General features: G+C 30.7%; 133 protein-coding genes and 5 pseudogenes (2 of these 138 cut by a window edge). 124 read left to right on the plus strand and 14 right to left on the minus strand.

Features of this window, described 5'->3' with window-relative positions; genetic code table 11:
- Positions 1-455: the 5' portion of a TSUP family transporter gene (locus tag KPL44_RS04345; RefSeq protein WP_216247692.1), read on the minus strand. The gene continues 307 nt to the left of window position 1, outside the view; only the first 455 of its 762 coding nucleotides appear in the window; it begins with the start codon at positions 453-455; the stop codon falls past the left edge of the window.
- Between the two features lie 283 nt (positions 456-738).
- On the opposite strand from KPL44_RS04345, the gene KPL44_RS04350 reads away from it, so the two are divergent.
- From KPL44_RS04350 to dut, 3 genes are all read left to right on the plus strand, one after another.
- Entirely contained in the window at positions 739-1,065 is a 327-nt protein-coding gene (locus KPL44_RS04350; protein WP_216247693.1) for an RDD family protein, read from the plus strand.
- A 17-nt stretch (positions 1,066-1,082) separates the two neighbouring features.
- Positions 1,083-2,438: a 23S rRNA (uracil(1939)-C(5))-methyltransferase RlmD gene (rlmD, locus tag KPL44_RS04355; protein ID WP_216247694.1), complete on the plus strand. Its 1,356-nt coding sequence runs from the start codon at positions 1,083-1,085 to the stop codon at positions 2,436-2,438.
- A gap of 182 nt (positions 2,439-2,620) precedes the next feature.
- The gene (gene dut, locus KPL44_RS04360) at positions 2,621-3,079 is read left to right on the plus strand and encodes a dUTP diphosphatase (protein ID WP_216247695.1); all 459 of its coding nucleotides are present in this window, start codon (positions 2,621-2,623) and stop codon (positions 3,077-3,079) included.
- Positions 3,080-3,125: 46 nt separating this feature from the next.
- Here dut and KPL44_RS25180 read toward each other — a convergent pair.
- A pseudogene (locus KPL44_RS25180) lies at positions 3,126-3,332 on the minus strand (cytochrome b5 domain-containing protein); the annotation flags it as partial.
- Between the two features lie 63 nt (positions 3,333-3,395).
- A pseudogene (locus KPL44_RS04365) lies at positions 3,396-3,983 on the minus strand (cupin domain-containing protein); the annotation flags it as partial.
- A gap of 414 nt (positions 3,984-4,397) precedes the next feature.
- Here KPL44_RS04365 and KPL44_RS04370 point away from each other — a divergent pair.
- From KPL44_RS04370 to KPL44_RS04425, 12 genes and pseudogenes are all read left to right on the plus strand, one after another.
- On the plus strand, positions 4,398-4,562 hold the full coding sequence (locus tag KPL44_RS04370; RefSeq protein ID WP_216247697.1) for a GNAT family N-acetyltransferase: 165 nt from the start codon (positions 4,398-4,400) through the stop codon (positions 4,560-4,562).
- A gap of 79 nt (positions 4,563-4,641) precedes the next feature.
- Positions 4,642-4,869, plus strand: a complete 228-nt coding sequence (locus KPL44_RS04375) for a hypothetical protein (RefSeq protein WP_216247698.1) — start codon at positions 4,642-4,644, stop codon at positions 4,867-4,869.
- A 326-nt stretch (positions 4,870-5,195) separates the two neighbouring features.
- Positions 5,196-5,876: a hypothetical protein gene (locus KPL44_RS04380; RefSeq protein WP_216247699.1), complete on the plus strand. Its 681-nt coding sequence runs from the start codon at positions 5,196-5,198 to the stop codon at positions 5,874-5,876.
- 183 nt (positions 5,877-6,059) lie between these two features.
- Positions 6,060-6,770: a CPBP family intramembrane glutamic endopeptidase gene (locus KPL44_RS04385; RefSeq protein WP_216247700.1), complete on the plus strand. Its 711-nt coding sequence runs from the start codon at positions 6,060-6,062 to the stop codon at positions 6,768-6,770.
- Between the two features lie 155 nt (positions 6,771-6,925).
- Positions 6,926-7,150, plus strand: coding sequence for a hypothetical protein (locus tag KPL44_RS04390; RefSeq protein ID WP_216247701.1), 225 nt, complete (start codon positions 6,926-6,928; stop codon positions 7,148-7,150).
- A gap of 3 nt (positions 7,151-7,153) precedes the next feature.
- Positions 7,154-7,309: an ArsR family transcriptional regulator gene (locus KPL44_RS25995; protein WP_216247854.1), complete on the plus strand. Its 156-nt coding sequence runs from the start codon at positions 7,154-7,156 to the stop codon at positions 7,307-7,309.
- A gap of 378 nt (positions 7,310-7,687) precedes the next feature.
- The gene (locus tag KPL44_RS04400) at positions 7,688-8,203 is read left to right on the plus strand and encodes a DNA topology modulation protein (RefSeq protein WP_216247702.1); all 516 of its coding nucleotides are present in this window, start codon (positions 7,688-7,690) and stop codon (positions 8,201-8,203) included.
- Positions 8,204-8,307: 104 nt separating this feature from the next.
- The gene (locus tag KPL44_RS04405; RefSeq protein ID WP_216247703.1) at positions 8,308-8,772 is read left to right on the plus strand and encodes a GNAT family N-acetyltransferase; all 465 of its coding nucleotides are present in this window, start codon (positions 8,308-8,310) and stop codon (positions 8,770-8,772) included.
- 20 nt (positions 8,773-8,792) lie between these two features.
- On the plus strand, positions 8,793-9,011 hold the full coding sequence (locus KPL44_RS04410) for a hypothetical protein (RefSeq protein ID WP_216247704.1): 219 nt from the start codon (positions 8,793-8,795) through the stop codon (positions 9,009-9,011).
- Positions 9,012-9,032: 21 nt separating this feature from the next.
- A pseudogene (locus tag KPL44_RS04415) lies at positions 9,033-9,749 on the plus strand (phosphotransferase); the annotation flags it as partial.
- 22 nt (positions 9,750-9,771) lie between these two features.
- Complete coding sequence (locus KPL44_RS04420) at positions 9,772-10,371, plus strand: GrpB family protein (RefSeq protein ID WP_216247706.1); 600 nt, start codon at positions 9,772-9,774, stop codon at positions 10,369-10,371.
- Between the two features lie 271 nt (positions 10,372-10,642).
- Entirely contained in the window at positions 10,643-11,413 is a 771-nt protein-coding gene (locus KPL44_RS04425) for a class I SAM-dependent methyltransferase (RefSeq protein WP_216247707.1), read from the plus strand.
- A 190-nt stretch (positions 11,414-11,603) separates the two neighbouring features.
- On the opposite strand, the gene KPL44_RS04430 is transcribed toward KPL44_RS04425, so the two are convergent.
- Entirely contained in the window at positions 11,604-12,644 is a 1,041-nt protein-coding gene (locus tag KPL44_RS04430) for a D-alanine--D-alanine ligase family protein (protein ID WP_216247708.1), read from the minus strand.
- A 346-nt stretch (positions 12,645-12,990) separates the two neighbouring features.
- Positions 12,991-13,944: a methionyl-tRNA formyltransferase gene (gene fmt, locus KPL44_RS04435; protein ID WP_216247709.1), complete on the minus strand. Its 954-nt coding sequence runs from the start codon at positions 13,942-13,944 to the stop codon at positions 12,991-12,993.
- 358 nt (positions 13,945-14,302) lie between these two features.
- Between fmt and KPL44_RS26000 the strand changes: the two genes are divergently transcribed.
- The 9 genes from KPL44_RS26000 to KPL44_RS04480 all read left to right on the plus strand — a co-directional run bounded on the left by KPL44_RS26000 (position 14,303) and on the right by KPL44_RS04480 (position 19,984).
- Positions 14,303-14,497: an HD domain-containing protein gene (locus KPL44_RS26000; RefSeq protein WP_331701184.1), complete on the plus strand. Its 195-nt coding sequence runs from the start codon at positions 14,303-14,305 to the stop codon at positions 14,495-14,497.
- A gap of 237 nt (positions 14,498-14,734) precedes the next feature.
- Entirely contained in the window at positions 14,735-15,076 is a 342-nt protein-coding gene (locus KPL44_RS04445) for an ASCH domain-containing protein (RefSeq protein ID WP_216247710.1), read from the plus strand.
- Between the two features lie 203 nt (positions 15,077-15,279).
- The gene (locus KPL44_RS04450; RefSeq protein ID WP_216247711.1) at positions 15,280-15,639 is read left to right on the plus strand and encodes a VOC family protein; all 360 of its coding nucleotides are present in this window, start codon (positions 15,280-15,282) and stop codon (positions 15,637-15,639) included.
- A 36-nt stretch (positions 15,640-15,675) separates the two neighbouring features.
- Positions 15,676-16,563: a sugar phosphate isomerase/epimerase gene (locus tag KPL44_RS04455; RefSeq protein WP_216247712.1), complete on the plus strand. Its 888-nt coding sequence runs from the start codon at positions 15,676-15,678 to the stop codon at positions 16,561-16,563.
- 146 nt (positions 16,564-16,709) lie between these two features.
- Entirely contained in the window at positions 16,710-17,216 is a 507-nt protein-coding gene (locus tag KPL44_RS04460) for a GNAT family N-acetyltransferase (protein ID WP_216247713.1), read from the plus strand.
- A gap of 140 nt (positions 17,217-17,356) precedes the next feature.
- Positions 17,357-17,851: a GNAT family N-acetyltransferase gene (locus KPL44_RS04465; RefSeq protein ID WP_216247714.1), complete on the plus strand. Its 495-nt coding sequence runs from the start codon at positions 17,357-17,359 to the stop codon at positions 17,849-17,851.
- A 66-nt stretch (positions 17,852-17,917) separates the two neighbouring features.
- Complete coding sequence (locus tag KPL44_RS04470) at positions 17,918-18,631, plus strand: GNAT family N-acetyltransferase (RefSeq protein ID WP_253201610.1); 714 nt, start codon at positions 17,918-17,920, stop codon at positions 18,629-18,631.
- A 131-nt stretch (positions 18,632-18,762) separates the two neighbouring features.
- Complete coding sequence (locus KPL44_RS04475; RefSeq protein WP_216247715.1) at positions 18,763-19,122, plus strand: inorganic pyrophosphatase; 360 nt, start codon at positions 18,763-18,765, stop codon at positions 19,120-19,122.
- Positions 19,123-19,144: 22 nt separating this feature from the next.
- Positions 19,145-19,984, plus strand: coding sequence for an aminoglycoside adenylyltransferase domain-containing protein (locus KPL44_RS04480; protein WP_216247716.1), 840 nt, complete (start codon positions 19,145-19,147; stop codon positions 19,982-19,984).
- A gap of 97 nt (positions 19,985-20,081) precedes the next feature.
- Here the strand turns inward: KPL44_RS04480 and KPL44_RS04485 are convergent, their stop codons facing one another.
- Positions 20,082-20,366, minus strand: coding sequence for a YciI family protein (locus tag KPL44_RS04485; protein ID WP_216247717.1), 285 nt, complete (start codon positions 20,364-20,366; stop codon positions 20,082-20,084).
- A 170-nt stretch (positions 20,367-20,536) separates the two neighbouring features.
- On the opposite strand from KPL44_RS04485, the gene KPL44_RS04490 reads away from it, so the two are divergent.
- From KPL44_RS04490 to KPL44_RS04530, 9 genes are all read left to right on the plus strand, one after another.
- On the plus strand, positions 20,537-20,728 hold the full coding sequence (locus tag KPL44_RS04490; RefSeq protein ID WP_216247718.1) for a hypothetical protein: 192 nt from the start codon (positions 20,537-20,539) through the stop codon (positions 20,726-20,728).
- Between the two features lie 95 nt (positions 20,729-20,823).
- Positions 20,824-21,150, plus strand: a complete 327-nt coding sequence (locus KPL44_RS04495; protein WP_071613544.1) for a putative signal transducing protein — start codon at positions 20,824-20,826, stop codon at positions 21,148-21,150.
- A gap of 380 nt (positions 21,151-21,530) precedes the next feature.
- A complete protein-coding gene (locus KPL44_RS04500; RefSeq protein ID WP_253201611.1) occupies positions 21,531-22,205 on the plus strand; it encodes an epoxyqueuosine reductase in 675 nt (224 codons plus the stop codon).
- Between the two features lie 18 nt (positions 22,206-22,223).
- Complete coding sequence (locus KPL44_RS04505; protein WP_216247719.1) at positions 22,224-22,721, plus strand: peptide deformylase; 498 nt, start codon at positions 22,224-22,226, stop codon at positions 22,719-22,721.
- Positions 22,722-22,845: 124 nt separating this feature from the next.
- The gene (locus KPL44_RS04510) at positions 22,846-23,385 is read left to right on the plus strand and encodes a nitroreductase family protein (RefSeq protein WP_216247720.1); all 540 of its coding nucleotides are present in this window, start codon (positions 22,846-22,848) and stop codon (positions 23,383-23,385) included.
- Between the two features lie 65 nt (positions 23,386-23,450).
- Positions 23,451-24,269 (plus strand): alpha/beta fold hydrolase, encoded by an 819-nt coding sequence (locus KPL44_RS04515; RefSeq protein WP_216247721.1) that lies wholly within the window; start codon positions 23,451-23,453, stop codon positions 24,267-24,269.
- Between the two features lie 172 nt (positions 24,270-24,441).
- Entirely contained in the window at positions 24,442-25,068 is a 627-nt protein-coding gene (locus tag KPL44_RS04520) for a class I SAM-dependent methyltransferase (RefSeq protein WP_216247722.1), read from the plus strand.
- Positions 25,069-25,167: 99 nt separating this feature from the next.
- Complete coding sequence (locus tag KPL44_RS04525) at positions 25,168-25,629, plus strand: GNAT family N-acetyltransferase (RefSeq protein ID WP_216247723.1); 462 nt, start codon at positions 25,168-25,170, stop codon at positions 25,627-25,629.
- A 100-nt stretch (positions 25,630-25,729) separates the two neighbouring features.
- Positions 25,730-26,350, plus strand: coding sequence for a DNA alkylation repair protein (locus KPL44_RS04530; protein WP_367302935.1), 621 nt, complete (start codon positions 25,730-25,732; stop codon positions 26,348-26,350).
- Positions 26,351-26,454: 104 nt separating this feature from the next.
- On the opposite strand, the gene KPL44_RS04535 is transcribed toward KPL44_RS04530, so the two are convergent.
- A complete protein-coding gene (locus tag KPL44_RS04535) occupies positions 26,455-28,182 on the minus strand; it encodes an ABC transporter ATP-binding protein (RefSeq protein ID WP_216247724.1) in 1,728 nt (575 codons plus the stop codon).
- The gene (locus tag KPL44_RS04540; RefSeq protein WP_216247725.1) at positions 28,179-29,933 is read right to left on the minus strand and encodes an ABC transporter ATP-binding protein; all 1,755 of its coding nucleotides are present in this window, start codon (positions 29,931-29,933) and stop codon (positions 28,179-28,181) included. The genes KPL44_RS04535 and KPL44_RS04540 overlap by 4 nt, the downstream gene beginning before the upstream one ends.
- Before the next feature lie 294 nt (positions 29,934-30,227).
- On the opposite strand from KPL44_RS04540, the gene KPL44_RS04545 reads away from it, so the two are divergent.
- The 5 genes from KPL44_RS04545 to KPL44_RS04565 all read left to right on the plus strand — a co-directional run bounded on the left by KPL44_RS04545 (position 30,228) and on the right by KPL44_RS04565 (position 32,777).
- A complete protein-coding gene (locus KPL44_RS04545; RefSeq protein WP_216247726.1) occupies positions 30,228-30,959 on the plus strand; it encodes an immunoglobulin-like domain-containing protein in 732 nt (243 codons plus the stop codon).
- 214 nt (positions 30,960-31,173) lie between these two features.
- The gene (locus KPL44_RS04550; RefSeq protein ID WP_216247727.1) at positions 31,174-31,545 is read left to right on the plus strand and encodes a hypothetical protein; all 372 of its coding nucleotides are present in this window, start codon (positions 31,174-31,176) and stop codon (positions 31,543-31,545) included.
- 40 nt (positions 31,546-31,585) lie between these two features.
- The gene (locus KPL44_RS04555) at positions 31,586-31,891 is read left to right on the plus strand and encodes a carboxymuconolactone decarboxylase family protein (protein WP_216247728.1); all 306 of its coding nucleotides are present in this window, start codon (positions 31,586-31,588) and stop codon (positions 31,889-31,891) included.
- The gene (locus KPL44_RS04560) at positions 31,881-32,072 is read left to right on the plus strand and encodes a hypothetical protein (protein WP_216247729.1); all 192 of its coding nucleotides are present in this window, start codon (positions 31,881-31,883) and stop codon (positions 32,070-32,072) included. Before KPL44_RS04555 ends, KPL44_RS04560 begins: the two co-directional genes overlap by 11 nt.
- Positions 32,073-32,168: 96 nt before the next feature.
- A complete protein-coding gene (locus KPL44_RS04565) occupies positions 32,169-32,777 on the plus strand; it encodes a class I SAM-dependent methyltransferase (protein WP_216247730.1) in 609 nt (202 codons plus the stop codon).
- Positions 32,778-32,910: 133 nt separating this feature from the next.
- Here the strand turns inward: KPL44_RS04565 and KPL44_RS04570 are convergent, their stop codons facing one another.
- Positions 32,911-33,441 carry a GNAT family N-acetyltransferase gene (locus KPL44_RS04570; RefSeq protein ID WP_216247731.1) on the minus strand — a complete coding sequence of 177 codons (531 nt, stop codon included), beginning with the start codon at positions 33,439-33,441 and terminating at the stop codon, positions 32,911-32,913.
- Between the two features lie 329 nt (positions 33,442-33,770).
- Here KPL44_RS04570 and KPL44_RS04575 point away from each other — a divergent pair, with 329 nt between their 5' ends.
- The 33 genes and pseudogenes from KPL44_RS04575 to KPL44_RS04735 all read left to right on the plus strand — a co-directional run bounded on the left by KPL44_RS04575 (position 33,771) and on the right by KPL44_RS04735 (position 62,409).
- Positions 33,771-34,343, plus strand: a complete 573-nt coding sequence (locus KPL44_RS04575; RefSeq protein WP_216125548.1) for a class I SAM-dependent methyltransferase — start codon at positions 33,771-33,773, stop codon at positions 34,341-34,343.
- 61 nt (positions 34,344-34,404) lie between these two features.
- Positions 34,405-34,878 (plus strand): ASCH domain-containing protein, encoded by a 474-nt coding sequence (locus tag KPL44_RS04580; protein WP_216247732.1) that lies wholly within the window; start codon positions 34,405-34,407, stop codon positions 34,876-34,878.
- A 143-nt stretch (positions 34,879-35,021) separates the two neighbouring features.
- The gene (locus KPL44_RS04585) at positions 35,022-35,444 is read left to right on the plus strand and encodes a GNAT family N-acetyltransferase (RefSeq protein ID WP_216247733.1); all 423 of its coding nucleotides are present in this window, start codon (positions 35,022-35,024) and stop codon (positions 35,442-35,444) included.
- Positions 35,445-35,588: 144 nt separating this feature from the next.
- The gene (locus KPL44_RS04590) at positions 35,589-36,377 is read left to right on the plus strand and encodes a sugar phosphate isomerase/epimerase family protein (protein WP_216247734.1); all 789 of its coding nucleotides are present in this window, start codon (positions 35,589-35,591) and stop codon (positions 36,375-36,377) included.
- A gap of 125 nt (positions 36,378-36,502) precedes the next feature.
- On the plus strand, positions 36,503-36,664 hold the full coding sequence (locus KPL44_RS04595; RefSeq protein WP_216247735.1) for a hypothetical protein: 162 nt from the start codon (positions 36,503-36,505) through the stop codon (positions 36,662-36,664).
- 68 nt (positions 36,665-36,732) lie between these two features.
- Positions 36,733-37,182 (plus strand): C-GCAxxG-C-C family protein, encoded by a 450-nt coding sequence (locus tag KPL44_RS04600; RefSeq protein ID WP_216247736.1) that lies wholly within the window; start codon positions 36,733-36,735, stop codon positions 37,180-37,182.
- A 131-nt stretch (positions 37,183-37,313) separates the two neighbouring features.
- Positions 37,314-37,883, plus strand: coding sequence for an NUDIX hydrolase (locus KPL44_RS04605; protein ID WP_216247737.1), 570 nt, complete (start codon positions 37,314-37,316; stop codon positions 37,881-37,883).
- Position 37,884: 1 nt separating this feature from the next.
- Positions 37,885-38,460 (plus strand): GNAT family N-acetyltransferase, encoded by a 576-nt coding sequence (locus KPL44_RS04610; RefSeq protein WP_216247738.1) that lies wholly within the window; start codon positions 37,885-37,887, stop codon positions 38,458-38,460.
- A 25-nt stretch (positions 38,461-38,485) separates the two neighbouring features.
- Positions 38,486-39,007, plus strand: coding sequence for a dCTP deaminase (gene dcd / locus KPL44_RS04615; protein ID WP_216247739.1), 522 nt, complete (start codon positions 38,486-38,488; stop codon positions 39,005-39,007).
- Between the two features lie 77 nt (positions 39,008-39,084).
- Positions 39,085-39,474 (plus strand): carboxymuconolactone decarboxylase family protein, encoded by a 390-nt coding sequence (locus tag KPL44_RS04620; protein WP_216247740.1) that lies wholly within the window; start codon positions 39,085-39,087, stop codon positions 39,472-39,474.
- 37 nt (positions 39,475-39,511) lie between these two features.
- Positions 39,512-40,186 (plus strand): HD domain-containing protein, encoded by a 675-nt coding sequence (locus KPL44_RS04625; RefSeq protein WP_216247741.1) that lies wholly within the window; start codon positions 39,512-39,514, stop codon positions 40,184-40,186.
- Between the two features lie 27 nt (positions 40,187-40,213).
- Positions 40,214-41,032, plus strand: coding sequence for an alpha/beta fold hydrolase (locus KPL44_RS04630; protein ID WP_216247742.1), 819 nt, complete (start codon positions 40,214-40,216; stop codon positions 41,030-41,032).
- 31 nt (positions 41,033-41,063) lie between these two features.
- A complete protein-coding gene (locus KPL44_RS04635) occupies positions 41,064-42,224 on the plus strand; it encodes a glycosyltransferase (RefSeq protein ID WP_216247743.1) in 1,161 nt (386 codons plus the stop codon).
- Positions 42,225-42,247: 23 nt separating this feature from the next.
- On the plus strand, positions 42,248-42,889 hold the full coding sequence (locus KPL44_RS04640) for a GyrI-like domain-containing protein (RefSeq protein ID WP_216247744.1): 642 nt from the start codon (positions 42,248-42,250) through the stop codon (positions 42,887-42,889).
- Between the two features lie 480 nt (positions 42,890-43,369).
- The gene (locus KPL44_RS04645; RefSeq protein WP_216247745.1) at positions 43,370-43,912 is read left to right on the plus strand and encodes a GNAT family N-acetyltransferase; all 543 of its coding nucleotides are present in this window, start codon (positions 43,370-43,372) and stop codon (positions 43,910-43,912) included.
- 95 nt (positions 43,913-44,007) lie between these two features.
- Positions 44,008-44,340 (plus strand): GNAT family N-acetyltransferase, encoded by a 333-nt coding sequence (locus KPL44_RS04650; protein WP_253201612.1) that lies wholly within the window; start codon positions 44,008-44,010, stop codon positions 44,338-44,340.
- Between the two features lie 12 nt (positions 44,341-44,352).
- Positions 44,353-44,517: pseudogene (locus tag KPL44_RS25705) on the plus strand (GNAT family N-acetyltransferase); the annotation flags it as partial.
- A 20-nt stretch (positions 44,518-44,537) separates the two neighbouring features.
- A complete protein-coding gene (locus tag KPL44_RS04655; protein WP_216247746.1) occupies positions 44,538-45,539 on the plus strand; it encodes a S66 family peptidase in 1,002 nt (333 codons plus the stop codon).
- 110 nt (positions 45,540-45,649) lie between these two features.
- Positions 45,650-46,042: a GNAT family N-acetyltransferase gene (locus tag KPL44_RS04660; RefSeq protein WP_216247747.1), complete on the plus strand. Its 393-nt coding sequence runs from the start codon at positions 45,650-45,652 to the stop codon at positions 46,040-46,042.
- Between the two features lie 36 nt (positions 46,043-46,078).
- Entirely contained in the window at positions 46,079-46,912 is an 834-nt protein-coding gene (locus KPL44_RS04665) for a class I SAM-dependent methyltransferase (protein ID WP_253201613.1), read from the plus strand.
- Positions 46,913-47,024: 112 nt separating this feature from the next.
- A complete protein-coding gene (locus KPL44_RS04670; RefSeq protein ID WP_216247748.1) occupies positions 47,025-47,564 on the plus strand; it encodes a GNAT family N-acetyltransferase in 540 nt (179 codons plus the stop codon).
- Between the two features lie 74 nt (positions 47,565-47,638).
- Complete coding sequence (locus KPL44_RS04675; protein WP_253201614.1) at positions 47,639-48,151, plus strand: GNAT family N-acetyltransferase; 513 nt, start codon at positions 47,639-47,641, stop codon at positions 48,149-48,151.
- Positions 48,152-48,251: 100 nt separating this feature from the next.
- Complete coding sequence (locus tag KPL44_RS04680; RefSeq protein ID WP_216247750.1) at positions 48,252-49,334, plus strand: serine hydrolase domain-containing protein; 1,083 nt, start codon at positions 48,252-48,254, stop codon at positions 49,332-49,334.
- Positions 49,335-49,435: 101 nt separating this feature from the next.
- Positions 49,436-50,326: a DMT family transporter gene (locus KPL44_RS04685; protein ID WP_253201615.1), complete on the plus strand. Its 891-nt coding sequence runs from the start codon at positions 49,436-49,438 to the stop codon at positions 50,324-50,326.
- 206 nt (positions 50,327-50,532) lie between these two features.
- Entirely contained in the window at positions 50,533-50,832 is a 300-nt protein-coding gene (locus KPL44_RS04690) for an autorepressor SdpR family transcription factor (RefSeq protein ID WP_216107283.1), read from the plus strand.
- Positions 50,816-51,481, plus strand: coding sequence for an SdpI family protein (locus tag KPL44_RS04695; protein WP_216247751.1), 666 nt, complete (start codon positions 50,816-50,818; stop codon positions 51,479-51,481). The genes KPL44_RS04690 and KPL44_RS04695 overlap by 17 nt, the downstream gene beginning before the upstream one ends.
- Before the next feature lie 303 nt (positions 51,482-51,784).
- Entirely contained in the window at positions 51,785-52,765 is a 981-nt protein-coding gene (locus KPL44_RS04700; RefSeq protein WP_216247752.1) for a homocysteine S-methyltransferase family protein, read from the plus strand.
- A 104-nt stretch (positions 52,766-52,869) separates the two neighbouring features.
- Positions 52,870-53,667, plus strand: coding sequence for a class I SAM-dependent methyltransferase (locus tag KPL44_RS04705; RefSeq protein WP_216247753.1), 798 nt, complete (start codon positions 52,870-52,872; stop codon positions 53,665-53,667).
- 27 nt (positions 53,668-53,694) lie between these two features.
- On the plus strand, positions 53,695-54,708 hold the full coding sequence (locus tag KPL44_RS26180) for an HAD-IIIA family hydrolase (RefSeq protein ID WP_407934990.1): 1,014 nt from the start codon (positions 53,695-53,697) through the stop codon (positions 54,706-54,708).
- Positions 54,709-54,969: 261 nt separating this feature from the next.
- Positions 54,970-56,700, plus strand: a complete 1,731-nt coding sequence (locus tag KPL44_RS04720; protein ID WP_216247754.1) for an ABC transporter ATP-binding protein — start codon at positions 54,970-54,972, stop codon at positions 56,698-56,700.
- Between the two features lie 150 nt (positions 56,701-56,850).
- Positions 56,851-57,237, plus strand: coding sequence for a hypothetical protein (locus tag KPL44_RS04725; protein WP_216247755.1), 387 nt, complete (start codon positions 56,851-56,853; stop codon positions 57,235-57,237).
- A 223-nt stretch (positions 57,238-57,460) separates the two neighbouring features.
- Positions 57,461-59,422, plus strand: coding sequence for a DNA gyrase/topoisomerase IV subunit B (locus KPL44_RS04730; RefSeq protein WP_216247756.1), 1,962 nt, complete (start codon positions 57,461-57,463; stop codon positions 59,420-59,422).
- 80 nt (positions 59,423-59,502) lie between these two features.
- Positions 59,503-62,409, plus strand: coding sequence for a DNA topoisomerase IV subunit A (locus tag KPL44_RS04735; protein WP_216247757.1), 2,907 nt, complete (start codon positions 59,503-59,505; stop codon positions 62,407-62,409).
- Between the two features lie 42 nt (positions 62,410-62,451).
- On the opposite strand, the gene KPL44_RS26005 is transcribed toward KPL44_RS04735, so the two are convergent.
- A complete protein-coding gene (locus KPL44_RS26005) occupies positions 62,452-62,919 on the minus strand; it encodes a GtrA family protein (RefSeq protein ID WP_216247758.1) in 468 nt (155 codons plus the stop codon).
- Positions 62,920-63,082: 163 nt separating this feature from the next.
- Between KPL44_RS26005 and KPL44_RS04745 the strand changes: the two genes are divergently transcribed.
- Entirely contained in the window at positions 63,083-64,339 is a 1,257-nt protein-coding gene (locus KPL44_RS04745) for a M16 family metallopeptidase (protein WP_216247759.1), read from the plus strand.
- 2 nt (positions 64,340-64,341) lie between these two features.
- Positions 64,342-66,111: a single-stranded-DNA-specific exonuclease RecJ gene (recJ, locus tag KPL44_RS04750; protein ID WP_216247760.1), complete on the plus strand. Its 1,770-nt coding sequence runs from the start codon at positions 64,342-64,344 to the stop codon at positions 66,109-66,111.
- 123 nt (positions 66,112-66,234) lie between these two features.
- On the opposite strand, the gene KPL44_RS04755 is transcribed toward recJ, so the two are convergent.
- From KPL44_RS04755 to KPL44_RS04770, 4 genes are all read right to left on the minus strand, one after another.
- Positions 66,235-66,417 (minus strand): alpha/beta-type small acid-soluble spore protein, encoded by a 183-nt coding sequence (locus KPL44_RS04755; RefSeq protein WP_216109206.1) that lies wholly within the window; start codon positions 66,415-66,417, stop codon positions 66,235-66,237.
- Between the two features lie 190 nt (positions 66,418-66,607).
- Positions 66,608-66,793 (minus strand): alpha/beta-type small acid-soluble spore protein, encoded by a 186-nt coding sequence (locus KPL44_RS04760; RefSeq protein ID WP_216247761.1) that lies wholly within the window; start codon positions 66,791-66,793, stop codon positions 66,608-66,610.
- 91 nt (positions 66,794-66,884) lie between these two features.
- On the minus strand, positions 66,885-67,070 hold the full coding sequence (locus KPL44_RS04765) for an alpha/beta-type small acid-soluble spore protein (RefSeq protein WP_171296479.1): 186 nt from the start codon (positions 67,068-67,070) through the stop codon (positions 66,885-66,887).
- Positions 67,071-67,177: 107 nt separating this feature from the next.
- Entirely contained in the window at positions 67,178-67,363 is a 186-nt protein-coding gene (locus KPL44_RS04770; RefSeq protein WP_216146285.1) for an alpha/beta-type small acid-soluble spore protein, read from the minus strand.
- 220 nt (positions 67,364-67,583) lie between these two features.
- Here KPL44_RS04770 and KPL44_RS04775 point away from each other — a divergent pair, with 220 nt between their 5' ends.
- From KPL44_RS04775 to KPL44_RS05020, 51 genes and pseudogenes are all read left to right on the plus strand, one after another.
- A complete protein-coding gene (locus tag KPL44_RS04775) occupies positions 67,584-68,657 on the plus strand; it encodes an undecaprenyldiphospho-muramoylpentapeptide beta-N-acetylglucosaminyltransferase (protein WP_216247762.1) in 1,074 nt (357 codons plus the stop codon).
- Between the two features lie 270 nt (positions 68,658-68,927).
- Positions 68,928-69,353 (plus strand): flavodoxin, encoded by a 426-nt coding sequence (locus tag KPL44_RS04780; protein ID WP_216247763.1) that lies wholly within the window; start codon positions 68,928-68,930, stop codon positions 69,351-69,353.
- Between the two features lie 242 nt (positions 69,354-69,595).
- A complete protein-coding gene (gene nifJ / locus KPL44_RS04785; RefSeq protein ID WP_216247764.1) occupies positions 69,596-73,108 on the plus strand; it encodes a pyruvate:ferredoxin (flavodoxin) oxidoreductase in 3,513 nt (1,170 codons plus the stop codon).
- A gap of 151 nt (positions 73,109-73,259) precedes the next feature.
- On the plus strand, positions 73,260-73,676 hold the full coding sequence (locus tag KPL44_RS04790; RefSeq protein ID WP_216247765.1) for a DUF1292 domain-containing protein: 417 nt from the start codon (positions 73,260-73,262) through the stop codon (positions 73,674-73,676).
- A gap of 127 nt (positions 73,677-73,803) precedes the next feature.
- Positions 73,804-74,448 (plus strand): HAD-IB family hydrolase, encoded by a 645-nt coding sequence (locus KPL44_RS04795; protein ID WP_216247766.1) that lies wholly within the window; start codon positions 73,804-73,806, stop codon positions 74,446-74,448.
- A gap of 96 nt (positions 74,449-74,544) precedes the next feature.
- Positions 74,545-75,426, plus strand: coding sequence for an aminotransferase class IV (locus KPL44_RS04800; protein WP_216247767.1), 882 nt, complete (start codon positions 74,545-74,547; stop codon positions 75,424-75,426).
- 69 nt (positions 75,427-75,495) lie between these two features.
- Positions 75,496-77,478, plus strand: a complete 1,983-nt coding sequence (locus KPL44_RS04805) for a flagellar assembly protein A (protein ID WP_216247768.1) — start codon at positions 75,496-75,498, stop codon at positions 77,476-77,478.
- A gap of 11 nt (positions 77,479-77,489) precedes the next feature.
- Positions 77,490-77,939: a chemotaxis protein CheW gene (locus KPL44_RS04810; protein WP_216247769.1), complete on the plus strand. Its 450-nt coding sequence runs from the start codon at positions 77,490-77,492 to the stop codon at positions 77,937-77,939.
- 14 nt (positions 77,940-77,953) lie between these two features.
- Entirely contained in the window at positions 77,954-78,442 is a 489-nt protein-coding gene (locus KPL44_RS04815) for a chemotaxis protein CheD (RefSeq protein ID WP_216247770.1), read from the plus strand.
- A gap of 23 nt (positions 78,443-78,465) precedes the next feature.
- Positions 78,466-79,536, plus strand: a complete 1,071-nt coding sequence (locus KPL44_RS04820; protein ID WP_216247771.1) for a protein-glutamate methylesterase/protein-glutamine glutaminase — start codon at positions 78,466-78,468, stop codon at positions 79,534-79,536.
- A gap of 10 nt (positions 79,537-79,546) precedes the next feature.
- On the plus strand, positions 79,547-80,311 hold the full coding sequence (locus KPL44_RS04825) for a CheR family methyltransferase (RefSeq protein WP_216247772.1): 765 nt from the start codon (positions 79,547-79,549) through the stop codon (positions 80,309-80,311).
- 37 nt (positions 80,312-80,348) lie between these two features.
- Positions 80,349-82,391 (plus strand): chemotaxis protein CheA, encoded by a 2,043-nt coding sequence (locus tag KPL44_RS04830; RefSeq protein WP_216247861.1) that lies wholly within the window; start codon positions 80,349-80,351, stop codon positions 82,389-82,391.
- A gap of 12 nt (positions 82,392-82,403) precedes the next feature.
- On the plus strand, positions 82,404-83,003 hold the full coding sequence (locus tag KPL44_RS04835; RefSeq protein WP_216247773.1) for a chemotaxis protein CheC: 600 nt from the start codon (positions 82,404-82,406) through the stop codon (positions 83,001-83,003).
- Positions 83,004-83,019: 16 nt separating this feature from the next.
- Entirely contained in the window at positions 83,020-83,379 is a 360-nt protein-coding gene (locus KPL44_RS04840; RefSeq protein ID WP_216122205.1) for a response regulator, read from the plus strand.
- A 12-nt stretch (positions 83,380-83,391) separates the two neighbouring features.
- The gene (locus tag KPL44_RS04845) at positions 83,392-83,793 is read left to right on the plus strand and encodes a chemotaxis protein CheW (RefSeq protein ID WP_216247774.1); all 402 of its coding nucleotides are present in this window, start codon (positions 83,392-83,394) and stop codon (positions 83,791-83,793) included.
- Positions 83,794-83,929: 136 nt separating this feature from the next.
- A complete protein-coding gene (gene fliM, locus KPL44_RS04850; protein ID WP_216247775.1) occupies positions 83,930-84,925 on the plus strand; it encodes a flagellar motor switch protein FliM in 996 nt (331 codons plus the stop codon).
- The gene (gene fliY / locus KPL44_RS04855) at positions 84,918-86,162 is read left to right on the plus strand and encodes a flagellar motor switch phosphatase FliY (protein ID WP_216247776.1); all 1,245 of its coding nucleotides are present in this window, start codon (positions 84,918-84,920) and stop codon (positions 86,160-86,162) included. The genes fliM and fliY overlap by 8 nt, the downstream gene beginning before the upstream one ends.
- A 147-nt stretch (positions 86,163-86,309) precedes the next feature.
- Positions 86,310-86,582 (plus strand): flagellar biosynthesis anti-sigma factor FlgM, encoded by a 273-nt coding sequence (gene flgM, locus KPL44_RS04860; protein WP_216247777.1) that lies wholly within the window; start codon positions 86,310-86,312, stop codon positions 86,580-86,582.
- A 2-nt stretch (positions 86,583-86,584) separates the two neighbouring features.
- Positions 86,585-86,995 (plus strand): flagellar protein FlgN, encoded by a 411-nt coding sequence (locus KPL44_RS04865; protein WP_216247778.1) that lies wholly within the window; start codon positions 86,585-86,587, stop codon positions 86,993-86,995.
- A gap of 14 nt (positions 86,996-87,009) precedes the next feature.
- A complete protein-coding gene (gene flgK, locus KPL44_RS04870) occupies positions 87,010-88,746 on the plus strand; it encodes a flagellar hook-associated protein FlgK (RefSeq protein ID WP_216247779.1) in 1,737 nt (578 codons plus the stop codon).
- 37 nt (positions 88,747-88,783) lie between these two features.
- The gene (gene flgL / locus KPL44_RS04875; RefSeq protein WP_216247780.1) at positions 88,784-89,779 is read left to right on the plus strand and encodes a flagellar hook-associated protein FlgL; all 996 of its coding nucleotides are present in this window, start codon (positions 88,784-88,786) and stop codon (positions 89,777-89,779) included.
- Between the two features lie 74 nt (positions 89,780-89,853).
- Complete coding sequence (gene fliW / locus KPL44_RS04880) at positions 89,854-90,288, plus strand: flagellar assembly protein FliW (protein WP_216247781.1); 435 nt, start codon at positions 89,854-89,856, stop codon at positions 90,286-90,288.
- 41 nt (positions 90,289-90,329) lie between these two features.
- A pseudogene (csrA, locus tag KPL44_RS25185) lies at positions 90,330-90,545 on the plus strand (carbon storage regulator CsrA); the annotation flags it as partial.
- Positions 90,522-90,905, plus strand: a complete 384-nt coding sequence (locus tag KPL44_RS25190) for a flagellar protein FlaG (RefSeq protein WP_367302936.1) — start codon at positions 90,522-90,524, stop codon at positions 90,903-90,905. The pseudogene csrA and the gene KPL44_RS25190, both read left to right, overlap by 24 nt.
- 48 nt (positions 90,906-90,953) lie before the next feature.
- Positions 90,954-91,244, plus strand: coding sequence for a hypothetical protein (locus KPL44_RS04890; protein ID WP_216247783.1), 291 nt, complete (start codon positions 90,954-90,956; stop codon positions 91,242-91,244).
- 12 nt (positions 91,245-91,256) lie between these two features.
- A complete protein-coding gene (gene fliS / locus KPL44_RS04895) occupies positions 91,257-91,652 on the plus strand; it encodes a flagellar export chaperone FliS (protein WP_407934991.1) in 396 nt (131 codons plus the stop codon).
- An 18-nt stretch (positions 91,653-91,670) separates the two neighbouring features.
- Positions 91,671-94,310: a flagellar filament capping protein FliD gene (gene fliD / locus KPL44_RS04900; protein ID WP_216247784.1), complete on the plus strand. Its 2,640-nt coding sequence runs from the start codon at positions 91,671-91,673 to the stop codon at positions 94,308-94,310.
- Positions 94,311-94,390: 80 nt separating this feature from the next.
- Positions 94,391-94,726 carry a hypothetical protein gene (locus KPL44_RS04905; protein WP_216247785.1) on the plus strand — a complete coding sequence of 112 codons (336 nt, stop codon included), beginning with the start codon at positions 94,391-94,393 and terminating at the stop codon, positions 94,724-94,726.
- A gap of 207 nt (positions 94,727-94,933) precedes the next feature.
- Entirely contained in the window at positions 94,934-97,315 is a 2,382-nt protein-coding gene (locus KPL44_RS25195) for a flagellin N-terminal helical domain-containing protein (protein WP_253201616.1), read from the plus strand.
- An 84-nt stretch (positions 97,316-97,399) separates the two neighbouring features.
- On the plus strand, positions 97,400-97,831 hold the full coding sequence (locus KPL44_RS04920; protein ID WP_216247786.1) for a hypothetical protein: 432 nt from the start codon (positions 97,400-97,402) through the stop codon (positions 97,829-97,831).
- Between the two features lie 368 nt (positions 97,832-98,199).
- Positions 98,200-98,541 carry a hypothetical protein gene (locus tag KPL44_RS04925; protein ID WP_216247787.1) on the plus strand — a complete coding sequence of 114 codons (342 nt, stop codon included), beginning with the start codon at positions 98,200-98,202 and terminating at the stop codon, positions 98,539-98,541.
- 137 nt (positions 98,542-98,678) lie between these two features.
- Positions 98,679-99,524, plus strand: a complete 846-nt coding sequence (locus KPL44_RS04930) for a flagellin N-terminal helical domain-containing protein (protein ID WP_216247788.1) — start codon at positions 98,679-98,681, stop codon at positions 99,522-99,524.
- Positions 99,525-99,528: 4 nt separating this feature from the next.
- Positions 99,529-101,613: a hypothetical protein gene (locus KPL44_RS04935; protein ID WP_216247789.1), complete on the plus strand. Its 2,085-nt coding sequence runs from the start codon at positions 99,529-99,531 to the stop codon at positions 101,611-101,613.
- A gap of 130 nt (positions 101,614-101,743) precedes the next feature.
- Positions 101,744-101,866, plus strand: a complete 123-nt coding sequence (locus KPL44_RS25710; RefSeq protein ID WP_301182933.1) for a hypothetical protein — start codon at positions 101,744-101,746, stop codon at positions 101,864-101,866.
- Entirely contained in the window at positions 101,866-102,282 is a 417-nt protein-coding gene (locus KPL44_RS04940) for a hypothetical protein (protein WP_253201617.1), read from the plus strand. The genes KPL44_RS25710 and KPL44_RS04940 overlap by 1 nt, the downstream gene beginning before the upstream one ends.
- A gap of 627 nt (positions 102,283-102,909) precedes the next feature.
- Complete coding sequence (flgB, locus tag KPL44_RS04945) at positions 102,910-103,320, plus strand: flagellar basal body rod protein FlgB (RefSeq protein ID WP_216247865.1); 411 nt, start codon at positions 102,910-102,912, stop codon at positions 103,318-103,320.
- A 4-nt stretch (positions 103,321-103,324) separates the two neighbouring features.
- Positions 103,325-103,759 carry a flagellar basal body rod protein FlgC gene (gene flgC / locus KPL44_RS04950; protein WP_071613447.1) on the plus strand — a complete coding sequence of 145 codons (435 nt, stop codon included), beginning with the start codon at positions 103,325-103,327 and terminating at the stop codon, positions 103,757-103,759.
- A gap of 12 nt (positions 103,760-103,771) precedes the next feature.
- Positions 103,772-104,077, plus strand: a complete 306-nt coding sequence (fliE, locus tag KPL44_RS04955) for a flagellar hook-basal body complex protein FliE (protein ID WP_216247790.1) — start codon at positions 103,772-103,774, stop codon at positions 104,075-104,077.
- Positions 104,078-104,092: 15 nt separating this feature from the next.
- Positions 104,093-105,649, plus strand: a complete 1,557-nt coding sequence (fliF, locus tag KPL44_RS04960; RefSeq protein ID WP_216247791.1) for a flagellar basal-body MS-ring/collar protein FliF — start codon at positions 104,093-104,095, stop codon at positions 105,647-105,649.
- Positions 105,650-105,655: 6 nt separating this feature from the next.
- Positions 105,656-106,669, plus strand: coding sequence for a flagellar motor switch protein FliG (gene fliG, locus KPL44_RS04965; RefSeq protein WP_216205795.1), 1,014 nt, complete (start codon positions 105,656-105,658; stop codon positions 106,667-106,669).
- Positions 106,659-107,405 (plus strand): FliH/SctL family protein, encoded by a 747-nt coding sequence (locus tag KPL44_RS04970; protein WP_216247792.1) that lies wholly within the window; start codon positions 106,659-106,661, stop codon positions 107,403-107,405. Before fliG ends, KPL44_RS04970 begins: the two co-directional genes overlap by 11 nt.
- A gap of 17 nt (positions 107,406-107,422) precedes the next feature.
- Positions 107,423-108,730: a flagellar protein export ATPase FliI gene (gene fliI, locus KPL44_RS04975; RefSeq protein ID WP_216247793.1), complete on the plus strand. Its 1,308-nt coding sequence runs from the start codon at positions 107,423-107,425 to the stop codon at positions 108,728-108,730.
- 51 nt (positions 108,731-108,781) lie between these two features.
- On the plus strand, positions 108,782-109,234 hold the full coding sequence (fliJ, locus tag KPL44_RS04980) for a flagellar export protein FliJ (RefSeq protein WP_253201618.1): 453 nt from the start codon (positions 108,782-108,784) through the stop codon (positions 109,232-109,234).
- Positions 109,235-109,290: 56 nt separating this feature from the next.
- The gene (locus tag KPL44_RS26010; RefSeq protein WP_216247795.1) at positions 109,291-110,904 is read left to right on the plus strand and encodes a flagellar hook-length control protein FliK; all 1,614 of its coding nucleotides are present in this window, start codon (positions 109,291-109,293) and stop codon (positions 110,902-110,904) included.
- 41 nt (positions 110,905-110,945) lie between these two features.
- Positions 110,946-111,629: a flagellar hook capping FlgD N-terminal domain-containing protein gene (locus KPL44_RS04990; RefSeq protein ID WP_216247796.1), complete on the plus strand. Its 684-nt coding sequence runs from the start codon at positions 110,946-110,948 to the stop codon at positions 111,627-111,629.
- A 36-nt stretch (positions 111,630-111,665) separates the two neighbouring features.
- The gene (locus KPL44_RS04995; RefSeq protein ID WP_216247797.1) at positions 111,666-112,067 is read left to right on the plus strand and encodes a TIGR02530 family flagellar biosynthesis protein; all 402 of its coding nucleotides are present in this window, start codon (positions 111,666-111,668) and stop codon (positions 112,065-112,067) included.
- A gap of 75 nt (positions 112,068-112,142) precedes the next feature.
- Complete coding sequence (locus KPL44_RS05000) at positions 112,143-113,156, plus strand: flagellar hook-basal body complex protein (RefSeq protein ID WP_216247798.1); 1,014 nt, start codon at positions 112,143-112,145, stop codon at positions 113,154-113,156.
- 27 nt (positions 113,157-113,183) lie between these two features.
- On the plus strand, positions 113,184-113,375 hold the full coding sequence (locus KPL44_RS05005; protein ID WP_216104905.1) for a flagellar FlbD family protein: 192 nt from the start codon (positions 113,184-113,186) through the stop codon (positions 113,373-113,375).
- Positions 113,376-113,386: 11 nt separating this feature from the next.
- Positions 113,387-114,199: a motility protein A gene (locus KPL44_RS05010; protein WP_216247799.1), complete on the plus strand. Its 813-nt coding sequence runs from the start codon at positions 113,387-113,389 to the stop codon at positions 114,197-114,199.
- The gene (locus tag KPL44_RS05015; protein ID WP_216247800.1) at positions 114,192-114,926 is read left to right on the plus strand and encodes a flagellar motor protein MotB; all 735 of its coding nucleotides are present in this window, start codon (positions 114,192-114,194) and stop codon (positions 114,924-114,926) included. Before KPL44_RS05010 ends, KPL44_RS05015 begins: the two co-directional genes overlap by 8 nt.
- Positions 114,923-115,343, plus strand: partial view of a flagellar basal body-associated FliL family protein gene (locus tag KPL44_RS05020; RefSeq protein ID WP_216247801.1) — the 5' portion only. 41 nt of this gene lie beyond the right edge of the window; 421 of the gene's 462 nt are visible here — the first part of the coding sequence; its start codon is at positions 114,923-114,925; its stop codon lies beyond the right edge, outside the window. Before KPL44_RS05015 ends, KPL44_RS05020 begins: the two co-directional genes overlap by 4 nt.

Below are 115,343 nucleotides of genomic sequence, written 5' to 3' on the forward strand. Positions count from 1 at the left end.
CCAAAAAATCCATCATAAAAACCTAAAAAAAGTGCAAGAATTACTCCAATTATAACATTTTTTTTAGTAAGGCCTTGGAATTTATCTTCTAATCCCAAGGATTTGGAAAAGAGAGTATAAATTCCAATAAACATGATAAGAATTAATACTAATGTATTTAAAAACTTTTGGTCTATATGTAGAACTGCTTTAACACCTAATATTGAGCCTATAAAGGTGAAGGGAATAAGATATTTTAATAACTTGAAATTAGCCTTCCCTGATTTTATAAATTGTAGCGAACTAGTAAAAGAACCAGCAGTAGCACTGAATTTATTGGTTCCAAGCACCATGTGAGGAGGTAACCCTGCAAGCATAAAGGCGGGCACACTTATTAAACCACCACCTCCAGCAATGGAATCCACAAAAGAAGCTAAATAGCCAGCCATACATAAGAGAATAATTTTAGTAATCATGTAACACCTACCTAATTTTCAATAAATTAAAACAAATAATAAGGTTTTCTTCTATTATAAATGATTATTTGTATAAATTAAAGAGTCATATTGATGAAGTTTAAATTAATTAAACACCAAAAACAATAGGCAAATACATCAAGATGCTTAATAAACTATTGATTTATATGTCAAAAATACGTATTATATATAGGTGGAGTAAAAAATTATAAGCATTTTACAATGGGGAATTAAAAAAATAAAAGTTAACAAAAATAATAATATAATAATTGGGGGAATTAAAATGTTAGAACAAGAAGGAAACAAGGTAAATAGTAAAGACGGTCAATCGGTTAAATCTAATTCTAATAATGCATCAAGACCTACTTTTTTAAACACTTTTATGGCTAGTCTTATAGATTTAATAGTTATAGGGGTGGCATCAACAGTAGTAGTATTTTTAGCAGATGCTGTGCTTAGAATATCAGGATTTGCATTAACTCAAAAATTTGGAATGATATTTGTGATTTTTATGGTTATTATGGTATTATACATGAGTATTATGGAAAGTGGAAAAATGTCTGCTACACTTGGTAAGAAAGCATCAGGACTATTTATTACTAAACGATAGGAGTTTGTGAAAAAAATATGCAAAAAAGAAAAGAATATGAATTTAATATAGAAAAATTAGAGTTTCCAGCACAAGGGATTGCATACTATGAGGGTGAAAAGGTACTGATTAAAAACACATTGCCAGGTCAAAAGGTAATTGCTAAAGTATCAAGAAAGAAGCCAGTAGGGGTAGAAGCAAAACTTGTAAAAATACTTGAAGATGTAGACTATAAAGTTGAACCTCTTTGCAAAATCACTGAATTTTGTGGAGGATGTAGCCATCAATTCCTTTCCTATGAAAAGCAATTAGAATTTAAAAAACAACAAGTTTTAAAATTATTTGAAGATGCAGAAATAAAAGATTATGAATTTTTGGGTATACAGCAGAGTCCTGAGCAATTTGAGTATAGAAATAAAATGGAATTCACTTTTGGAGATTTTAGAAAAAACGAAGAATTAACTTTAGGTATGCATACAAAAGGAAGAAGTTTTAGTATAGTTACTGTTGATGATTGCAAAATAGCTGATGTAGATTTTAGAGAAATTTTAAAATTAGTATTAAACTATTTTATAGAACTAAAATTGCCACACTATAATGTAATGGAACGTAAGGGTTATTTAAGAAACTTAGTTATCCGAAAGGCTAAAAATACTGGTGAAATACTGGTTAATTTAGTAACTACATCCCAGATAGATTTAGATCTTAGTGAAATTACGAATAAGCTTAAGGAATTAAAATGTGATGGAGTTATTACCGGGATAATGCATACATATAATGACTCATTATCAGACATAGTTCAAGCTGATAAAACTGAAACATTATACGGAAGAGAGTACATTATGGAAAACATATTAGATCTTAAATTTAAAATAAACCCTTTTGCTTTTTTTCAAACTAATTCAAAAGGTGCAGAAAAACTTTATAGTATAGTTAGAGATTTTTTAGGTGATTCAGAATCAAAAGTTGTGTTTGATTTATATTGTGGAACAGGAACTATAGGTCAAATTGTTGCAGCTAAAGCTAAAAAAGTTTTAGGAATTGAATTAATAGAAGAAGCAGTTGCTGCTGCAAATGAAAATGCAAGAATTAATGGATTAGATAATTGTGAGTTTATAGCAGGTGATGTAGCTAAGGTTATAAAAGATGTACAAGATAAGCCTGATAGCATTATCTTAGATCCTCCAAGAGCGGGTGTTCACCCTACAGCATTAGATTATGTAATAAAATTTGATGCACCGCACATAGTTTATGTTTCTTGTAATCCTAAAAGTTTAGTTGTTGATTTAAAAGAAATGATCAATAATGGATATAAAGTGAATAAGGTAATATTGATGGATATGTTCCCTCATACGCCTCACATTGAGACTATTGTTGATATAGTTAAGGCATAGGCTTATATCAAAGGTTTTAAAGGTTTTTAATAGTAAATTAAAGTGTGTTTCATGTCCCCTCAGACAAGTGTTTGGGGGGATTTTTAATTTATGGATGACTTCTAAATTGTAAGTTAAGTGAATTCAATAATGCTACTAATTATGTAGAATCAGAGGATTATTCAAGAAAGGGGAATTGATTTATGTTAAATTTAAAAGTGAAGAAAATTAATGAATTGGCTATACTTCCTCAATATGCTCATGAAGGTGATGCAGGTTTAGATTTATTTTCAGTTGAAGAAAAGATTATTATGCCAGGTGAAACAGTGCTTGTACATACAGGAATTCAAATTGAGCTACCTAAAGATACAGAAGCTCAAATCAGGCCCAGAAGCGGACTAGCTTTAAAGAATTCTATAACAGTACTAAATACACCAGGAACTATTGATGAGGGCTATAGAGGTGAAATTGGAATAATTTTAATCAACCATAGTAAAATTGATTTTAGAGTTGAAAAGAATATGAAAATTGCACAAATGGTAATAAAACCAGTTTTAAAAGTTAGTATTGTAGAGGTAGATGAATTAAATTCTACTCAAAGAGGTAAAGGTGGATTTGGTTCAACTGGTTTAGCAAATAATACAGACAATAAAATGAGATAGATTAGTATTTAAGTTATCTCATTTTATTGTTATAAGATTTTTTTGTTTACCCTTTAAGCACACCAACATTAGGAATATTAGCTAGGTTGCTTAATACTCCATGACAGCTTTCAAACTGAGGGCTTAAATCTTTACCAGCAGTTAAGCCATAGTGTGCAGCTTCAATCCAGCTTGAATTATTGCTTACATCATATACAATTCCTTTAACCGCTACATAAGCAGGTTTTCCCATAGTACCGTCATACTGAGCAAGTTCACTTGGGGTGAATTCTTTGTTTTGCCTATGAGATCTTTGTCCATTTTGAACGTAGTTGTCGTGGTTTTCTTCAGCTGCATCTGCTTTAGTTTCATGAACTGTACCAGCTGGATGCTGAGGTGGTGCATAAATAGAGTATAAATTAATTGGTATATCACCTGTATTGATTAGATTATGCCATTTACCAGCAGGTATGATGAACGCAAAATCATCATAGACGTTTTTTTGAAAATTCAAGGTATGTTTACTGTCACCCATTTTAATAAGTCCTTGGCCTTCTTCAATACGTATGAATTGGTCAAGAAGGGGATGAACCTCTAACCCTATATCTTCGCCAACCTTGATACTCATCAGGGTAAGTTGTAAATAGCTTCCTGTCCATAAAGCAGTACGATAAGTATTGTTTTGCTTAGTAGCTTTCTCAATATTAACTACAAATGGTTCTGGTCCATAATCTTTTAATTGAATTGAACCATCATCATAGAGATTCGCTGATTGCAAAAAATTAGATTTTGAATCATACTCCATTTCATTAGTTGAGGTAATGTAATAAGGACATGGATATGGTTTATAAAGATTATACGCATTGTATGGATTATATATTGGTGTGTTAATAAAGTAAGGATATGGTTCATAAACATTATACATATTGATATTCCTTTCATAGTACTACAAAATTATAATATGATATCTGTTTAGAAAATGTGATTTTGTTAGAGAGTATAATGAATTAAGTAATGTAAGCTGTTTTTCTAGGGTTTATCTCATTCTGGTATGTTTAATTCCTTAGGGATTAATGTTAAGAACCTTTAAAATACTTTTTTTCATAATTTTCACAAAATATATTGAAGTTAATATTTAATTGTATTATGATGTACTTAGATTTATTCTTCGTAGTTAAAGCCTAAACAAAAAGCACAAGTTGTATTCAATACATCTTGTGCTTTGTTTTTATATATAAAACTACAGTTGCTGATATCCATGTCTAAAAGAGAAGATTTGCTGCAAATTAAAGTGTTCTCTAACAGTATTGATGAAGCATTTTACTGTTAAGAAAGTTACATGCCTGAGTCGTTGAATTTAATATTAGAACTTTCATTTTCAAAACTAGGGTTGAATCGTGCTGAACCTACACATTATGTAGGAAATGAAGGCTCTGGTCGTGTTATGAAAAAATGTGGGATGAAATACGAAGGGCTCGGTCTACAGGAAGTCTACATTTTATAAATTAATTAATCAGTATGAAGAGGGTAAATAATTACCTTTTTTTTATTATGGATTAAATATTAGGGTGGCATTAACATTTTTGAATAGACATATCTTTTATAATGATAAAGAAAAAGCGATATATAATTATATGAATTCTAAGCAAGGAACTTTTATCGCAAACTGTATAAGACTAAAATATCAGTCAACAGATAATATTGTTAATCCATTAATCAAGAGTTATGGGGAATGGTATGATGTTTATGGTGCTAAAGGATTTATAGGGAAATATGAAGTTTTATATATTGCTGTAAAGGTTGAGCCATAATATTCTTTATGTACGTCACAATGGTAAAAAATCGTGTAACAAAGATAGTCTATACAATCCGCAATAAATATCAAATATAAAAAAACGTTATGCCTTATATTATAAAGGAACTGCTTTACATTTTAGTGGATTTTTGACATAATAATATATAACTAATCTTAATATTGATGATTATAAGAAGTGTTCCATAATAGTAAAATATAGTGGGCGGTCTTTCAGGATAGCAGTTGCACAAGCTGGAGTTAATAATCCAAGACCAAGTAAAAAATAAAATAAACAGTAATAAAAATTACTGATATAACTTTTATGGGAATGGGGGAATATTAATGTCTCTTAACAGAGATAAAGATTGTGGTATTATTAGTTCTTATAGCAAGGTAGTAAAAATGTCAGATACTCAAGAAGACGAAAGACTTAAGCGGTTGCTGCAAGAATATGCTAAATTAGTAACTGTATGTACCCATCTGCATACATTTAAGGAAATAGAGCGGTACTTTTTAGAGCAGTGCGATGCTTTGTCTATAACCTTAAATGATGATGATATGAGACTTTTTAAGGCAAATGTGATTATGGACCATTTTGTGAATAAGGAGCATAAAGCGCATGATTTTTCTGATATGACATATGAAGAAATAGTAAAATGGCATAAAGTAAAAAATGATTTGTTTTATGAGGCTCATTCCGCTTCTCCTCAACAGTATGGACTTAAGCTTTATGGATACCGTTTACCTCATACAAACCGTAATGAAGCCTTTTATGATGAGGCTTATCCAGAATTGATGAAATATACAGATCAAATTGTTAAGAGAGCAAAAATTAATGATATTTGTTTTTTCTTTGAAGAAACTACCAAAGAATATTATTTTACCTGCGCTGGATGTAGTCTCATGTATAAAGTAATAATTTTTATTGATATAAGTGAGCATGATATAAAAAAACATAATCAACGTTTCGTAACATATATAAATGCAATGGTTCAAATGGGATATTTGCCTAAATTGTATTAAGAACGATAAGGTTTTATATTTAAAATTAGTCCATATTTTTCATGAAGTGCGCAACCCTGGTATGTTATGGTGAACTACTGCTAAAATAAATATTTCCGATATAACTGTCGGGAATACTATAGTTATATGCCATTCCTAAAAAGTATAAAAAAATAGTTATTAATTCTTGAAGGGGGATTAGCCTTGAAAGTACTGAGAAAAACTATGTTTCCTAATGAGATTTTTTCGGATATAGAGCAGAAAGATGGAATAATTGCTGTAATGTTTTTTTTATTTATATTCATAGTTATGTTTTTAAATCTATATTTAGTTAAAATATCTCCATTATTTTCGATAATAAGAAACGATACAACAAATTCTATTTACAAATTAATATTTGCATTACTAATGGATATACCTGGATTTATATCTGTAATAGTTGTTTTGAAATTTAGAAAACAAAAAATAAATACTATCGGGTTAAGAAGACAAGGATTTAAGTCTGCTATATACATTGGCATTTCTCTTATTTCTATGTTTTGGATTTATTACATAAGTAATAAAGGCTTTAGTAAAAAACTTATATGTGATTCAGTTTTTTACATTGTTCTTATTGGTTTCTATGAAGAATTAATCTTTAGGGGCTTTTTATGGCCAAGACTCGTAGTTGGGTTTGGCAGAATATGGGGAACTATTTTAAGTGGTGTATTCTTTGGAATGATGCATTTACCAATTGATATTGTTTTCAATAATAAGACTATATTTGAAACTTTTATACTAGGAAATGCTTCAAACATTAATATTCTTGGGGGGGTAATCATTGCATTATGGTTTATATTTATCTACACTCGGAATAGTAACATTTTATTACCTTCATTTGTTCATGGACTTCAAGATATGTTAGCTATGCTCTAAGGTATTAATTTATTGACTAATACCTTAATATAAAATGATTGAGGTTTGGGAAATTTTATAATTAAAAATTAGCGGTGACATAACAGCATATAACAAAATGTTGCCGTTCGCCTTGGCTGGAGATTCCCTTAAGGGAAGAATAGTAAATTATTATTGTGAGGAAACTTAAAAAAGAAGCATCAGTATGTTATGAAACAGGAATAAAAGAATTTGTAAAAACAATTCATGCCAGAATTGAGGTTACTGATAATGCATTTCTTTTACATAAATATAAGCTGTTTACAGTTCCCTTTGATATGTTTATGACTATGAAGGCTCTTGGTGATGAAACAAGACTAAAGATTTTAAGTTGCATTTATAAAAAAAACAATTCCACTTAAGCAATAGCTAAAGAAGTAGGCATCACTGAAGCTGGAGTATCCAAGCACCTTAAAATCATGTATAAAGCGGGGGTGCTTCGTAAAAGGAGAGACAGTAATTTTATAAATTATATCATTGATAGAATACCAATGGACGTGTATCAGTATTTGAATAAGTAACATTACGGATCAATGTATATAAGGTTTTACCGATAGCAAAATTTAAAAGGCTATCGGTAGGGCCTTTTTTTGCGATGATAAGGCAAAAAAATAAGTAGCTGATTAGGAGAGAAAAGAAATATTATTAATGATTATTTATAAATCAAGAAAAAAGCAGAGTTAAATGTAGTTAAATATAAGTTATATGTAAATATAGAGAATAATTGAAATAAATGGTATAATAGTTAAAAGATTTCGTACAGAGATAGGATTTTGCATAGCTTATATCAAAAGAGTGGAGGAAAGTTAGAAGTTCCTTTTGCTGATGAAGAATATAAAAACGAAGTAGTATCATTTTATCAGAAATTTAATTTGTTTATAATAGAGGGGGTGGTGTAAATGAGTAGCATGGCAAAAAAAATAATGGTTATAGGTTCACCAGGTAGTGGCAAAAGTACATTCTCGATGAAGTTGTCAAAAATCACGGGTATCCCTCTTATTCATCTTGATAAAGAGTTTTGGAATAATGGATGGATTGAAACTCCGAGGACTGAATGGGTGAGAAAGCAAAAGAAGTTAATAGCAGGAGATGAATGGATAATAGATGGTAACTATGGGGGTACTATAGATATTCGACTTGAAAAGGCCGATACAATAATATATTTCAAATTAAGTAGAGTTGTTTGCTTATTGAGTTACTTTAAACGAGTTATAACAAATTTAGGTAAAATAAGACCTGATATGCCAGAGGGTTGCCCTGAAAAGTTTGATTTTGAATTTATGAAGTTTATTTGGAATTTCTCTAATAAACCAGGTCAAATAAATATTGATAAACTTGAAAAAAATAATAAACAGGTAATAGTATTTAAAAATAGAAGACAATCAAAACAGTATATTATAGAGATTTTAAACTAAATTTCAAACAGGGCCGTAAACTTGAAGAGAATGAGAGCTCTGAATATAGATAGTACGATATAATATTTAACATGTGAAATAGTAAAATAATTAGGGAGGGGTAAATGGTAATGATAAGAATGGCAACAATTGATGATATAGATAGTCTTGTAAAATTAAGAATTAAATTACTCAAGGAAGTAAACAACAATATTAAAAATTATGATTGGGATCAATACTCAGAAGTATTAAAAAAATTCTATTATGACAGATTACCCAACGGGAAAATCATTGCGTTTTTAGCAGTGATAAACGGAAACGTTGTTGCTATAAGTATGATTTGTCTATATAATATTACTCCCTCACTCTATAATTTAGATGGAAAAATGGCATTACTCACGGATATGTACACAACTTTGCAATACAGGAATAAGGGGTATGGGATGAGTCTTTTGAACGATATAATGGAACATGTAAAAAATAGGGGGTATGTAAAAATTAGTTTGAATGCTACCGAATCTGGTAGGAAATTGTACGAGAGATATGGTTTTAAAGATGTTAATGGAAAAATGTCTTTTAAGTTTAAATAATGTAATATTTGGGAGGTAAGATGGATAGACGTGTTCCTAAAAATCAGATAAGAAAAATAATAGAAGATCTATGTGGCAATCAAGTTAATATAACCAATATTTTGTTCATAGATGGTTATGCAAATAGTAATTATCTTGTAAAGACAGATGTGGAGGATGATGGATTTGTAATAAAATTGGTTGAGCCACTTGAATTTCAATCATGGCTTAGATTTGAAAAATCATCTTTATCTGGATAAGCATGTTGTTATAAACTTCTTCGGGAACATGGTATTCCAACATTGGATGTTATAAAGTATTCGCCTCCAGGGGAAATAATTAATCAAGAATATCTAGTAACAAAATATATTCAATACATTCCGTTTACCTCTATACCTTTCAATGAAGATTGTGGTGAAAATTGCTATGAGGTATATGGATATTATGTAAAGAAAATGCACCAAATTCAAGTGAAAAAATTTGGATTCAAACGTGAAGATAATTGGGGAGAATATAGTAGTTGGTATGATTTTGTATGTGCATATACTAAAGAATTACTAAATAAGACGAGAGAGTATTCTCTTTATGATGAGCATTTTTATAACTCTGTAAATGAAATTATCAAACAAAACAAAGATGCACTAGATAAGGTTGTTACGCCATGTATGGTGCATTGGGATTTGGGGTATGGAAATGTTTTGGTGAATAAGAATGAAAATGAATTTTCCTTTAAAGCAATTATTGATATGGGCAGGTGCATTTTTGGAGACCCTTTATGGGATTTGGTAGACTCATCATATAAGCCACAGGCCTTTTGGAAAGGGTATGATAGCAGCTCAAAGGGTACGTTAGATGGAATTATACGTTCAAAGATATACTCTATTTTAGATGGGATTTTTGATGCTTATATATCTCTAATTCGATTTGACAATAAAGAACGTTATCTTAGAGAAAATGATGCGGTCATATCTTCCATCAAGGCTATTTTGGATTTTTAATATAGTATGGAGGTATGTATAAATGGGAAAAGAATTGTCAGAAATGGCGCTGAAAGAATTGTGGGAGTTATTCCCAATCATATTAAAAAAATATAATACAGATTATAAAGAGTGGTATGAAACTGAAAAACTAAAACTTTTAAGTTGTATTGATAGAAAAGATATTAGGCGTATTAATCATATAGGAAGTAGTGCGGTTGAAGGGTTGATTGCTAAGCCAACAGTAGATATTTTGTTGGAAATAGATAATGAAAGCAATATTGAACAATTAAGAGATGTCCTACTACATAATGGTTGGCTATTGATGTCATTTGAAAACAAGCCATGCATGAAAATGGTATTTAATAAAGGATATACAAAAGAGGGATTTGCAGAAAAAGTATATCATTTGCATGTCCGCTACTATGATAACTGGAACGAATTGTATTTTAGAGATTACCTTATGGAACATGATGAAGTGGTTAAAGAATATGGTGAGCTTAAATTAGAACTTATAGAAAAATATGAGCATGACAGAGATGGATATACAAATGCTAAAACGAATTTTATTTTAAAATATACAGAAAAGGCAAAAGAGGAATATGTAGATAAATATAACCCAAGAAATAATCATAATCTATAATAAAGGTAGATGTAGTGTTCTTTATTAAGGGGATTGAAGAGATAAGCTATAAGAAAGATTAAGGCATTGCCTAACGAAGCACAGTCATTTGATGATTAAAAATTTTAATACTATTATGTAAGGCGGTGACTCCTATGAAAAGAATAAAGCTAATTAAATACTTGGTGCAGTTAACATAATCTGATAGCAGATTGTACCGAGATAGTTAAATTTGGCGTCAGATAACTGCACTGCTTTTCATCAAAATTAATTATGAAAAGGGGTTTATGTTATGGAATATATGAAGTTAAAAGAATATTGGTTGTCGGAAGAAAAAAAGATATTTGAAGGGTGGAATTTTTCATATATCAGTGAAAGAAAATCAGAAGAACCCTTGCCTTGGAATTATGACAAGATAGTTCACAAATATTTAAGTACTAATTCAATTTTATTGGATATGGGAACTGGGGGTGGGGAACATTTATTGACGCTAAAGCACCCTTACAACAATACATTTGCTACAGAGGCGTATCAACCTAACTTTGAAGTGTGTAAAAAGACACTAACGCCACTTGGGATTGATGTTAGACAAGTTTTTAATGATAATTATTTGCCATTTAAAAATGACATGTTTGACGTCATAATAAACAGACAAGCGTCTTTTGATATGAACGAAGTTTATCGATTGTTAAAACCGAATGGTTTGTTTATTACTCAGCAAGTTGGTGAATTAAACAATAAGGAACTAAGAAGGTTTTTAATAAGTGATTTTAATGAAACTAACGCCAATGAACACACTTTAAAAAGTAATCTGGATTTAATAAAAAGTAAAGGTTTTACTGTTTTAAAAGCAGATGAATGTTTTCCAAAACAGAGATTTTTGGATGTGGGAGCATTGGTTTATTATGCGAGAATTATCCAATGGGAATTCCCTAAGTTCTCTGTTGATAGTTGTTTTAATCAATTATGTCAATTGCAATCAATAGTTGAGCAAAAGGGCTTTGTTGAAAGCAAGCAACATAGATTTGTAATTGTTGCTCAAAAACTTAATCACATAAATTGAATTTAAATGTTGTTTTATATGCTAAATTTAATGTTATTTAAAATTTAAAGTATGATATTAAACACCGTAAATTCAGTATGAATAATACGGTGTTTAATGGATTATTTGGGTTTAGTAGTTGTGATGCCTTATAAGAATGTTCTACCCCCTAGTATTGAATCGGCATTGCTCAAAATAATATAACTAGGTATTATTTTGTTCTAGCATTAACAATGATATTACACAGTTCTATATATGAAATACCATCAGCTAAAGCTTCTTTGGGAATTAGACTTGTAGGTGTCATACCTGGAAGTGTATTAGCTTCAAGACATATAAATTCGTCTCTCTCGTCTAAAATAAAATCAATTCTAGAATATGTCCCAAGCCGTAAAGTTTCACATATTTTTAATGCTAGACTCTTAATCCTCTTTGTATCGTATTCTGAAAGATTTGCAGGGCATATATCTTGAGTTAATCCAGCTTGATATTTATTCTTATAATCATAAAATCCTTCTTTTGGTATTATTTCAATAACAGGTAATGCTTTTCCCTGTAATAAACCTACAGAAAACTCTCTACCTACTATCATTTTCTCAATAAGTAGACTTGATTCAATTTTATTAGCTGTAGCAATTGCCGCTTCAAGCTCCGCAACATTACAAACAATTGATACCCCTATACTTGACCCAGCACTACAAGGTTTCACAACACATGGTATACCAATCGTTTTAACTATATATTCTGTTGAAAGTGGATTTTTACTAAAAGTTAACCATTTAGCTGTAGGAATACCTACTTGTTGCAACAGTTTCTTTGTTAAATCCTTATCCATTGCAAGAAGGCTACCAATATAGCCAGTTCCAGTATATTTAATTCCCAGTGAATCAAAAGTTGCCTGTATTTGACCATTTTCCCCCATTGAACCGTGTAGAGCTATAAACACAACATCAGCAAATAGGCAAAGAGGTAATACATTTTTACCTATAAGAGAATCCCCATTGTTGCTTTTTCTCTTTATTTCATTTAAATCAGGCTCGGTACCTTTAACATTATAATAATATGGTTTTCCAGTAATCTTATCTTCAAATAAACTTTCAAATTCGCTTTCGTTTGTTCTTAAACCTTCATATACATCTAATAGCACCACATGGTGACCAGCTTCTCTAAGAGCATTAGCAATTTGACTTCCAGAAGATAATGAAACGTCCCTTTCTGGACTTAATCCGCCTGCAAGTACCACGATTTTCATAACTTAACCCCCATAATTTTTTATTCTCATTAATAAAATAATACAATTCTTCTAAAAGTATATTAACCTATCATATCTAATAGATATTAATTATGTTCCAGTATATAAGCTCAACATATCTCAATTATTCTTTTCAGCTACATTTATGTTCGTATCCTCGAAATTCAAACTTAAAGCCTACATAATATGACAATGGTTAATCTGTGCTATAATTTCCAACTGGAAATATAACGGCTATTTTCTTATCCTCCATATCAACTACCGTTGTTATACAATTGTGATGTAGTTGAAGAATATTACGAACCAATAATCATAATATTGTAGTCCTATATAGACTATTAATCAATTATGATAATACAATGCCTTTTTCTATTTTATTTCCTTTTAAAAATTCTTTTACCTCAAGAGGTTTCCCCCCTGGCAACTGTAATATTTCTATAATCAGAATACCGTTATTGGTAGCGACTGTAATTCCTTCATTATTTGCATCTATGATATAACCAGGTGGTTTAATACTATTTTCATCTAATGACTTGGATTTGAATATTTTAATTGGAATGTCTTTATAATAAGTATGAGCAGTTGGCCATGAGTTTATATTTTTATATGGCCAATAACTCAATCCTCTTATTAAATTATGTATGTTAATACTACTGTCATTCCAATTAATCTTTGCCATTTGCTTGTTTAACATCTGTACATAAGAACTTCCATCACTCTGTTGTTTTACCCCACAAATTTTACCTGTGATAATTCCATTTATTGTTTCCTCTAACAGTTCAGCGCCATTTATCTTTAATAAGTTGTACAATTCTCCTGCTGTCATAGATTCAGATATGTCAAACTCACTTCTCATAAGCACATCACCCGTATCTATACCAGTATCCATTAGTATAGTTGTATTTCCAGTTGTTATTTCCCCATTTATTAAACTCCAATTTATTGGTGCTGACCCCCTATACATTGGGAGGAGAGATGCATGTAGACAAATACATCCGAGTCTTGGTATGTCAAGTATATGCTTAGTTATGATTTGACCATATGCTACAACAATAATAAAATCAGGTTTTATTTCTTTTAATTTATCAATAATTACAGAGTCTGTTTTTATTTTTTCGGGCTGAAAAATTGGAATTTGATTCGATAGTCCGACCTCTTTGATTGGTGAAATTGCTACCTTTTTCCCTCTTCCACTTGGTTTATCAGGTTGTGTTACAATCACACTTACATTATATTTCTCTATCATTTTCTTCAATGAGGGAACTGCAAAATCAGGAGTTCCCATAAAAACTATTTTCATTATTGATACCTCCCTTTGATAACTACAAAATATATTTTGTAGTTATTCATTAGTTACACAATAATTTACAAAACTGACTTAATCCTATAGAAATTATATCATATTTTCATATCGCTAAATTCCAAAAATGTAAAATATTATTATTGAGAATCCCTTATTTTTATAAGGTTAAAAAATATGCTTAAAACCAAACAATAAAATTTTTTGCACCTCAAAACGGAACCCGTTAGAAATATAGTTGTGGCGTTTTTGTTTGTTATAGAGTTGGTGGATTAAGTTAAACAAAAAAAATAATACCCCAATCTTTATGGTTATACTATTTTATGGTAAAATAGTATAATATTCTTAGAGTATTATAATGAACCTTATGACAAATATTTGCCTGTTACTTTCAAAATATGAGAAAGATGCTGATTTAGAAGTTATTATTCCATCAGCATTATTGCATGATACTGGAAGAGTAGAAGAGAGTGAGGATAGAACAGGAGAAATTATTCATGCTGTATTAGGTTGTAAGATTGCAGAGGGCATATTAGAAAACTTTGGAATATGAATAAGAAAAGATAAAGCAATGTATTATCACACATAGGTTTGGAACTGGAAACGAACCTAAACTATGGAGGTAAAAATTTTTTTAGATTCAGATAAGTTTGATGTTATTGGAGCAAGTGGAAGGATAAAAGATGTCTCAAAGCATACGCCATTTATTGAATAAAAATAATTCTTTATTTGGTTGCGTCACCATGGTAATTTGTTGTGGACTACCTTATATAATAGGGGGAGAATTAAAATGGAACATGATATGACGCTGTTTAAAGAACCTTTCAATATGATTAAAAACAGACAAAAAATTATAGAAGTTAGATTGAATGATGAAAAAAGACAAACCATTTGTATTGGAGATTTAATTATCTTTTATAAACTTCCTGATAGGGAAGAAAAATTAACTGTTAAAGTTTTAGATAAATATGTATTTGAGAATTTTGAGCAATTATATAGTAATTTTGATTTTTCTTTATTTGGTTGTCAGGGTTATCCAATGAAATGTATGATTGATGAAACATATGATATTTATACAAAGGAACAAGAAAAAAAATATGGCGTTTTAGGTATTAAAATTTGTTTAATATAAATTCATATTGTTCATAAATAATCTAAAAATGGTATAATGTGAAAAAATAAACAAAGGGTAATTGGAAGTTGTTAGAATCCTTCAACAGAAATAGAAGTTGCTTTTAAACTATTAGAATTATAATCATCAAAAGAAAAATCAAACTATATTAAAGATATTATGGGGTTTAAAATTTAAAAAACTATTAAGGAGGGGAAGTTAAATTGGAACTTGAAATAACTGTAAATTCATTATATATTTGTGTTAAAGATATGGATAGAGCTATTAGTTTTTATGAACAATTATTTGAACGGACGGTAGATAAGAAAGATGATATATTCAGTATTTTTATTATAAGGGGCTTTAGATTTTGTCTGTTTAATAATAGTAAAGTTAATGAAACAGTAATTTGGGGTGATAATTGTCTGCCAAGTTTGGAAGTTAATGATATGAATAAATTAATAGAAAAACTAAAGATTTTAAAGGCAAAAATAATTTTTCCTTTAACAAAAATCAATGAAAATTGGGTATTGGAATTTACTGACAGTGAAGGCAATGATATAGAAATGTACTGTAAATACTGATTATTAAAAAATTCAATTATTGAAAGGAAAAAAATTATGAATAACTTTATGATTGGAATGTACGGTAAATTTGATTATAAAAAATTTGATAGAGATTTTAGAAAAGACTTTTATGGAGTGGAAGCATGCTTATTTGAAAATGAAAGTGATATAGAAAATTTAGCAAATGAAGCTAAAGAAAAAGACTTTGAATTCGGTATTCATTTTCCGTTAAGAGCGGGAATTTCAAAGTTAAGAGACCCACAGTTTTTATCATTAAATGAAGAGATAAAAAAGTCTGCCTATAAGCAAATTGAAGAAGAGCTAATTTATATCAAACAAAAGCAGATTAGCCCCAAATATATACTGTTTCATTACCCTAAGCCAGTTATACTTAAAGAAAATTTTGATATGAGTAACTGGCGATTTGCAAACAGTAGTGAATATACATTTGAATTTGAGTATTCATATGAAAAATTCAAGAAAGATAGCGAATACCTTTTTAAATGGTTATCAAAGAAGAGTTTTGAGTATAGTTTCATTCCTGTGTTGGAGTTTGACGCATTAAATAAATATATTTGTGAAGATAATTTTCTTGAAAGCATGTTAGAAAAGTATAAAAATATAAAGATTTGTTTGGATACTGGCAGACTTCATTTGCAACATAAAATAGATTCTGATTTTAATGATATTGAAATTATTAAAAGATTTTCGAAGTATACTGCGGTTGTACATTTATGGAATTTTAAATTAGGTGGTGTTCCTCATTTCCCAGCATTACCAAATTTAAAAACAGAAGAAGGATTTGCATCAATTGAGGATTATTTAAAAATAATAAGAGGAAAAAATAAGAATGTTAAGATAATGTTTGAACATAGGTCGGATTTGATAAGTGATGAAGAATTAGATAGTTGCTATTCATGGATAAGCGAAATATTAGAGTAAAAAGAATGTTAATAATCTGATAGTTAAATATAAGTCATTTGTAAATATAGAGCTTAATTGTAAAAAATGGTATAACGATTAAAAAATTTTATATTGAAACTATAAATTTGGTAAAATAATTTTGTTTTTAAGTGGGTGTGATGTATATGTCTAAGAATGTTATTAATGAGGATAAAAAATATTTAGGAGGTGTTAATGTGGAAATTATTACTAAACAGATTCCTATTGAAAAAATGGAAATTTTAAGAGAATCATTAGATAAACTTCATAAATACCATAACAGTAAATCAGAATATTTTTCTGGTGATTATCCAAGAATAACGTTTGAAGAGCGTTTAGAAGTGTATAGAAAAAACGCAAAATTAGGAAAATACAGAATTGAGTTATTGATTGACGCTGAAACAAACAATGTTATAGGATTTTGCATAGCATATATCAAAAGAATTTGCGGAAAGGTAGAAGTTCTTTTTGTTGACGAAAAATATAGAAGAAATAGATTAGGTGTCAAATTAATGAGTAGTGCCATGGAGTGGTTTGGTGAAAATCATATAAATGATATAGAACTTACAGTAGTATATGGGAACGAAGCAGTATCATTTTATCAGAAATTAGGATTTTATCCACGTTCAATTATTATGACAACAAAACCATAACAATATTTGATTGTCTTTCTTTATAATATAGATTGTACTAAAAGGTAGTGTTATTATGGATTATTATATTCGTTATATAAATATTAACAATTCTAAAATAGTGTAGTAGATTCATTTACAATCAGAGGTGTGATTATAAAATGATTTTTAAATTAAGAGATTTTTGTATAGACTTTGTGGAGGATAAAGATATAAATGCTATTGTTGAAGTGTACAATTCCAATAAATGTTTTTTGGTAAATCATATGGGTACAGATAAGGTTAGATATGAATGGGTACTTGAAGAGTTAGAGAATATGAGAAAAGCAGATTTCTATTCTTGCAAAGTAGTTGAGAAGAGTTCAGGAAAAGTAATGGGGATAATAGATTTTAAAATAGGCGAGGAAACTTATCTATCACTCTTAATGATACATGATAATTATAAAAATAAAGGGGTTGGAAAATTAATATATCAGGCTTTAGAGGAATATGCTAAAGAAGTAAAAAGCAAGTGTATGAGAATAGATGTAGTTATTAACTATGATAATGCAGTACATAAATTTTGGGTTAAGAATGGGTTTGATAAAATCAAAGATGTAGAATTAGAGTGGACAGGAAAAATCTTACCTGCTGTTATTATGAAAAAAAATATATAAGCAATTAGCAGAACAAAATATAAATACAATATATTACATTCAAGATGGACAGGAGGGGAGAAAAAATTGGACCAAAAGAATAAAATATTAGAGATTTTAATAAAAAATAAAATTGATAACATAAATATTATTAATTTTATTGAAAATTATCCTATATGCTATTTAGAACAAATAGGTGACTCAGTTATAGTTAAGGGGACAAGTGATAGAAATTGGGTCTATATAAGTTCTAAATCAGAAGAGGAACTTAAAATAATAAAAAGTAGATTAAATTATAAGGATAAGAATTTTGCAATTATTGAAGATTGGATGATTCCAATTTTAACTAAAGGTAATAAAATCAAGTGGAGATTATCTACTATGAAATTAGTAATATCAAATATAAAAGTTATAGCTAAATCAAAACATAGTGTATCAAAATTGGCGGTTTGTGATTCTAAATTTATATATGAAAATTCAAATTATAAAGATTTTATATCTATGCCATATATCATTGAAAGAATAACAAATGGAGTAAGTTCATGTATACGTTATATGGATAAATTAATAGCTTGGGGGATTACACAAGACGATGGAGCTATAGGATTTTTGCATGTTTTACCTGAATATAGAAAGATGGGGTATGCGCGAGATGTAATGATAGATTTAATTAACAAAGTTCGTGATGAAAATAAAATACCATTTGTGCATATTGAGGAAGAAAATGAAAAATCTATGAAGTTAGCAATGAGTTTAGGGTTTAAAAAAGATCGAGTAGTAAGTTGGTTCGAGATAGAGTAGAAGTAGAAAAAACAATAGTAACTGTTTATTAATTTTATCACTTATGGGTTATTAAAAATGGTTTTTATAAATTGTGTCATACTGGTATTTAATCTTGTACTACCATTATAGAAATGAGTGGAGGATAAATAATGGATTATAATAACAAAGGATTCTGGAGTATGTTAGACGATTTAGTAAGCGGTTCTGAAATAGTAATAGATAGACCTAAAGGTTCAAGACATCCTAAATATCCTGATATGTTATATGAAGTTGATTATGGATATTTAAAGAATACAAGTTCTATGGATGGTGGAGGAATTGACATATGGCGAGGAACAGATGAAAAACATGAAATAGATGGGATCATATGTATTGTGGATTTGTTGAAAAAAGATTCTGAAATAAAAATACTCATTGGTTGTACTAATAATGAAAAAGAAACGATATATAAATTTCATAATAAGTCAGAGTTTATGAAGGGGATTTTTATATCCAGGGAAGGATCGTAATTTTATTTGTTGGAGGTTTTAAATGGAACTTAGTGATAAAACAAACAGTATTCCAGAAAGCGTTAATACAATATTGGAAGAATATTTAGATTTGTTTGAATTAGAATTGCCGAATTTTTTAGAAGCATATTATATCTATGGTTCTATTACATTAGGGGCATTTAATTATGGGCTGAGTGATATTGATTTTATTGCAGTAGTTAAAAGACAAGTTACGGAATTAGATATAGATGTTCTAAAAAAAATTCATAGCAATATTAAAAAAAAATTTCCTAAAACAGATTTAATGGGACTTTATGTAATGGGCAATGATCTTCAATTAGAGTATGAAAATGAGAAATCATGCCCTTGTTTCATAGGTGGAGTATATAAAGGTCTTAAAAAATTTGAGAAAAATTCAATTGACGCTTTTCAACTAAAAAAATATGGTTTAACTGTTAAAGGGAAAGAAATTGATAATTTTGACTTTACCGTAAACTGGGACATCTTAATTCATATTATGAGAGAAAATCTTAATACTTATTGGTTTAACTGGAATGATGACTGTAAGAAGTTTTTATCCAAAAGATACATAGGCTTATTTGTTGACTTAGGAATGATTGAATGGGGAGTTTTAGGTGTTTCGCGTCTATATTACACATTCAAAGAACGAGATATGACATCTAAAGTAGGGGCAGGCGAATATGTACTACAAAAAGCGCCTCAAAGATGGCATAAGGTGATTAATGAGGCAATGAGATTACGCAAGGGTAACCCAAAGTCATATTATAAATCTGTTTTTGAGAGACGAGTAGATGTTTTAGCTTATATTGACTTCATAATACAAGAAAGCAATAATCTTTTTAATGATAAAAGGTGCTAAATTTATTTGTTTTCAAAAGTGGTATCGAATCACTACATAAGACTACAGTCATTTAAATTTTTTTAAAAGTAATGCAGCCTTATTATGTGAAATGTTTTTAAAGAAAACGTTCTAATCCATCAGCACATTTTGTAGGTAGGAATTCAATTATTTCGTATTCTGCAATTTTTTTAATAAAAAAAGGATCTTGTCCTATTATTGATTCAACTTCTTTTTTATCTTTTGCATTGCAAATAATTGTTCCACCTATTCGTGGGTTCCTTCTACCTGAGAAAATAAATTTTTGTAATGAATAAAATTTTTCTAGATATTCTATGTGAGAATTTATCTCTTTGTCAACTTCCTCAAGTGGCTTTACATATGTTAACATTAAAATATACATTTTTCTTCTCTCCTTTATGTTTTAATAATATTTGTTTAATTATACTATTTTTACGGTGGATTGGTATAAAAAATAAAAGAAAAAATTTGTAAATAAATTTGGTTAATGGTAATAATGGTATAATTAAATATATAGCATTACATTACTAATTAAAGAGAGAAGGTAGTTATATGGAAGATAGAGAGTGTATAAATTGCAAAATTCAAATGAAGGAAGCATGGATAAATACTGGGGCAGGAGTTCTTATACTTGAACAGCCAATTAAAGGGTTTAAACGAAAAGCATGCGGGGTAACCACATATGTATGTTCGAGTTGTGGGCATGTTGAATTTGTTGCCGAAAATAAAGAACTCTTTAAATAAATAATTTTTTTAAATGTTACATCAATCCTAACTCTATTATATATGAATAGGTGTAAAATAATTAGTATTAAATAAAATTTTAAGGAGGCATAAAAATGTTTTGTCCAAAATGCAAATGTGAATATAGAGAGGGATTTAATTTCTGTTCAGACTGTAAAATTGAATTGGTTGAAAAATTACCAAGCGAAGAATTGTCAAGTGAAGAATTTGAGTATTCAGAACTTGTCACTATAGCAGAAACAATGGACTTTTCTATAATACCTATTGTTAAGTCAATTTTAGATTCTGAGGAAATAAGATACTTTATTAAAGGAGAAATGATTAGAAGTATTGCTGTACTTAATAATATTATGGAAATACAAGTTCCAATAGAAGATGCTCAGAAGGCAAAAGATTTATTAAAAGACTTGGATATAAAGTAGACTATATTATTTTGTATATTAGTGGAAGAAAGATGCTTTATTCATAAAAGGAAAACACATTTAATATGAAACGCCACAAACAATAAAAGTTCGTGACGTTTTTGTTAGTTGTATAATAAGTAAATCGTAACTCATCTTTATTTTAATACCATGTTATGGTAATATAACATTAAATTATTATAATATTCTCATTAGTAAAAAAATGTGAAATTAAATTTTGATGTAGCAAATTATGGCTTTTTAAGATGTTATAAAACAGCTTTAACTTATAATCATACAGTTACATTTATGGGTTTATCGTAAGTGTGGAAGTAATTGTAATATCTAAATTATTGTTTTATGTGATGAAGGAATTATTTATATTATTTGGGGGTGGGTTTATGGTTGAAGGAAATAAAATATATGAATTGATAATTAGTAAAATGAAATGTTATCCAAGTACAATAGTAGGAATAACAGATATTTCTTATTCATATTATTCTAAGCAATATAAGTGCGCTCTCGTATTAGCAGTTCCTCATAGAGAAATTATATCTTTAAATAACTATTCAGAGGAAAAATTTGAAAAGACAATATCTGCTACTCGTAAAGAATTGAATGAAATTATTTCTGATTTGTTAACTGTTTTGCAAGAATATAAGATCAATTATTATGTACCGCCAGTAGCTCAGACTAATGAAGAAAGTCTAATAGCACCATTTTCATTTAAATATTCTGCCATTAATGCTGGAATCGGGTGGATTGGGAAAAATAGGGTTTTAGTTACAAAAGAGTATGGCCCTAGAATACGACTTTCAGCTATATTAATAGATTATGATTTGCCTGTAGGAATTCCTATTACTAAGAGTATGTGTGATGACAAATGTTTCCTTTGTATAGAGGCGTGTCCACATAAGGCTTTAAAAGGAATACAATGGGATATTTATAAGCTTCGTGAACAATTAATTGATTATCAATTATGTAATTTTAAAAGGAGTCTATATTTAAAAAAATACAATAGAAAAAATGCTTGTGGATTCTGTATAGTAGCTTGCCCGTTGGGATTACGAGTATAGCTTGGAGGAGTTGTATATATGGTAAAAAAAATTATTTTGTTAGGAAACCCTAAATTGTATCAGATAAGTTATATTATAGAAAAGGATGAAATGGACATTATAAAAGAACTTGTTATTGATTTGCATGATACACTTATGAATTTTAGAAACAAGTATGGGGTAGGTAGAGCAATAGCTTCCTCACAAATAGGTGTATTTAAGAGATTGATATATATGAATATTGATAAGCCGGTAGTTTTTATAAATCCAATATTGATTTTTGAAGATGATGAATTTATGGAGGTTATAGATGACTGTATGTCCTTTCCTGAGCTAGTGGTAAAGGTTAAAAGGCATTGTAGATGTACAATTAATTTTAAGGACATAGATTTTATTGATAATGAGATGAAACTTGAAGGAGATTTATCAGAATTATTGCAGCATGAATATGACCATCTCGACGGAATAATTGCAACAATGAGAGCCATAGATGATAAATCGTTGTGTTTGAAAAGCGAAAAATGCTTCTTAGAATAGTAATGAAATCAAAAAACAATAGAGAGTGATAGCAACAATTAACAATTAAATTCGGGTAATGAATATATGAAAAACATTATGTATAAATTCTAATTTTTTTACTTTAGAGGGAGGTAACAATAGAATGATTAAGGAAATTAAAATGCGTAGAAGTATAAGAAAATATAGTAATAAACAAGTTGAAGATGATAAAATAATTAGTTTACTTGAGAGTGCAAGGCTTGCTCCATCTGGTAGTAATACACAGCCTTGGCATTTCATTGTAGTGAAATCGGAATTAAGTAGAGAAAAATTATCTAAAGTAGCTCATAATCAAAAATGGATGATTACTGCCCCAGTTTTTATTGTATGCGTGGCAGATATACGTTGCAGGATAGATGAAGATGTAGATATATTGTTAAATGAAGAGAGTCCACAAGGGGAACTTAAACAAATAATAAGAGATACATCTATTTCTATAGGATATATGTTACTTGAAGCTGAACAATTAGGATTAGGTTCTTGTTGGGTTGCATGGTTTATCCAAGAAGAAATAAGAATAATTTTAAATATACCTACTGATAAATACGTAGTTGGCATTGTCACTTTGGGTTATGCTAATGAAACACCAAAAGCCCGACCACGGAAAAAACTCGAGGAAATAATACACTGTGAAAATTGGTGAAAATGTATTTGAAGTTTTTGATGATTTAGTATTAAAATGTGTGTCAGATGAGAGGAGAAAAAAGCATGGAGTGTAAGATGGAAAATATATCTATAAATTATGAAGTAATGGGTAGTGGCAAACCAATTGTTATGATACATGGTTCACATGTGGACTATAGATTGATGACAGGATGTATGGAGCCTGTATTTAGTAATAGAGAGGGTTATAAAAGGATATATATTGACTTGCCCGGGATGGGAAAAACCAAGGGTGAAAAGTGGATTACAAATTCAGATATAATGCTGGATATTGTAATTGATTTTATTGATAAAATTATTCCAAATGAAAACTTTTTACTTGCAGGTGAATCATATGGTGGGTATTTAGCAAGGGGAATAGTACATAAAATTGCAAATAGAGTAGAGGGACTATTATTACTATGTCCTTCAATTACAACGGATTTAAAAAAACGCAATGTTCCAAAGCATATTATTTTAAAAAGGGATGATAAATTATTATCGCAAATTGATCCATCTGATGCCGAGGGTTTTAATTCAATACAAGTAGTACAAAGTAAAAAAATCTGGGATAGATATAGAAATGAAATTTTATCTGGCATAAGATTAGCAGATAGTGATTTTTTATTACAGCTTGAACAAAATGGCAATGCGTTTTCATTTGATGTGGATGGACTGGATGAAAAGTTTAACAAGCCGACTCTTATACTATTAGGACGGCAAGATTCAAGTGTAGGTTATAAAGATGCCTGGAGTATTTTAGACAAATATCCAAGAGCAACTTTTGCTGTATTGGATAGAGCAGGACATAATTTGCAGATAGAACAGGTAGAAGTATTTAATTCATTAGTGAATGAATGGCTTTTAAGGGTTATAGAGTCATAATCATTGCAGTCACGCTTAAAAAAATAGAAACAAGAATGATACTTAATTCTAGTAAGACAGTTAAGCGGCTATTCTTTTATATAGATGCTATAATCCAAAAATATGAATATGACAAGCCGGTAAGGTCATTAGATTAAGTACATGGAAATAAATTTAGGGAGGTAACGTAAAATTGAGCTTTGATGAATATGCTAAAACTTGGGACACTGATAAAAGAATTAATAGAGCAGAAATAATAGCTGATAAAATAAATAAATCAATTCCTATTGATAAAAATTGTTCTGCTATGGAATTTGGGTGTGGAACTGGTCTTGTAAGCTTTAATCTTTATGATAGGTTTAAAAGAATTACACTTGTTGATTCATCAAAGGGAATGATAGACATATTAAACTTTAAGATTAATAAATACAGAGTTAATAACATGGTTACTAAGCATTTAGATATATTAGCTGATAAAGATGATTTAGATACAAAGTTTGATGTTATTTACAATTCTATGGTATTACATCATATTAATAATACTTCATTAATAATAGGTGAATTTTATGAATTGCTTAATAATGATGGTTATTTGTGTATTGTGGATTTGGATGAAGATGACGGTCGCTTTCATAAAGAATATCAAGACTTCCATGGCCATAATGGTTTTAATCAAGAAAAATTAAAAGGTATTCTAATTAGTGCTGGGTTTAGTGATATAGAATCAAATACATTTTATTATGATAAAAAAGTTATAGATGCTGAAACAGTTAACTATTCTTTATTTCTAATGAAGGCAAGGAAGTCTACAAATCATTAGTTTAATATTTAGTACATCTTATTTGGGCAAAGTGAAGGGTGTGTATAAATTATATGAGCCACCAATGTAGATTATTAAGAGTAGAAGGAGGGTTAGTAAATGGATGATGTTGTAATAAAGAAGCTAAGTAGTGACGAAGAAGTACCTTATGAGTTGCTTCTTTTAGCAGACCCATCTATGGATATAATTAATGATTATGTATATAGAGGCGATTGTTATGTTGCTTATATAAATAATAATATTGTAGCTGCTTATATAATTGTTAAGACAAGACCATTGACTTTAGAGCTTGTAAATATTGCAGTTAGTGAAGCATATCAAGGTAAGGGTATAGGTAAGCGGTTAATATTCAGTGCAATAGATATGGCAAGAGGAGAAGGTGCAAGGGTATTAGAGGTTGGAACAGGAAATTCCAGCATACATCAGTTAGCACTTTATCAAAAATGCGGATTCCGTATAGTTGGTATAGATAGAGATTTCTTTAAAAAACATTATAAAGAAATTATTATTGAAAATGGAATTGAATGTATTGATATGATTAGGTTAAGTATGTATTTATAAAGGATACAATGTTCATATTAATTATTGATACCTTAAAGATGATACATAAAAGATAAAAATCCCCGTAAAGTTATCGTAGGGTTAGGAGGTTAGACTAAAATTGTATGATGATATAATTGAAAAAGTTAAAATGGTCAAAAATGGATTTAAAGAAATAGAAAAAGAATCTATATTAATTCTCAACAATAATTCTATTAACAAATGTTTTATTATTGCAAAAGAGTTTTACTCCTCAGAATTTTATCAAGTTAGGGAGTTATCTACATTTATCTGTGGTTCGATTTCATGTGAGTTAAATGAGGCAGTAGTATTTTTAAAAGAAAAAGTAAGTTTAGATGCAAATTGGCGTGTTCAAGAGATTTTGGCAAAGGCTTTTGATAAATATTGTTGCGATATAGGATATGAAAATGCGTTACCCATAATTAAAATTTGGTTAAACGATAGTAATCCAAACGTAAGGAGAGCAGTTACCGAAGGATTAAGAATATGGACAAGTAGGGATTATTTCAAACAGAATCCTAATATAGCAATAAGCTTAATATCTAATTTGAAGAATGATAAAAGTGAATATGTTAGGAAATCGGTTGGAAACGCATTAAAGGATATAAGTAAAAAACATAGTGAATTAATAAAGTCAGAACTTAAAACATGGGATTTATCACAAAAATCAATTAATCAAGTGTATAAACTTGCCAATAAACATATTATAAAAGGAACTTAAAAGTAGGGGCGCTAATGGACAAAATAAAAAAAGACCTAAAAATGGTACAGTATATTTATATAAAAAATAGCCAATTTTATCTTTAAAATGGCTATTTCTCTAAGTTATATATTTTTAAGTCTCATGTACAATCCTGCTTTATCTACCAAATCTTTACTTGTACCTTGCTCAACAATTGTACCGTTCTCTATAACAAATATAATATCAGAATTTTCAATAGTTGTTAATCTGTGAGCAATAGCAATGGTTGTTCTGTTTTTCATTAGTGCCTCCAAACTTATCTGAATCTGATTCTCGCTTTCTGTATCAAGAGCTGAAGTAGCTTCATCAAGCAGAAGTATTGGTGCATCCTTTAAGAATGCTCTTGCTATTGCTATGCGCTGTCTTTGTCCACCGGAAAGATTGTTTCCACTACTTATTACTTTTGTGTTATAACCCTCAGGTAACTTTTGTATAAAGTCATGAGAGTATGCAGCTTTTGCTGCTTCTATAACTTCTTCATCTGTTGCGGTCAACCTTCCAAATCGTATATTTCCCATTATTGTGCCATCAAATAGATATGCATCTTGTGGAACATAAGCTATCATATCTCTAATTTCATGTATATTATATTCACTCATAGATTTGCCATTTATTGTTATAGACCCTGTAGCTATTGGATAAAATCCAAGAATAAGCTTAATTACTGTGCTTTTGCCTCCACCACTTGGACCTACAAAAGCAACATGTTGACCCTTCTTAACTGAAAGATTGATATTATTTATAATATTTTCTCTTCCTTCATAATTAAAGTATACATTTTCAAAACTTATCATTGAACTTTTATCATAACTTTGATTAGCTTTACATGTTTCTTCTTCTGGCTGTGCATCGAATACTTCAAATATACGGCTAGCGTTAGAGAGTGATTCTTGAAGGCGCGCATAATTAGTTCCTAAATTTAAAAACATCCAGTTAACACTTCCTTGAAGAGTTACAATTCCAGCAACTGTCCCCAAATCAGTCCATCCAGCTGCTGCCATAAGTACACCCGCTACAATAACTCCTATGTTACTTAAAAATGTAAATGCGAAGCTGATACTATCCATTTCTGATTGCTTACCTATGGATTTCATTCGTAAATCGTTTATTTTATTATTTTGAAATTTATATCTATTTACAGCTATATATGCTCCACTAAACAATTTTAGGATTGAAAACCCTGCTAAGATATCACTTAATCTTTGTGTTAGTGTAGATGATTCTTTGTTTATTTTATCTGTTATTTTTCTGATTTTAGCAGTATATTTTAGACTGATAGAAATAGATATAAGACCTAAGATTATCAAAATGAACGCTATTTTCCACTCAAATATAAACATAGTTATCATTGATGTCATACCCATAATGAAAGTGTTAACTACAACAAATACTTGTGTGAAATATGCCGTCTTAAGTGCATCTACATTATTACCGAGCCTCTCTATGCTGTCTCCACTATGATGTTTTTCAAAATAAGATAAATTTAGTTTCTCCATATGCCTAAAGAGCTTGCTTTTTAAATCGTACATAATATAACGGACAATGGTAATATGGATATATCTAAAAAGTGGACAAATTATCCAAATGATCATGTAAACTAAGGCCAGTGCTGCAGTGTTTTTAAGTTGTTGCATATTTGAATGGGTTACTGCATTTAAAACACCTTTGTTAATATTAGCTATAAGTACCTGTGTTATTGAATTTAGGATAACAGCTGCGAGTAGGGAAGTCCAATAAATAAATTGTCGTCCTTTCACCTGGGCAAAGAAGCGTTTAAGTTCTAAAATTTGCGTTAAATTTTTATTAATCATGCTGTTGCCCCCTCTCCATGAGCACCTATATGAAGCTTAGCATAGGCTGAATTCTTTGCTATAAGCTCATTATGTGTGCCATTTTCTATAATAGCCCCATTTTCAAGTACAAATATTTCATCTGCATTCTCAATAGTAGAAAGTCTATGGGCTACAATAATAAGGGTCTTATCTTTTTTAAATTTATCTAAAGCGTCCTTAATCAGTGCTTCGGATTGAGTGTCCAAGGCAGAAGTTGCTTCATCTAACAAAAGTATCGGTGAGTCTTTAAGTATAGCTCTAGCTAATGCAATTCTCTGAATCTGTCCTCCTGACAATTTTGTTCCATGTTCGCCTACAAGGGTATCATAACCATCTGTCAATTTTTCAATAAAATCATGGGCATTAGCCGTTTTGGTAGCTTTTATTATTTCTTCCATAGTAGCTTTAGGATTACCTATAAGTATATTATCCTTAATTGAAAAAGGAAATAAGAAGGTTCGCTGTGATACATAAGATATATATTCCCTTAGGCTTTCAACTCCTAAATCTTCAATACTTTCACCACATATTTTAATTTTTCCGCTTTGTCTTTCATTAATCTTACCTATAAGTTTTAAAATTGTACTTTTTCCACTACCACTTGCACCTACAATGGCAATTGATTTTCCCTTTGTTACAATTAAATTTAATTTATTTAAAATCATGCTTTTTTCATCATAAGAAAAATCAACATTTACAAATTCCACAGCTACATCATTTTTATCATAGCTGTCTTTTGTAAGTCTAATACTCCCACTTTTTTCTTGTGGCTCATCTAATATAGAAAAGAGTCTCTCTACTGAGGCCATTGCCACTTTAATATTTATTATCATAAGGTATAAATATCTCATAGGCTCAGTGAACATAGCAAAAATATTCAAAAATGCGATTAATTCACCCGCGCTCATATTTCCTTGCAGACAAAGATAACCACCATAAATAATACTTATAATTCCGGGTAATGTACCTGCTATGGTAATTATTGGAGTTGTTATGTATTCTTTTTTATCGTTTCTGAAGGCAATTTCTGTGGCAATTCTAATGCTTTCATCATAATCATTTGCCATTTCTTCTTCCAAATTATAAGCTTTTATAATAGAAATACCATCAATTGAATTTTGTACAATATTATTAGTTTTACCTAGATATTTTACATACTCACGTTGATACTTTTTTATTGGACTTATTAGTTTTACACTTAAAGGTACAAGTATAGGAAGTATAATAAAACTTGCTAAAAATAATCTCCAATTTAGATAAGTTAAATATGCTCCAAAGCCTATAAGCATTATTGGCATATAAATCAAATTGATAAATTCAGTTGCCATAAAATTCTGTACTACATTAGCATCACCTGATAGCTTGGCTAATATTTCACCAATCTTATTTTTCATAGTATAATCTGGTGGAAGCTTATTTACATAGTCCACGGTAGCACTTCGAATGTCCCTCATAACACAGTTTCCATACTTACCCGTAGCATATCTGAAAAAATATTTTGAGGCTATACCTAAAACAAATACAATTAACCCCATTAAGATATAAGTATTGATTCCATGAATGCTTTTGTTTACTGCCATGTCGATGATTTTTTTCAGAAGTTGAGAAGTGAATATATTTGAGTAGGTAAGTACAAGTGTTGCAAAAATGCTTAAAGCAATCCAAGAAGCATAAATTTTAGAAAATTTAAGTATGTGTATCCACATTTTTTTTTCATTTACTTTGTCCATTTTATCACCCCTTTCCTACATTAGAATATTATATTATGGAATAATTGTCAATAATATTAAAAATATTACTTAATATTACTTAATATTCTATCAATATTAATCTTTCTTACAAATCAATTTTTATTTATCTCTTCATAATTGTGATTAATTTCACTGAATAAATAAATCTAAATGTTTATAAGGAGGATATAAATAAAAATATTTATAGTTATAGTTAAACATAAGTTGTTTGTAAATATAGAGCTTAATTGTAATAAATGGTATAATAGTGTAAATAAAAGGTGGTAGACTATAATGAGTAGAGTTAAAAAGACTTTTTTGATAATAATTATTTTTATTGTAATTATTCTGATTAGTATTACGATATATTTATCTATTGGTACAGTGGTTGGTACGCAAAGTGTTTTTATTGACAAGATAACAAAAGACAATAAAACTCTACAAATTAATGGAATGACAAGCAACAGTGCTTTAGCCTTTAGTGGTTATAGCTGCAAAGTGAAAGGAAATATTTTATATCTAAAGGTAAGACATAGTCTAGGAAGCTTTATCCATAATACTGGTGAATTTAATATTACTTTAAATAATGACCTTAAGAATGTAAATTATATATACTTGCAGGGTAATAAAACAGAAGATAAAAAATTAGTTTGGACTAAATATTCTCAAGTAACACAACAAAATAGTCTACCAATACAAATGTCTACAGAAAATGTAAATTATAAATCTTCTATTCAAAAAATTAAATTTAGAATAACAAATAAGGGGAATACTCTTGTAACATTCGGATATGATTATTATCTTGAAAAAAATAAGAATGGCAAGTGGGTTGACATTCCTTTTAAGAAAGACACTGCTTTTATTGCAGCATTGTCTCTATTAAATCCAAAGAAAAGCCGTGAAGACAGCATAGTTCTAAGTATGTCTGATTTTACATTTGACGCAGGAAGTTACCGAATGAGTAAACTTGTTTCTACTAAAGAAAGAAAAAATATTATTATAAGTTGTAATTTTAATATTAATTAAAACATTCTGATGTAGTTGGTTGGGAGATGATTATAACACATTTTACTTTTAATACAGAATCTTAAATATCAACATTAATAATTGAGGAGTAACCAATGGAGATTATCAAACGCATGGTGGTGGACTCATAAACAAACGCATAAAACAACTGATTTTTTTTAAATAAATATATATTGGAATACATTTAAAAAAAATTATAGACAAGAAAAGTAATTTGAAATTTCCAACATATAAGGTACGAGAAAATGATATTCTTGTTAAAGAAGAAATAAGGCTCAAAGATATTGGAATTAATTTAAATGGAAAAATACTGAAAACACCTGGACATACTATAGATTCTATTTCAGTATTGTTTGATGATGGTGATTGTATAGTAGGTGATGCAGCTGCTAATATGCTCCAATTTGCTGGAACAAAATATTGTGTAATATTTATTTGTAATATTGATGAGTATTATGAGAGTTGGAGAAAAATAATTTCTGAAAATTCACAGCGAATATTTCCAGCACATGGGAAACCATTTTCAGTTGAAAAACTAAAAATAAATATAGGGAAAAATCAGAAAAAGAACATGGTTATGAATTAGAACCGTTTTGTAAAACACTATAAATCGAGGGGGATATATCATGAGCATAAGTAATTCATTTATGGCATTTTCTAAAGAAGCACCAGAACAACAAAAGGCATGGGGCGAATTTATTGAAAAATTGGATACTTCGTGTAAACTTGATAAGAAGACAGAAGCACTTGCTTATTTAGCTGTACTAGCCGCTGCGCGACTTGAAGGTGGTATACCATTTCATGTAAAACAGGCTAAAAAGTTAGGAGCTTCAAGGGAAGAGATTATAAGTAGCATTTTAGTTGGACTTCCTGCTGTTGGTAATATTGTTATCCAAGCCCTACCTATTGCATTAGCTGCATATGATGAATAGTATATTCGAAGATTTTAATAAAGACAAAACAGCTATGTATGAAGGTATATTTCATACAGAATATCCAAGAGAAGTCCCAGAATTCATATTGACGGAATTTGGTTTTGTACTTGATCATGGAGTCTTTGGATTTAGTAAAGAACAAATTATAAAGAAAACAAAGTCCTTAACTTTTTCGTAACTTATGCGCTCATTTTCAAGTATATGAATTATAAGATATAAGGAAAGGACGAGCAATGTTAATTTCTGGAAAATATTAAAAAAGGTGGGAAAAAAGATGAAAGAAATATTTAAACAAATACCATTATACAGATTTATAATGTTTTGTAATGACACAAATATGGACAAAGAAGTATTAGATTGTGGAGCAGGAGGAGATTGCCCGCCACTAAGTTTATTTTTAGAATGTGGATACTTAACACATGGGGTAGAGTTTAATACTAAACAATTAGAACAAGCTAATAATTATTCAAAGAAAAAAGAACAAAATTTGAATATTGAAAAAGGTGATATGAGACAATTAAAATTTAAAGATGAGTCATTAAGTTTTGTTTATTCATACAACTCCGTATTTCACATGACAAAACTAGATATATCAAAGTCTATCAGTGAAATGAAACGGGTATTAAAACCTAATGGGTTACTTTTTGTTAATTTTCTAAGCACAAAAGATTCTCGGTGTGGACAAGGCATAGCCGTTGGAGAAAATGAGTATGAACAGATGGATGATTTTCCTGTGATACACTCATATTGTGAAGAATATGAGACAGATAGACATTTCCATGATATGGAGATATTATATAAAGAAAATAGAGTTCTAGAAAGAACATATGAAGGAGAAAAAATACGCCAGGGATTTATTGATTATATAGTTAAGAAAATATAGATATAATGCTATTTGATTGGTATGAACAGGATATAAGCAAAACATAATATTGTGAAGTCTGAGAAGCTATTTTTTTATTATATATTAAAATAGTTAAAAAGACATTACTGCCTTTTTAACTAACAAAAAAATCTTATATATGCCTGCTTTTTATTGATTTAATAAGCTCCCAATAAATCAAATTTTGGTCCCTATTAAATTCTTTCATACCAACCTTTTCTAATATCCGTGCGCAAGGGTTGTTACTAATCAAACAATCTGCTTTAATAATTTTAACACTATCTTGAGAAATGGCCCAATTTATAATTGCTTTTAGTGCTTCAAAACCGAAACCATTTCTTCTTTCATGTTCTATTAATCCAAAACCGACTTCAACTTCACTTTTTTCATTAGGCTTTCCGTGAAAACCTATATCTCCAACTACTTGCATAGTATCTTTTTTTACAATCATCCAAAATTCGAATCCAGTCGGGATCCTATCTTCTTCTAAGGATTTATTAACAATAGGTAATATGTCCATTGTATCCTTAGTAGGCCATTGTTCATCTGTTTTTATTCCGAGCTTTTCAATTTCGTTGCTACTTCCATCTAATAAAGAGTTAGTAATTTCAAATGTTACTGGTATTAATATTAATCTGTCTGTAAGTATGTTTTTTAAATCCATTTTATTTTCCACCTTTCAATTTAAAATAATTTGATAGAATTAAAGGTGAAGTAATACCTATAAATTTGATTTAGGTAGTAAACCACCTCATAGAAATTACATTTATAACATTTTCCATAGAATCAACCCCTAACATTATTATTTTATAAGGATATAGCTTTAACTTTTTATCTTTTCATGTAAATTATACTAAATGAACAATTAAATGTAAATACGGAGAAAGTAGTTAACTATTGTATATAATGGTATAATTTATTATAGTTACATAACAATAGCAATATATAATAGAACAAATTTTAAGTTAAGAAAATCTTTGGAGGCATATAATAATGTTAAATGTAAATGTAAAAAATATTGATATGAAATTTAATACATCAAATGAAGTTTTTGCACCTCGAAATGTTGATAAAGGTACTTTAGCGATGTTGTCAATTATTGAATTTAAAAATGATGATAAGGTTCTAGACTTGGGGTGTGGTTACGGTATAGTTGGAATACTTTCTGCAAAAATAGTTGGAGCGACTAATGTAGTTATGACAGATATAGATAGTAGAGCAGTAGAGCTTACAAGAGAAAATATTGATTTAAATAATGTTAAAGGAATTGAAGTATACCAAAGTGATGGATTTAAAAATATTAATGAAAAAGACTTAACTTTAATTATTTCAAATCCTCCATATCATTCGGATTTCTCTGTTCCAAAGGAGTTTATTGAAAAAGGATTTAATAGATTAGCCATTGGTGGGAGAATATATATGGTTACTAAAAGAAAAGATTGGTATAAGAACAAGTTGGTTTCAATTTTTGGTGGTGTAAAAATAACTGAAATTGATGGTTACTATGTTTTTATGGCAGAAAAGAAAACTACTACATATTCAAGTAAGAAAAAATTAAAGTTGTGAAGGTAAGTTTAACTAATAAAGTTAATGTTATAACTTATACATGCAAAGGAGAATTTAAATTATGGAACAAGAACATAAATCAGTAGAAAAAATGTGGGGAAAGTATTTAACATCTATTGGAGAGTCTACTTATAATACTAATAAAAATTATACTTCATGGCATTTTTGTGATAATGAAAAAAGTGCTAATGATTTAGCAAAATTGGTTAGAGAAGAAATCAAAAGTGGGACAAGTTCGCTTTATTATTTCTATGGTGTAGAAAATGAAGAGCTGCCTATGGAGGATAATCATAGCGTTATTACAAAGTGGAATGGAATTGCTCAATGTGTTATAAGAACTAAAAAAGTAACAGTACTACCTTTTAAGGATGTAAATAAAAAATTTGCGAAAATAGAAGGGGAAGGTGATAAGTCCTTAACGTATTGGAGAAAAGTACATATAGATTTTTTTACAAGAGAATTAAAAGAGCTGGAAATGGAGTTCTCTCAAGATATGTTAGTAGTATTTGAGGAATTTGAAGTGGTATATAAGTAAATATTAAGTTCTATTAAATCATAAATTGTTACAATATTCTCATTAGTTAGGCCAAGTACATCTAAGCTTTTTAATTAAACAAAGTTAGAAGTACATAAAGGAGAAAGTATAGATAATATGAATTTAATGAAGGAGATACAAAAATGATTTCTTATAAAATTGGATTAGAGTGTATTGAGTGGTCTCAGCTTTTTAGTTTATACGAAAAGGTAGGGATGTTAAAGCGTTTTATAGAAAGTAAAGAATTTAATAAAATTCAGTCTGCATTTCAAGTGAGTTACAAGGTTGTTACAGCCTGGGAAGAAAATACTTTGGTTGGGTCTTGTAGAATGTTATCAGATGGTATATGCTATGGTGCTGTTTTTGATGTTGCAGTATTACCTGAATGTCAGAAAAAAGGTATTGGGAAAGGGTTGATGAGGTTACTTTTAAATGGGGAAGAACATATGACAATTCACCTAACTTCAACATTTGGGAATGAAGGCTTTTATAAGAAATTAGGGTTTAAAAAACATAAAACGGCTTATTCAAAATACCCATTTGAATCAAAATATGTTGAGGATTAGGGGATTCAGACCATATAGTTTTGAGTAAATAAATACTTATTGAATATTTTTTTAACTTATTTATTTTGTGTCCAATAGGTAAAACTGATACTAAATATTGAAAAAACTATCTATAATATTAGTAAAAAGTAATGGAGGGGTACTATGGAAACCGTTGATTTTGGTATGCCAACACTTATTGAGACAAACAGTATTGAAAGCTGTGTTAAATTATGCAAAGAGTTGGATTTAGATTTCATTGAACTAAATATGAATTTACCTCAATATCAGATTGAAAGTATAGATATTCAAAAATTTAAATCAATTTGTGAAAATGAGAATATATATTTCACAATTCATATTGATGAAAACTTTAATGTTTGCGATTTTAACAATGAAATTTCAAAAGCATATATAAAAACTATATTGGCTACTATTGATATTGCCAAACAACTGAAAATCCCTGTACTTAATATGCATATGTCAAATGGAGTTTATTTTACTTTACCTAATGAAAAAATATTTTTATTTAATCAATATAAAGAAATTTACCTAACTAAGTTAAAGAAGTTTAGAGAGATGTGTAAAAAAGCTATAGGTGAAAGCAATATCAAAATATGTATTGAAAATTGTAGTGGTTATAAAGATTTTGCATTAGAAGGTATAGAGCTTTTGTTAGAAAGCAATGTGTTTGCATTAACCTTTGATATCGGTCATAGTCATATCGTGAATGGTATCGATGAAGTATTTATAAATAAACATATAGACAGGCTTTATCACATGCACGTTCACGACGGGAAGGGGAGAGAAAATCACCTTCCGTTAGGTATAGGAGAAATTAATATAAAGGAAAGGATTTCCCTTGCGAGAGAACATAAGTGCCGCATAGTTCTTGAAATAAAGACTATTAGGGGGCTTAAGCAGTCAGTGGATAAATTATCAAACTACTTATAGTATGATAAATCAATGAGGTTAGCAGTGAAATTGGGGTTTGAAAAAGATAAAGTAGTAAGTTAGTTTGATATAGAGTAGGAATTGATGGACAATGATAGCTAACAAAAAGGGGATAGGTAATTATTATGGTGGGAGATAGGACAAGTTATATTGAAGCAGCCTCACATAATGGGGGGATATCAATTGGCGTAACATATGGCTTTGGAAAAGATGAGGTGTCGCTTGCAAATTATGTTGCTAATACCCTTCAAGAAGTAGAAAAATTAGTAACAGATATTACAATTTAGAGTTTTAAATTATTAGTGAATAATTCTCTAATACCATAATATAACGATAGTAAAAGGGAGAATATATAATGGATAAAAAAGAAGAAGCTATAAATTTATTTAATAATGGATTTAATTGCAGTCAAGCAGTTTTAAGTGTTTTTTGTGAGAAGTTTGGCTTAGATAAAGAAACCGCATTAAAAATCTCTACAGGATTTGGTGGAGGATTTCGTAAAGGTGAGGTTTGTGGAGCAGTCTCTGGAGCAATAATGACTTTAGGGTTAGAGAGTGGTCATTATATAGACGGTGATACAGAATCAAAAAGCAAAGCATATGCGTTGACGAAGGAATTTATAAGAAGGTTTGAGGAGATAAATGAATCAATAATTTGTAAAAAATTACTAGGGTATGATTTGTCAGATGAAAGAGAATACAATATTATTAGGGAAAAGGGACTTTTTAATAGTATTTGTCCTAAAGTAATAGTTGACGCTGTAAGTATTTTAGAAGATATGTTTTCAGAGCAAAAGGAAAAATAATATGATGACTATCTTGATTTAGAAAAAGATTATGAAAATGTTAGGTTTGCGTATGATGGTATGACTATTGAACTTTGATATAAAATTGTTAGTTAAACGGAAAGTATTTTTATTATAAAAAGGAGAAAAAAATGGAGTGGATTGATTTGATAGGAGAATATAATCCTTACAATGGTCAAGAAGAAAAAGATAAAGAACTAATTTTACATTGTATAGATATATTTGATGACATTTTAACTAGGGAAAATAAAATAGCACATATAACAAGCTCAGCATTTATAGTAAATAAGGCAAAAGATAAGGTGTTAATGGTACATCATAATATATATAATTCTTGGTCATGGGTAGGCGGTCATGCAGATGGAGAAAAAGATTTATTAGCTGTTGCAATTAAAGAAGCAAAGGAAGAGACAGGTATAAAAAATGTTAGGCCGATATCTTGTGAAATATTTTCATTAGATATATTGACTGTGCTTGGTCACATAAAAAGAGGGAAATATGTTTCTCCACATTTACATTTATCGGTTACTTACTTAGTAGAAGCTGATGAAGAAGAATTTCTTATTGTTAAAGCTGATGAAAATAGCGATGTTAAATGGATTCCCATTGATAAAGTTAATATATATTCAAATGAACCTCATATGCAGAAGGTTTATAGTAAATTAATATCGAAAATATTTTTGAGATTTAAGGAGAAATAAAATGAATAAATCAATAAACATAGTGTTAAGAGAATTAGAAATTAAAGACTTAGAGGATTATTTGTATTTGAATCATCCATCACGTGAATTTCAGAAATTTAATGGTCCATATTACGTGAAAAAAAGTGAAACGGAATTAAGAAAACATGTGGAAGATTTAAAATTATTACTATTAAAAGGGGAAAAGAATGTACTCAAAGACAAAAGGATAATAGCAAACAAAGATACTGACAAGATAATTGGTCAAGTGAATTGGTATTGGAAATCGGAGGAAACTCTTTGGATGGAAATTGGGATTGTTATTTTCAATGATGATTATTGGGGACAAGGTATTGGTTATAAAGCTTTAAAAATGTGGATTGATGAAGTGTTTGCAAAGAACCCAAAGCTCATAAGGATTGGATTGTCAACTTGGTCTGGAAATAAAAGAATGATGAAACTGGCTGAGAAGATAGGGTTAAAAAAAGAGGCTGTTTATAGGAAAGCAAGAATTGTTGATAATAAATATTACGATTCTGTTAGTTATGGTATATTGAAAGAAGAATGGGAAACTGTAAAGAAAAGTATAGAAATTTAAAAGATAGAAATAAGGAGGCCGTAATATGATTCTTTCGGGAAAAGAAATAAAGAAAAAGTTAGGAAAAGAGATAGTAATCGAACCTTTTAGTGAAAATCAACTTAATCCTAATAGTTATAATTTGAGGCTACATAATGAATTACTTGTTTATGATGAACCAATTTTGGATATGAAAAAGGAAAATAAGGTTAAAAAACTTTTTATACCAGAAGAGGGATTAGTTTTGGAAACAGGAAAATTGTATCTTGGTAGAACAGTAGAGTTCACAGGAACAAATAAATATGTACCAATGCTAGAAGGTAGGTCTTCTATTGGCAGATTAGGATTATTCATTCATGTAACAGCGGGATTTGGGGATGTTGGTTTTCATGGGTTTTGGACATTAGAAATATTCTGTGTTCAACCAATAAAAATATATCCTGGCGTTGAAATTTGTCAAATATATTATCATAGTATTGAGGGCGAATATGATGAATATTGCAGTGGAAAGTATCAAAATAATGAGGGTGTTCAACCAAGCTTACTGTATAAAGATTTTGAAAGTTAAATAACTATAATTTGTAATAGTATTATTTTGTTTCACAGTAATATATTATTGCATATGAAAGGAAGGTATAATTTAATATGGATGATGTTGAAAGTATACTTAATTATTATAAGGATGAATTAAAATGGAATCCGCCTTTTGCTGACATACTCTCTAAATATTCCTCAGAGGGATTGAAAGGTTATTTGGTAATGCGTGAATCCGTTCAAAATGGTCATTTGCCTAAAAAGACAAGCGAATTAATTTTTACAATATTAGATAGTTTAGATAATGAAATAAGTGGTGCAAAAGCACATGCCGTTACTGCAATAGAAGCAGGTTTAACTATGGAAGAGTTAGTAGAAGCGTTTGTAATTGTAACTATTGTAAAAGGTATTAATGTGTTATGTAAAACAGGCGTTGAAGTTATAAAAGCAGCAGAGAAAAGATTTGAAGAAATAAAATTAACCAAGGAGAATCAACAATAAATCTTCTGTATACGACATATAAAAGGGAGCAATATTAATGGATATGGAAATGAAACATAAAAAAATTATAGCAATTGTTAAGGAGAAATTAACTTGTTCTGCTCATAATTTAGACCATATATTTAGGGTGTACAATCTTTGTCTGTTGATTTCAAAAGATGAAAAAAATGTTGATCTAGAGGTTCTTATTCCAGCAGCATTGTTGCATGACATTGCAAGAGTTGAAGAGAGTGAAGATAAAACAGGAAAAATTGACCATGCTGTTTTGGGCAGTGAAATTGCAGAGGGGATATTGAGGAACTTGGAATATGAAGAAGAAAAGATAGAGAAGATAAAACACTGCATTATAGCACATAGATTTAGAACTGGAAATGAGCCTAATACGGTAGAAGCAAAAATACTTTTCGATTCAGATAAACTTGATGTTATTGGGGCAAGTGGAATTGCACGTACTTTTATGTTAGCAGGACAATTTGGACAAAGATTAACAATTGGTGAACCACTTGATAACTATTTAAATACCAATACTGTTGAAAATGGGAGGATAAAAGATGTTTCAAAACATACACCTTTTATTGAATATGAAGTAAAGTTTAAAAAAATTCCTGATAAATTATATACAAAAAAAGCAAAGGAAATAGGGAAAAGAAGACTTGAATTCATGAAAGAATATTTTAATAGATTAAAGTTAGAGATAGAAGGGATTAGATAAAAGTAATTCAATAAAGGAGATAAAAGGATGAAATGCAAAATAAAAAGCATATTTATAAACTATGAAATAATAGGAAATGGAAAACCAATTATTATGTTGCATGGTTATAATGTAGACCACAGGTTAATGGCAGGATGTATGGAACCTGTATTTAGCACTGAAAATGGTTATAAAAGGATATATATTGACTTGCCAGGCATGGGCAAATCAGAGAGTGCTGAATGGATTATTGACTCTGATATTATGCTTGATATTGTAATTAGTTTCATTGATAAGATTATTCCAAATGAAAATTTTTTACTTGCTGGTGAGTCATATGGGGGATATTTGGCAAGAGGGGTAATCTATAGAATGGCAGATAGAGTTGATGGTGTTTTATTGATTTGCCCAGTTATAGTAGCAGATTATAATAAACGCAATGTTCCGGAGCATATTGTTTTGCTTAAAGATAGTAAGTTGTTAGCTAAACTGACACCAGAAGTGGCTGAAGGCTTTAATTCTAGTGTAGTGGTTCAAAGTGAAAAAATATATGAGAGATGTGAAAATGAAATAATATCCGGAGCTAAAATAGCTGATAAGGTATTTTTGAAAACTCTTAAAAAAGATGGATATGTATTCACATTAGATGTAGATAAGTTAAATAATAAATTTGATAAACCTTCTCTTATATTGTTAGGAAAACAAGATAATTGTGTTGGATATAAAGATTCATGGAATATATTAGACAATTTTCCAAGAGCGACTTTCGCTATACTGGATAGAGCGGGACATAGTTTGCAAATAGAACAAGAAGAATTATTTAATTCATTAGTGAAGGAATGGCTTGTAAGGGTTAATCAGTTATGAAGTAAATACAATATGTAAAGGAGAGAATATCATGAGGGTTTTAATTGCACCTATGTCAGCAATGGCTGAAACAAGTGGTCCTTTTTCAAGGGCAGTTGCTTTATGTCGTAAATTAATTGAGAGAGATCATGAAGTTGCATTTTGCGCAGCAGAAGATGTAAACTACAAAACTATAAAAAACATAAAAAACTATTATGCACCTATTCCATCACCGCTCGGAATGCCTATGTTTATTGGGAAAAGAATACTTAAAATAGCACAGTTACTTGGGGTCCAACAGAAGAAAGAGGTTAACAGTTATGAACAGGTGCTACACTTTGTTGGAGCAATCACTTATAAGCATTTTTCAGAAGATGTGTTTTATATAAGAAAGGCAATACAAGACTTTAAACCAGATGTAGTATATGCTGAATTTAGAATTTCTGCAATTGTTGCTGCAAAGCTCGAAAATATTAAAGTTGTTACAGGTTTTAGTTATCCTGTTCAGAAGTCTTTTGCCTCTAACCCTGAATATAGTACTGGTGTTAAAAGATTTATACAGGAAAGTAAACTACCATCAATCGAGTCGGTGCTTGATATATTTAATTGGGCTGATTTAAAAGTAGTTCCCAGTTCCTATGAATTAGAACCTATTGATGATAAAAATATAGTTTATGTGGGTCCATTCTTTGTACCTAATTCAAAAATTGTAGAGTCTCATAGGAGCAAAATCATAGCATATATGGGCAATGGAACAATTTCTCCAAAGACAGTTATATACAATTTGACAAAAGCATTTGAACAAACTAAATTTCAAATATATATTGCAACAGAACAAGTAAAGCCTTACAAGAAGAATAATATTAATGTTGACAAAAGATTTGACTTTAGTGAACTTATGCCAGAAGCCATAGCCTACATAAATCATGGGGGGCAAAATAGTATTATGACCGGTTTAATATATGGTGTTCCTCAAATTATATGTGCAGGCAATGTATTTGAAAGGAGGTATAATGCATCTTCAATAGTTCATTTAGGTGCAGGAGTTTCATTGGAATCAAGTGATTTTAATGCCAAAACAATTAAGAAGATAGTTAAGGAGTTAAACATAAAACCTATCTATGCTAATAATTCTAAAAAATCAGGAGAACGGTTATTAAATCTTGGAGGGGTAAATAAAGTAGTACAGGTTTTAGAAGATTTAATATATTAAATTTAGTAGAAAGTAGGGATATTATGAAATATGAATGGCGAAAGCAAGAGAAAAATTTATACTTACCAAAGGACAAACCAAATTTAATAACGGTTCCGAAGCAAAAGTTTTTTATGTTAAGGGGACAAGGAAATCCTAATGATGAGGAGTACTCTGAGAAAATAGGTGTTTTGTATTCTTTAGCTTATGCTATTAGAATGATGCCCAAACAAGGGTATATTCCAGCTGGATATTTTGAATATACTGTTTACCCACTTGAGGCGACATGGGATTTGACTCAGAAAGGAAGACAATTTAAAGAATTGAATAAAGATGAATTAGTGTATACAATTATGATTAGACAGCCTGATTTTGTTACACAAGAAATAGTAAATTTAGCATTTGAAAATGTTAGAAAGAAAAAAACTAATTCTTTTTTAGATGATGTAACTTTTGAAACTATAGAAGATGGATTATCTGTTCAAATGATTCATATTGGCTCATATGATGATGAACCTAAAAGTTTTGAGTTAATGGATAAATATTGTATGGATAATAATCTACGGATTTTATCACATGTGCATCATAAAGAAATATATCTTTCTGATTCAAGGAAAATTGAAAAATCCAAATTAAAAACAGTTTTAAGATATATGGTTTGTTATAATAATGTGGATAATATTTAGTTGAAAATTTGTGTTATTGAAAAGCTACGACTTGATTGGTATAAGTAAAAAATGTGATGATCCACTCCAACTGTATTACCATATATATGGATACAGCAAATGCACGGACTTCTGATAGAATTAAGGATTTAGTTTCCTTAGCTCTATTTTTTTTACATTATTAAGAAACTGAGCAAAAGGATAAATACTTAATGATAAACATATAATTTTTATAAAATGAGAAGCCTATTTGGAAAATATGGTATAATAAGCAAAAGATTTAATGACATAAATCTTTTCTTATGAGCTATGCGCCGCCGCATTTATGAATTACTAAAAAATCATTCACAATTAAATGTTATTATTTTGAAAAGTAGTGGAGGTATAAAGAAATTTATAGGTGAGCTAATAATAAAATAGACGGAATATTCATAAAATAATTTACAGTTTTGAAATCGTAAAGAAAAAATATTTTATAGGGATTAAAGGGGAGTAGTTATTATGTTAATCAAACTTGAAAGATTTAGAAGTGAGGAAATTATGCAATTAGTGTCATGGGTTCCTAATAAAGAGTTCTTACTTCAATGGGGAGGGCCATTATATAATTTTGAATTTATGGGGAAACAGTTTCTTAATGATATAAATGAGATGATAGGTGAGAATCCTAAAAATTTAATGTTTAGTTGTAAACTACTTGAAAGTAATGAGATGGTTGGTCATATACAGTTACTTGGTATAGATAGAGTAAATATGTCTGCTCGAGTAGGTAGGGTTCTTGTAGGTGATAAAAAATATAGAAGCAAAGGAATTGGTTTGGAAATGGTAAATGTAATTTTGGACATTGCATTTAATAAATTAAATTTACATAGGGTAGATTTGGGTGTATTCGATTTTAATGAATCTGCAATTGCTTGCTATAAAAAAGCAGGATTTATTATTGAAGGGAATTTTAGAGAATGTAGAAAAATAGATGGAAAGTACTGGTCATTGATTAACATGAGTATTCTCGAGGATGAATATAGAAGTAATAAAAACACTATTTAGTGTTAATGAATAAACTTAGTATTAGGTAGAATATTGGTGTTTTATCATCCAACAAATAATATACATTATTCAATAAATCATTGGGGAGGAATCACGTGATAAAATTAGAAAGTGAAAGATTAAATTTATTACCCTTACAGGCAAAACACCTCTCTTTAGCTGTAGATAACTATGGGGAAATGCAGAGTGAGTTGGGATTAAGCGTTTCTAATACAATACTTGATGATGAAATGAAGTATGCAATGAAAGTAAGATTGCAAAAGGTGAGTGAAGATAATAAAAACTATTTATGGTTAACAAATTGGGCGATCGTTCTTAAAGAAGAAAATAGGATAATAGGATTTATAATGATTAAAGGATGTCCTAATGAAAATGGTGAAGTAATAGTTGGATATGGTATTGAAGAGATGTACAGAAAAAGGGGTTAGGCTACGGAAGCATTACAAGGTTTAAAAAAATGGATTTTCGAAAATACAAAGGCTATATATATAATTGCAGATACAGAAAAGGATAATATAGAATCACATAAAGTATTAAAAAATGTGGGTGCTATTAAATATAAGAAGGATGACGAATTAATATGGTGGAAAATTGAAAATAAATAAAATATTTTAGGAGGATATACATGGATGAAATAACCAAATTAAAGGCCGGTGATTCGATAGGTATTTTCTCGCCATCAGCACCTATAACATATTCATGTCCTAATAGATTTGATAAAGCCAAGAAATATTTACAAAGCAAAGGCTTTAAGCTGATAGAGGGGAGTTTAACAGGTAAATATGATTTTTATAGGTCGGGAAGTATTATGCAAAGAGCAGAGGAATTAAATAGTTTAATTAGAAATCCAGAAGTGAAATGTATCATGGCAACAATTGGTGGGATGAATTCAAATTCAATTCTTCCTTATATAGATTACGCTGAGTTTAAGATACATACTAAGATAATAATAGGATATTCTGATGTTACAGCAATTCTTCTTGCTATATATGCACAAACAGGAATAAGTACATATTATGGACCTGCATTAGTGGCATCATTTGGAGAATTTGCACCATTTGTTGATCTTACTTATAAATATTTCAAAGAAATCACTATGGATAAAATGAGTTTTCCTTATGTCTTTCAAACTCCAGAATACTGGACAGATGAATACGTTAATTGGGAAATACAAGATAGAAGCAAAGAAAAAAGAGAAAACTCTTGGATTACAATTTATGGGGGAAATGTACGAGGCAGGGTAATGGGTGGCAACTTAAATACAATTCAAGGGATATGGGGCAGCAAATATATGCCTGAAATAAAGGATGGAGATATACTTTTTATAGAAGACTCTTTAAAAGATGTTGCAACGATAGAAAGAAGTTTTTCTTTTCTAAAATTAAATGGTGTATTTGATAAAATTTCTGGAATTATACTTGGGAAACATGAATTATTTGATGATATGAAGACAGGTAGAAAACCATATGAAATTTTAGTAGAAGTATTAGGAGATAAGAAGTTACCATTTGTTGCCGATTTTGATTGTTGTCATACGCACCCAATGATGACGCTACCAATAGGATGTGAAATTGAACTTGATGCTACAAATAAGAGAGTAAGCATCATAAAAGATTGGTTTAATTAGAAATATAGTATAGAAATGTGATAACTGCTCAAGGAACAGCATTTATCGATTTTGGAATTGAAATATGTGATTGATATAAAATAACATGAATGAGGGAGGAAAATCATACTATGATTATGTACAATACGGATAAAAAAGTTGATTATGATAAATTGAAAAATTTATTTAATGAGGTAGGCTGGAATGATAAGACTGAGGATAATAATAGATTATTACTTATGGTAGAAAATTCTCAAATAGTAGTTACTGCATGGGATGAGGGGAGAATGGTAGGATTTGCCAGGTGTACAACAGATTATGTGTTTAATGGACAAATAAATAATGTAGTGGTTGATTCTAAATATAGAAAAAAAGGTATTGGTAAAAATTTAATAAACATAATATTTAATAGTAGTAAACAAGTCACATACATGTTAAGGGGAAGCATTAGTAATGAGGGATTTTATAGAAGTTTAGGTTTTGAGGATGGGCCAATATCCTTAATTTATAAACGGAAAAGTTAAGATGAAATATAAATATTTATATAATATTGGCCACATATGGAAAATTGGAAGGATGATAGAGAGATGAAAGAAAACTTGCAACTTAATGCAGATAGATTTATGGGATTTGCTGATGTTTATAATAATGCAAGACCTAAATGTCCAGAGAAAGTTAAGGATATAATACTCAAATATTTAAATCATGCCCCAACTCTTGTGGTTGATTTGGGATGTGGTACAGGGCTTTCTACAAGAATTTGGAGTGAGGTAAGTAATAAAGTAATTGGGATAGAACCAAGTACTGACATGATTAAATTGGCAAGAGAAAAATCAGAGGGTTTTAATAATATATTATTTAATTCTGCGTTTTCAGATAATACTCAATTAAACAATAGCTGTGCAGATATTATCACATGTTCGCAATCATTTCACTGGATGAATCCAGAAAATACCTTGAATGAAGTATCGAGAATTTTAAAGAAAGGTGGTATATTTGCAGTCTACGATAATGACTGGCCACCTGTATGTAATTGGGAAGCAGAACTTGAATATAATAAGCTTTTTGATAAAGTAAGAGAATTTGAATTATCACATCCAGATATTAAAGAAAGTTTTAAGAGATGGGACAAAGACAAGCATCTTTCAAATATAAAAAATAGTGGTAATTTCAGATATGTAAGAGAAATAGTATTTTCTAACTCTGAGATTTGTAATGCACAAAGATTTATTTCAATTGCTTTAAGCCAAGGAGGAGTACAGGCTATTATGAAAGCCAATATAGATGAAATTAATCCTCTTTTGATTTCTTTTAAAGAGCGAATTATTGATATCTTTGGCAGCAGTGAATTTAATATAGATTTTTGCTATCGGATGCGTATTGGTGTTAAGTAGATTGTTAGAAATTGATTGTTTTGCACAATAGTATTTTTGTGAAAGCAAAGGTTAATTACAAATAAATTAGTTGTTAGGGGTAAGTACTTTTAGAGAAAGGGGATAAACAAATATGGAAACATTAGTGACTAATAGATTGATACTAAGGGAATGGAAAGAAAGTGATAGCACTGATTTATATGAGTATGCTAAAAGTGAATTAGTAGGTCCAAGTGCTGGCTGGCCACCTCATAAGAATGAGGAGGAAAGTAAAGGAATAATAAGAATGTTCATTGAAAATAATGAAACATATGCTGTAGTTCTAAAATCAGAAAACAAAGTAATTGGTGGTATAGGACTTCATAATAGAAAACCTGATGATAGTCTTTCAGACTTGAAACAAAAGGAAATAGGATATGTTCTTAATCCTAAATACTGGGGAAATGGGTTTATTCCAGAGGCTGTAAATTATTTAATAAAATATGGATTTAATGAACTAAATTTAGATTTAATTTGGTGTGGACATTTTGACTTTAATTCTAAGTCTAAAAGGGTAATTGAAAAATGTGGATTTAAATATAGATTTCAAAAAACTGAGAAGTTAAAACTATTAGATAATAAAGAAGTTACCACTTTATACTATAATATCTTCAAATCCGAGTATACTGACTGATTATCAAAAAAATGGATCGTTTTTATACAAAATTTATTAAGTCAATGTAAAAACTAAAAGTGGAGGTATTGCGTATGAAAGTATTAGAGTCAGAAAGGTTACTTTTAAAACCCTTATCGTTTAATGAACTATTGCATATTAAGGAAAATGATATTAATAATATTGAACATATCATTGATGTTGAAGCAATATCCGATTCTGTTAAATTAGCAATAAAAAAGAAACTAGAGAAGATGAAAAATATTAGTGAAGATACTCAAAGCTGGTATACATACTGGCTAATAATTAATAAGGAAAATCAAATAGGAGTAGGTTTTATTGGATTTAAAGGGTTACTAATTGAAAATGGTTATTTAGAAGTTGGATACAGTATTTCACCTAATTATAGAAGGCAGAGACTTATGACGGAAGCCTTGGAAACATTAATAAGATGGGCTCATGGATTTCGAGAATGCAGAGGAATAATTGCCAAAGTTTCAAAAGGAAATATAGGGTCCACTAAAATATTAAATAATTGCAATTTTAGAGTAAATAGTTCAACCGAGCAAGAGAACAATTATATTCTTAATTTCAGAAGAGTGAAATAATTTATGATTGTTAATAATAGCTTGTATTAATTTAATGATTTAATTTAATTATTATATCGGTGAGTAAGAGAAGCTATGAAATAGCTTAGGAGGCAAAGTGATGAAAGAAAAAATCCAACAGATATGTGATGATTTCAGTAAAAAACATAATTTTTCTGGTACTTGCCTTGTGAAACAGGGGGATGATGTGATTTTTTCTCATGCGTATGGGTTGGCACATAGGGGGTTTAACATTCCTAATAGACTTAATACTATGTTTGATACGGCATCCATCACCAAAGTTTTTACTGCAACGGCCATTTTGATCTTGATAGAAAAAGGGTTGTTACATTTTGATGATAAAATTACAAGTATTATTGATTTAAAAGGAACTACAATTCCTAAGGATGTAAATATCTATAATTTGCTTAATCATACTTCTGGAATCGCTGATGATGCAGATGAAGAAGCAGGAGAAACTTACTCTGATTTATTTATTAATAAACCTAATTATTCTATAAGAAATACATGCGATTTTCTTAAGCAATTTGCATATAAACAACCTATATTTAAGGCGGGTACCGATGTTAGATATAATAATTGTGCTTTTGTATTATTGGGTTTAGCGATAGAAAAAATATCTGGACAGGATTATCGAAAATTTGTTACCGACAATATTTTTGTGCCTAGTGGTATGTTAAATACAAAATTTTGTGCTATGGATGAAGTGAATGCAAATATGGCAGAAGGTTATGTTGGGCACTACGCAAAAAATAAAGATCATATTAAATGGAGAAAAAACATTTACTCTTATCCACCTATTGGATCTCCTGATTCTGGAGTTTATACAACAGTACTTGATCTTGATATTTTTATAAGAAACATAAAATCAAATATGATATTAAATTCAGAGTATGTGAATATGTTATTTTCACCTCATTGTAAATTTGCCAAGCCCTTTAATTGCGGTGAATCTTCAGTTAATGCAACCTTAAGAAAAGGATATGCATTTGAGTTCGTAGAAATTAATGGTAATGTATTTTGTATGCGTAAAGAGGGTTTGAACGATGGTGTAGGTGCAATGCTTTCATATTATTCAGAGATTGATGCAACTATTATAATTTTGAGCAATCAAACTATGTGCAATGGAGAGTGTGATGTTTGGGAGATGCATAGGAAAATTCAAACTATAATAAGTGCTTAATATAATAAGCATTATTAATTTTATACACGCCAATGAAATTTGAAATTTAAATGGTAAATTCAATCTTAATATTATCTAATATCATATAGGAGGAATCACCAATGAATTATATGATAAACAAAATAAAAACAACAAACGTAAGTGTTTTAATATATGCTTTTATAACAGTTTTCCTTTGGGCATCTGCATTTGTATTTACGAAGGTAGCCCTAGTAAGCTTTACACCAGAAGCATTAGGCTCAGTAAGGTATTTATTTGCAAGTATTTTGTTACTAGTTTTTGCGTTTATAAAAAAAATCTCACTGCCAAAGATAAAAGATGTACCTATGTTCTTTTTATCAGGTTTAGTGGGGTTTGCTTTATATGTATATGCATTTAATGAAGGATCGGTAAGTGTAAGCGCAGCTACAGCAAGTATTTTAATCAGTACTGCACCAATTATAACAGCTATTCTTGCAGTAATATTTTATAAAGAAAAAATTAATAAGGTATGTTGGTTTGCACTAGTAATAGAGTTTTTAGGGATAATTATCATTGCTCTAAATGGAGGAGTATTCTCTATTAGTAAGGGAATTGAATGGATACTTATTGCAGCACTTTGCCTTGCAATATATAACATAATACAACGTAAAATTTTAAAAAAATACACTCCGCTTGAAGCAACTACGTATAGTATATTTGCAGGGACTATATTACTTACTGTGTTTTTAAAAGACGGTTTGATGCAATTATCTAATGCACCTGTGTTACAAATTGTGAATGTTATTTATCTAGGAGTTTTCCCAGGTGCAATTGCTTATTTATTTTGGGTAATGGCTATATCCAAAGCAAAAAAAGTCACTACTGTTACGAATTTTATGTTTATTACACCGCTATTATCTACAATCATGGGTTTAATAGTAATAAGAGAAGTTCCATCATTTATAACCATAGTTGGTGGTTGTATAATTGTAGGTGCTTCAATTTTGTTCCAAAAACTTAGTCTAAAATGATTAATATAGATAAAAAAGAGGAGAAATCTTCTTTTTTATTTTTTTTGTATTTATAGTTTTAGAGACATGAGAATTATAACCATATAAAGAATGAAAAAGTGTGGACATTTAAAGAGAATGGGAATACAATACAATTAGAAGGTTAGACAGTTATCTAAATATCTAATTAATTATCTAAACCTAAAAAAATATAAGGAGAAATTAATATGTCAATTCTCAATTTACCATTTAAAGCACTTGCAGATCCAACAAGGAGAAAAATTATTTTATTATTGAAAGAGAAGGATTTGACTGCTGGGGAAATAGCAGAACATTTTAATATGACTAAACCAAGTATTTCTCACCATCTTAATGCTTTAAAACAATCTTTGCTAGTAACAGATGAACGTAAGGGACAATATATTTATTATTCTCTTGATACTACAGTGTTTCAAGAAGTAACTAATTGGTTTTTTAACGCAACACATGTTAATGAGGGGGAAAGTGAAAATGAAAAAGATAAGTAATGTTTTAAAAAAAGATAAGGGAATTTTAATACTTATATTTGTAGGTTTTGCACTTGGAGTTTATTTTTATCCATCACTCCCAAGTAGAATACCTATGCATTGGAATTCAAATGGACAAATAAATGGTTATGGGAGTAAATTCTTCGGAGCATTTGGATTAGCTCTGATAAATTTAGGAATGTATTTATTATTTATTATTTTACCTTATATAGATCCTAAAAGAAAAAATTATGAAGCATTTCAGGCAACCTATCAATATTTAAAGTATCTATTAATTATATTTTTTCTTGCAATGGAAGTGTATGCGCTTTTAATAGCCACAGGCACTATTGTTAATAAACCAGATTTCACGCAAATAATGGTTTCATTGTTATTTATTTTATTAGGTAATGTAATGGGGAGATTTAAGTTTAACTATTTTGTGGGAATAAAAACTCCTTGGACTTTAGCAAATGAAGAAGTATGGAGAAAAACTCATAGAATGGCGGGACCAATATGGGTTATAGGAGGAATAGTAAATATATTATTAACTGTTATAGGTGTAACTTTTAATGGAATAGTTTTCATAATCATTTTGGTAGTAATGGTAGTTGTTCCTACTGTATACTCATATATTATTTATCACAAAATTGTTAATCAAAATAAATAAGAATATAAAATTTAAATGGCGCTTATATTATGAGGTTAATTATTTATAAAGTAAAAAGAAAATAATATTTACAATATGAGTATATAGATGTATAATTTAACAAAATAATTTTATATAATAAAGTGATGTTAAGAAGAGTAAACAAGTAACTCTCATCTCCAAGATATACAAGTCTTGGGGTGAGAGTATTTTTATTTTATAGCATTTGCTAAGCGGTAATTTAAGTTTATTAAAAATAAAACAAAGCTAGTGTTAACACTAGCGGATGATGTAAAGAAGATAAAGAATTTAAAAGGAGAATTTATGAAAGATAATAGTCAGCCGCAAAATTCGTTTTTAAATACATTTAACAATACTTCATTTTTATTAACTGAAGGAGCTATTATAGAGAGATTAAAAAGGGAATTCTGTATTCATTTAGATAAGGATATTTTGCCTGCAGGTCTAATATATGATGAAAAAGGCATTGAGGTATTATCTTTAATTTATAAGCAGTATATTGATATCGCTGATTTTTATAATATTCCTATAATGCTTATGACACCTACCAGAAGAGCAACCGTAGAGAGAATTAATCGTTCAATCTATCATGATAAGAGTGTTATAAAGGATTGTGTAGAATTTTTAGAAGATTTGCGAGAAAATTACCCATCTCATAAAAATAAAATCTTTATTGGAGGCTTAATGGGATGTAAGGGTGATGCTTATAATCCTAATGAGGCATTAGAGACGTCTGAAGCATATGAATTCCATAAACTTCAAGCAGAATTGTTTAAACAAACAAATGTAGATTTCTTATTTGCGGGGGTCTTACCCGCAAAATCGGAGGCAATTGGTATAGCAAAAGCAATGGCTGAAACAGGGATACCTTATATTTTGAGTTTTGTAATCAGAAAATCTGGTAGCTTATTAGATGGCACTATAATAAATGATATTATAGTGGAAATTGACAATACTATAACTCCAAAGCCTTTATGTTATATGGTAAATTGCGTACATCCGGTTGTATTACAAGAAGCCCTTTCTAACCCATTAAATAAAACAGCATTAGTGAGAGAACGCCTAATAGGAATCCAAGCAAATACATCTACAGCAAGTCCAGAAGATTTAAATAATAATATTAATCTACAAACTGATGATTTTGATATACTAATTAATTCAATGATTGAACTAAAGGATAATAACAATTTTAAAATATTAGGTGGCTGTTGTGGGACCGATAATAGACATATTGAAGAGTTAGCTAGAAGAGCTACTAAGGATACTAATACGGATATTATTTAATTTGTAAGACTTAATGAGTTGAAACCATAACATTGGACAAATGTATATAAATCAGATGAGTTGGAGCATTTTCAAAAATAATTAGATGTAGGGAGAGTGTTTTTATGAATAATATTGTTAATTTTTATAATGCATATGATGAAGAAAGCAGGGTTTCAACCAATAAAGCAAGAAAAGTAGAGTTCAATGTAACAACAAGTATTTTAAATGAATATATAAGGCATCAGGATAAAATTATAGAATTAGGCGCGGGGACAGGAGTGTATTCTTTTTATTATGCAAATAAGGGAAATGAGGTAGTGGCTACTGATATAACTCCTAAGCATGTAGAAATTATTAAAGAAAAGCTTTCTAAAGTTAGTAACACTATTAAATTACAAGCAGAGGTAGCTAATGCTATAGATTTAAAGCAATATGATTCTGAAAGTTTTGATGTAGTATTATGTCTTGGACCAATGTACCATCTTGTAAATGAAAAGGATAGAGAAGCATGTATTAGTGAGAATTTAAGAATATTAAAAAAGGGAGGAATACTAGCAATTGCATATATAAATAAACACTATGTGCTTAATTCTATTATGTCCCAAGATAAAAATTTTTTAACTCATGGGTTTATTGATAAAATTTTAAGTGGTGGGACTATAGAGGAAGGTGAAAAAGAATGTTTTTGGACAGATGCATTTTTCACCACTCCAACAGACATGGAGTTACTAAGTTCGAAATTTAATACTAAAATTATTGACCATGTAGCAACTGATGGGATAAGTCCATTATTAGGAAAGCTTGTAGATGAAATGAATGATGAAGAATATGAAGCATGGACTTATTATAATTTATGTAGTTGTAGGGAGAAGAGCATTTTAGGAAGTAGCAACCATGCACTGTTAATATGTAGAAAATAGAAAGTAAAAATTTAAGGAGTAAATAATATGGGTGGTTTAAAAAAGGTCCAAGCAGTATTTATAGATAGAGATGGCACAATGGGTGGGGATACGGATGTAACATACCCTGATAAATTTGTTTTATATCCATTTACGCAAAAGGCTATAAAAATGCTAAAGAAGAATGGAATCAGAGTCTTTGCATTTACAAATCAACCAGGTATTTCAGTTGGACAAGCTACAGAAGAAGATTTTATTAATGAATTAACAAAATTTGGGATTGAAAAAGCTTATATATGCCCTCATACCCCAGAACATAACTGTAAATGCAGGAAACCTGAAGCAGGGTTGTTATTAAAAGCAAAAGCTGAATATGGACTTGATCTATCAAGGTGTTTTGTAATTGGTGATAGGTGGAGCGATATTATGGCTGCGAAGAGGGCTAATATGGGGAAAATTCTTGTATTAACTGGAGCTGGTAATGAGACATTAGGGAAAGATAGAGACAGGTGGTCACAAATAGATCCAGACTATGTAGCAAACAATGTATTAGAGGCTGCTCAATGGATTGTAGAGAATAAGGTAGTGGATATATGTTTAACTAAAGCAACATTAGATGATGCAGAAACTATTCATGTCATGCAAATCAAATCATTTATGGATTTACTATCGAAATATCAAGATTTTGAGACCAGTCCTGCAAATGAATCAATAGAAAAAACTGTTATGCGAATAAACCAAGTATTTACAGATTACTATATTATTAAAAGAGATAATATACTTGTTGGTTGCATAAGAATAGTGAAAAAGGATAATAAACTCTATCGTGTTAGTCCTATTTTTATTTTACCAGAATACCAAGGGCTTGGGATCGCACAAAAGAGTTTTAAAATTATTGAGGAAATATATTATGATGCAAAGGCATGGGAATTAGATACTATATTACAAGAGTCACGGAATTGTTATTTGTATGAAAAATTAGGTTATGTGAAAACTGGAAGGATTAAAGTTATAAACAGTAAAATGACATTAGTATTTTATGAAAAGTATATTCAAAGCTAATTTAAGATGTGAGGGAGGTAAAACAATGAAGAAAAAGAGTATGATAATAGTTAGTATTGTAGTAATAGCAGCTGTTTTATTTGGATTAAGTATGGGTATTGCTACCATTAAATGAATAAAGTTTCCGCCTATAAAATAGAGTATCCAAGTAGACTTCGTAAAACCAAATAACCATAGAATAAAAAAGATATGTTATAATTTAACTAAGTTTAACTTTTAAAAAGAGTAAACTAATTTTAAAGATAAGGGGTTACAAGAACAATGAAAATGTTTAAAAATTTTATAAGTTATTATGGGCCATATAAGGCTCTATTCTTTGCAGATATGTTTTGTGCATTAATTTTATCTGCAATAGATTTGGTATTTCCGTTAATAGTAAGGTATTTGTTAAATGATGTTTATGTATTACAAGATGGAAATAAGATAATTAAGTATGTTATATATGTTGGTATAGCTTTATTAATTATGTACATTGTTCGTTACTTTTGTCAGTATTTCATAACCTCATGGGGACATATAATGGGGGCAAAAATGGAAGCAAATATGAGAAAAGATATTTTTGATAATCTTCAAAAGCAATCTTTTTCTTATTATGATGAAGCAAGTACTGGAAAGCTCATGTCAAGAATAGTTACGGACCTTTTTGATATATCAGAGCTTGCACATCATGGACCTGAGGATGTATTCATATCCATATTAAAAATAGTTGGATCTTTTGTTATACTCGCAGGCATAAATTCAAAAATAACATTTATACTTCTTTTATTTACATTAGTAATGTTATATTTCTCATACTTTTATAATAAGAAAATGCGAAATGTTTTTGTGGAAAATAAGGAAAAGATAGCAGGAGTAAATGCACAAATCCAGGATAGCTTAGAAGGTATAAGAGTAGTGAAATCATTTGCTAATGAGGAAATCGAAAATGCTAAATTTACTAAAGGTAATAATGAATATTTAAAGACTAAAGAGGATAGCTATTTTATAATGGGCAGATTTTTTAGTGGTAATACCTTTTTTCAAGGATTGCTTTATCTTAGTGTTATTCTTGCAGGTGGTATATTTATAAGTGACGGTTCATTAAAAGTAACTGACCTTGTAATATACATACTTTATATAAATACGTTCTTAAATCCTATTGACAAGCTTGTAAATTTTACAGAACAGTTTCAAAGAGGGCTTTCAGGATTTCAAAGATTTGTTGAAGTTATAACCACAAAGCCAGAAATAACAGATAGAGAGGATGCAGTTGAATTAGTGAATCCTAAGGGAGAGATATCATTTAACAATGTATCTTTTAGTTATAATAATAGTAGTGATATATTAAGTAATATAGATATAAAAATACAATCGGGTAAGAATATTGCGCTTGTTGGTCCATCGGGTGGTGGTAAAACAACTTTTTCTAGCCTAATACCAAGGTTTTATGAGGTAAATGACGGCTGCATAACAATAGATGGCATTGATATACGAGATATAAAACTTAAATCACTTAGAAAATCTATTGGAATAGTTCAGCAGGATGTTTATTTGTTTGCTGGAAGCATTAGAGAAAATATATTATATGGTAGGCCAGGGGCATTGGAAAATGAAATAATTGAGGCAGCCAAGAAGGCAAATATTCATGAATTTATTATAGGTCTTAAGCATGGTTATGATACTTATACTGGTGAGAGAGGAGTAAAACTTTCTGGTGGACAAAAGCAAAGAATATCTATAGCAAGAGTGTTTTTAAAAAATCCATCAATTTTAATACTTGATGAAGCCACTTCTGCTCTTGATAATGAAAATGAACAATTCATTCAGAAATCATTGGAAGAGCTTATGAAAAATAGAACTACTTTAGTTATTGCTCATAGATTAAGTACAATAAAAAATGCAGATGAGATAGTAGTACTTACTGATGAGGGAATAAACCAAAGAGGAACACATGATGAACTTATAGAGAAAGATGGAGTATATTCTTATCTTTACAACATGCAGTTTAAGTAATATAGTTATAGAAAGTTAAGTGTAAACTATAACAATCTATATAAAAGAAAGCTGAAAGGCTTTTTTTTATTACAATTTAGTAAAAAAACGTATCACTTCTTATTTGAGCGGCATATAAGTAATATAAAAACAAATAAGGAGGGGTACGTGATGGTAGAAATAATTATACAATATGTATTAATAGTGTTTTTAGTAATGGGACTTGCTTATTTAGCTTACTTATTAAAGGATAAAGATAGTAATTTAAAAGATGATTATTTTGGGTTTGCGTCTGTAATACTTGGATCTTTATCTACCAGTGAATCTACACCCGAAAATGCAAAAACAATTCTTAGAATTATTTCACAAGTTGTACAAAATGTAGAAATTAATTATAGAAATAGCGATAATACCCTTAAAGAAGAGAAAGCTATTCAATTGGCGAAAGAGGCTACTAGCTTATTAGGGTTTAAAAAAAATATAGATGGTGAAAGTTTAAGATATTTAATAAGAGTAGCGGCGGCATTATTGCCACCAACTAATAAAGCAATTAAGTAAGGTGGCGGCAAAAATTAAAGTAAACTACGGTATTGGCCGGCATAAAAGTTTTATTTTGCTGGTCAATATTTTTCTATAAAATAGGGTGAAAATAATATAAAAGGATAAAACTATTCTTAAAAATAGAAACTAACGTTCTATTTTTTTATTAAAATCTCTTTACCTTTTGTGAATAAACATATAAAATAGCAAATGTATGATAAAATTTTACTGGAGGATTTTTATGAGTTTTGAAAATGAAGAAATTCAAACATATGATGTAACAGACTTAACTTCTCTAGAAAAGCTAGAGCCTGTAAGGATAAGACCAGGCATGTACATAGGTTCTACAGGTAGCAAAGGCCTACATCATTGTATATGGGAGATATTAGATAACTCTATAGATGAGATAGCTAATGGCTATGGAGATAAAGCTAAAATAATATTAAATGAAGATAAAAGTGTTACTATTGTTGATAATGGTAGGGGTATTCCTACAGGAATACATCCTATAAAAAATAAATCTGGTGTAGAAATGGTGTTTACAGAACTTCACACTGGTGGAAAGTTTAATAATAAAAATTATAAGACTTCTGGTGGACTTCATGGTGTTGGAGCAGCGGTTGTAAATGCATTATCAGAATGGTTGATTGTTGAAATAAAACAAAAGGGAAAAATTTTCTCTCAAAGATTTGAATATTCATTTGACAAGGAGTTAAAAAGAATTATGCCAGGTACACCAGTAAGTAAGCTTGAGGTAATTGGCCAGTCAAAAGAAACAGGTAGTAAAATTACGTTTATGCCTGATAAAAGGGTATTTACAACCCTTGAATTTAACTCGGATTTTATTGATGAGAGACTACAAGAATTGGCCTTTCAAAATAAAGGGATTACGTTAGTGTTTATTGATAATAGAAAAGAAGGAAACGCTATAAAGGAATATCACTCGGATAGAGGATTATTAGATTTTATTGACTATCTAAATGAGAGTAAGACCCTTCTACATAAGGAGCCAATATTTTTCCAAGGTGAAAAAGAAATAAATGGGATACAATTATACGGAGAAGTGTGTATGCAATTTACTGATTCTACTACAGAATACATTGCTAGCTACGTTAACAATATACCGACTACAGAGTCTGGAACTCACGAGACCGGTTTTAAAACTGGGATGACAAGGGCTTTTAAAGATGGAGCTAAGAAACTTAATCTTTTGAAAGAGAAAGACAAGGATAAAGATTTTGAAGGTGACGATTTAAGAGAAGGAATGACTGCAATAGTTAGAATTAAAATAAGTAATCCAATCTTTGAAGGGCAAACTAAAAGCAAGCTAGGAAATAATGAGGCGTACAGCATGATGAATGAGCTTTGTTATGTTAAAATTTTAGAATGGATAGAAGACAACAAAGATATGGCTACTAACATAATAAATAATGCCATTTCTGCAGCATCGAGAAGAGACAAAATAAAAAAAATTAATGATGCGGAAAGAAAAAAGATAGGTAAGGGAGCATCACCTCTTGCAGGTAAAATCGCGGTATGCACATTAAAAAATCCAGAGTTTACAGAATTTATAGTGGTTGAAGGAGATTCAGCTGGTGGAAGTGCTAAGCAAGCTCGTGATAGAAGATTTCAAACTATAATGCCATCCAAGGGTAAAATTATGAATACAGAAAAACAAAAGCTAGAAAATGTATTAGCTAGTGAAGAACTAAAAATATTCAATACTGCAATTGGAACGGGAGTACTCGAAAATTATAGTGAAAAAGAATTAAAATATGGTAAGATAATTATTTTAAGTGATGCAGATGTTGATGGGTACCACATTAGAACATTATGGATGACTTTTATTTATAGATATATGAGACCACTCATTGCGAATGGTCATCTTTATATGGGAATGCCGCCACTTTATAAGGTTTATAAGGCTAGTAAAAATGGAGAAGTGGCTAAGTATGCATATAGTGATGAGCAATTAGAAGAGACTAAAAAAGAAATTGGGAAAGGTGCCCTTATTCAAAGATATAAGGGGCTTGGAGAAATGAACCCTGATCAACTTTGGGAAACTACGCTAAACCCAATTACGAGAACTCTTCAGCAAGTTACTATAGAAGATGCAGCAAAAGCTGAGAAAATGGTTTCACTTCTAATGGGAGATGTGGTTGCACCAAGAAAAAGTTACATGTATAAATATGCAGAGTTCTAACGATTATTTTAAAAGTCGTTAGCATCACATTAGGTGATGATGAACAGCACCGTAGGTGATGATTTAGGAGGAATTTTTAAATGGCAAAAAAAATTGAAATACCAAAAGATAATAATATAATAATGACACCAATAGAAGAAGCGATGCCAGATAATTACCTCCCATATGCTGTTGAGGTTGCTAGGGAACGAGCACTTCCAGACGTGAGAGATGGTTTAAAACCAGTACATAGAAGGATTCTTTATGGCGCATATATGTTAAAAGCATTTCCAGATAAACCTTATTATAAATCAGCAAGAATTGTTGGAGATATTCTTGGTAAATACCATCCACATGGAGATAGCTCTGTTTATGGTGCAATGGTAATACTTGCTCAAGATTTCGCTACAAGGAAACCTTTGATAGATGGGCATGGAAATTGGGGAAGTCAAGATGGGGATAACGCTGCTGCTATGCGTTATACAGAAGCGAGGCTTTCTCCTATTGCGCTTGAAATGATAAGGGATATTGATAAAGGCGTTGTGGAAATGGTAAATAACTATTCTGATACAGAGAAGGAACCATCAGTATTGCCATCGAGATATCCGAATTTGTTAGTTAATGGAACCTTTGGTATTGCAGTAGGGATAGCTACAAACATACCACCTCATAATTTAGGAGAAGTAATTGATGGGTTACTCGCTTATGCTGATAATAATGAAATTACAACAAAACAGCTTATGCAGTATATTAAAGGACCAGATTTACCAACAGGTGGTATTCTTATTGGTAGAAATGCTATAGAATCTGCTTACGAGACTGGAGAGGGCAAAGTAACGTTACGTTCTAAGATGAAAATAGAGGTTTTAGAAAGTGGACGACTAGGTATAGTTATTACGGAATTCCCATATAGGAAGAATAAGGCAAAATTACTCCAATCTATTTCTGATATGACAGCTGAAAAGAAGCATTTGAAAGCACTAGAATCCATTGTAGATATTAGAGATGAATCCGATAGAACTGGACTTAGATCAGTTATTGAATTTAAGAAGTCTACCAATAGGGATATTGCCACAAAGGTGCTTAACTACTTAATGAAGAAAACAGAACTTCAATGTAATGTGCCATTTAACATGGTAGCACTTGCCAATGGAAAACCTCAAACAATGAGTCTTAAAACTATTCTTATGCATTATTTAAATCATCAAAAGGATGTTGTGACTAGAAGGACTCAAATGGAACTTGAGGTCGCAAAAAACAGATTCCACATTATAGAGGGTTTTATTAAGGCTATAGATGTAATGGATGAAATTATTGTAACAATTAGAGGCTCAAAATCTAAAAAAGATGCTGGACAAAATCTCATAGCTAAGTTTGATTTTACGCAGACCCAAGCTGAAGCGATATTAGAACTTATGTTATATAGGCTAACAGGACTAGAACTTAAAATATTTTTAAAGGAATATAAGAAGTTAGAAGGACTAATTAAGGGATACAACAAAATTCTTGGAAGTGAGAAAGAACTTCTTAATGTAATAAGGAAAGAAATTTTAGAAATTAAAGAAAAATATAATGATCCAAGAAGAACTGAAATTATTGAAGATGATAGCGAAGCAAAAATAGAAGTTGAAGATATAATACTAGTTGAAGATATTATGATAACTTTATCTAACGATGGTTATATAAAGAGAGTTCCTATGAAATATTATAATAGGTCTAACGCCAATGTTGAAGGTATTGAGTATAGAGAGGGAGACTTTAATACATATTCAATTGGAACCAATACTAAAGAAACATTAATGATTTTTACTGATATAGGGAACGTTTATCAATTAAGAGGAGATTTAGTTCCGGAATATAAGTGGAAGGAAAAAGGCGAAAGACTGGATACACTTATTCGTGGAATGGATTTAACTAAAGAAAAAATCATTGCTACTTTTTTATTAGGAGATTTATCTGTAAGTAAACAATTTATATTTTTTACAAGCAAAGGAAATATTAAGAAAACATTTTTAGATAAGTTTGTTACAAGTTATTCTAAATTATCTGCTTTAAAACTAAAAGAAAATGATAAACTTATTGATATTAGCTTAATTAAAAAAGACAGACATGAAGCTTTCATAAAGGTAATTACTAAAGAAGGTCTAGAATTTTCTATAGAAGAGCCTAAACTTAAAGCTGTTGATAGAAATGTAATTGGAACTCAGTTATTTAATCTAACTGCTGGTGATGAAGTGGTAAAACTTGAATATACAAATGATTATGATTATAAAGAATTTTATCTTAGCTTAAATGCAAAAGGTGTTATAAAAATATCAAGTAGAAAGACTAATACAGAATTAAGCACATATACTAAATCAACATCTACGTTACTAATATTTACGCAAAATGGGTTAGTCCATAAATTACCTAGCTATATGGTTCAGAATATTAATAAAAAAAGTACATGCATAAATACTCTTCTCGATAATTTTAATACTTACGATAAAATAGCACAGATAATTTCCGTTGATAATTTTAATGAAGAAAAAAGCCTATATTTCTTTTCAAAGAAAGGAATTACAAAACGAACTAAACTTAAAGAATTAGAAGGAGATTTCTATTCTACTTTGGTATATAAACTTAAAACAGAAGAAGATAAATTATTTTTTGTGAAAATTAATGACGATAAGTTAGACAAAGATGTAATAATTGTGACTAAAAAAGCAATGTGCATAAGATTTAATGTAAATACAATTAATTTTATGGGCAAAGGAGCATCAGGGGTAACTGGAATAAGCTTAAAAGAGAGTGATGAAGTTATATTTGTAAATTTGATAGATGCAAAAACCGCGGAAGGATCAAATGACATAAATGATGAGAACTTAAGTTTGACGGTTAGTTCATTTGGTGGTGAAAATAAAACTATAAAACTCAATGATATAAATGTTCAAAATAGAGCAGGTAGAGGGAAAAATTTAACTAGTTCCCTCTTAGATGATTATGTAGAAACTGTTACTTTAAAATAAAAATATAAAAAAGACACAAACTAAAAGTTAAAAAACTTAATTTTAGAGTGCCTTTTTTTTATTGAAAATAAAAAATTTATTAATGAAAAATCCAAGAAGACCTAATATTGTACAACCTATTATCATGGATATATTAAGCCACAGATGATTTAAATGAGCCATACTTCGATGGTGATGCAAAAGATGAATCAAGGGATTCCTACGTGTTAAGTGTACTAAAATAAAGCTATTTAAAATCATACCCAAAAATAGTAAAGATGAATATTGAAAGTAGGCATTTTTTGTTTCATTTTCTTTAAAAGTGTAATTTATATTTAAATAATAACCGCAAATCGAATAAATTAAAAATGCGATGAAGTTAAAAAGAAATAAAAATTTTCCATGAGTTATGCCAGTAGTATATGATAAAATATTTAATACCGCAATATCTATTACGGTGTTGAAAGCACCAACTATAGAATACTTAATAAATTGAGCTAGGGACTGATTTATTTTGTTTTTATTGTTCATATAATATTTTTCTTAAATGAAATTTGTTTAAGAAATTAGTCACCGCCTTTAAAAAGAGATATAATAAAATTATTTGCAATATTAGTAAGCCTACATTAGTGTACAACAAAACAAAATAAAATAAAACAAAAATATTTTAAAAAAAAGAAGCGAAGGTGAGTATATGGAAAAAATAAAGTTAAAAAATGGTATAAAATTACTATATAAAAGGGCTGAAAATAATTTAACTTCTTTTACAATAGGGTTTGATGCGGGTGCAAATAGAGAGAAAAAAGAAAATTTAGGGGTTGCTCACGTGTTAGAGCATATGCTTTTTAAGGGTACAAAAACGCGCAGCGAATATGAAATAAATAAATTATGTGATGAAACTTTTGGGTTTTGTAATGCAATGACTAACTATCCATACGCAGTATATTATGGCACCACATTAGATGAGGATTTTGAAAAAGGATTTGAGATTTACTCGGATATTCTTTTAAATCCTTCTTTTAAAAATGAAGGATTTTGCGAGGAAATAGAAGTGATTTGCGCCGAACTAAAAGAATGGAAGGATGATTCCAATCAATTTTGTGAAGATTCCATGTTTTATAATGGGTTTGAAAAGAGAAGGATTAAAAATCTGATTATAGGTACTGAGGAAAGTGTACGCTCTGTTACCATTAAACAAATTAAGGATTTTTATGAAAAGTATTACACTATAGATAATTGCGTAATAAGTGTGGTATCTTCTTTGAATAGTAGGGAAATTTTAAAAATAGTGGAGAAATATATTGGCAATATGAAGGCTAAATTATCCTCTGAAAAAGGCATTATAGAAGAAACTTTAGAGAACATGTATGAAAATAATAAACCAGGTATCTATTATGAATATAGAGATGATTTGCAAGGTGCTAAAATCCAATATTGTTTTCCAATACATAATTTAACATCCAAAGAAGTTAGTGCGTTAAAACTATTTAACTTAGGTTTTGGAGATGGTACAAGTAGTATTTTGTTTGATGAAGTCAGGACTAAAAGAGGTCTTGTTTATGATATAAGTAGTAAGATTAAAAATGAAATAGGAATAAAACTTTTTACTATATCACTTGGAACTTCAAATGAAAATGTAAAAAAGACTATAGAAATTATTAATTCTGAAATAAAAAAAGTTAAGGAGCTTAAAAACTTTTTTGATAAGGAGTGTTTGCTGAAATTGTGTAAAAGTTACAAACTGCGCAGAATGGTAGCGCTTGAGAAATCTATTCAAACTAGTGTGAGTTTATGCGTATATGAAATTATGTATAAGGATGGTTTTGAGTTATTTTCTGAATTCCAAGTAATGAAAGACATTACAGATTTCGAAATAATGGATGTAGTAAACAAGGTTTTAGTTAATGCTACGGTGCAGGTTCTGATGGCAAATGTGGAAAGTAGGAGATAAATATGGAGAAAAAGTGGTTACTAAGAAATACATCTAAAGATGTTATTTCACTCGCGAATAAATCAGGTGTAAGTCCAGTTGTAGCTAAGATTTTAATTAATAGAAAATTTGATAATGAAATAGACATAAGAAAATTTATGAGGGCAAGTATAGATGATTTGTATGATCCTTTTTTAATGAAAGATATGGAAAAAGCTATAGATATAATAAAACTCGCAATAGAAAACAAAGAAAAAATTGTTGTATATGGTGACTATGATGCTGATGGAGTTACGAGTACCGTTATAATGTATAAGGGATTAAAACGTTCTGGGGCTAACGTAGAATATTACGTGCCAGATCGGGAACATGAAGGTTACGGTATAAATAGTGATAGGATAAGAAAACTAAATGATGAAGGTTTTAAAATTGTTTTAACATGTGATAATGGAATTTCAGCTATGGAGCAAGTGAAACTAGCAAAAGAATTAGGTTTGATTGTTATAATAACTGATCATCATGAACTACAATTTTATGAAAATGAATCAGGGGAAAGAACCTTTAAGTTACCACCAGCAGATGCTGTTATTAACCCAAAACAAAAAGAATGTAATTATCCATTTAAGAATCTATGTGGTGCTGGTATTGCTTTTAAATTTGTACAAGCATTATTTATAAAAAGTGGAATTGATATGAAATTTGCAAATGAATTTATTGAAATTGCAGGGATAGGAACTATTTGTGATGTAGTGGATCTAGTGGATGAGAATAGGATAATTGCTAAAAATGCCTTAGCTATGTTAACTAATACAAAAAATCTTGGTTTAAGGTGTTTAAAGGAAATGTTAAGTATTAATGATAAAGAGATTAAGTGTTATCACGTTGGTTTTCAAATAGGACCATGTATAAATGCTACTGGTAGGCTGGAATCTGCATCTATATCAGTTGAATTGCTCCTATGTGAGGAAGAAAATAGAGCAAAAGAACTTGCTAAAACTTTATTTGATCTTAATAAAAAAAGACAAGAAATGACTACAGAAAATGTGGAGGAGGTTATAGAACTTATACATAATTCAACTTTTAAAAATGATAAAGTATTAGTAATTTATAAAGATACTATTCATGAGAGTATTGCAGGGATTGTAGCAGGCCGTGTTAGGGAAACTTTTAATGTACCAACTATAATATTAACAAAAGGAAAAGAAACCCCTAAAGGTTCAGCAAGATCTATTAAAGAATATAATTTGTTTGAGGAATTAATAAAATGTAAAGAATTACTTGAAAAGTTTGGAGGACATCCAATGGCAGCGGGTCTTTCAATAAAAGAAGAAAATATAGAAAAGCTAAGGCAAAAATTAAATCTTATTTGTACTTTAACAGATGAGGATATAAAACCTAAGATAAGAATAGACCAGAGAATGCCCCTCGGTAAAATAAGTTATGAAATGATAAATGAGTTAGAACAGCTAGAACCATTTGGTAAAGGAAATTCATCACCTTTACTTGCTGAGAAAAATATTCCTATTTTAAAAATAGATATTTTAGGTAAGAGCGCAAATACAATAAAAATAAAGTGTGTGATATCGGGATTAAATAAGACTATTGATGGAATATGTTTTAATAGGGTAGATGAATTTATAGAAATGTTAAAAGAAAGATATGGAGAAGAGCATATGAATTATCTAACAAACCCTAGAGGAATGAAATTAGACATGATTTACACACCTCAAATCAACGAATATAATGGACGTAAATCAATTCAACTTAAAATTTTAGAATTTAAACTTAGTTAAAGTATCTCCTGCGGAGCTATTAAATCATCTCTTCAGAGCTGTTCTCTTGCGGAGCTGCAATGTAATTAGAATTATAAGGGCACATAGACTAAATCTATGTGCCCTTATTATTATTCTTTTAAATTATAAATTTCTTTCATATTGTTCTACCATTTTTTTAACCATTTGTCCACCCACAGAACCACATTCTCTTGAAGTTAAGTCACCATTGTAATCCGAAAAGTTGACTCCTAATTCTTTTGCAGTTTCCATTTTGAATGAATATAATCCAGCTTTAGCTTCAGGTACTAATTGTCTGTTTGACATTTTAATCACTCCTTCTATAATTTATTTTGGTTATGATAGTATTTTGTGCAGAAATAAGAAACTTATAATAGAATATTTGAGGGAAATTAGGAAAGTAAAGTATTCCAAATGAAAATTTGTAAATAAATCAAATAAAAAAGTTAAGAGGCATATGACTTGCATATACCTCTTAACCAATTAAAAGTATAAATTATAAATTTTTCTCGTATTGTTCTACCATTTTTTTAGTCATTTGTCCGCCTACTGATCCATTCTGTCTAGAAGTAAGATCACCATTGTAACCTTCTTTTAAATTAACTCCAACTTCTTTAGCAGCTTCCATTTTAAATTTGTTAAGACCTGCTTTTGCTTGTGGTACTAGTGTTTTATTTGCCATTGTTAATTCACTCCTTTTATAATTTATTTTCGTTGAAATAATTTGTTATTGAAAAATTTTGAATATACAAATCAACCTATGAAAATTCGAATTATAAGTTTTTTTCGTATTGTTCTACCATTTTTTTAACCATTTGTCCGCCTACTGATCCATTTTGTCTTGAAGTAAGATCGCCGTTATAACCATCTGTTAAATTAACTCCAACTTCTTGAGCAGCCTCCATTTTAAATTTGTTAAGACCTGCTTTTGCTTGTGGTACTAATGTTTTATTTGCCATTGTTAATCACTCCTTTTTAATATATTTTTGTTATGATAATATCTTGTGCATTAATTAGAAATATATAATAGATTATTAGAGGTAAAGAAGGAAAATATAGGTTTAAATTATAAGTTTTTCTCGTACTGTTCAACCATTTTCTTAACCATTTGTCCACCTACTGATCCGTTTTGTCTTGAAGTAAGATCGCCGTTGTAACCATCTGTTAAATTAACTCCGACTTCTTGAGCGGCTTCCATTTTAAATTTGTTAAGACCTGCTCTTGCTTCTGGTACTAATGTTCTGTTTGCCATAATAATTGCCTCCTTTTATTTTGGTGATTACTTGATGATAGTAGTTTAACCGCATAGTCTTTTTTTATATTAGTTGATTGAAGGATAATTTTGAAAATCGTAAGTTGTTTAGAAAATTGTGGATAACGAAAGTTTTTGTAAATACTGAACTTCTTATTCTAATTAGTATATAATAAGATAGTATAAACTGAATAAAGCATGTTTTAAAAGGAGTGTTAAAGTGGAAAAACATAAAATAATAATGACTGGTGGAGGTTCAGCGGGACATGTAACACCAAATCTTGCACTTATACCAAAACTTAAAATGTTAGGTTATGAAATTGAATATATTGGAACAAAGGAAGGTATAGAGAGAAAAATAATAGAGGGTGAAAATATTAAGTACTTTCCTATATCTAGCGGGAAACTTAGAAGATATTTTGATTTAAAAAACTTTACAGATCCTTTAAAAGTAATTAAGGGCATTTTTGAGGCAAAAAAAATTATTAAAATGGAAAAACCTGATATTGTTTTTTCTAAAGGTGGATTTGTTTCTGTTCCTGTTGTGCTTGCTGCATTTTTCAACAAAGTACCAGTGATTGCGCATGAATGTGATATTACACCAGGACTTGCGAATAGGTTAGTATCTCCTTATTGCACAAAAGTATGTGTAACTTTTCCAGAAGCATTAAAAGAATTAAAAAATGGAAAAGGTGTTGTAACTGGAAATCCTATTAGGCGTGAATTGTTCGAAGGAAATAAAATTAAAGGAAACCAAATATGTGGTTTTAAAAATGAAAAACCAGTACTTATGATTATCGGTGGTAGCTTAGGATCTAAAGTTATAAACGAGGTTATAAGGGGAAAGCTTGATAAATTATTACTAGAATATAATGTTATTCATATTTGTGGTAGTGGCAATATTGATAAATTGCTTCAGAACAAAGATGGGTATAAGCAATTTGATTATATAAAAGACGAATTGCCTCATTTATTGGCTAGTGCAGATATTGTTGTATCTAGGGCAGGAGCAAATGTTATTTTTGAATTACTTGCTTTAAGAAAACCTAATTTATTAATACCGTTATCAGCAAAGGCTAGTCGTGGTGATCAAATACTTAATGCAAGATCTTTTGAAAAAAGTGGGTATAGTATGGTTATTCAAGACGAAGATTTAACACCTGAAAATGTAGAAATGAAAATTAAGGAATTGTATAATGATAAAAATAAATATATTGAAAAAATGAATAATAGCAATACTGAAAAAAGTATTGATTTAATAGTAGAATTAATAGAAAAATATAGAAAAAGATGAAGAAGGTAAAATTTCTTCGTTCTTTTTATAATATAAGAGAGAACAAGTGGTTAGTAAAATGTGATAAAATATTAACAATGTTTTATCACATTTAGAGAATATTATTTGGCAAACTGTTCTATAACACTAACTTATTGTGTTTATACAGTATTTTATTTTTAAATATAATGTAGTATTTATAACGAAAAAACCTTGAATATTATTCATATTGATGTATAATTAAATTGTAACGTAGACTATCTATTAATATGAAAGTATGGGGTGATAGTAATGAAAAAATTAACAATAATTTACTTAAGTAACGGCGGAAATGTTGAAGTTTTAGCAAATCACATTGCTAAAGGTGCAAAGGATGCAGGTGCTGAGGTACTACTTAAACTAGTTAGTGAAGCATCAGTTGAAGATGTAACTAATGCAGATGTAGTTGCATTTGGTAGTCCATCAATGGACAATAATAGGATTGATCAAAAGGAAATGCAACCTTTTATTGATAAATTCAAATTGATTCCAGTTAATAATAAAATCACAGGTTTATTTGGATCTTATGGATGGGATAATGGAGAATTTATGAACAAGTGGGTAAGTTTAATGAAAGAATATGAATTTAATGTTGTACAAAACATAACAGTTAACGAGGCTCCTACTGATGAACAATTAGTTAAAGCAGAAGAGATGGGAAAAAGCCTAGTTAAATAAGTTTTTTTTTATAGAAACATGTGGAACTATGAAATGATGAGGTAAGTTACAGAATATGTAGATTACAAGGGTTCATCATGTCTAGCTAACGCTGATAAGTGTTAGCTAGTTTTGCATAAAATCTATTAGAAAGTTATTATTTTGAAGTATAGAGATATTTTAATACAATACTCTTACATTTAATTTAAATAAAAGCGTTTAAACAATTTTTATAATATTATTTAAGAAAGAAGGCTTATTAAATGAGAAAAATGAAAACTATGGACGGAAATACAGCGGCGGCACATGTTGCCTATGCATATACCGATGTTGCAGCAATTTACCCTATAACACCATCATCAACGATGGCAGAATATTGTGATGAACTTGCAGCTAAAGGAACAAAAAATGTATTTGGTCAAAAAGTTAAAATTATGGAAATGCAATCAGAAGCAGGAGCTGCAGGAGCAGTACATGGTTCACTTCAAACAGGAGCTTTAACTTCAACTTTTACATGTTCTCAAGGATTATTATTAATGATTCCAAACATGTACAAAATTGCAGGAGAATTATTACCAGGAGTATTCCATGTAGCTGCTAGAGCATTAACTACTCATGCACTTAATATTTTTGGAGATCATCAAGATGTAATGGCAACAAGGCAGACTGGTTTTGCACTACTTGCATCTAATAGTGTTCAAGAAGTAATGGATCTTTCACCAGTTGCTCATTTAACAGCACTAGAGGGAAAAATTCCATTTGTAAACTTCTTTGATGGATTTAGAACATCTCATGAAATACAAAAAATAGAAGCATGGGATTATGAAACTTTAGGAAGTCTTTTAGATAAAGAAGCATTAGAGACTTTTAGAAATAAAGCATTAAACCCAGAACATCCAGTAACTCGTGGAACAGCACAAAATCCAGATGTTTATTTCCAAGGAAGAGAAGCTTCAAACACATATTATGATGCTCTTCCAGAAAAAGTTGAAACATGTATGGGAAAAATAAACTCATTAATCGGAACTGACTACCACTTATTTAACTATTATGGTGCACCTGATGCAGATAGAATAATAATAGCAATAGGATCAGTTTGTGAAACAATTGAAGAGACTATTGATTATTTAACTGCAAAAGGAGAAAAGGTTGGAGTACTTAAAGTACATTTATTTAGACCTTTCTCAGTAGATCATTTCTTTAAATACATACCAAAAACAGTTAAAAAAATATCAGTACTTGATAGAACTAAAGAACCAGGATCAATTGGAGAACCTTTATATCAAGATGTTAGAAGCGCATATTTTGATCAAGAAAGCAGACCAGTTATAGTTGGCGGAAGATATGGACTTGGATCAAAAGATACTACTCCAGCTCAAATCGTTGCTGTATATGATGCTTTAAAAGCAAAAACTCCAGTAAATGGATTTACTGTAGGAATAGTTGATGATGTTACTAATAAATCACTTCAAGTTGGTGATGCTATTACAACAACACCAGAAGGAACTAAAGAATGTAAATTCTGGGGACTTGGATCAGATGGTACTGTTGGAGCTAACAAGAGTGCAATCAAAATCATAGGAAACCATACAGATATGTTTGCACAAGCTTATTTTGCTTATGATTCTAAAAAATCAGGTGGAGTAACAATCTCTCATCTAAGATTTGGTAAAAAAGCTATAAAATCAACATATTTAATTAGTTCTGCAAACTACGTTGCCTGTGGTAACCAAGCTTATGTAACTAAATATGATGTTTTAAAAGGAATTAAAGATGGTGGTACATTCTTATTGAATTGTATATGGACTCCAGAAGAATTGGAACAACATTTACCAGCTACAATGAAGAACTATATTGCTAATCACAATATTAATTTCAATACGCTTGATGCTGTTGGAATAGCAGGTAAAATAGGTCTTGGTGGAAGAGTTAACATGATTATGCAAGCGGCTTTCTTCCAACTTGCAGACATAATACCAGTAGAAGATGCAGTTAAGTATCTTAAAGCTGCTGTTATTACATCTTATGGTAAAAAAGGCGAAAAAGTTATTAACATGAATAATGCTGCAATTGATGAAGGTGTTCAATCAGTTGTTAAAATTAATGTACCAGAAAGCTGGAAAACAGTTAAAGATGCAACTGTAGCACAAGATGCTAGACCAGATTTCGTTAAAAATATTGCTGATGTAATGAACAGACAAGAAGGAGATTCTTTACCAGTAAGTGCATTTGTTGGAATAGAAGACGGAACATTAATGCCAGGAACAGCTGCATTTGAAAAGAGAGGAATTGCTGTTAACGTACCAGAATGGCAAGTAGATAAATGTATACAATGTAATCAATGTGCATTTGTATGTCCTCATGCTGTAATAAGACCTTTCTTAACTAACGATGAAGATCTTAAAAATGCTCCAAAGACTTACGAAAGTAAGAAAGCTATTGGAAAAGGACTTGAAGGTCAACATTTTGCAATAGGAATAAGTAATGCAGATTGTAGTGGATGTGGTAACTGCGCAGAAGTTTGCCCAGCTAAAGAAAAAGCTTTAATCATGAAACCATATGCAACTCAAGAAGCTAAATTACCAAACTGGAAGTTTAACATAAACTTACCTAAGAAAGAAAATCCAATGGGAACAGCAACTGTTAAGGGAAGCCAATTTGAGCAACCATTAATGGAATTCAGTGGAGCTTGTGCTGGATGTGGAGAAACTCCATATGCTAGACTTATAACTCAATTATTCGGAGATAGAATGTTAATAGCTAATGCTACAGGATGTTCATCTATTTGGGGAGCAAGTTCACCAGCTTCACCATATACAGTTAACAAACGTGGTCAAGGTCCAGCTTGGGCTAACTCATTGTTTGAAGATAATGCTGAATTCGGATTTGGTATGTTCCTTGCAACTAGCCAACTAAGAGATAAAGTTGAATTATCTGCTAAAGAAGCATTAACAATGAAAACAAGTGATGCATTAAAAACAGCTATTAATGAATGGATAGAAAACAAACAGGATGCAGAAGGTTCAAAAGTTGCAACTGATAAAATGTTACCATTATTAACTGCTGAAAAAGATAATAACGAAGCATTAAAAGAAATATTTGCAAAGAGAGATCATTTAGTTAAGAAATCTCAATGGATATTTGGTGGAGATGGCTGGGCTTATGATATTGGATACGGTGGTGTTGATCATGTACTTGCATCTGGAGAAGATGTAAATATATTTGTATTTGATACTGAAGTATATTCAAATACTGGTGGTCAGGCTTCTAAATCTACACCAACAGCTGCAGTTGCAAAATTTGCTGCTACTGGTAAGAGAACTAAGAAGAAAGATTTAGGTATGATGGCAATGACTTACGGATATGTTTATGTTGCTCAAATAGCAATGGGTGCTGATAAAGCACAGACATTAAAAGCTATAAAAGAAGCAGAAGCATATAAAGGACCATCACTTATAATCGCTTATGCACCATGTATTAATCATGGTCTTAAAGTTGGAATGGGATGTACACAACTTGAGACTAAGAGAGCTGTTGAATCAGGATACTGGGCTATGTATAGATTTAATCCAGATCTTAAAGATGCAGGAAAGAACCCATTCGTATTAGACTCTAAAGAACCAACTACTTCATTTAGAGAGTACCTAATGGGCGAAGTAAGATATTCTTCACTTGCAAAAAGTTTCCCAGAAGTTGCAGAAGAATTATTTGTTAAAACAGAAAATGATGCTAAAGAAAGATTAGCAGGATACAAAAAACTTGCTAGTGAAAAATAGTATTTAAGACTTTTAAAAAAAGGGGGATGAATTAAATTTCATCTTCCTTTTTCATTTACACTAATTTAATAAAAATAATTTAAAAAACCCTTTTATTATTTTACTTTTTAGGGTAGAATTAAGATATACTGAAACTAGGAGGTACTACATTATGAATGAAGATAAAAATACATCATGCGGATGTGGTGGTCACGAACATGACCATGAAAATAAAGGTTGCGGATGCGGTGGCCATGAAAATGAAGAAAAGAACGAAAGCTGTGGATGCGGTGGACATGATCATGAAAATGAACATGAAGGCTGTGGTTGTGGATGTGGAGAAGGCGAAGGCGAAGCATTAACAGTAGATTTAGAAGATGAAAATGGTAACGTAGTTCCATGTGAAATAGTAGATGGATTTACTTATAAAGAAAATGAATATGCTTTAGTTCAAAACCCTGAAGATGATTCAATATACCTTTTCAAGGTAATTGGAGATGAAGAAACAGGCGAATTAATTATACCTGAAGATGAAGAGTTTGCAGAAGTAACTGCATATTATGAAGAATTAATTAAAGACGAAAAATAATTCTAGGAGGAGCCGTTGCAAATGCAGCGGCTTCTTTTTAAATTAAATCATCTCTTGCAGAGCTGTAGTATTAAGATTAACATTAAGGCAATAATATTATAAGGTATTTCAAAAGGAGGGAGCAGATTTGAAAGAAAAATTAGCTATTTTTGATGTGGATTACACAATAACAAAACGAGAGACTTTAGTAGAATTTTATATTTTTATGCTTAAGAAGAATCCCAAATATATAAAATATCTACCTAAAAGTATATTTTCATCCCTTTTTTATGTCTTTAAAATATATGATGCTTCGAAAACAAAAAAGACTTTTATAAGATTTATAGACGGTATAGAAGAAAATGATATGAAGAAAATTGTTAAAGAATTTTATGAAAAACGCTTAAGTAAAATATTATATAAAGATGCTATAGATACCATAAAGAAAATGAAAACTAAAGGGTATAAAATTTATTTAATTTCTGCTTCAGCTGAATTTTATTTAAGTGAATTCTATAATATAAAAGAAGTCGATAAAGTAATAGGAACTCGTTTTATAAAAGAGAACGGATTGCATAGAAATCAGATCTTAGGTGAAAATTGTAAGGGTGAAGAAAAGGTGAAAAGATTAAAAGAAGTCTTACTTAAAGAAAATATAGATGTAGATTTTGAAAATTCATGTATGTTTTCAGATTCACTTTCGGATTTACCACTTTTTAATTTAGTAGGGCACCCTTATTTGATAAATTATAAAAAAACGCATGATAAAATTGAAATTTTGAGATGGAAATAGGATTATTTATAAGATATAAAGTATAATAAAAATATAAACATGGAAGATATGACAAATATTAATTGTTATATCTTCAAAATAAGGAGGAGAATTTATATGGATAAGTGTACAGAAATGTATTTTTTATTTGGGGATGAACTTAAAAGCAGTGAAGAATTTGATAGTTATAGTAGTGATGCTGGAAAATCACTATATGAGGTTATAAGAGTAAGTGATGGAATTCCAATATTTTTTATGGAACATTTAGATCGTCTTGAAAATTCTGCTAAAATTATGAAATACAAGGTAACTATTACGAGAAATGAAATTATAGATGGAGTTATTAAATTAATAAGTCACAATAAAGTAAAAGATGGAAATTTAAAATTAGTTATAAACTATAATCCAGACGGTGAAAACCTTTATAATAATGGGTTTAATGAGAAGTTTTTAGTATATTTTGTGAAACATTCATATCCAACAAAAAATCAATACATAGAGGGCGTAAAAACTATTACTTATCATGGTGAGAGAAGTAATCCTAATGCAAAGGTTATTAATAATGAATTTCGTGAAAATGTAAATTTGAAAATAAAGAGTGAAAATGTATATGAAGCAATCTTAGTTGATAATGCTGGATATATTACAGAAGGTAGTAAATCAAATATTTTTATGATAAAAGGAACTACAGTTGTAACCTCAAGAGTTATGAATGTATTACCTGGAATTACAAGACAATTTATTATAAAAACTTGTGAAAAATTAAATATAAAATTTATCGAAAAAGATATTTTTGAAAAGGATCTTAAATCATATAATGGTTTGTTTATTTCAGGGACATCACCTAAGGTTCTTCCAATAGAAAGCGTGGATGGATTTTCTTTTAATTCATCAGAAAATTCAATTATAAAATCAATAATGTTAGGGTTTGATGATGAATTAAAAGAGAATAAACAGAAATTTGTAAAGTTTATTTCGAATAGAACGATAAATAAATAAAACATTCTGAGGCGAGGGATACCACAGAATGATTATGGCATAATTTTTCTATAGAAAGAGGTGGTATAAGTGGATGATAGGCCAGAACTTCAAAAATTTGAAGGATCTAATGTTAAGGAGTGTTTAAAAAATGCAAGTCTTAGTTTAGGTGTTTCGAAAGAACTAATTAAATATTCAATACTTGAGGAAAAAAGAGGTTTATTTAAGAAACATGTTGTAATTTCTATCGATTCTATAGACGGGCTACAGGATGAGGGTAGTCTAAAATTAGACTTTGCTCAAAAAGATGACATTAAAACAGATACTCATAATGAAAAAGATGGAACTATAGAAATAAAAAATAGTAAAATCATAGTAAAAAATCCTTATGATGGCGGTAAACCGGCTGTGATTTCTAATACTAATACTATTACACTAATAGTAAATGGAGAAAAAGTAAATCTACATGCAAGGGTGATGGAAGAAAGTATTATTGAAGTATTTCTAAAAGAAGATGAAGCTAGTCGTCATTTAGATTTAAGGACAAGTCCAGACAATATGGAAGCCTATATTAGCATAAAGTATAAACCTAACATAACTTATAAATTAAAAGATAGTCCACCTAAAAATTCAGTATTAATAGAGTCTGAAGTAAAAGATAAAATTATGCCACCAAAATTTACAGAGGCAGAAATTAATAATGGATTATTAAATAATAAAATTAAATATGGTATTTTGAAGATGGTTGTTATAAAATGTTCAAAAGAAGATGAAGTTTCCCAGTTGGTTATTGCAAATGGGAAGAAAGTAATAGATGCAATAGATGATAGACTAGAAGTAAAGTATAATGGGGTCCCTAAGGATTATAACAATGATGAGGTTATTGACTATAAAGCTATAGGGACAGTTGAAGGTGTAGAAAAAGGACAGGTCTTAGCTATCCTTCATCGTGGTAAAAGTGGAGAAGATGGAATAGATATCAATGGTAAGGTAATAAAGGCTAAAAGTTCTAAAAGTTTAACACTTGGAGTAGGAGAAGGTTGTGAACTTACAGATGAGTTTACGGTGACTGCAACTAGTAAAGGTAGACCATCGCTTAGGGGAAGTACTTTTTTCGTCTATAAAACTTATGAAGTAAATGGGGATGTAGAATTAAAAACAGGAAATATTCAATTTGTTGGGGATATAGTTATAAGCGGAAGTGTACGTGAAGGTATGAAAGTAGAATCAGGTAATTCCATTTTGATAAAAAATAACGTAGCTGAAGCTGATATTGCAGCATCTGGTGATGTTGTGATTAAGGGGAATGTAATTCATTCAAATATTTCATCTGGAAAAGAAGATGTATTAAATTTAGAATTTTTAAATGATATAAAAAGCATGAAAGATGACATGCTCAAATTAATAGCATCCATAAGACAAGTAAAAGGGATAAACCTTATAAGGAAGAATAATAGTGATGGAGAACTTATTAAAATATTACTTGAAAGTAAATTTAAAAAACTCCCTCAAACTGCAATTAAAGTAGTTAAAAGAATAATGGAACTAGAAAATGCTGAAGATGAATTAATATTTATAATAAAACATAAAATACTAAATCTTGCACCTCTTAATATTGTTGATTTCGAGGAATTAAATGATGTTGTGACAATTATAGAAAATAAAATTGAAAAAATGGAAATGAATTTAACACTTCCCGTGGATGTAGTATTAGACTATTCACAAGACTCAACAATTAAGAGTTCGGGTAATATTATTTTTACTGGCAAAGGTGAATATGTTTCAGAGCTTGTAGCAAGTGACAGCATAATATTTAAGGCTGATAAAAGCTTGGCTCGTGGGGGAGTTATAAAGGCGGGTAAAGAAATCAAATGCAAAGTAGTTGGAGGTTTAGGGGGAGTTTCAACAAAACTTATTGTAGAAAAAAATGGGCATATATGGGCAGATCTTGCTTACCCTAACACTAGATTTATTATAGGCGAAAGAGAATATGTCCTTGATGTTCTTAGTAAAAATATTCATGCCTTTATAGATGAGGATAGGGAATTAATAGTTGAGAAATTACAAGGGTAGGAGGAGTAAACATGAAGCAGGAGGATATTAAGGTACTAGTTTTCAGCGTAAATGGGGAACAGTATGCTACAAACATTTTAGAAGTAGAGCGAATATTAGAATACGAAAAGTCAACTAAAGTTCCAGATTCACCACAATTTGTTGAGGGTGTAATAAACTATGAAGATAGCATTTTACCGGTTATAACCTTAACCAAAAGATTTAATCTAGAAGCATCTGTAATTGGCACGGATTCTAAAATAATAGTTACAAAGCAAAAGGATAGTAAGATAGGGATAATAGTTGATTTTGTGTCAGAAGTTAAAGATGTAGGTAAAGATAATATAGAAGATTCACCAGAGATAATTACGGGTATATCTAAAAGATATATTAAAGGACTTATCAAAATTGATGGTAAAATAATTATATATTTAAACATTTCAGCTATATTGACTGATGAAGAAAAAATACAAATATTATAAAATAGGGTGTTGTTATGGAATATAATGAGATAAAGGTAGGAATTGCAGATTTAAATGTAGTGTTTTCACCAGATAAATTAATAACTGTTGGACTTGGATCTTGTGTGGGTATTGCAATTTTTGATAAATATATAGGAATTGCAGGATTAGCACATATAATGCTTCCAGACAGTAGTCAGTTTAATAAAATAACAAATGAAATAAAGTTTGCGGATTTGGCTATACCTATTTTAGTTACTAAAATGATTAATAAAGGTGCGAAGTTAGGTAATATGCGCGCTAAAATAGCAGGTGGAGCGTCAATGTTTAATTTTTCTGATAAAAGTATAATTATGGATATTGGTAATCGAAATAGTATAGCAGTGAAAAATGCTCTGAAAATGCTATCTATCCCACTACTCGCAGAAGACATCGGTGGTAATAAAGGCAGAACTTTAATATTTGATACAACTAATGGTCTACTGTCTATTAGGACTGTAGGAATGGGAACCGTGGAGATTTAAGCAAAGGTAGAGGGTGATATATAATGGTTAAAAAGATAAAAGTTTTTGTAGTAGATGATTCAGCATTAATGAGAAAAATAATCTCTGATATGATTAATGCTGAAACAGAAATGGAAGTTATAGGCACAGCAAGAAATGGCGAGGAACTATTATTAAAAATAGAACGATTGGTGCCTGACGTAATAACGTTGGATATTGAAATGCCCCATATGGATGGTATAACGACGCTAAAGAGATTAAAAGCAGTTAACAGAAATATACAAGCTATAATGCTTAGCAGCAGTTCTAAGACTAGTACAGAGCTAACTATGCAGTGCCTTGAATTAGGAGCCTTTGATTTTATTGCAAAACCCTCTGGGGCAATATCATTAGATATAAATAAAGTTAAAGATGAATTGGTTCAAAAAATAAAATTAGCCTATATGCAAAGTGAAAGCAGAACTACCACGACATTTGAAAAAAAAATCAATATAAATAAGGTAGTATCTAAGAATGCTATAGAGAGACCGTTAAAGGTAGCAGTTCCAAGTATTGAGGCTGTAGTTATTGGAGCATCTACTGGTGGTCCTAAAGCATTATATAAAGTAATAACAGTATTGCCCGATAATATAGGAGTACCAGTTTTAGTAGTGCAACATATGCCGACAGGTTTTACAAAGGCTTTTGCACAGAGGCTTAATTTAAATAGTAAATTAAAAGTTGTTGAAGCCTCTGATGGTGATTTAATCCAAAAAAATGTAGTTTATATTGCGCCTGGTGGATATCATATGGAGGTAGGCCGTGACAAGAAAATACATTTAAATACTGAACCAACTATCTGGGGGGTTAGGCCTGCCGTAGATAAGCTCTTCATATCAGCAACAGCAGTCTATGGTTCCCGGCTTTTAAGCGTTATACTTACAGGAATGGGACGCGATGGTGCAAAAGGTACCGCAACTATTAAAGAGAATGGCGGAATTACTATGGCAGAACATGAATCTACCTGCACTATATATGGCATGCCAAAGGCGGCTTTTGAAACTGGCAAAGTAGATGAAGTGGTGCCACTTGAAAATATTGCGCAGGAAATAAATAAGGTTGTAATGGGGAGATGAGCAAACGCTAATGGATTTAATAGATTTTCAGCATTGGGTCTTAAAAGAATATAGTATAGATTTGTCAGCATACAAATCTAATCAATTGCACAGACGAATCTTGAGCTTAATGTCAAGAGTAGGAGTTAATTCTGTAGAGGAATATATTAGTTTGCTTAAAAAAGATCCTGCTCAAAAACAGAAATTCCTAGATTTTATAACAATAAATGTAACAGAGTTTTTTAGAAATCCCGAAATATTTGATGAACTTTCAAAAAAAGTTAAGTCAGAACTCCCATATAATTCAGGACTTAAAATTTGGAGTGCAGCATGTTCTATTGGAGCTGAGCCTTATTCATTAGCTATGATTGTAGATAATTTAAATTCTCGCGGTAATCATAAAATTATAGCTACAGATATTGATAGCACAATACTTCAAAAAGCGAAAAATGGAGAGTATGTTTATTCTGAAGTTAAAAATGTTCCCAAACAATTTATGGACAAATATTTTGTAGTTAATGGGGACAAATACATAATTAGTCCTCAAATTAAAAAAATGGTTGAATTTAAGAAACATGATCTTATTTTAGATAATTTCGATAACAATTTTGATTTAGTAGTGTGCAGAAATGTAGTTATCTATTTTAATCAAGATGTTAAGGATAAAATATATAAAAAAATAAGTGATTCATTAAAAAAAGGTGGTTTATTATTTGTAGGTGCCACTGAAAGTATATATAATTATAAAGAGTATGGATTTGAAAAAGCATCCACATTTATCTATAAAAAAATGTAGAGTGGATGCATCATTAAGAAATAATGAGGGGGATAAAATGGATACATCACAATATATGTCAATGTTCTTAGAAGAGTCTATGGAAAATTTACAAACATTGAATGAGTCGCTTCTTGAGCTCGAACAAAATCCAGAAGATATAGATAAGTTAAATGAAATATTTAGGGTAGCTCATACTATAAAGGGAATGGCGGCAACTATGGGTTTTAGTCAAATGGCGGAATTAACCCACAATATGGAGAATATTTTATCAGAATTTCGTGAGGGTAAACTTAAAGTAACAGAAAAAGTTGTAACTGTTCTATTTAGGTGTCTTGATACTTTAGAAAAAATGGTGAATAATATTTCTGAAGATATTTCAGAGGATATTTCAATAGACGAGATATTAAAGGATTTACTTGAAATGGCTGAGATTGGTGAAAATCCAAAAGTCGATGAAAAGAAAATTGAAAATACGCCACAAAACACTAGTAACGAAGATATGGGTGAGAGAGTAAGTCTTAATGAATATGATATTGATGTTATAAAACAAGCAAAAGAAAAAATGTATAACGCATTTGACATAAAGATTTTAATAAGTGAAAATACGCTGCTAAAAGCAGCTAGGGCATTTCTCATTTTTAAGAGCTTAGAAGAATACGGAGAGATAATAAAATCTGTACCAGGCGCTGAGGATTTAGAAGATGAAAATTTTGAATTTGAAATAAATTTAATTTATCTAACTAATAAAGAAAAAGCTGAAGTTATTGATATTTTGCTGAATATATCTGAAGTAGAAAAAGTAAATGTTGAAGATGTTGATATTGACAGTACTGCGGCTACTTTAGCTGATAAATTAGTAGAAGTTAAAGGGATTGAAAAAGCTCCTGAAGCTAAAATAGAAGAAGTGAAAAGCAAGATTGCAGTCGACGGTAAAAACAAAGACAAGAAGGAAGTTGTAGCTCATAAAAAAGCGCATCAATCTGTTAGAGTTGAACTGGATAGACTAGATAAATTTATGAATATGGTATCAGAACTTGTAATTCATAGGACAAGACTAGAACAAATAAGTAGTGTTCATAAACTTACTGATTTAAATGAAACTTTAGAACAAGTAGCTAGAGCTACGTCTGAGCTTCAAGATTTGGTAATGAAGATTAGAATGTTGCCACTAGAAGTAGTATTTAATAGATTTCCAAGGATGATTCGCGATATATCAAAAAACCTTAATAAAGATATGGAACTTGTAATTCAAGGACAAGAGACAGAACTTGATAGGACAGTTATTGATGAAATAGGAGAACCATTACTTCATTTGCTTCGTAATGCAGCAGATCACGGTGTTGAGCCTAGTAGTGTGCGAATTGCTAAAGGGAAAAGTCCTGTTGGCACAATTAAGCTTATAGCTTATGCTGAAGGTACTAAAGCAATTATAAAAGTTGAAGACGATGGCGCAGGCCTGGATGTAGAGAGAATAAAGGTAAAAGCAAATGAATCTGGTATAAATACTGAAGGCATGACAGATGCTGATGTTAAAAATTTGATTTTTGCACAAGGATTTAGTACTAATGACAAAGTAACAGATATATCTGGTCGTGGAGTGGGTATGGACGTTGTTAAAACTAAAATTGCTGCACTTGGTGGAACGGTAGATGCAATAAGTGAGATTGACAAAGGTACATCTTTTATTATAAGATTACCATTGACACTACAAATAATTCAGGCGTTGCTAGTAAAAGTTGGTAATGAAACTATGGCTATATCTCTTGGATATATTGATAGAGTAATAGATTATAAAGTAGAGTTAATTAAGAAGACTAATAATAAAGAAGTTATTGTATACAATGATAGCGTAATTCCACTTGTAAGAGTAAATGAAAAAATGGAAATAGAGAATATTGAAATTACAAAGAGGTATATTGTCATTGTAAAAGTTGGAGAGAAAACAGTAGGCCTTTTAGTGGATTCACTACTCGGTCAACAAGAAATTGTAATAAAGCCATTAGGGCAAACATTACACGGAATAAAAGAATATATAGGAGCAACAATTTTAGGAGATGGACTTGTTACATTGATACTTGATGTTGCGGCTTTAGTCTAAGGAGGGCATAATATGGATTATTCTGAGCTTACTACTATGCAGCTTGATGTTCTACAAGAAGTAGGAAATATTGGTGCGGGGAATGCAGCTACTGCTTTATCAGAGTTACTGAATGAAAAAGTAGATATGAGTGTGCCAGCGGTAAACATTATTCCATTTGATGATATCTTTTCAAGTATAGACGTGGAAGTAGTAGTAATTGGTGTTGTTGTGCGAGTACTTGGAGATATACCGGGTAATATATTGTTTACTTTGGAAAAGGATGTTGCACTAAGAATTATATCAGGACTTGTAGGGGAGCAGCAAGAACAAATAACAGAGCTTGGAAACTCAGCACTCTGTGAGATTGGAAATATTATTTCGAGTTCTTTCATGAATGCAATTGCAGAACTTACAAAACTTGAGGTTAGGCCTTCTGTACCAGCAGTAGCACTAGATATGATGGCAGCAATACTTTCAACGACCTTTATTGAATCGGGTCAATTTGATGAGTATGTACTTGATTTAGAAACAAACTTTTTACAGGAAAATGAAAAAATAAGAGGGCATTTTTATTATATACCAATGCCCGGATCACTTGAAAAAATATTAAATTCACTAGGTGTAAATTAATTGGAGGTATTATAAAATGGCTAGAGTATTAATTGTTGATGACGCTGCGTTTATGAGAATGATGATAAAAGATATATTGGAAAAAAACGGATTTGAAGTTGTAGGAGAAGCAAGTAATGGACTAAAAGGTGTAGAATTATATAAGACAGAAAAACCAGATATTGTTACTATGGATATTACTATGCCTGAAATGGATGGAATAGAAGCTGTTAAAGCAATTAAAGCGTTTGATCCAGCAGCAAAAGTAATTATGTGTAGTGCAATGGGACAACAGACTATGGTTATGGATGCAATAAGGGCTGGTGCAAGAGACTTCATAGTTAAACCATTCCAGTCAGATAGAGTACTTGAGGCAATAAAAAAAGTTTTAGGTTAAAGGGGGAGAGTTATGCAAGTAGTTGTATTTAAAGTTAATGAGGAACAGTTTGCAGTTGAAGCATCAAGTGTTCAAAGCATTAATGATATGATGGAAATTACCAATGTGCCTAAGTCTGCAGCTTACATAAAGGGACTAATTAATCTAAGAGGTAATATAATTTCCCTTTTAGATATTAATCTCCTTTTAGATATTGAAAAAGGCAGCGTAGAACAAGAAAATATTATTATTTTAAATCTAAAAGAAGAGTCTGTTGGAGTAACTGTAGACCAAGTTGATGAAGTATTAGAAATTGAACTAAATTTAATTGAAAAGATTGAAACCGATAAAGATAAATCCTATATTAAAGGAATAATAAACTTTAAAGATAGAATAGTCACATTAATTGATATTGGTAAACTTATCGAAAGATAAGAGCTTACAGAAAAATAAGATTTTATAAGAAAATAAGACTTATCATAAGATAAGTCTTATCTTGAGAAGATTTTACTGGAAATTAAAATGATAAATTAAAAATTTCAATTATACTACAGAGGAATGAGGTAGAATTATGGCAGAAGTATTATCACAAAGTGAAATAGATTCACTTCTATCTGCCCTATCTTCTGGGGAAATAGAGCCAGACCAGCTTCCAAATGAAGAAGAAAAGCATAAAATTAAATTATATGATTTTAAGAGTCCTCAAAAATTCTCAAAAGATCATCTGAGAACACTTGAGTTAATTCATGATAATTATGGAAGAATAATATCAAGTTATTTATCTGCACAGCTAAGAAATAATGTAAAGATTCAAATTCAAAGTATTCAGCAAATAACCTATGAGGAATTTATTCATTCAATTCCTAATCCTACTATCTTAACTATATTTAAGATGCCACCTTTAAGTGGCTCTATATTATTTGAAACTAATCCTCAGTTTTCTTTTCAAGTAATTGATATATTACTAGGAGGAATGGGGAATAGGAAGGTTGCAAACAAAGAATTTTCTGATATAGATAAAAACATATTACGAAATGTTAATGCAGGACTTATAGCTAACTTGAAACTTGCTTGGGAAGATGTTTTGGACGTAGAACCAGAGATTGAGGCATTAGAAACTAATCCAGCACTTAATCAAACACTAGCGCCAAATGAACCAGTTGCTTTAATTACTTTTTCGGTGGAAATGGGTAATAATACTACATTTATAAATATGTGTATACCTTATTTAAGTATTGAAAAAGTACTTGATAAACTAGTTGTTCAATATTGGTTTAGAGAAAATGATGAAGAAGTTGTAAATGAATCTAGAAATAGATTAAAAAGTAGATTAAATATAGTAAGTGTTCCAATGACTGGAATACTAGGCAGTACTAATATTACAGTAGATGAGTTTCTGCAATTAACTGAAGGTGATGTAATAACTCTTGATAATTCAAGTGATAGCCAAGTTAATCTATTTGTTGAAGATCAGTTATGTTATACTGGCAAACCTGGTACTATAGGTAAAAACAGGGGAATTGAGATAATAGAGATAATAGATAAGGATGTGGAAAATTATGAGTAACGGCTTTCTTTCACAAGAAGAAATCGACGCTCTCTTAAATGGAGACGGTGCGGATTCAACTCCAACTACAGACTCTGCAAAAGAAGACACTGCAAAAGGAGCGAACTCAGCTGAGGGAGTAGATACTGAGGACATAAGTGCAGAACAGGATATAAAGACTGAATCTATAGAACCATTTGAATTAACAGATAGCGAGAAAGATTTGTTAGGTGAAGTTGGAAACATTTCTATGGGCTCGGCATCAACAGCACTTTCAACTATTGTAGGGCAACCAGTTAATATTGCAACTCCAGTAGTTACGGTAAGTACACTTAAAGAACTAAGAGGTACATTTGAGATTCCCAATATTGCTTTAGACGTTAAATTTACAAGCGGTATTGCGGGTGGGAACCTTTTAGTAATTAAGAATACTGACGCAGCGGTTATAGCTAGTCTAATGATGGGTGGAGATGGCAACATAGAAGGTAAACCAGAGCTATCAGAAATTGAACTTAGCGCTGTATCTGAAGCTATGAATCAGATGATTGGATCTGCTGCAACATCTATGGCAACAATGTTTGCAAGAGAAGTTAATATTTCACCCCCACAATCTAAGATATGGGATGAGGGTACTTCACCCCTAAATGATGATATAGGTGAAAATGAACAGGTCGTTCAAGTAGCTTTTAAAATGACTATAGGTACATTAGTTGATAGTGTTATAATGCAAGTGCTTCCTATAGAAACTGCGAAAAAAATAGTATCTATTATGATGGGTACTGAAGCTGTTGAGGAAGCTGAGAAAGTAGCTGAACCTCAAATTGAAACAAAAACACCAGAATCACGTGCAGAGGCACCACAATATGAACAAAAGAGTGCACAAGAAGCTCCACAACAAGAATATTATGCGAAACCAATTGAAAGACAAGAGCCACAAGTAGAGGTTCGCAAAGCAGCTTTTCAGCCTCTAAAAAAAGCACCACTTTATAATAGTCCTAGAAACATTGATTTAATACTAGATGTTCAACTAGAAATTTCTGTAGTGCTTGGTAAAACTAAAAAGAATATAAGAGATATTTTAAATCTTGGTACTGGATCTTTAATTGAGCTTGATAAATTGGCGGAAGAGCCAGTAGATATATTAGTAAATGGCAAAAAAGTAGCATACGGCGAAGTTGTAGTAGTAGACGAGAATTTTGGAGTTAGAATTACTAGTATAATTAGTGGAGAAGAAAGAGTTAAAACTCTAACAGAATAGATCTGAAATTACATACTATATAAAAAGGAATAAAGAAAATTTATTCCTTTTTTTGTTTATCGTATAAACTTTAAAGAATTCTATACGATAATAGAAGTAGATAAGAAAATCGAGGCTTAAAGATATAAAAAGCTAGGAGTGAAAAAAATGAAAATAGATGGAGTAAAACCAAATGTGATTAATTTTTATAAAAAAAATACAAATAAAGCAGAGGTTAAGGCTACAAAGGTGCCAAAAGATACTATTGAGTTGTCAGCAGCAGGAAAAAGTTTAAGTGCTTTAGCATTAGATGGTAAATCAGTTAATTCTAATGAGAAAATAGTAGATATTAAAAACAAATTAAATAATGGGACCTACAACGTGGATTCAAAATTAGTAGCTAAAAAAATTATTGATAACATGAAGGGGAGAGATATTTAGTTATGATGCAAAAACTAAATGATGTTATGATAAACGAAACACAATCACTTGGGGTTCTTTTACTAGAACTTGAAAATCAACACAAAAATATAGTTACTAATGACATATTTGGAATGGAAGCTTGCGTAAATAAAATTAAAGAAGCAAATAAAAACATAGCTCACATGGAAGTGCTACGAAGGAAAATTACCGAGAATAAAGCTATGGGACCAATAATTGAAGCAGCGAAAGATCCAGAACTTGAAAAGAATTATTATAAAATTAAATTGTTATTACAAGCTGTAGTATTACAAAAGGACACAAACGAGTTACTTATAAGACAAGGACTTAGTTTTACAAATAGAATGTTAAATGTATTAAATCCAGTACGAGAAGCAAAAACTTACAATGGATACGGTAAAGTAAAAAGATAGTAGGAGGTGAGATTATGTCAGGTTTATATTCAACGATGAACGTAGCAGTAAGAGGTATGACGGCTCAACAAGGAGCAATAGATGTAACAACTCATAATATAGCAAATGCCAATACAGAAGGATATTCAAGGCAGAGGGCGCTTATGGAGACTACAACTCCATTTGGTATGCCATCTATGAATAATGCTGTAGGGCCAGGTCAATTAGGTACTGGAGTACAAATTTCTTCTATATCAAGAATTAGAGATAGTTATTTAGATTACCGGGTAAGAGCGGAAAATGGTACTAAGGGTTTATATGATGGACGAGAAAAGTTTTTATTGGAAGTTCAAAGCGTTTTTAATGAACCTAGTGATACTGGTGTGTCAACTTTGCTTGGGAAGGTCTATGATTCTTGGCAAGCACTGAAATCAAGCCCAGAACTTTCAAATACAAGGACAGTAGTTGCACAGCAATCAAAAGCACTGACTGACGAATTGAATAGTAATTATAATCAGTTAATAAGTCTAAAAGGGGACTGCCAAAAGGTTATTAAACAAGATGTAGTGGATGTAAACAGTATGCTTAATCAAATAGATAATTTAAATCAACAAATTAAATCAGTAAAAATTGGTGGAAATGAGCCCAATGATTTAATGGATAAAAGGGATCTACTTGAAGATCAGTTAAGTACTAAATTTGGTATTACAATTGATAAACAAACATATGGTGGAGAAGATATAAAGGCTACGGATATAGCGAATTCATCTCTTGTGAAATCTACTTCAAATGAGAATGTTAATAGATTCTCTTATGTGAGTAGTATTGTGCCAACAGGAGTTACAAAAACAGGTGAAACTGGAACTTATGATGTTACATATTATAAAAATGGGGATATGTCAACAGATACAAACAAAGTAACTATGTCTATGGGGTTAACCAAGGATCAATATGCAAGCTTAGATCAATGTAGAGTGCTTTTGGCAGATAAAGATGGTAATGCTGTCAAAACAGATGGTACTACGAAAATTCCCGATGGTGCTGTTTATAGTGACTTGAAACTATTTACTCCAACAACCGGAGAGTTGAAAGGATATATGTCTGTACAAGCAGATGTAGATAAGTACGTAAATCAATTAAATAGTTTAGCTAAGGGTATTGCGTTTTCGGTAAATGCTGTGCTTAGTGGTGAAGAGGATGCTACTACATCGACCACTACGCCTAATTTTTTCGTGAATAAAGATGATGCTACAATTACTGGGGAAACAGGAATTACAGCAGGTAATATTTCAGTTAACAAATCGATTCTTGATGATGTTATGAGTTTTAATGTGGGAAAAGATGCCGATGCAGGACCAACAGATGGTAGTAAAGCAGTAGCTATTGCACAGCTTAGAAATGTAAAATTAGATATTCAAGGTATAGATGTGAATACTACTAGAAAGACTTTTTTAAATGGAAAATTTGCTGAAAATGCTACTTTAGGAGTTAAAACTATTACTTCATCAGCAAATGGAATGACTACTAATTCTTACTTTACAGATGTCGTTAATACATTAGCTATACAGGCCCAGGAGGCAACAAGAATTAGTACGAATCAAGATACACAACTCTCAAACTTAGAGGAATCAAGAAATTCCGTTTCAGGGGTATCGTTGGATGAAGAAATGTCGAATTTGATTCAATTTCAACATGCTTATCAAGCAAATGCAAAAATCATTTCAACAGTTGATGAACTTTTAGATCTAATTATTAACGGTTTAAAAAAATAGATAATGAATTTATATGTATTAATTAAGGGGTGAATATATGAGAATAACTAATAAAATGCTTGCAAATAACTTTTTGAGAGATAATACAACAAATTTAAAAAATTTGAGTACACTTCAAACTCAAATGGCTACAGGTAAACTAATAAGAAAGGCTTCAGATGACCCAGCTAAAGCTTCGAAGATAATGCAAATATACTCAGATATAGATGCTAATAAACAATATAATGATAACATCACAAATACAACAAATTGGCTTGACATGACAGACACAGCACTTGGGCAGGTAGGAAACGTAACAACTAGAATTCAAGAACTTTTAGTATCTTCTGGAAATGCTGGGTATGGACCAGATGAAAAAGCAGCAATTAAAGATGAAATAAATCAAAAAGTTGGAGAGCTGTCTCAAATTCTTAACACAACATTTGATGGTAAATATATATTTGGTGGTACAAAAGGAACAAGTAAACCAATGGATGTGAAGACAATATCAGCTACTACTGGAAATACTCCAAATACTCAATTAATGTATTCAAAAGCGGATGGTACAGAATTAAATCTTCCGGGCACAACAGATAATACCGATACTGATACAAAAGAATATAACCAAATAAATTCTAAAATTCTAGTTGAAGTGTCTCAGGGTGTAACTATGGATTACAATGTAACAGCAACAGACGTTGTAAACTATGGAACTGGGGATAACAATCTTATGAAATTATTGGGGAATATTACGAGCGATCTTGACTCTAATAATACAACTGCTTTGATATCTACTGATTTGACTGGCATCCAAGCTGTTATGACCAATGTATTAAAACTTCGTTCAGAGGTTGGTGCTAAGCAAAATAGAATGGATAGTGCTTTAGCTAGAAATGAAGACCAAAATACTAATATGACAGAAGTTCTGTCCAGTACAGAGGATATAGATATTACACAAAAAGCTATGGAATATGCTACTATGCAAACTGTGTATACAGCATCTCTCCAAACCAGTGCTAAAGTAATTCAGCCTTCATTACTTGACTATCTATAATAGAGATATCTTAATGAACAAATCTGACAATTGAGAGTTGATTAAAATGATTTTGCTAAAGGAGTGAGTCTAATATGGAGCTAATCACTAAGTATCATGGCGTTCGCGAATATGAAGCTGAAGATGTTATAATGTTTAAAAAAGGTCTGCCGGGATTTGAAAACTTAAAAAAATTTATAATTTTACCAATAGAAAAAAATGAAGTTTTTAGTATATTACACTCAATTGAAAATATGAATGTTGGATTAGTTTTGATATCTCCATTTGATATTATAAAGGACTATGAATTTAAAATACCAGACAATTACATTTTAGAACTCCAAATAATGAAACCGGAAGAAGTATTAGTGTTAACTACAGTAACTTTAAATTCAAATATTAAGAATATGACTACTAATTTAAAAGCTCCTATCATAATTAATATAAAAGAAAAATTAGGAGAACAGCTAATATTAGATAATGATAAATACAAAATAAAGGAACCTCTATTTAAAGAAAGTAACAATTAAAATTGTTATTTAATCCAAAAGCAGCAAGGTGGGAGGTCTAAATGTTAGTAATAGGTAGAAAAAAAGGCGAATCCCTATTGATAGGTGAAAATATTGAAATAAATATAGTTAAGGTTGAAAATGGTTCTGTGAAAATTGCAATAAATGCACCAAGGGAGATTAGTATCCTAAGAAAAGAACTTTACACGGAGGTTACGGATGAAAATCAAAGGGCTATGGTTTTCGATGCAGCAATTTTAGAAAAATTAAATAACGAATTAGGGGGGAATATGGATATTAGTGGCAATATGAAAAATGAGTTCACGGATTTAGAAAAATTTTATAAAACAGCACAGAATACTAAGGACTTAAAAACTGTTGAAAGCAATAAGGAACTTATTAAAAAAGAAAATAGTGAAAAAGAGATTAAAAATGCAGTTAATAAAATAAATAGATTTTTAGATGCTGAAGGAACTCATCTGCAATATGAAAAACATGATGTTCTTAACCAGATGATTATAACGGTTGTTGATAATAATACTAATAAGGTAATAGAAGAAATACCTTCAAAACAAATACTTGATATGGTAGCTAAAATGTGTGAAATGGCTGGTATTTTAGTAAACAAAAAGGCGTAAATTTTTTGAAATGTCATAACCAACTCGTATAAAGCTGGGAGGATTATTATGGAATTCAAATTAAATAAAATAGATGTTGAAATAAGACGAAGAGTTAAAGATACAACTAAGTCTGGTGTAATTCATAGAAAAGGTGAGATATCAGTAAATAAAGATAGAAATCCTAAAAATAGTTCGGAGACATACGAAGAATTTAAAGGTAAGATTTCAAAATATAATAAAAAACATAAAATAACTGTAGGGGCATACAAAAATGCACAATATGATGTACAGGTTTTTAAGGAAACTTTAGAAAAAGAACAAAAGATCATCGGAAATTATATAGATACTAAAAAGTAGGGGTGAAAGAATATGGCAATGAACGCGTATGGTAATGCATTCAATACTTATAAAAGCAATAGCGTAAATTTCGCATCAAAGGATCAATTACTTTTGATGTTAGTAGATGGAGCATCAAAATTTTCCAAAATAGGTAGACAGGCTATAATAGACAAGGATATTAAAAAGGCTCATGAAAACATTGTAAAGACTCAAAATATATTTTATGAGTTAATGGCAACAATGGATGTGGAAAAAGGCGGAGAATGGGCAAAAAGCTTGATGAAGGTTTATGAGTTTATAGCACGACGACTTACAGATGCTAATATTAAGAAAAGTGAAAAAATTATGGATGAGATAATTCCACTAATTGAGGAAGTTCGAGATACGTGGAATGAAGCTTATAAAAAATCTAAAGGTGGAAAATAAACTAGGAGATGATTATAAATGACAAGTATTTATCCAAGTAGTACTAACACAACAAGCAGTACTTCAAGTGCTAACTTATTGAAAATATCAGGTATGGCATCGGGTATTGATACAGATGCAGTAGTTAAAGCTATGGTGTCAAATTATCAAACTAAGATAGACAAGGCTAACCAAGCGAAACAGACTTTAGCGTGGCAGCAGGAGGCGTATAGAGATGTTATTAAAGATATAAAGGGATTACAAGATTATTTTGATCCACTTTCAAGTAAATATATGTTATCAGATAATTCTATGAATACAAATTTAATAAATAGTACTGAGCCTTCTATTGTTTCAGGAACTGTTAGTGCTAGTGCAAAAGCTGGGACTTATGCAATAAATGTGCAGAAATTGGCAGCGCAAGCTCAAATAGAGGGAACATCTCAAAACTCAATTATAAAAGTGGCTGATTTAGCAAACTGGAGTGGTACATCATTAAATTTTCAGGTTAATGCTGATGCTGCACCAGTAAGCATAAAATTAAGTGACATATCAAGTGGTACAGCTACAAATTCTACTAGTATGGCTACAATGGCAGCAGATATAAATAAGCAAATTTCGGCTTCTGCACTAAATGGTAAGATTTCCGCTTCTTATGTAAGTAATGGAGCTGATAGCTATATTAAGTTTACAAAATCGTCTACTAATACAGATAGCATTACACTTAATGGTAAAGACAGCACTGTAGTGACTAGTGATTTAACAATTAATAGTGGAATTTCATCTAGTTCTAAATTAACAAGTTTGGGTCTAGCTGTAGGGAAAGAAATTAATTTTACTTTATCTAATGGAACAACTGATTCAACTGTAAGTTTAGTTGTAAATGATACATCTACCGTGCAAGACTTAATAAATCAGGTTAATAGTAAAACAGGTGGTTCAGTATCAATGTCTATAGAAAGTACAACGGGTAAAGTAATTCTAAAATCGAAAGATTCTGGATCAACTACAAATTTGAAAATTTTATACAGTGATACAGATACTATGAATAAAATAGGTTTAGGAAGTATATCAAGTGCAAGTGGTAAAATAAATGGTAATTCATTGAATTCACAAGTTTCGGTTACTGACGTCACAAAATGGTCAGGTGCAAAATTAGATTTTGGTTCAAGTGGAAGTATAACCTTAGATAGCGTTATTGCTGATGCAGCGAAAGATGGAAATACAATAGATGATATAGTAACCAATATAAATAGTAAAATATCAGGATCTAGTTTAAAAGACAAAATTACTGCATCTTATGTCCAGGATGGAGCTAATAAATATATTAAATTTACAAATTTAGGTACAGATTCAATATCATTAGAAGCTAATGATACATTAGGAAATTTAAAAACAGCAATAAATCCTGCAAGATCTTCAACTTCAAAATTAGCAGATTTAGGCTTTAGTGTTGTTGCTGGTGCCAATACTATTGATTTTAATTTGAGTGATGGCAGCACAACAAAAAAAATAAGCTTAACAGTAACTGCATCATCAACTATTCAGGATTTAATGACTTTGGTTAACACTGGAACAACTGGCTTTAATATGGATATTGATTCTGACGGAAAAATAAAATTCAACTCAACCACTACTTCTTCAGGTTTAAGTATTACAGATAACAAAGGCAATTTAGGAAACTTGAAATTAACTGCAAGTGCAACAGGAACCGATGCTTTAGTGGACATAACTGAGCCAGGACAAACAGTTTCTACAACAACTACTCAAAGTTCAAATAACTTCACAGCCAATGGAGTAACCTATAATATGTCTAAAATAGGTAATTCAGCACTAACAGTAACTAGTAATTCGGATACTGTCGTTAGCAATGTGAAGAAATTTGTTGATGATTACAATACTGTAATATCAAAAATTAATACAAAATTAACAGAAAAAAAAGATAAAGCATATCCACCATTAACTGATGCACAAAAGACAAGTATGAGCGAATCACAAATAACAACATGGGAAACTAAAGCGAAGGTTGGAATACTTAGAAAAGATGACTATTTAAGTAGTTTAATGACACAACTTCGAGGAACACTTTATTCACCTGTGTACAGTAGTTATAGTAGTACAGATGCCAGTGCAGGAAAGATAGCATTAAATTTTGGTGCCTATGGAACTGGTTCTATTGGTATAGAAACATCAACGACTACAACTGATGGTGGAAAACTTGTCATTAAGGATGAAACAAAATTAAAGAATGCTATTGAAAATAACATGGATGATTTTAAAAAATTGTTTATAGGTACATCGACTGATAAATTAGCTACCAATGAGCCTTATATAGGATCAAAAAAATATAACCAAGAAGGAATATTTAGTAGAATGAATAGCATAATGAAGGACTATGTAGCAGGGCCAGGACTTGGTAAAGATGGTACTTACACCTTGAGCGGATATATGAACATATTTGTAAATAAACAATATGATTATAGCAGTTCAGGTACAGGGGGCAAAAATACACTTCCTGACCAAGTATATGCTAAGACACAAAATGTTAGTAAATTTCAAGCTCAACTTACGGCTGCTTCAACTAGATATTATGCTAGATTTACAGCATTAGAAACCGCAATGAATAAACTAAATTCACAACAGAGTTCACTTACGTCTATGCTAGGGTCAAGCTCATAATAAATACAATTGTCAGTTTGACACTAATCAATGGTAACTGTCAATTGTAAATCTTTAATTAAAATAAAGCAGGTGATAAATTGGAATTAGAAGAAGATTTTATTAAATACAAAGGTATCACTTTAAATATAATTAAAATAGTTAAAGCAGAGGAATACGAAAAATTAGATGAGCTTTTTAACCAAAGGCAGTTAGTCTTAGATGATATGAATAAAATTAATTATTTGAAAGAGGAATTGAAAAAGTTCTATGTTCAGTATGAAATAGAAAAATTAGAAAAAAAATTAGCTCTTGAAATGAAAGCTAGGAAAGTCGATTTATTGAAGAAAATGAAAGCAAATGAAAACAAACAACGTGGAATGGCTAGTTATAATAATATGCCTTCTAAAGCAGTTTTTTTAAGCAAAGAAATCTGATTCGAATTAGTAATTTAAAATATATTTAAAATATATTTTAAAAAAGTATAAAGTTATTATTTATTGTAGCGATATATATAGTAGTAACAAAAACAAACTGAAATTCACATTTCAACAAGTTAGTTAGTACAGCTCGTAAAGAGTTTAACTATAAATAACAAATAGAGGACAAGGATGTCCTACTAAAAATTCAAGGAGGAATTTATAATGATAATTAATCACAATTTAGGTGCAATGAACGCAAATAGGAACATGAGCATAAATTCATCAAATGCAAACAAATCAATGCAAAAACTATCTTCAGGTCTTAGAATTAACGGTGCAGCAGACGATGCAGCAGGTTTATCTATATCTGAAAAAATGAGAGGACAAATCAGAGGATTAGATCAAGCTTCAGCTAATGCTCAAGATGGTATCTCAATGGCTCAAACAGCTGAGGGTGCTTTGAATGAAACAACTTCAATCCTTCAAAGAGTAAGAGAACTTGCCAATCAGGCTGCAAATGGTACAAACACTGAGGGCGATAGATCATCAATGCAAGATGAAGTTAATCAATTATCATCTGAAGTTAATAGAATAGGAAATACAACTGAATTTAATACTCAAAAAGTATTAAACGGTGGTACAGGTTCAACTGATGGTACAAAAATTACTAAGGCTACTGGAGCTGATAAAACTTTAAGTGCTGCAATGACAACTGGTACAGTGGCTGCAGATACAAATGCTACAAAGACATTAGGAGCAGTTACAAGTTCTGCTGCTATTACTGGAACAACAGCAACAACAGGAGTAATGGTTTCTGCGGCTGGTACTACTAGCGCAGGTACTAAAATTACAGTTAATGGAGTAGATTTTAATGCTGGCGGAGTAGCTATTGCAGGTACTGCTGCTGATAAAGCTACATTAGAAGCACTTACAGGTACTAATGCAGCTGGTCAAACGGTTACTTTAGGTTCTATGGCAACTGTTACTGCAGCTGCTAATAGTATTACAATTGCTTCAAATAATAAAGGAGCATCTGCTTCAGTTGCAGTTAGTGCGGATTCAGCATCTTTTTTAAACGCTAACGCTGCAAAAACAACAACTAATGGTACAGGATCACAATTAGTTGTAGACGGAAATAAAACATTCGAACTTAGTAATACTACTTTAGCGGGCACTGCAGCTGATATTACTACACTAGGTAATTTGTTATCAACTGATGGATTAACTAAATTATCTGATTCGGTGAATATTACTCTTGTTGCTGGTAAATTAGATTTCACTTCTAAGAGCGCTGGTACTACAAGTAGCATAACAATTAATGGAGCAGCAGATGCTGCACTAGGAACAACTGCACCTGATATTGCTGCTGCTACAAAGACAACTAATGGAACAAACGGTTCAAGAATAGTTGTAGATAATACAACGTTTAATCTTGGTGGAGTTGCTATAGATACAACAAGTGCAGCAACAATAGCAACTTCTATAGATTCATTGAAAAATGTTACTTCTGGTGGAGTTAAATTAGGTGACCTTGTTGATATTAAAAATAATGGTGGTAAGTTAGAATTTTCTGCTAAATCAACAGGAAAAACTAGTACTATATCATTTACATCTACAGCTGCAGATTCATATTTAGGAACATCAGCAGCAGATACAGCAGCTATTGCAGGTACTACAGATACAACAATAGGAGCTGACACTACAGTTGAAAAAGCTGGGTTACAAGCTGGAAAGGCTTTAGGAACTACAGCAGATATTAGTTTAGCTGCTAACTCAACATTTAAAGTTGCAGTAGGTACAGATAGTGATGTAACAGTTACTCTAAACAAATCCGCAGCAGCAGCAGTTTATAATACCTCTAATTCAGATAAGAATGTATCACAGTCTGAAATGGACAGATTACTTAAAGATGTTAACTCATCATTACAAGATGCTGGATTAAGTGGTAAAGTTAGTGCATCGCTTTCAGCTGATAACAAGATACAATTTATATCTGAAACAAATTCTAATATAGAGGTTAAAGATGGAACTAATACTCCATTAGCATCTAACTTAGGATTTACAGATAAAGCTACAGACATGGGCAAAAATGCAAATGTTCAACAAGTAGTTGGAGCAGGAGCACAAGGAAGTGGGTTTACAACATCATTCCAGATTGGTGCTAATAAGGGACAAACAATGACATTAAGCATAAATGATATGAGATCAGCAGCACTCGGAATTACAGGAAATGCTGGTCAACAAGGATTTACAAAAACAAATGGTGTAACAAACGGAACAACAGATGTTAAACAAGAATCAGCATTAAATGTAATGACAAAAGAAGATGCAACTAAATCACTTGATATTATAGATAAGGCAATAGCTTCTGTATCTACTGAAAGAGGTAAGCTAGGTGCAGTACAAAACAGATTAGATCACACAATCAATAATTTAGGAACATCAAGCGAAAACTTGACAACAGCTGAATCAAGAATAAGAGATGTTGACATGGCAAAAGAAATGACTAACTTCTCAAAGAACAATATCCTTAATCAGGCTGCTCAAGCAATGCTTGTTCAAGCTAATCAACAACCACAACAGGTTCTTGCATTATTAAGATAATTAAAGAACTTATAAAAGTAATATTAAAGAGTCAGGGTGAAAACTCTGGCTTTTTTTTTATAAATAAAAGCAGGAGGTAATCATATGGATATAGAATCATTATCAATGGTAGTAAGTCAACCAAATCTTCAGCGAAATGATGATAGAGTAGTAATTAACACGGATAAAGATGCAGGGAAAGAAAACGATAAACAAATGGTGCATAATGATGCAGTAGATCCTAATATCGGGCAGAATCTAGATGTAGTTGCAGGAGTGCAGAAGGATAAGAATGAAGAAGTAAATAGACAGCTACAACAGGAGCTAAAGTGGGCAAAGGATAGACAGAAGATGCTTAATGTCAAAGAAGTAAAGCTCTTGCAAATGAGAGAAATAGCGGAACAAGGTAAGCAAATTAATAGTCTTAACCCAAAAGAACAAAGCAGATTAAATGATAGGCTAGATAATTTAGCAAAACAGGTTAGTGCAATAGATAGTGAGAGTAGAAGAACAAAAGGTGGAAGAAAATTGGAGTGAGCATTAGTGGCTATAGACTTAGCTACTGGTGCTTATTTTTTAGAGTCTCACTAAGATAAAGGAAAAAAATTAATAGTCTTATGTAGCCTAATAATTGGTCAGACATTGCAAAATTAAAGGCTATAAAATAGTAGAATTAGCGATGTAAAATCTGGAACTATAAAATAAAAAGGATAATAAGTAAACATCAGTGGCTAGCTAATTAGCTAATGGTGTTTTTTGCTTCGGGTTCTAATTATGTAGATTATTGAGCCATTATTTTAAAAATTCATGAAATTAACTAAAGTATAGCAAAAATTGTTCGAGAAATAAGCGTATATGAAATTAATAATTGTATGTATTATTTTAAACAAGAGAGGTGTAAGTACATGGGTATCAATAATGAAGTTTCAATAGGAGTAGAATCAATAGAGAAGATTATTAAGGAACTAGATGAAATAAGTGTTCTTTGTTCTGAGCCGTATTTAAAAATTAAAATTGAAGAATTACTTGGTTTTGTATCTAGTATTGTAAATTCAGAGAGTAAATCTTCTGTTGAAGATATGATATTTGAAAAAATGGTAGAAGTTAAGAACTCTAGTCCAGATCTTCATTTGAAGTTATATATGTTATACAGAAATCTTGTGTCTGGTAGGATATCAAAAGAGGATGCAATTATTTCTTTTGAAAGTTCTTTGAGTTTGTTTCCACCAGATGTAATGGTTTATTAACGTATGAAAATTATAATTACAAAATTAGAAAATCAATTACAAAAGATAATAGTATAATGAATTTCTAAAGTAAAATGAATTATCTTCGATATATTAAAATAGAGATTAGTTTAAAAAATTTTAATGGAGTTGATTTTATGAGAATTAATAAAAATATAGCATCTATAAATATATATAGACAATATAGTAAAAATCTTATCAAACAGAATTCATCCTTAGAGAAAATAACATCGGGTATTAAAATAAATAGTGCAAAGGAAGATCCAAATGGGATTGCTCAAAGTGAAAGATTTAGAATGCAGATAAGGGGCCTTCAAATGGCGGGCAATAATACTCAAGATGGTGTTAGTATGCTTCAAACTGCAGAAGGTGGTCTTGATGGTATTACTAGTAGTTTGCAAAGGGTTAGAGAATTATTAGTGCAAGCTGGAGGAACTACAACTGATGTCGATAAAGGGGCTGTTCAACAGGAAATAAATCAGATGTTAGATGGAGCAAATGATATAGCAAATAATACTGAGTTTAATTCTGTTAAGCTTTTAGCAGGGGGTACAAACGATGATAAGTCTAATTTAGCAATGGTTACAGGTGTCAATGTAGGAGAGAAAATTAATATACCCCAATATGATCTAACTACAAAAGGCTTATTACTTAAAAATGATTCAGGTGAAGTTCAAGTAAAGGTGGGGAATATAGATGAGTCTCTAAAACTTGTGGACAATGCTCTTCATAATATCGTTCGTGATAGAAGTAAATTTGGAGCCTTAGAGAATAGGTTTCAAAGTAGTTATGATTCTATAACAGAGATATCGGATAAAACAGAAACTGCTGAGAGTAGTATAAGAGATACAGATATGGCTACAGAAATCATGGAATATTCTAAGGAGAATATTCTTGTAGAAGCTGGGAATGCAATGATGGTTCAATCAAACCAGTTACCGCAAGATGCATTAAAGATACTAGAAAATGTTAGAGGAAGATAATTTAATGAAGAAATTATTATCAAAAGTATTAGGCGTACTATTATTTATATCAATGGTTTTACCATCATCAAGTACAGCGTTTGCAGTCCAATTATCTAACCCGCCTGTTGATACAAATATAACTATAACAAATAATGCAGGAGCCCCCGATATTTTAAATGTAACGGGCCTCGCAAAAGGTGATATAGTAAATGTATATTCATCTGCTACAGATAAAAAATCTATAGGGACAGGAACAGCAAAGGTAGCGGGGGTAGCAACTGTAAGTATTAAACAAATTGGAAGTTCAGCAGGAAATGTTTATGTATCTGTTAAAAATACAGGATTACTCGAGAGCAATAAAATTAAAAAACCATATGATGCAGAAGCAAAATCAATAGCATTAGATCCAAAGGGTATAGTTGTAACAAATAATGCAGCTGGAACAAAAGATACAGTAGTGGTTCCAAGTTTAGTTACAGGAGATATAATAAAAGTATATTCAGGATCGACGGATGGAGTTCTACTTGGAACAGCAACTGCAAAAATAGATGGAGATTTAACAGTAAGTATTGATCAAATTGGAGCAGAAGCCGGAAATGTATATGTATCCCTTACAAGTAAAACGTTACTGGAAAGTGATACAACATCATTTGTAGCATATCTCGCAGAAGTAAAATCAACACCACTTGATCCAATGGGTATAGTAGTAACAAATAATGCAGCTGGAACAGCAGATACAGTAGTGGTTCCAGGTTTAGCTATAGGAGATATAATAAAAGTATATTCAACATCAACAGATGGAGTTCTACTTGGAACAGCAACTGCAAAAGTGGATGGAGATTTAACAGTAAGTATTGATCAAATTGGAGCAGGAGCCGGAAATGTATATGTATCAGTTACAAGTAAAACATTGACTGAAAGTGATAGAACAACAGCTGTACCTTATGATGCAGAAGTAAAATCAATACCATTAGATCCAGCAAGTATAGTAGTAACAAATAATGCAGCTGGAACATCGGACACAGTAGTGGTTAAAAAGTTAGCTATAGGGGATATAGTAAATGTATATTCGACATTAATAGCTGGAGATATTCTTGGAACTGCAACTGCAAAAGTAGCTGGAGATTTAACGGTAAGTATCAAACAAATTGGAGCAGAGAGCGGAAAAGTATACGTAACAGTGACAAGTAAAGCATTGCTTGAAAGTGATAGAACAATAGCAATAGCATATGCTGCAGAGGCTAAATCGACACCATTAGATCAAAACCAAATAGTAGTAACAAATAATGCAGTTGGAACACCAGATACTGTGGTGGTTCAAAACTTATATATAGGGGATATAGTAAAAGTATATTCAGCGGCAACAGGTGGAGTCTTAATAGGAACCTCAACTGCAACAGCGTCGGGATTAACAGTAAGTATAAAACAAATTGGAGTAGCCAGCGGAAATGTATATGTATCAGTAATAAGAAAAGCATTTCTTGAAAGTGATAGAACAACAGCTGTAGCATATGATGCAGAAGCAAAATCAATACCATTATATAAAAGTGATATAGTAGTATCAAACAATGCAGCTGGAACAGCAGATACTGTAGTGATTAGAAATTTAGTTATAGGAGATATAGTAAAAGTATATTCATCAGCAACAAGTGGAATCGTAATAGGAACGGCAACTGAAAAAGCAGTAGGAGATTTAACAGTAAGTATAAAACAACTTGGCGTAGCCGGTGGGAATATATATGTATCAGTAACAAGAGAATCATTTCTTGAAAGTGATAGGACATCAGGGGTACCTTATGATTCGGAAGAAAAGTCAGCACCACTATATGATAGAAATATAGTAGCAATAAATAATTCAGATGGAGTATTAGACAGGGTACTTATCCAAAACTTAGCTATAGGGGATATAGTAAAAGTATATTCAACTGAAAAAGGTGGAGTTTTAATAGGAACAGGAACAGCAATAAAAGCAAAGACAACAACAGTTAGAGTAGATTTAATTGTAAGCATAACACAAACTAAAGCAGCGAGTAGGGATATATATGTATCGGTTACAAGGAAGAAATTTCTAGAAAGCGATAGAACATTAGCAATAAAATCTATCTAGTAAACCCCAGGGGTGTATTTAACAAAAAAGACTAAGAACAGTTCTATTGTTCTTAGTCTTTTGTCGTTAGTGTAAATTTTGTGAATTTGGCAATAATTAATAATACTCAAATAAAGTGGAGGTTATAATTATGCCAACTATAAAAAGAAAATGGTATCCTGGTGCGAGCTATCATGTTACTGCAAGAGGCAATCATAAAAATGATATTTTTAAAGATAAAGATTATTTTAATCTTAGTTTATATATGATATAATGGTAGCAAAAGATCTAGGCGGTGAATTTATGGATAAGGAAATACTAGATATTCTAAAAGAAATGCAAAGTGATATGAAGTCAATGCAAAGTGATATGAAGTCAATGAAAAGTGATATGAAATCAATGCAAGGTGATATTAAATCAATGCAAGGTGATATTAAATTAACACAAAGTGATATTAAATTAACACAAAGTGATATCAAATCAATTAAAACAACCCAAGAAGAACACACTCAAATACTTAGAGCTTTAGAACATAAAACTGATGTTATATCAGCAGAGCAGGAAAATTTGAAACATGAAGTTTTCGAAATTAAAGGTGAAGTTAAGAGTATAAGAAAAGACATGAGTAGTGTGGAAATTATAACGGCAAATAATTGGGCAGATATTGCAAAACTAAAGGCTATAGGATAATATTAATCATTCGCAAGCACCCCAGGGGTGAAAAAAAAACATGGGAATATGCAAAATTACGGTTTACTAAGGGCTGTAATTTTTTTTGCGTTTTTTGCGTTTACCATAGGGTGAAGGAAAAACTGCACCCTGGGGATGTAATTCTTAAAAATTTATTTCACAATTTTGCAACTTAAACTCGAAAAATGCGTATTTAGTATTGAGTATTAATTTATATTAAGGATGAAAATTATATTTTTAACATGAAAGCATAAATATGACAATAAAAGCACCGATATCATATTTATTTATTAATTATACCAATTAATACATACACAAATTACAACAATAATGTATAATATAATAATAATATGTAATCAAATCATAATTTAATAAAACATACCAATTAATAATTATAAACCTTCGAATAAGTATTTAGACAGTAAAATGGAGTAGCTTAGAATTTAAAATTAAGTTTGTTGAAATTAAGTTAAAAAAAATATTCACTAAAATAAGCAAATAGTATATAATAATACTTGAGAAGTGGAATAAATTATCTTTATAAACAAATTTCGCTAATTTTTGCAAAAAAATAAATTTTAAGAAGGAATTATATATTTTATATCTAAATCTAGATTAAGGGGGATGATGATTTTGAATATAATTGGAAGTTCTACAAATGGAGATACATATAGTTTACTTAAAAAAAGTATGGATGCTTCTGCGTTAAGAAGTAAAGTGAGTGCAAATAACATTGCAAATATTAATACAAAAAACTACAAAGGGCTTTACGTTACATTTGAGGAGACTTTAAAGGATAACATGGATGCAGATACAATGAAAACAGATAATAGTAAAGATATTCAAGCCGGGAATAGTAATGGTCAAATTACAGTAAACAGAGATGAGAGTACTAGCGCAAGGCAGGATGGTAACAACGTAGATATAGATCTTGAGATGACTAATCAAGCTGCAAATACCTTAATGTACGCTGCCCTTGTTAGTCAAGTTAATAGTAAGATTTCACTTACCAGTTATGTTATAGGAGGAGGCAAATAATATTATGAATGATGCATTTATGGGGATGAGAATAAGTTCTAGTGGACTGGTAGCGGAAAGATTAAGGATGGATACAATATCATCTAATGTTGCGAATGCGACTACTACTAGAGGCGAAAACGGAAAACCATACATAAGAAAGATAGCTGTATTTCAAGAAAATTTACAACAAGAATTAGATAAAACTACGAGTACATATAAAACCAGTTTTAAAGGGGTTAAGGCTGTGGGAATAGAAAATGATCCGTCTGCTTTAAGGCGTGTCTATGACCCATCACACCCAGATGCTGATAAAGACGGGTATGTGAGTATGCCTAACGTAAATATTTTGAATGAAATGGCAGATATGATTGCATCTACAAGAGCATATGAGGCAAATGTAAGTTCTATGACTGCTCAGAAAAGTATGTTTTCTAAAGCGTTAGAAATAGGTAAATAGGAGAGTGTTTTTATGAACATTAATGCAAGTGCAAATGTAAGCAATACAGCGGTTCTTAATGATGTTAAAATGGATGCTGTTAATACTGAAAATTCAGGTACTAGTTTCTTGGATACATTAAAAGAAAAATTAGATGGAGTTAACGATAAACAAATTGAATCTGATGACCTCACTCAAAAGTTTATAAAGGGTGATGAAACAGATGTACAGAAGGTAATGTTATCTACAGCAGAAGCTAAACTGTCTTTAGAAACCGCTGTACAAATTAGAAATAAACTTGTAGATGCCTATGATGTATTTAATAGGATGCAGATATAGGAAGGGAGCTAGAATATGAGCAAGCTACTTGAAGTGAGAAATAAGTTCTCGCAAAGTTGGGGTAACTTAAGCAAAAATAAAAAAATAGCTTATAGCATACTTGTGGGAGTAATATTAATAGCAATTATCTCTTTTATAGTAGCATCATCGCAAACTAAATATGCTGCGTTATATTCAAATTTGTCAACAGAAGATTCGGGGGCAATTGTTGCACAGCTAAAAACTGATAAAGTTAGCTATAAGGTAAGTGGGACTAGTATATTAGTACCTAAAGATCAGATTGATAGCCTTAGAATGACGCTTGCGTCAGAGGTTAAACTTACGGATGGAAGTAAGGGATTTGAGCTTTTTGATAGTAGTAAAATGGCACCTACTGATACAGAAACTAAAATTATGTATCAAAGGGCATTGTCTGGTGAGATTGAAAGAGCTATAAAGTCTTTCCCAGAAGTAGAAGGGGCTAAGGTTAATTTGGTTATGCCAGAAAGTACTGCTTTTGTTAAAGAAACCGATCCAGCTACAGCATCAGTTGTATTAAAACTTAAATCAGGAACTAAACTTACAGATGAGCAGGTAAAGGCAATAGTTTCATTATTAACTGGGGCTGTGCAGAATCTTCCAAAGGAAAATGTGAGTATAGTCTCTGATGACTTTAAACTTCTAACTGAAGGATTATACGACAAGGAAAAGAAGACATTAACTGACTCTACCGATGATCAACAAGCGCTTCAAGCACAAATTGAGAAGAATATGGAAGAGAAGATAATGAAAGTACTTGAGCCTGTATATAAAGATGGAGTGAAGGTATCTGTTAATTCAGAGCTTGATTTTGATGCGCTTACAAGAAAATCCACAACATATGGTAAAACGGGAGCAGTCGTAAGTTCGCATGATACTGAGACATGGAATGGAGGCACTAGTACTGGTTTATCAACTAGTCCAGTGGATAATGCTACGCAAAATACATCACCGACAACTACTAAAGATGGAAACATTGTGGTAAAAGATAGTACAAAAAATTATGACGTTTCACAAACTGTTGACGATGTAGTGAAGGCACCTGGAGCAATTAAGAAACTTACTACTTCGGTAGTACTTGATGGTAATTTGGATGCAGCTACTAAGACTTCTGTAAATAATTTAGTTGCTCAAGCTATTGGATACTCTGGAGCTAGAGGAGACACTATAAGTATAGAAGGTTTGTACTTTAATACGGCGGCTAAAAAAGCTGCTCAGCAAGCACTACTCGATATAGCAAATGCAGATAAGGCGGCAGCATCTAAAATATTATATACTCGTATTGCAATAGGCGCTTTAGCTATTTTAATATTTATTATAGTAATATTTGTAATTCGTAGGTCGAAAAAGAAGGAAGAAATAACTCCGGAGGGCATTGACATGATGATTGGAGATGCAATTCCTCCAAAGCAGGAAGAAATCTTTCCACCTATTGAATTTGAATCTAAGGATAAAAAATCTAGTATGGAGAATCAAGTTAAAAAATATGCTGCAGATAAACCAGAACAAGTTGCAGATATAATTAAGTCTTGGCTGACAGAAGATGAGAGGTGATAAGTAGTGGCTAAAGGTGAAAAACTTTCGGGAATTCAAAAAGCAGCTATATTATTTATAACTTTAGGGCCGGACGCATCATCGGGTATAATAAAAAAATTGCCGGAGAAAGATATACAAAAAATAACTTATGAGATTGCAAATATTACTTCAGTTAAACCAGAACTTAGGAAGTCAATTTTAGATGAATTTATGGAAATGAATAAAGCTAAGGATTTTCTTTTAGAAGGTGGAATTGAATATGCAAAAAATTTGTTATCAAAGGCACTTGGTTCGCAAAGAGCAAAGGAAATTTTAGATAAGGTTATGGAAGAAACTCAACAATATAGACCATTTGCAATAGCTAGGAAGGCAGATGCTCATCAACTTTTAAATGTTATAGCAAATGAACATCCGCAAACAATAGCACTTATTATGTGTTATATGCAGTCGGATAAGGCTGCTCAGATAATGGCAGAGTTACCACTAGATTTACAAAGTGAAGTATCTTATAGAATTGCAACTATGAGTAGTATTTCGCCTATGGTTATAAAAGAAATTGAAAAAGTTTTAAATGGTAAATTATCTTCTGTAATTAGAACAGATAGTGCTGTAATTGGTGGAATAGAATCTCTAGTTGAAATTCTAAACCAAGTTGATAGAACTACAGAAAAGAATATTACGGAAGGTCTTGAAAGAGAAGATGCAGAACTTGCAGAAAAAATTAAAGAATCTATGTTTGTATTTGAAGATATTATTACATTGGATGATGTTTCAATACAAAGAACATTAAGAGAAATAGATACTAAAGATTTATCTCTTGCATTAAAAGGATGTTCAGAAGAAGTTGCAAACACTATATTCAAGAATCAATCTAAGAGAGCCGCAGCATCTTTGAAAGAAGATATGGAATTCCTTGGACCAGTAAGACTTATGGATGTAGAGAAAGCACAACAAAAAATTGTTGGTATTTTGAGACGTTTAGATGAAGCTGGCGAAATTGTTCTTTCAAGAGGCGGTGAGGAATCGATTGTCATTTAATGTGATAAAAAATTCAAATGTCATAAAGCAGGGTGAGGAAGAAATAAGCACCCATTTAAGTGCAAAACCTTTACCCAAAATTACAGATGAGCAGCAAGTCGTTAAAAATGCTAATATGGAAAGTTATGAAACACTTGCTAGCAATATCCTGCAAAATGCAAGACACGAAAGTGAGAAAATAATTTCAAAATCTATCATTGATGCTGCAGAGGCGAAAATTGGAGCGGTTAAAGAAGGTCTTGAACAAGGGAATAAAGAAGGGTATGAAAATGGGTATAATGAAGCAATTAGCGGTGCAACGCAGGAGGCAAATGAAGTGCGGGCACAAGCAGATGATATGTTAAAGCTTTCAAAATCTAAGTATGATGAATTCTTGATAGAGAAAGAAAAACATATAAAAGATCTAATTGTAAGTATAGCTGAGAACATATTAAAAAAAGAAGTAAAAGAGCCAGATGCAATAAATGAGATGATATTTAATACCCTAAAAGCTGAAAGAAATATAAAATTATATATTATAAAAACTAATAACACTCATTTTGATACTGTTAAGGGTCAAGTTGAAAGTTGGAAAGGTAAACTTGCATTTCAGGGTGATATATTTGTAATAGAGGATAATTTCTTAGAGGATGGAACCGCTGTTATAGAAAAAGAAACAGGTAAAAGTATTGTAAGTATATCTTATGGTATAGAAAAAATAGTTGAAATGTTTAAGGAAGAGCAATTACAAGTATAAAGAGGGTGAATGATTTTATGGTATCTCTAAATTTTGAGTATTTAATGAAAAAGATTCCTGATATTAACTACACTTACTGCGAGGGTGTGGTGAAAAATGTTATAGGACTTACAATTGAGGTACAGGGAATAACAGCATTTGTAGGTGAAGTATGTAATATTTATAATATATCAAACGAAGAGATACCCTGCGAAGTTGTTGGTTTTCGTGAGAAGGACGTAATACTCATGCCACTTGGGGAACTCGTAGGTATATCACCCGGATGTCGAGTAGTGCCAACTGGAAATCCACTTAGTGTTAAATGCTCAGATGAATTATTTGGAAAGGTTCTAGATGGATTAGGAAATCCATTAAATGGTGATGAAATTACTAAGTACACAGCATATTCTTTAAATGCATCTCCTCCAGATCCTTTAAAGAGACGTAGAATAAAAGAAATTCTGCCTACTGGAGTTAGGGCAATTGATGGCTTTTTAACTTGTGGAGAAGGTCAGAGAGTTGGTATATTTGCAGGCAGTGGAGTAGGTAAAAGTACGACTCTTGGAATGCTTGCAAGAGGGGCAAAAGCAGATGTAAATGTTATTGCACTTATTGGTGAAAGAGGACGTGAAGTTCGTGATTTCCTAGAAAAGGATTTAGGCGATGAGGGAATGAAAAAATCAATTATAGTATGTGCAACCTCCGATAAAGCAGCCCTTGTAAGATTAAAGGGTGCATTTACGGCTACAGCTATTGCTGAATACTTTAGGGATCAAGGTAAAAAAGTAATTCTAATGATGGATTCAGTAACCAGGTTCGCTATGGCACAAAGGGAAATTGGACTAGCTATTGGGGAACCTCCAGCAAGTAAAGGATATACTCCGTCAGTATTTGCAATGTTACCTAAGTTAATGGAACGCAGTGGAATGTCTGATAAAGGATCTATTACAGCTTTTTATACAGTGCTTGTAGATGGTGATGATTTCAATGAGCCAATAGCAGATGCAGTACGTGGAATACTTGATGGTCACATAGTTTTATCAAGAGCACTTGCTGGTAAAAATCATTACCCTGCCATTGATGTCTTAAATAGCGTTAGTAGATTGATGTCTGAAATCACTACGCCTGAGCATAAAAAGGCTGCGTCCCTTGCAAGAGACTTAATGGCAACTTATAAGGATTCTGAGGATCTAATAAATATTGGTGCTTATGTAAAGGGAAGTAGTGAAAAAATTGATAATGCAATTAAGTATAATGATAGTATAGAGGCTTTTTTAAAGCAGGATACAAATGAAAATACTGATATTAATGTTAGTTTAAGTGTACTCCAAAATATGTTTGAATAGGTGTTTCAAGTGAGTCTCTTGGAGAATATTTTTATGAGAGGAGGTTTTATATTGGGCGATGCATATAAGTTCAGACTTCAAAAACTTCTTGATATTAGACAAGATTTTGAAGATAAAAGTAAGCTTGAGTTTAAAGAGGCACAAAGGGAAAAAAACATTGTTGAAAATGAGCTGAATAATTTAAAGGAAACTTATAAGACACATAGAAATATAGATGCATATGAATCAATTATAAAACAAAAAATTAAACAAAATTATTTAAATGCGCTAAACTATGCAATAGATAAAAGTACAATAGTATTTGAGGATAAAGGCAAGATATTAGATAAAAAAAGAGAAGAATTGAAACAATGTCAAGTTGAAAAAAAGACTGTTGAAATTTTGAAAGAAAAGCAGAAGATTGCGTTTTTGAAAGAACAAAATTTAATAGAGCAAAAGAGTAATGATGAGTTTGCGCTTTTTGCTTTTATTAGAAATAATACAATGATTCATGGAAATAAATAGACTTATATATTAATGGTTATTTATTTCCACATATGTTATTAAAGGAGGTGAGAAAAGTGAATGTAAATAATAATGTAATAAATTATAATAATACTCCTACTAAAGTTGATACGCCAAAACAACCAGCTAGAAAAGAAGAATTTAAAAAAGCCTTAGATGATCAAACACTAAAATCTAAGAGTTTACCAAATGATGATGTTAAAAAAACAAATGGCAAAGAAGAAAACTTGGATGAAACAAATAACGAAAATCAGAAGGATGATGTTAGTAAAACTACAGTAGAAGGAGATACAACAAAGCCTTTAGATGATGTTGCTACTGGTGACAAGGTAAGTGCAGAGATAAACAATGTTGTAGACAAGTCTGTTGATCCACTAAAACAAAATATTGAGGAATTGCCCAAAAATATAGTAGTTGATGCTGACGCTAGTGATAAGGTAAGTGCAGATATAAACAGCACTATAGAAAAAACAATTAAAACACTAAATCAAAACATTAAGGAATTGCCAAAAAATTCGGTAGAAAGTGTTGGTATTAAGATAAACAATACTTTAAAGAAAATTATTGATTTATTAAAGCAAAATATTAAGACTACTTCAGGAGAATCAGCAAGTACCGAAAAAACAACTGATCAAATGGCACAAATTGAGCAGTTATTACAATCTTTAACTGTTATGATTCAAAGTACTGATAAAACTACAACTACTAAAACTTCGGGAACTGAACTTTCTTCTATTAATATAGAAGAATTAGTAGGTGCAGAAAAATTGACACCTGAAACAAAAAGTAATTTGAAAAATAATCTTAGTGAAATATTATCATTACTACAAAATTCAAAAGAAAATACTAAAGTGACGCCCGAAATGCTAGGTATGCTTCAAAAGCTAACTACTCAGGTTAAGGATATAAAATCAGATTTGAATTTATTAAAAGTACCCACTCCTGAAACTAACAGCGATAATAGTGATGAAAAATCAATAAAAGACAATTTAATAAAAAGGGTGAAGTCGCAAAACATAAAGTCAACTTCTGAAAGTATTTCTAAAAATCAAAATCAGGGTTCAAGTGATAATAAAAAAGACAATAAATCTTCTGGGAATAGTTCTTCAGAGGACAACTTTCTTAATAAGTTGCTAAGTGGAGACAAGGATGATGTGAAAATATCAAAAGCGGTTAACTTTATGAATCAATTTCAAACGGTTAAGACTTCAGAAGCATCCAAAGTACTAAGTACAAATTTAGTAGTTGATAAAAACAATTTTGAGGCTGATGTAATTAAATCTGTAAAATTCATGGAAATTAACAATATAAGGGATTTAACAGTGAAAATGAATCCTAGGGAACTTGGAGAAATTACAATAAAACTTACTATGGAAAGTGGAATTATGAAGGCTAGTATATTAGCTCAAAATAAAGAAACTTATAACTTATTAAATAGTAACGTTCAGGACATTCAAGATAGATTAAAAAATATGGACATTAAAATTCAAAGCTTAGATATAAATGTATATGAGGATTCCACCTTTTTTAACAAGAACTCTAGTGGAAACAATAACAATAATAATGGGAAACAAGATAAGAACTCAAAAACGAATGTGGATATAGACGATGATGTTGCGATAAGCAGTAACTATGTTAAAGAAGATAATCAAGTAAATAAGTTTGTTTAGTTATGCATAGATAAAAATCAATATTTAAGGGGGGATATAAGATGGCAACTGATGTTACATCGGCTTCAAACACAAAAGTACTAACAAGCGCAGAACAAGCAGCTTTATCTAGAGCAACAACCAGAGGGACTGCAATTGTAAAGAAAGGCACAGCGATGGACCAAAATTCTTTCCTTAAAATACTTTCGGCCGAACTTACTAACCAAGACCCGACGGCGGCTAAAGATGGTACAGAATTTGTAGCTCAAATGGCACAATTTGCGTCACTAGAACAAATGTCAAATTTAAATAGCAATATTACTTTTTCAAACTCAACTTCGCTAGTAGGAAAGATGGTAGCTTTTGAGAGTTATGATGATAAAGGAGTTCAATATGGGGGAACTGTTCAGGCAGTTTATAAGGAGTCAGGTAAAACTTACATGGCAGTGCAATTACCGGATGGTACTACAAAGGATTTCCCAGCTGACACTTTATCAGATGTTATAGATGTATCAAACGCTACATCAAATTATTTAAATAATAATACAGTATTTTCAGCTGCTATAAATCTAATGGGTAAACAAGTTACAACAAGCGCGATAGGTGATGCTAAAGTAGCATATACAGGAACTGTTAAAAGTGTTGCTAAAACTACAACGGGAATTAATTTAACTATTTCTTATCAAGAAAATAGTAAGGAAGTAACTAAGGATGTAAGTTATGATGACATTTCAAAAGTAGGATAAAAAGGTAATTAATTAAGATAGTAAGGTGATGTTTATATGTCCTATAGAGTGGTAAACGGCAAATTATACTCAACGGCAAATTTTCCTGATTATTCAGGTGTTGGTTTACAAAATAAAAGTGATCAAGTTAATAAAGATCAAAATAGTTTTAATAAAGTCTTAGATAAACAGATAAAAAAAGAAGAATGTTTTACCATATCATCTCATGCAGCACAAAGGCTTAATAGTAGAAATATAAACTTAGATGATGCTGATAGGAAGAAGATTAATGAAGGAATAAATATGGCAGACAGCAAAGGTTCTAAACAATCCTTAATACTATATAAAGATATGGCTTTGATTACAAGTATTAAAAATAGAACTGTAATTACAGCAATGGATAAAAATCAAAGCACAGGAAATGTAATAACAAATATAGATAGTGTAGTTATGATATAAGCTGGACCTTATAGGGAGCTTAACTTTGTGGAATGACGGAAGCAAAGTGTTTACTAAAAAAATGGGGGTAATATTATGTTAAGATCATTATATGCTGGAATAAGTGGAATGAAAGTAAATCAGCAAAAATTAGACGTTATCGCAAATAATATAGCTAATATTGGAACTACGGCTTTTAAAAGCTCGAGAGTTAGATTTCAAGATATGGTAAGTCAAAGTATATCTGAAGCGTCATCTTCATCAACAAATACAGGTGGAGTTAACGCTAAGCAAATAGGACTTGGTGTTCAAATGGCAGGAATAGATACTATGGTAGGACAAGGTATGATGCAGCCAACATCTAGAAATTTAGATGTTGCTGTGGATGGAGAAGGGTACTTAATGGTTGCTAAGGGAGCAATTAGCGGGACAGCAACATTAGATAATGTTGCTGGTACAACTACTTCTCAAACAATTACGGCTAATACATTTAATGGGATATCATATACGAGGGATGGTGCTTTAACTTTAGACGATAAAGGAAATTTGCTGAATTCAGATGGATTAAGAGTATTAGGATATGCTGTGAGTGAAGGGGGAAATGCTAGTTTAACATACAGTGGTAGTGTGCCAACATCAACATATGTTAATGCAAATGGAACATTAACTACAAGTGAAACACTAATACCCCTTGTAATTCCAGAATCAGTTGATGTTGCCGGAACTGCAGATAGAATTAAAACCTTTTCTATAGAAAAGAATGGAACAATAAAAGCTGTTTTAAACAGTGGTAAAGTAGCAGTGCTTGGGCAAATCGCTATGGCTTCTTTTAAGAATCCTGCAGGGTTAAAGAAGGTAGGAGGGAATTTGTATGAAAATACTTCTAACTCTGGAGATGCTGTAGTTAGATCGGGAGTTGGGACTGATCCAACTACTGATAACAGTGGAAGTTATGGGGATATGCTTGGATCAATGCTTGAAATGTCAAACGTTGATTTATCAGAGCAGTTTACAGATATGATAGTTGCAAGTAGAGCCTTTCAGGCAATGGGTAAGTCAATTACCACAGGAGATGAAATACTACAGGATATAATAGGTTTAAAGAGATAGAATAAGTAAAGTATCATAGGAGGGCCCATGATAAAACTTACAGGCTTAAATAATAAAGAATTTGTCTTAAATGCAGAGGTTATAGAAAAGATTGAAATAATGCCAGAAACATTAATAACCTTAACAAATGGAAAAAAGTATATTGTGATTGAAAGTACAGATGAGGTAATTGAAGAGGTAATAAAGTATAAGAATAGGATATTTACTGGCAAGTTTTAGGAGGCAATTGCATGAAGAAGCATGATTTTTTGACCACTATTGGAATAGTGATAGGATTTGGGTTAACGGTATGGGGGATGGCATCTGGTGGAACTAACTTAAAAATATTTTTTGACCCAGCTTCTATAGCAATTACTGTGGGTGGATCATTTGCTGCACTGCTTATAGCTTATCCTATTTCAGCAATGAAGAGAGTTAAAAAAATTATAAGACAATCATTTAAAGAAAACACATCAGCTAGTACAGAAATTATTGATTGTTTTATAAGTTTATCTAAAAAAGCAAGACAGGGCGGACTTTTATCTCTTGAGGATGACATAGCTTTATTGCCAAATAAATTTTTAAGAAAAGGACTTCAAATGGTTGTTGATGGTCTAGACCCTGAAACAATAAAAGAAGTTATGGAGCTGGAAACGGATGAAATGGAGAGGCGCCACGCGGATGGGATTAATATATTAAAAGCTTGGGCAGCTTATGCACCAGCTTTTGGTATGCTTGGTACACTTATAGGACTTATTCAAATGCTCTCAAATCTAAGTGATGCTTCAGCAGTAGCTTCTGGTATGGGGAAAGCATTAATAACTACCTTCTATGGTGCATTACTTGCAAATTTAGTATTAATTCCTATGGCACATAATTTAACCTATAAATCTAGTATTGAAGTAAATAATCGCGAAATGATGCTTGAGGGAATACTTTCAATACAATCTGGAGTAAATCCAAGGAGTGTTAAAGAAAGATTAACCACTTATTTATCACCAGCGGACAGAATTAAATTTATTGAAGAGCAGGAGAAAGTAGTTGAGGTGAGTGAGAATGTCTAGAAAAAAGAAGATTAGACCAGAGATACGAACAGATACTTGGTTGTCTACCTTTGCAGATACAATGACACTTCTTCTAACTTTTTTCGTAGTATTATATTCTTTTTCAACAGTTGATGCAACTAAGTTTAAACAAGTTGCATCATCTTTTCAATCTGTATTAACGGGCGAAACCGTAAAAAGTAATGTGGATTTTAATGTGAAAGATGGAGATGTTCCATTAGTTGGGTTGCCATTACAATCTGGAGCAGCAGGTAGTGATACACAAAATATTTATAAGAAGGTTCAAAGTTTTATAAAAAATAAAAAATTAGAGTCTATAGTTGTAATAAAAACTGACAATAGGGGAGTTATAATTCAACTTCGTGAAAATATTATATTTGAGAGCGGTAATGCAGAAATTATAGATAAAAGTAAGTCAGTATTAAATTCAATAAATGCACTAATATCTACATTTCCTAATGATATTGTAATAGAGGGACATACAGATAATGAACCAATTAATAATTCTAAATATAAAAACAATTGGCAATTATCTTCAGATAGAGCGCTACAAGTACTTGAATATTTTGTGGTGACAAAAGGACAAGCCCATCCAAATCGATTTAAATCTGTAGCTTGTGGTGAATATCAACCTATTGCAGCAAATAGTAGTGATGCAAATAGAGCTTTAAATAGAAGGGTAAATATTTTAATTGTTGCAAATGATAAGGAGGCCATTACGAAATGAGTGAAAAACCAAAAAAAGGAAATTCGTTAAAATTAGTTATTATAGTATTGCTCGGACTAATTCTAGTTGGGGGTGCGGCCTTTGGTGGTATGTATATAGCTGGTAAAAAAGGAGCGGCGACTTCTACTACTTCAACGACTAATGCTGTAGCGACAAAAGAGGTGACTTATTCATTAGATGAATGCTTAGTGAATTTAACAGATAGTGATGCAAAAAGGTATCTAAAGGTACTTATTTACGTTGGGTATGGTGAAAATACAGATTTAGATACAGAGATAAAAGCACAAAAGCCCATTATTAGGGATTTAGTTATTAAAACTCTAAGATCTAAAAAAGCAGCAGATTTTGATGATGCTGTTGTTGATAATATAAAAAAAGAATTAATAACTAAAATAAACCCAGTTTTAACAAAAGGCA

This window comes from Clostridium sp. DSM 17811, assembly GCF_018861905.1.
In the GTDB taxonomy this organism is placed as follows: Bacteria; Bacillota; Clostridia; order Clostridiales; family Clostridiaceae; genus Clostridium_AD; species Clostridium_AD frigoriphilum.

Coding starts and splice junctions, on each gene's coding strand:
- KPL44_RS04350 (WP_216247693.1), top strand. CDS start 739: ATGTTAGAACAAGAAGGAAACAAGGTAAATAGTAAAGACGGTCAATCG.
- rlmD (WP_216247694.1), top strand. CDS start 1,083: ATGCAAAAAAGAAAAGAATATGAATTTAATATAGAAAAATTAGAGTTT.
- dut (WP_216247695.1), top strand. CDS start 2,621: ATGTTAAATTTAAAAGTGAAGAAAATTAATGAATTGGCTATACTTCCT.
- KPL44_RS04370 (WP_216247697.1), top strand. CDS start 4,398: ATGCCTGAGTCGTTGAATTTAATATTAGAACTTTCATTTTCAAAACTA.
- KPL44_RS04380 (WP_216247699.1), top strand. CDS start 5,196: ATGTCTCTTAACAGAGATAAAGATTGTGGTATTATTAGTTCTTATAGC.
- KPL44_RS04400 (WP_216247702.1), top strand. CDS start 7,688: ATGAGTAGCATGGCAAAAAAAATAATGGTTATAGGTTCACCAGGTAGT.
- KPL44_RS04405 (WP_216247703.1), top strand. CDS start 8,308: ATGGTAATGATAAGAATGGCAACAATTGATGATATAGATAGTCTTGTA.
- KPL44_RS04410 (WP_216247704.1), top strand. CDS start 8,793: ATGGATAGACGTGTTCCTAAAAATCAGATAAGAAAAATAATAGAAGAT.
- KPL44_RS04420 (WP_216247706.1), top strand. CDS start 9,772: ATGGGAAAAGAATTGTCAGAAATGGCGCTGAAAGAATTGTGGGAGTTA.
- KPL44_RS04425 (WP_216247707.1), top strand. CDS start 10,643: ATGGAATATATGAAGTTAAAAGAATATTGGTTGTCGGAAGAAAAAAAG.
- KPL44_RS04430 (WP_216247708.1), bottom strand. CDS start 12,644: ATGAAAATCGTGGTACTTGCAGGCGGATTAAGTCCAGAAAGGGACGTT.
- fmt (WP_216247709.1), bottom strand. CDS start 13,944: ATGAAAATAGTTTTTATGGGAACTCCTGATTTTGCAGTTCCCTCATTG.
- KPL44_RS26000 (WP_331701184.1), top strand. CDS start 14,303: ATGAACCTTATGACAAATATTTGCCTGTTACTTTCAAAATATGAGAAA.
- KPL44_RS04445 (WP_216247710.1), top strand. CDS start 14,735: ATGGAACATGATATGACGCTGTTTAAAGAACCTTTCAATATGATTAAA.
- KPL44_RS04455 (WP_216247712.1), top strand. CDS start 15,676: ATGAATAACTTTATGATTGGAATGTACGGTAAATTTGATTATAAAAAA.
- KPL44_RS04460 (WP_216247713.1), top strand. CDS start 16,710: ATGTCTAAGAATGTTATTAATGAGGATAAAAAATATTTAGGAGGTGTT.
- KPL44_RS04465 (WP_216247714.1), top strand. CDS start 17,357: ATGATTTTTAAATTAAGAGATTTTTGTATAGACTTTGTGGAGGATAAA.
- KPL44_RS04475 (WP_216247715.1), top strand. CDS start 18,763: ATGGATTATAATAACAAAGGATTCTGGAGTATGTTAGACGATTTAGTA.
- KPL44_RS04480 (WP_216247716.1), top strand. CDS start 19,145: ATGGAACTTAGTGATAAAACAAACAGTATTCCAGAAAGCGTTAATACA.
- KPL44_RS04485 (WP_216247717.1), bottom strand. CDS start 20,366: ATGTATATTTTAATGTTAACATATGTAAAGCCACTTGAGGAAGTTGAC.
- KPL44_RS04490 (WP_216247718.1), top strand. CDS start 20,537: ATGGAAGATAGAGAGTGTATAAATTGCAAAATTCAAATGAAGGAAGCA.
- KPL44_RS04495 (WP_071613544.1), top strand. CDS start 20,824: ATGTTTTGTCCAAAATGCAAATGTGAATATAGAGAGGGATTTAATTTC.
- KPL44_RS04500 (WP_253201611.1), top strand. CDS start 21,531: ATGGTTGAAGGAAATAAAATATATGAATTGATAATTAGTAAAATGAAA.
- KPL44_RS04505 (WP_216247719.1), top strand. CDS start 22,224: ATGGTAAAAAAAATTATTTTGTTAGGAAACCCTAAATTGTATCAGATA.
- KPL44_RS04510 (WP_216247720.1), top strand. CDS start 22,846: ATGATTAAGGAAATTAAAATGCGTAGAAGTATAAGAAAATATAGTAAT.
- KPL44_RS04515 (WP_216247721.1), top strand. CDS start 23,451: ATGGAGTGTAAGATGGAAAATATATCTATAAATTATGAAGTAATGGGT.
- KPL44_RS04525 (WP_216247723.1), top strand. CDS start 25,168: ATGGATGATGTTGTAATAAAGAAGCTAAGTAGTGACGAAGAAGTACCT.
- KPL44_RS04535 (WP_216247724.1), bottom strand. CDS start 28,182: ATGATTAATAAAAATTTAACGCAAATTTTAGAACTTAAACGCTTCTTT.
- KPL44_RS04540 (WP_216247725.1), bottom strand. CDS start 29,933: ATGGACAAAGTAAATGAAAAAAAAATGTGGATACACATACTTAAATTT.
- KPL44_RS04545 (WP_216247726.1), top strand. CDS start 30,228: ATGAGTAGAGTTAAAAAGACTTTTTTGATAATAATTATTTTTATTGTA.
- KPL44_RS04555 (WP_216247728.1), top strand. CDS start 31,586: ATGAGCATAAGTAATTCATTTATGGCATTTTCTAAAGAAGCACCAGAA.
- KPL44_RS04560 (WP_216247729.1), top strand. CDS start 31,881: ATGATGAATAGTATATTCGAAGATTTTAATAAAGACAAAACAGCTATG.
- KPL44_RS04565 (WP_216247730.1), top strand. CDS start 32,169: ATGAAAGAAATATTTAAACAAATACCATTATACAGATTTATAATGTTT.
- KPL44_RS04570 (WP_216247731.1), bottom strand. CDS start 33,441: ATGGATTTAAAAAACATACTTACAGACAGATTAATATTAATACCAGTA.
- KPL44_RS04575 (WP_216125548.1), top strand. CDS start 33,771: ATGTTAAATGTAAATGTAAAAAATATTGATATGAAATTTAATACATCA.
- KPL44_RS04580 (WP_216247732.1), top strand. CDS start 34,405: ATGGAACAAGAACATAAATCAGTAGAAAAAATGTGGGGAAAGTATTTA.
- KPL44_RS04585 (WP_216247733.1), top strand. CDS start 35,022: ATGATTTCTTATAAAATTGGATTAGAGTGTATTGAGTGGTCTCAGCTT.
- KPL44_RS04590 (WP_216247734.1), top strand. CDS start 35,589: ATGGAAACCGTTGATTTTGGTATGCCAACACTTATTGAGACAAACAGT.
- KPL44_RS04595 (WP_216247735.1), top strand. CDS start 36,503: ATGGTGGGAGATAGGACAAGTTATATTGAAGCAGCCTCACATAATGGG.
- KPL44_RS04600 (WP_216247736.1), top strand. CDS start 36,733: ATGGATAAAAAAGAAGAAGCTATAAATTTATTTAATAATGGATTTAAT.
- KPL44_RS04605 (WP_216247737.1), top strand. CDS start 37,314: ATGGAGTGGATTGATTTGATAGGAGAATATAATCCTTACAATGGTCAA.
- KPL44_RS04610 (WP_216247738.1), top strand. CDS start 37,885: ATGAATAAATCAATAAACATAGTGTTAAGAGAATTAGAAATTAAAGAC.
- dcd (WP_216247739.1), top strand. CDS start 38,486: ATGATTCTTTCGGGAAAAGAAATAAAGAAAAAGTTAGGAAAAGAGATA.
- KPL44_RS04620 (WP_216247740.1), top strand. CDS start 39,085: ATGGATGATGTTGAAAGTATACTTAATTATTATAAGGATGAATTAAAA.
- KPL44_RS04625 (WP_216247741.1), top strand. CDS start 39,512: ATGGATATGGAAATGAAACATAAAAAAATTATAGCAATTGTTAAGGAG.
- KPL44_RS04630 (WP_216247742.1), top strand. CDS start 40,214: ATGAAATGCAAAATAAAAAGCATATTTATAAACTATGAAATAATAGGA.
- KPL44_RS04635 (WP_216247743.1), top strand. CDS start 41,064: ATGAGGGTTTTAATTGCACCTATGTCAGCAATGGCTGAAACAAGTGGT.
- KPL44_RS04640 (WP_216247744.1), top strand. CDS start 42,248: ATGAAATATGAATGGCGAAAGCAAGAGAAAAATTTATACTTACCAAAG.
- KPL44_RS04645 (WP_216247745.1), top strand. CDS start 43,370: ATGTTAATCAAACTTGAAAGATTTAGAAGTGAGGAAATTATGCAATTA.
- KPL44_RS04655 (WP_216247746.1), top strand. CDS start 44,538: ATGGATGAAATAACCAAATTAAAGGCCGGTGATTCGATAGGTATTTTC.
- KPL44_RS04660 (WP_216247747.1), top strand. CDS start 45,650: ATGATTATGTACAATACGGATAAAAAAGTTGATTATGATAAATTGAAA.
- KPL44_RS04665 (WP_253201613.1), top strand. CDS start 46,079: ATGGAAAATTGGAAGGATGATAGAGAGATGAAAGAAAACTTGCAACTT.
- KPL44_RS04670 (WP_216247748.1), top strand. CDS start 47,025: ATGGAAACATTAGTGACTAATAGATTGATACTAAGGGAATGGAAAGAA.
- KPL44_RS04675 (WP_253201614.1), top strand. CDS start 47,639: ATGAAAGTATTAGAGTCAGAAAGGTTACTTTTAAAACCCTTATCGTTT.
- KPL44_RS04680 (WP_216247750.1), top strand. CDS start 48,252: ATGAAAGAAAAAATCCAACAGATATGTGATGATTTCAGTAAAAAACAT.
- KPL44_RS04685 (WP_253201615.1), top strand. CDS start 49,436: ATGAATTATATGATAAACAAAATAAAAACAACAAACGTAAGTGTTTTA.
- KPL44_RS04690 (WP_216107283.1), top strand. CDS start 50,533: ATGTCAATTCTCAATTTACCATTTAAAGCACTTGCAGATCCAACAAGG.
- KPL44_RS04695 (WP_216247751.1), top strand. CDS start 50,816: ATGAAAAAGATAAGTAATGTTTTAAAAAAAGATAAGGGAATTTTAATA.
- KPL44_RS04700 (WP_216247752.1), top strand. CDS start 51,785: ATGAAAGATAATAGTCAGCCGCAAAATTCGTTTTTAAATACATTTAAC.
- KPL44_RS04705 (WP_216247753.1), top strand. CDS start 52,870: ATGAATAATATTGTTAATTTTTATAATGCATATGATGAAGAAAGCAGG.
- KPL44_RS26180 (WP_407934990.1), top strand. CDS start 53,695: ATGGGTGGTTTAAAAAAGGTCCAAGCAGTATTTATAGATAGAGATGGC.
- KPL44_RS04720 (WP_216247754.1), top strand. CDS start 54,970: ATGAAAATGTTTAAAAATTTTATAAGTTATTATGGGCCATATAAGGCT.
- KPL44_RS04725 (WP_216247755.1), top strand. CDS start 56,851: ATGGTAGAAATAATTATACAATATGTATTAATAGTGTTTTTAGTAATG.
- KPL44_RS04730 (WP_216247756.1), top strand. CDS start 57,461: ATGAGTTTTGAAAATGAAGAAATTCAAACATATGATGTAACAGACTTA.
- KPL44_RS04735 (WP_216247757.1), top strand. CDS start 59,503: ATGGCAAAAAAAATTGAAATACCAAAAGATAATAATATAATAATGACA.
- KPL44_RS26005 (WP_216247758.1), bottom strand. CDS start 62,919: ATGAACAATAAAAACAAAATAAATCAGTCCCTAGCTCAATTTATTAAG.
- KPL44_RS04745 (WP_216247759.1), top strand. CDS start 63,083: ATGGAAAAAATAAAGTTAAAAAATGGTATAAAATTACTATATAAAAGG.
- recJ (WP_216247760.1), top strand. CDS start 64,342: ATGGAGAAAAAGTGGTTACTAAGAAATACATCTAAAGATGTTATTTCA.
- KPL44_RS04755 (WP_216109206.1), bottom strand. CDS start 66,417: ATGTCAAACAGACAATTAGTACCTGAAGCTAAAGCTGGATTATATTCA.
- KPL44_RS04760 (WP_216247761.1), bottom strand. CDS start 66,793: ATGGCAAATAAAACACTAGTACCACAAGCAAAAGCAGGTCTTAACAAA.
- KPL44_RS04765 (WP_171296479.1), bottom strand. CDS start 67,070: ATGGCAAATAAAACATTAGTACCACAAGCAAAAGCAGGTCTTAACAAA.
- KPL44_RS04770 (WP_216146285.1), bottom strand. CDS start 67,363: ATGGCAAACAGAACATTAGTACCAGAAGCAAGAGCAGGTCTTAACAAA.
- KPL44_RS04780 (WP_216247763.1), top strand. CDS start 68,928: ATGAAAAAATTAACAATAATTTACTTAAGTAACGGCGGAAATGTTGAA.
- nifJ (WP_216247764.1), top strand. CDS start 69,596: ATGAGAAAAATGAAAACTATGGACGGAAATACAGCGGCGGCACATGTT.
- KPL44_RS04790 (WP_216247765.1), top strand. CDS start 73,260: ATGAATGAAGATAAAAATACATCATGCGGATGTGGTGGTCACGAACAT.
- KPL44_RS04800 (WP_216247767.1), top strand. CDS start 74,545: ATGGATAAGTGTACAGAAATGTATTTTTTATTTGGGGATGAACTTAAA.
- KPL44_RS04810 (WP_216247769.1), top strand. CDS start 77,490: ATGAAGCAGGAGGATATTAAGGTACTAGTTTTCAGCGTAAATGGGGAA.
- KPL44_RS04815 (WP_216247770.1), top strand. CDS start 77,954: ATGGAATATAATGAGATAAAGGTAGGAATTGCAGATTTAAATGTAGTG.
- KPL44_RS04820 (WP_216247771.1), top strand. CDS start 78,466: ATGGTTAAAAAGATAAAAGTTTTTGTAGTAGATGATTCAGCATTAATG.
- KPL44_RS04825 (WP_216247772.1), top strand. CDS start 79,547: ATGGATTTAATAGATTTTCAGCATTGGGTCTTAAAAGAATATAGTATA.
- KPL44_RS04830 (WP_216247861.1), top strand. CDS start 80,349: ATGGATACATCACAATATATGTCAATGTTCTTAGAAGAGTCTATGGAA.
- KPL44_RS04835 (WP_216247773.1), top strand. CDS start 82,404: ATGGATTATTCTGAGCTTACTACTATGCAGCTTGATGTTCTACAAGAA.
- KPL44_RS04840 (WP_216122205.1), top strand. CDS start 83,020: ATGGCTAGAGTATTAATTGTTGATGACGCTGCGTTTATGAGAATGATG.
- KPL44_RS04845 (WP_216247774.1), top strand. CDS start 83,392: ATGCAAGTAGTTGTATTTAAAGTTAATGAGGAACAGTTTGCAGTTGAA.
- fliM (WP_216247775.1), top strand. CDS start 83,930: ATGGCAGAAGTATTATCACAAAGTGAAATAGATTCACTTCTATCTGCC.
- fliY (WP_216247776.1), top strand. CDS start 84,918: ATGAGTAACGGCTTTCTTTCACAAGAAGAAATCGACGCTCTCTTAAAT.
- flgM (WP_216247777.1), top strand. CDS start 86,310: ATGAAAATAGATGGAGTAAAACCAAATGTGATTAATTTTTATAAAAAA.
- KPL44_RS04865 (WP_216247778.1), top strand. CDS start 86,585: ATGATGCAAAAACTAAATGATGTTATGATAAACGAAACACAATCACTT.
- flgK (WP_216247779.1), top strand. CDS start 87,010: ATGTCAGGTTTATATTCAACGATGAACGTAGCAGTAAGAGGTATGACG.
- flgL (WP_216247780.1), top strand. CDS start 88,784: ATGAGAATAACTAATAAAATGCTTGCAAATAACTTTTTGAGAGATAAT.
- fliW (WP_216247781.1), top strand. CDS start 89,854: ATGGAGCTAATCACTAAGTATCATGGCGTTCGCGAATATGAAGCTGAA.
- KPL44_RS04890 (WP_216247783.1), top strand. CDS start 90,954: ATGGAATTCAAATTAAATAAAATAGATGTTGAAATAAGACGAAGAGTT.
- fliS (WP_407934991.1), top strand. CDS start 91,257: ATGGCAATGAACGCGTATGGTAATGCATTCAATACTTATAAAAGCAAT.
- fliD (WP_216247784.1), top strand. CDS start 91,671: ATGACAAGTATTTATCCAAGTAGTACTAACACAACAAGCAGTACTTCA.
- KPL44_RS25195 (WP_253201616.1), top strand. CDS start 94,934: ATGATAATTAATCACAATTTAGGTGCAATGAACGCAAATAGGAACATG.
- KPL44_RS04920 (WP_216247786.1), top strand. CDS start 97,400: ATGGATATAGAATCATTATCAATGGTAGTAAGTCAACCAAATCTTCAG.
- KPL44_RS04925 (WP_216247787.1), top strand. CDS start 98,200: ATGGGTATCAATAATGAAGTTTCAATAGGAGTAGAATCAATAGAGAAG.
- KPL44_RS04930 (WP_216247788.1), top strand. CDS start 98,679: ATGAGAATTAATAAAAATATAGCATCTATAAATATATATAGACAATAT.
- KPL44_RS04935 (WP_216247789.1), top strand. CDS start 99,529: ATGAAGAAATTATTATCAAAAGTATTAGGCGTACTATTATTTATATCA.
- KPL44_RS25710 (WP_301182933.1), top strand. CDS start 101,744: ATGCCAACTATAAAAAGAAAATGGTATCCTGGTGCGAGCTATCATGTT.
- KPL44_RS04940 (WP_253201617.1), top strand. CDS start 101,866: ATGGTAGCAAAAGATCTAGGCGGTGAATTTATGGATAAGGAAATACTA.
- flgB (WP_216247865.1), top strand. CDS start 102,910: ATGATTTTGAATATAATTGGAAGTTCTACAAATGGAGATACATATAGT.
- flgC (WP_071613447.1), top strand. CDS start 103,325: ATGAATGATGCATTTATGGGGATGAGAATAAGTTCTAGTGGACTGGTA.
- fliE (WP_216247790.1), top strand. CDS start 103,772: ATGAACATTAATGCAAGTGCAAATGTAAGCAATACAGCGGTTCTTAAT.
- fliF (WP_216247791.1), top strand. CDS start 104,093: ATGAGCAAGCTACTTGAAGTGAGAAATAAGTTCTCGCAAAGTTGGGGT.
- fliI (WP_216247793.1), top strand. CDS start 107,423: ATGGTATCTCTAAATTTTGAGTATTTAATGAAAAAGATTCCTGATATT.
- KPL44_RS04990 (WP_216247796.1), top strand. CDS start 110,946: ATGGCAACTGATGTTACATCGGCTTCAAACACAAAAGTACTAACAAGC.
- KPL44_RS04995 (WP_216247797.1), top strand. CDS start 111,666: ATGTCCTATAGAGTGGTAAACGGCAAATTATACTCAACGGCAAATTTT.
- KPL44_RS05000 (WP_216247798.1), top strand. CDS start 112,143: ATGTTAAGATCATTATATGCTGGAATAAGTGGAATGAAAGTAAATCAG.
- KPL44_RS05005 (WP_216104905.1), top strand. CDS start 113,184: ATGATAAAACTTACAGGCTTAAATAATAAAGAATTTGTCTTAAATGCA.
- KPL44_RS05010 (WP_216247799.1), top strand. CDS start 113,387: ATGAAGAAGCATGATTTTTTGACCACTATTGGAATAGTGATAGGATTT.
- KPL44_RS05015 (WP_216247800.1), top strand. CDS start 114,192: ATGTCTAGAAAAAAGAAGATTAGACCAGAGATACGAACAGATACTTGG.